General features: G+C 69.2%; 96 protein-coding genes, 3 tRNA genes, 2 rRNA genes and 4 pseudogenes (2 of these 105 only partly in view). 34 read left to right on the top strand and 71 right to left on the bottom strand.

What is annotated here, in order from left to right:
- The 3 genes from ALIDE2_RS07650 to ALIDE2_RS07640 form a co-directional block, all read left to right on the top strand.
- On the top strand, positions 1–183 hold the 3' end of the coding sequence (locus tag ALIDE2_RS07650; protein ID WP_013519733.1) for a branched-chain amino acid ABC transporter permease. The gene continues 711 nt to the left of window position 1, outside the view; only the last 183 of its 894 coding nucleotides appear in the window; the start codon falls outside the window, past its left edge; the stop codon is at positions 181–183.
- Complete coding sequence (locus ALIDE2_RS07645) at positions 180–944, top strand: ABC transporter ATP-binding protein (RefSeq protein WP_013519734.1); 765 nt, start codon at positions 180–182, stop codon at positions 942–944. Before ALIDE2_RS07650 ends, ALIDE2_RS07645 begins: the two co-directional genes overlap by 4 nt.
- A 164-nt stretch (positions 945–1108) precedes the next feature.
- Positions 1109–1855, top strand: coding sequence for an ABC transporter ATP-binding protein (locus ALIDE2_RS07640; protein ID WP_013519735.1), 747 nt, complete (start codon positions 1109–1111; stop codon positions 1853–1855).
- Positions 1856–1965: 110 nt separating this feature from the next.
- Here ALIDE2_RS07640 and ALIDE2_RS07635 read toward each other — a convergent pair.
- From ALIDE2_RS07635 to ALIDE2_RS07605, 7 genes and pseudogenes are all read right to left on the bottom strand, one after another.
- Positions 1966–3685: pseudogene (locus ALIDE2_RS07635) on the bottom strand (electron transfer flavoprotein-ubiquinone oxidoreductase).
- A gap of 60 nt (positions 3686–3745) precedes the next feature.
- Positions 3746–4591: an HpcH/HpaI aldolase/citrate lyase family protein gene (locus ALIDE2_RS07630; RefSeq protein ID WP_013519736.1), complete on the bottom strand. Its 846-nt coding sequence runs from the start codon at positions 4589–4591 to the stop codon at positions 3746–3748.
- 2 nt (positions 4592–4593) lie between these two features.
- Positions 4594–5793, bottom strand: coding sequence for a CaiB/BaiF CoA transferase family protein (locus ALIDE2_RS07625; protein WP_013519737.1), 1200 nt, complete (start codon positions 5791–5793; stop codon positions 4594–4596).
- Between the two features lie 12 nt (positions 5794–5805).
- Positions 5806–6654: an HTD2 family dehydratase gene (locus ALIDE2_RS07620; RefSeq protein WP_013721732.1), complete on the bottom strand. Its 849-nt coding sequence runs from the start codon at positions 6652–6654 to the stop codon at positions 5806–5808.
- An 88-nt stretch (positions 6655–6742) separates the two neighbouring features.
- Positions 6743–7687 carry an electron transfer flavoprotein subunit alpha/FixB family protein gene (locus ALIDE2_RS07615; protein ID WP_013721731.1) on the bottom strand — a complete coding sequence of 315 codons (945 nt, stop codon included), beginning with the start codon at positions 7685–7687 and terminating at the stop codon, positions 6743–6745.
- Entirely contained in the window at positions 7688–8437 is a 750-nt protein-coding gene (locus ALIDE2_RS07610; RefSeq protein ID WP_013721730.1) for an electron transfer flavoprotein subunit beta/FixA family protein, read from the bottom strand.
- A 22-nt stretch (positions 8438–8459) separates the two neighbouring features.
- Entirely contained in the window at positions 8460–9626 is a 1167-nt protein-coding gene (locus tag ALIDE2_RS07605; protein ID WP_013519741.1) for an acyl-CoA dehydrogenase family protein, read from the bottom strand.
- A gap of 109 nt (positions 9627–9735) precedes the next feature.
- Between ALIDE2_RS07605 and ALIDE2_RS07600 the strand changes: the two genes are divergently transcribed.
- Positions 9736–10665: a LysR substrate-binding domain-containing protein gene (locus tag ALIDE2_RS07600; RefSeq protein ID WP_013721729.1), complete on the top strand. Its 930-nt coding sequence runs from the start codon at positions 9736–9738 to the stop codon at positions 10663–10665.
- Here the strand turns inward: ALIDE2_RS07600 and ALIDE2_RS07595 are convergent.
- The 7 genes from ALIDE2_RS07595 to ALIDE2_RS07565 all read right to left on the bottom strand — a co-directional run bounded on the left by ALIDE2_RS07595 (position 10662) and on the right by ALIDE2_RS07565 (position 19072).
- A complete protein-coding gene (locus ALIDE2_RS07595) occupies positions 10662–12092 on the bottom strand; it encodes an MmgE/PrpD family protein (RefSeq protein WP_013721728.1) in 1431 nt (476 codons plus the stop codon). The two genes, ALIDE2_RS07600 and ALIDE2_RS07595, sit on opposite strands and share 4 nt — an antisense overlap.
- 11 nt (positions 12093–12103) lie before the next feature.
- Entirely contained in the window at positions 12104–13285 is a 1182-nt protein-coding gene (locus ALIDE2_RS07590; RefSeq protein WP_013721727.1) for a CaiB/BaiF CoA transferase family protein, read from the bottom strand.
- Between the two features lie 40 nt (positions 13286–13325).
- A complete protein-coding gene (locus tag ALIDE2_RS07585) occupies positions 13326–14174 on the bottom strand; it encodes an IclR family transcriptional regulator (RefSeq protein WP_013721726.1) in 849 nt (282 codons plus the stop codon).
- Between the two features lie 5 nt (positions 14175–14179).
- Entirely contained in the window at positions 14180–16117 is a 1938-nt protein-coding gene (locus ALIDE2_RS07580; RefSeq protein ID WP_013721725.1) for an AMP-binding protein, read from the bottom strand.
- Positions 16118–16130: 13 nt separating this feature from the next.
- On the bottom strand, positions 16131–17336 hold the full coding sequence (locus ALIDE2_RS07575; protein ID WP_013721724.1) for an acetyl-CoA C-acetyltransferase: 1206 nt from the start codon (positions 17334–17336) through the stop codon (positions 16131–16133).
- Between the two features lie 80 nt (positions 17337–17416).
- Positions 17417–18166: an SDR family NAD(P)-dependent oxidoreductase gene (locus ALIDE2_RS07570; protein ID WP_013721723.1), complete on the bottom strand. Its 750-nt coding sequence runs from the start codon at positions 18164–18166 to the stop codon at positions 17417–17419.
- Between the two features lie 30 nt (positions 18167–18196).
- Positions 18197–19072, bottom strand: a complete 876-nt coding sequence (locus ALIDE2_RS07565; protein WP_013519748.1) for a MaoC/PaaZ C-terminal domain-containing protein — start codon at positions 19070–19072, stop codon at positions 18197–18199.
- A gap of 235 nt (positions 19073–19307) precedes the next feature.
- On the opposite strand from ALIDE2_RS07565, the gene ALIDE2_RS07560 reads away from it, so the two are divergent.
- Complete coding sequence (locus tag ALIDE2_RS07560) at positions 19308–20459, top strand: acyl-CoA dehydrogenase family protein (protein ID WP_013721722.1); 1152 nt, start codon at positions 19308–19310, stop codon at positions 20457–20459.
- Between the two features lie 39 nt (positions 20460–20498).
- Here ALIDE2_RS07560 and ALIDE2_RS07555 read toward each other — a convergent pair whose 3' ends face one another.
- Complete coding sequence (locus ALIDE2_RS07555; RefSeq protein ID WP_013721721.1) at positions 20499–21368, bottom strand: alpha/beta fold hydrolase; 870 nt, start codon at positions 21366–21368, stop codon at positions 20499–20501.
- Between the two features lie 112 nt (positions 21369–21480).
- Between ALIDE2_RS07555 and ALIDE2_RS07550 the strand changes: the two genes are divergently transcribed.
- The gene (locus tag ALIDE2_RS07550) at positions 21481–22314 is read left to right on the top strand and encodes an IclR family transcriptional regulator (RefSeq protein ID WP_013721720.1); all 834 of its coding nucleotides are present in this window, start codon (positions 21481–21483) and stop codon (positions 22312–22314) included.
- A complete protein-coding gene (locus ALIDE2_RS07545) occupies positions 22311–23105 on the top strand; it encodes an IclR family transcriptional regulator (protein ID WP_013721719.1) in 795 nt (264 codons plus the stop codon). The genes ALIDE2_RS07550 and ALIDE2_RS07545 overlap by 4 nt, the downstream gene beginning before the upstream one ends.
- A gap of 44 nt (positions 23106–23149) precedes the next feature.
- On the opposite strand, the gene ALIDE2_RS07540 is transcribed toward ALIDE2_RS07545, so the two are convergent.
- The 3 genes from ALIDE2_RS07540 to ALIDE2_RS07530 form a co-directional block, all read right to left on the bottom strand.
- On the bottom strand, positions 23150–24589 hold the full coding sequence (locus ALIDE2_RS07540; protein ID WP_013721718.1) for an MmgE/PrpD family protein: 1440 nt from the start codon (positions 24587–24589) through the stop codon (positions 23150–23152).
- Entirely contained in the window at positions 24586–25206 is a 621-nt protein-coding gene (locus ALIDE2_RS07535; protein WP_013721717.1) for a DUF2889 domain-containing protein, read from the bottom strand. The genes ALIDE2_RS07540 and ALIDE2_RS07535 overlap by 4 nt, the downstream gene beginning before the upstream one ends.
- A 72-nt stretch (positions 25207–25278) precedes the next feature.
- On the bottom strand, positions 25279–26226 hold the full coding sequence (locus ALIDE2_RS07530) for a tripartite tricarboxylate transporter substrate-binding protein (protein ID WP_013721716.1): 948 nt from the start codon (positions 26224–26226) through the stop codon (positions 25279–25281).
- Positions 26227–26465: 239 nt separating this feature from the next.
- Between ALIDE2_RS07530 and ALIDE2_RS07525 the strand changes: the two genes are divergently transcribed.
- From ALIDE2_RS07525 to ALIDE2_RS07515, 3 genes and pseudogenes are all read left to right on the top strand, one after another.
- A complete protein-coding gene (locus ALIDE2_RS07525; protein WP_013721715.1) occupies positions 26466–28085 on the top strand; it encodes a GMC family oxidoreductase in 1620 nt (539 codons plus the stop codon).
- Positions 28086–28110: 25 nt separating this feature from the next.
- Positions 28111–29586, top strand: a pseudogene (locus tag ALIDE2_RS07520) (aldehyde dehydrogenase).
- A 30-nt stretch (positions 29587–29616) separates the two neighbouring features.
- Positions 29617–30546, top strand: a complete 930-nt coding sequence (locus ALIDE2_RS07515) for a LysR family transcriptional regulator (protein ID WP_013519758.1) — start codon at positions 29617–29619, stop codon at positions 30544–30546.
- Here ALIDE2_RS07515 and ALIDE2_RS07510 read toward each other — a convergent pair whose 3' ends face one another.
- From ALIDE2_RS07510 to ALIDE2_RS07495, 4 genes are all read right to left on the bottom strand, one after another.
- Positions 30547–31764, bottom strand: a complete 1218-nt coding sequence (locus ALIDE2_RS07510; protein ID WP_013721714.1) for a CaiB/BaiF CoA transferase family protein — start codon at positions 31762–31764, stop codon at positions 30547–30549. It abuts the gene before it with no gap.
- A gap of 5 nt (positions 31765–31769) precedes the next feature.
- Positions 31770–32783, bottom strand: a complete 1014-nt coding sequence (locus tag ALIDE2_RS07505) for a Bug family tripartite tricarboxylate transporter substrate binding protein (RefSeq protein WP_013721713.1) — start codon at positions 32781–32783, stop codon at positions 31770–31772.
- A gap of 61 nt (positions 32784–32844) precedes the next feature.
- Positions 32845–33660, bottom strand: coding sequence for an enoyl-CoA hydratase/isomerase family protein (locus ALIDE2_RS07500; protein ID WP_013721712.1), 816 nt, complete (start codon positions 33658–33660; stop codon positions 32845–32847).
- A 41-nt stretch (positions 33661–33701) separates the two neighbouring features.
- Positions 33702–34508, bottom strand: a complete 807-nt coding sequence (locus ALIDE2_RS07495) for an SDR family NAD(P)-dependent oxidoreductase (RefSeq protein WP_013519762.1) — start codon at positions 34506–34508, stop codon at positions 33702–33704.
- Positions 34509–35036: 528 nt separating this feature from the next.
- Here ALIDE2_RS07495 and ALIDE2_RS07485 point away from each other — a divergent pair.
- The 11 genes from ALIDE2_RS07485 (at position 35037) to ALIDE2_RS07440 (ending at position 45352) form a co-directional block, all read left to right on the top strand.
- Entirely contained in the window at positions 35037–36179 is a 1143-nt protein-coding gene (locus tag ALIDE2_RS07485) for an acyl-CoA dehydrogenase family protein (RefSeq protein WP_013519764.1), read from the top strand.
- 14 nt (positions 36180–36193) lie between these two features.
- Positions 36194–36694: a MaoC family dehydratase gene (locus ALIDE2_RS07480; RefSeq protein WP_013519765.1), complete on the top strand. Its 501-nt coding sequence runs from the start codon at positions 36194–36196 to the stop codon at positions 36692–36694.
- A gap of 5 nt (positions 36695–36699) precedes the next feature.
- A complete protein-coding gene (locus ALIDE2_RS07475; RefSeq protein ID WP_013721711.1) occupies positions 36700–38058 on the top strand; it encodes an acyclic terpene utilization AtuA family protein in 1359 nt (452 codons plus the stop codon).
- 1 nt (position 38059) lies between these two features.
- Positions 38060–38401 carry an AtuA-related protein gene (locus ALIDE2_RS07470; protein WP_013721710.1) on the top strand — a complete coding sequence of 114 codons (342 nt, stop codon included), beginning with the start codon at positions 38060–38062 and terminating at the stop codon, positions 38399–38401.
- A 12-nt stretch (positions 38402–38413) separates the two neighbouring features.
- Complete coding sequence (locus tag ALIDE2_RS07465) at positions 38414–39595, top strand: lipid-transfer protein (protein ID WP_013721709.1); 1182 nt, start codon at positions 38414–38416, stop codon at positions 39593–39595.
- A 117-nt stretch (positions 39596–39712) separates the two neighbouring features.
- Complete coding sequence (locus ALIDE2_RS07460; protein ID WP_013721708.1) at positions 39713–40720, top strand: Bug family tripartite tricarboxylate transporter substrate binding protein; 1008 nt, start codon at positions 39713–39715, stop codon at positions 40718–40720.
- Positions 40721–40725: 5 nt separating this feature from the next.
- Positions 40726–41958 carry a CaiB/BaiF CoA transferase family protein gene (locus tag ALIDE2_RS07455; RefSeq protein ID WP_013721707.1) on the top strand — a complete coding sequence of 411 codons (1233 nt, stop codon included), beginning with the start codon at positions 40726–40728 and terminating at the stop codon, positions 41956–41958.
- A 47-nt stretch (positions 41959–42005) separates the two neighbouring features.
- Positions 42006–43163, top strand: a complete 1158-nt coding sequence (locus ALIDE2_RS07450; RefSeq protein WP_013721706.1) for a CaiB/BaiF CoA transferase family protein — start codon at positions 42006–42008, stop codon at positions 43161–43163.
- 24 nt (positions 43164–43187) lie between these two features.
- Positions 43188–43346, top strand: a complete 159-nt coding sequence (locus ALIDE2_RS25260) for a hypothetical protein (protein ID WP_013519772.1) — start codon at positions 43188–43190, stop codon at positions 43344–43346.
- Positions 43347–43672: 326 nt separating this feature from the next.
- Positions 43673–44149 carry an acyl-CoA thioesterase gene (locus tag ALIDE2_RS07445; protein WP_013721705.1) on the top strand — a complete coding sequence of 159 codons (477 nt, stop codon included), beginning with the start codon at positions 43673–43675 and terminating at the stop codon, positions 44147–44149.
- 45 nt (positions 44150–44194) lie between these two features.
- A complete protein-coding gene (locus tag ALIDE2_RS07440; protein ID WP_013519774.1) occupies positions 44195–45352 on the top strand; it encodes a CaiB/BaiF CoA transferase family protein in 1158 nt (385 codons plus the stop codon).
- 160 nt (positions 45353–45512) lie between these two features.
- On the opposite strand, the gene ALIDE2_RS07435 is transcribed toward ALIDE2_RS07440, so the two are convergent.
- The gene (locus ALIDE2_RS07435; RefSeq protein ID WP_013721704.1) at positions 45513–46481 is read right to left on the bottom strand and encodes a Bug family tripartite tricarboxylate transporter substrate binding protein; all 969 of its coding nucleotides are present in this window, start codon (positions 46479–46481) and stop codon (positions 45513–45515) included.
- 166 nt (positions 46482–46647) lie between these two features.
- A complete protein-coding gene (locus ALIDE2_RS07430) occupies positions 46648–47604 on the bottom strand; it encodes a LysR family transcriptional regulator (RefSeq protein WP_013519776.1) in 957 nt (318 codons plus the stop codon).
- An 89-nt stretch (positions 47605–47693) separates the two neighbouring features.
- Between ALIDE2_RS07430 and ALIDE2_RS07425 the strand changes: the two genes are divergently transcribed.
- The 3 genes from ALIDE2_RS07425 to ALIDE2_RS07415 all read left to right on the top strand — a co-directional run bounded on the left by ALIDE2_RS07425 (position 47694) and on the right by ALIDE2_RS07415 (position 52029).
- Positions 47694–49115: an MmgE/PrpD family protein gene (locus tag ALIDE2_RS07425; RefSeq protein WP_013721703.1), complete on the top strand. Its 1422-nt coding sequence runs from the start codon at positions 47694–47696 to the stop codon at positions 49113–49115.
- 164 nt (positions 49116–49279) lie between these two features.
- Positions 49280–50062 (top strand): SDR family oxidoreductase, encoded by a 783-nt coding sequence (locus ALIDE2_RS07420; protein WP_013721702.1) that lies wholly within the window; start codon positions 49280–49282, stop codon positions 50060–50062.
- Positions 50059–52029, top strand: a complete 1971-nt coding sequence (locus tag ALIDE2_RS07415) for an oxidoreductase (protein WP_013721701.1) — start codon at positions 50059–50061, stop codon at positions 52027–52029. Before ALIDE2_RS07420 ends, ALIDE2_RS07415 begins: the two co-directional genes overlap by 4 nt.
- Before the next feature lie 14 nt (positions 52030–52043).
- Here ALIDE2_RS07415 and ALIDE2_RS07410 read toward each other — a convergent pair whose 3' ends face one another.
- The 24 genes from ALIDE2_RS07410 to ALIDE2_RS07295 form a co-directional block, all read right to left on the bottom strand.
- Complete coding sequence (locus ALIDE2_RS07410; protein WP_013721700.1) at positions 52044–52763, bottom strand: ABC transporter ATP-binding protein; 720 nt, start codon at positions 52761–52763, stop codon at positions 52044–52046.
- The gene (locus tag ALIDE2_RS07405) at positions 52753–53502 is read right to left on the bottom strand and encodes an ABC transporter ATP-binding protein (protein WP_013519781.1); all 750 of its coding nucleotides are present in this window, start codon (positions 53500–53502) and stop codon (positions 52753–52755) included. The genes ALIDE2_RS07410 and ALIDE2_RS07405 overlap by 11 nt, the downstream gene beginning before the upstream one ends.
- 2 nt (positions 53503–53504) lie before the next feature.
- Complete coding sequence (locus ALIDE2_RS07400; RefSeq protein ID WP_013519782.1) at positions 53505–54422, bottom strand: branched-chain amino acid ABC transporter permease; 918 nt, start codon at positions 54420–54422, stop codon at positions 53505–53507.
- A complete protein-coding gene (locus ALIDE2_RS07395) occupies positions 54415–55290 on the bottom strand; it encodes a branched-chain amino acid ABC transporter permease (protein WP_013721699.1) in 876 nt (291 codons plus the stop codon). Before ALIDE2_RS07395 ends, ALIDE2_RS07400 begins: the two co-directional genes overlap by 8 nt.
- Positions 55291–55299: 9 nt before the next feature.
- Positions 55300–56472 carry an ABC transporter substrate-binding protein gene (locus tag ALIDE2_RS07390; RefSeq protein ID WP_013721698.1) on the bottom strand — a complete coding sequence of 391 codons (1173 nt, stop codon included), beginning with the start codon at positions 56470–56472 and terminating at the stop codon, positions 55300–55302.
- 194 nt (positions 56473–56666) lie between these two features.
- Positions 56667–57437 carry an enoyl-CoA hydratase/isomerase family protein gene (locus ALIDE2_RS07385; RefSeq protein ID WP_013519785.1) on the bottom strand — a complete coding sequence of 257 codons (771 nt, stop codon included), beginning with the start codon at positions 57435–57437 and terminating at the stop codon, positions 56667–56669.
- A gap of 4 nt (positions 57438–57441) precedes the next feature.
- Positions 57442–58125 carry a nitroreductase gene (locus ALIDE2_RS07380; protein ID WP_013721697.1) on the bottom strand — a complete coding sequence of 228 codons (684 nt, stop codon included), beginning with the start codon at positions 58123–58125 and terminating at the stop codon, positions 57442–57444.
- A gap of 3 nt (positions 58126–58128) precedes the next feature.
- Positions 58129–58539 carry a YybH family protein gene (locus tag ALIDE2_RS07375; protein WP_238530119.1) on the bottom strand — a complete coding sequence of 137 codons (411 nt, stop codon included), beginning with the start codon at positions 58537–58539 and terminating at the stop codon, positions 58129–58131.
- Positions 58540–58547: 8 nt separating this feature from the next.
- A complete protein-coding gene (locus ALIDE2_RS07370) occupies positions 58548–59513 on the bottom strand; it encodes a Bug family tripartite tricarboxylate transporter substrate binding protein (protein ID WP_013519788.1) in 966 nt (321 codons plus the stop codon).
- A gap of 12 nt (positions 59514–59525) precedes the next feature.
- Positions 59526–60686 carry a CaiB/BaiF CoA transferase family protein gene (locus tag ALIDE2_RS07365; RefSeq protein ID WP_013721696.1) on the bottom strand — a complete coding sequence of 387 codons (1161 nt, stop codon included), beginning with the start codon at positions 60684–60686 and terminating at the stop codon, positions 59526–59528.
- 1 nt (position 60687) lies between these two features.
- On the bottom strand, positions 60688–61932 hold the full coding sequence (locus tag ALIDE2_RS07360; RefSeq protein ID WP_013721695.1) for a CaiB/BaiF CoA transferase family protein: 1245 nt from the start codon (positions 61930–61932) through the stop codon (positions 60688–60690).
- 76 nt (positions 61933–62008) lie between these two features.
- Positions 62009–63175: an acyl-CoA dehydrogenase family protein gene (locus tag ALIDE2_RS07355; RefSeq protein ID WP_013519791.1), complete on the bottom strand. Its 1167-nt coding sequence runs from the start codon at positions 63173–63175 to the stop codon at positions 62009–62011.
- 11 nt (positions 63176–63186) lie between these two features.
- The gene (locus ALIDE2_RS07350) at positions 63187–63648 is read right to left on the bottom strand and encodes a MaoC family dehydratase (protein ID WP_013519792.1); all 462 of its coding nucleotides are present in this window, start codon (positions 63646–63648) and stop codon (positions 63187–63189) included.
- A gap of 27 nt (positions 63649–63675) precedes the next feature.
- Positions 63676–64560: an HpcH/HpaI aldolase/citrate lyase family protein gene (locus tag ALIDE2_RS07345; protein ID WP_013721694.1), complete on the bottom strand. Its 885-nt coding sequence runs from the start codon at positions 64558–64560 to the stop codon at positions 63676–63678.
- Between the two features lie 204 nt (positions 64561–64764).
- Positions 64765–65382: a TetR/AcrR family transcriptional regulator gene (locus ALIDE2_RS07340; RefSeq protein WP_013721693.1), complete on the bottom strand. Its 618-nt coding sequence runs from the start codon at positions 65380–65382 to the stop codon at positions 64765–64767.
- Positions 65383–65550: 168 nt separating this feature from the next.
- Positions 65551–65624, bottom strand: a tRNA-Cys gene (locus tag ALIDE2_RS07335).
- A gap of 57 nt (positions 65625–65681) precedes the next feature.
- Positions 65682–65757 (bottom strand) — tRNA-Gly (locus ALIDE2_RS07330).
- Positions 65758–65852: 95 nt separating this feature from the next.
- Positions 65853–68273 carry an endopeptidase La gene (lon, locus tag ALIDE2_RS07325; protein WP_013721692.1) on the bottom strand — a complete coding sequence of 807 codons (2421 nt, stop codon included), beginning with the start codon at positions 68271–68273 and terminating at the stop codon, positions 65853–65855.
- A gap of 138 nt (positions 68274–68411) precedes the next feature.
- Positions 68412–69677 carry an ATP-dependent Clp protease ATP-binding subunit ClpX gene (gene clpX / locus ALIDE2_RS07320; RefSeq protein ID WP_013519796.1) on the bottom strand — a complete coding sequence of 422 codons (1266 nt, stop codon included), beginning with the start codon at positions 69675–69677 and terminating at the stop codon, positions 68412–68414.
- A gap of 99 nt (positions 69678–69776) precedes the next feature.
- Complete coding sequence (gene clpP, locus ALIDE2_RS07315; RefSeq protein ID WP_013519797.1) at positions 69777–70385, bottom strand: ATP-dependent Clp endopeptidase proteolytic subunit ClpP; 609 nt, start codon at positions 70383–70385, stop codon at positions 69777–69779.
- Between the two features lie 124 nt (positions 70386–70509).
- Positions 70510–71820 (bottom strand): trigger factor, encoded by a 1311-nt coding sequence (tig, locus tag ALIDE2_RS07310; RefSeq protein WP_013721691.1) that lies wholly within the window; start codon positions 71818–71820, stop codon positions 70510–70512.
- Between the two features lie 52 nt (positions 71821–71872).
- Positions 71873–71959, bottom strand: a tRNA-Leu gene (locus ALIDE2_RS07305).
- An 85-nt stretch (positions 71960–72044) separates the two neighbouring features.
- A complete protein-coding gene (locus tag ALIDE2_RS07300; protein WP_013519799.1) occupies positions 72045–75164 on the bottom strand; it encodes an efflux RND transporter permease subunit in 3120 nt (1039 codons plus the stop codon).
- A 9-nt stretch (positions 75165–75173) separates the two neighbouring features.
- Positions 75174–76445 carry an efflux RND transporter periplasmic adaptor subunit gene (locus ALIDE2_RS07295; RefSeq protein ID WP_013721690.1) on the bottom strand — a complete coding sequence of 424 codons (1272 nt, stop codon included), beginning with the start codon at positions 76443–76445 and terminating at the stop codon, positions 75174–75176.
- 92 nt (positions 76446–76537) lie between these two features.
- Here ALIDE2_RS07295 and hpnC point away from each other — a divergent pair, with 92 nt between their 5' ends.
- Complete coding sequence (gene hpnC / locus ALIDE2_RS07290) at positions 76538–77416, top strand: squalene synthase HpnC (RefSeq protein WP_013519801.1); 879 nt, start codon at positions 76538–76540, stop codon at positions 77414–77416.
- A 113-nt stretch (positions 77417–77529) separates the two neighbouring features.
- On the top strand, positions 77530–78369 hold the full coding sequence (gene hpnD / locus ALIDE2_RS07285; protein ID WP_013519802.1) for a presqualene diphosphate synthase HpnD: 840 nt from the start codon (positions 77530–77532) through the stop codon (positions 78367–78369).
- A gap of 31 nt (positions 78370–78400) precedes the next feature.
- On the opposite strand, the gene ALIDE2_RS07280 is transcribed toward hpnD, so the two are convergent.
- Positions 78401–80035: a methyl-accepting chemotaxis protein gene (locus tag ALIDE2_RS07280; protein ID WP_013519803.1), complete on the bottom strand. Its 1635-nt coding sequence runs from the start codon at positions 80033–80035 to the stop codon at positions 78401–78403.
- Positions 80036–80217: 182 nt separating this feature from the next.
- Here ALIDE2_RS07280 and hpnE point away from each other — a divergent pair, with 182 nt between their 5' ends.
- Both hpnE and ALIDE2_RS07270 read left to right on the top strand, forming a co-directional pair.
- Positions 80218–81510, top strand: coding sequence for a hydroxysqualene dehydroxylase HpnE (gene hpnE / locus ALIDE2_RS07275; protein ID WP_013519804.1), 1293 nt, complete (start codon positions 80218–80220; stop codon positions 81508–81510).
- A 13-nt stretch (positions 81511–81523) separates the two neighbouring features.
- Positions 81524–83548, top strand: a complete 2025-nt coding sequence (locus tag ALIDE2_RS07270; protein WP_013519805.1) for a DUF2868 domain-containing protein — start codon at positions 81524–81526, stop codon at positions 83546–83548.
- A gap of 201 nt (positions 83549–83749) precedes the next feature.
- Here ALIDE2_RS07270 and ALIDE2_RS07265 read toward each other — a convergent pair whose 3' ends face one another.
- Complete coding sequence (locus tag ALIDE2_RS07265; protein WP_013519806.1) at positions 83750–85003, bottom strand: YihY family inner membrane protein; 1254 nt, start codon at positions 85001–85003, stop codon at positions 83750–83752.
- 21 nt (positions 85004–85024) lie between these two features.
- Here ALIDE2_RS07265 and ALIDE2_RS07260 point away from each other — a divergent pair, with 21 nt between their 5' ends.
- Genes ALIDE2_RS07260 through ALIDE2_RS07245 form a run of 4 tightly spaced genes read left to right on the top strand, consistent with a single transcriptional unit; the run spans position 85025 to position 88233 of the window.
- A complete protein-coding gene (locus ALIDE2_RS07260; protein ID WP_013519807.1) occupies positions 85025–85453 on the top strand; it encodes a DUF2069 domain-containing protein in 429 nt (142 codons plus the stop codon).
- Positions 85450–86874: an FAD-binding oxidoreductase gene (locus ALIDE2_RS07255; protein ID WP_013519808.1), complete on the top strand. Its 1425-nt coding sequence runs from the start codon at positions 85450–85452 to the stop codon at positions 86872–86874. The genes ALIDE2_RS07260 and ALIDE2_RS07255 overlap by 4 nt, the downstream gene beginning before the upstream one ends.
- Before the next feature lie 52 nt (positions 86875–86926).
- The gene (locus tag ALIDE2_RS07250) at positions 86927–87742 is read left to right on the top strand and encodes a thymidylate synthase (RefSeq protein WP_013519809.1); all 816 of its coding nucleotides are present in this window, start codon (positions 86927–86929) and stop codon (positions 87740–87742) included.
- Entirely contained in the window at positions 87739–88233 is a 495-nt protein-coding gene (locus tag ALIDE2_RS07245) for a dihydrofolate reductase (protein ID WP_013721689.1), read from the top strand. Before ALIDE2_RS07250 ends, ALIDE2_RS07245 begins: the two co-directional genes overlap by 4 nt.
- Here ALIDE2_RS07245 and ALIDE2_RS24240 read toward each other — a convergent pair.
- The 9 genes and pseudogenes from ALIDE2_RS24240 to kdpA form a co-directional block, all read right to left on the bottom strand.
- Positions 88199–88730, bottom strand: a pseudogene (locus ALIDE2_RS24240) (DUF2894 domain-containing protein). The gene ALIDE2_RS07245 and the pseudogene ALIDE2_RS24240 overlap by 35 nt on opposite strands.
- A 34-nt stretch (positions 88731–88764) precedes the next feature.
- A complete protein-coding gene (locus tag ALIDE2_RS07225) occupies positions 88765–91503 on the bottom strand; it encodes a DUF802 domain-containing protein (RefSeq protein ID WP_013721688.1) in 2739 nt (912 codons plus the stop codon).
- Positions 91500–92171, bottom strand: a complete 672-nt coding sequence (locus ALIDE2_RS07220; protein WP_013519814.1) for a DUF3348 family protein — start codon at positions 92169–92171, stop codon at positions 91500–91502. The genes ALIDE2_RS07225 and ALIDE2_RS07220 overlap by 4 nt, the downstream gene beginning before the upstream one ends.
- Positions 92172–92358: 187 nt before the next feature.
- A pseudogene (locus ALIDE2_RS24235) lies at positions 92359–93119 on the bottom strand (IS5 family transposase).
- A gap of 76 nt (positions 93120–93195) precedes the next feature.
- A complete protein-coding gene (locus ALIDE2_RS07205) occupies positions 93196–93906 on the bottom strand; it encodes a response regulator (protein WP_013519817.1) in 711 nt (236 codons plus the stop codon).
- Positions 93907–93910: 4 nt separating this feature from the next.
- Positions 93911–96640, bottom strand: a complete 2730-nt coding sequence (locus ALIDE2_RS07200; protein ID WP_013519818.1) for a sensor histidine kinase — start codon at positions 96638–96640, stop codon at positions 93911–93913.
- Between the two features lie 15 nt (positions 96641–96655).
- Positions 96656–97288 (bottom strand): potassium-transporting ATPase subunit KdpC, encoded by a 633-nt coding sequence (kdpC, locus tag ALIDE2_RS07195; protein WP_013519819.1) that lies wholly within the window; start codon positions 97286–97288, stop codon positions 96656–96658.
- A gap of 13 nt (positions 97289–97301) precedes the next feature.
- A complete protein-coding gene (kdpB, locus tag ALIDE2_RS07190) occupies positions 97302–99326 on the bottom strand; it encodes a potassium-transporting ATPase subunit KdpB (RefSeq protein ID WP_013721687.1) in 2025 nt (674 codons plus the stop codon).
- 11 nt (positions 99327–99337) lie between these two features.
- Positions 99338–101038: a potassium-transporting ATPase subunit KdpA gene (kdpA, locus tag ALIDE2_RS07185; protein WP_013519821.1), complete on the bottom strand. Its 1701-nt coding sequence runs from the start codon at positions 101036–101038 to the stop codon at positions 99338–99340.
- A 212-nt stretch (positions 101039–101250) separates the two neighbouring features.
- Between kdpA and ALIDE2_RS07180 the strand changes: the two genes are divergently transcribed.
- Positions 101251–101541 carry a hypothetical protein gene (locus ALIDE2_RS07180; protein ID WP_013721686.1) on the top strand — a complete coding sequence of 97 codons (291 nt, stop codon included), beginning with the start codon at positions 101251–101253 and terminating at the stop codon, positions 101539–101541.
- Positions 101542–101547: 6 nt separating this feature from the next.
- Positions 101548–102324: an exodeoxyribonuclease III gene (gene xth / locus ALIDE2_RS07175; protein WP_013721685.1), complete on the top strand. Its 777-nt coding sequence runs from the start codon at positions 101548–101550 to the stop codon at positions 102322–102324.
- Between the two features lie 324 nt (positions 102325–102648).
- On the opposite strand, the gene ntrC is transcribed toward xth, so the two are convergent.
- From ntrC to ALIDE2_RS07115, 12 genes are all read right to left on the bottom strand, one after another.
- Positions 102649–104088, bottom strand: a complete 1440-nt coding sequence (ntrC, locus tag ALIDE2_RS07170) for a nitrogen regulation protein NR(I) (protein ID WP_013519824.1) — start codon at positions 104086–104088, stop codon at positions 102649–102651.
- 41 nt (positions 104089–104129) lie between these two features.
- Positions 104130–105200, bottom strand: a complete 1071-nt coding sequence (glnL, locus tag ALIDE2_RS07165) for a nitrogen regulation protein NR(II) (protein WP_013519825.1) — start codon at positions 105198–105200, stop codon at positions 104130–104132.
- A 24-nt stretch (positions 105201–105224) separates the two neighbouring features.
- Positions 105225–105713, bottom strand: a complete 489-nt coding sequence (locus ALIDE2_RS07160; protein WP_013519826.1) for a hypothetical protein — start codon at positions 105711–105713, stop codon at positions 105225–105227.
- A gap of 173 nt (positions 105714–105886) precedes the next feature.
- Positions 105887–107302 (bottom strand): type I glutamate--ammonia ligase, encoded by a 1416-nt coding sequence (gene glnA, locus ALIDE2_RS07155; protein WP_013519827.1) that lies wholly within the window; start codon positions 107300–107302, stop codon positions 105887–105889.
- A 171-nt stretch (positions 107303–107473) separates the two neighbouring features.
- Entirely contained in the window at positions 107474–108295 is an 822-nt protein-coding gene (locus ALIDE2_RS07150; RefSeq protein WP_013721684.1) for a competence/damage-inducible protein A, read from the bottom strand.
- Positions 108292–109185, bottom strand: coding sequence for an EI24 domain-containing protein (locus ALIDE2_RS07145; RefSeq protein ID WP_013519829.1), 894 nt, complete (start codon positions 109183–109185; stop codon positions 108292–108294). The genes ALIDE2_RS07150 and ALIDE2_RS07145 overlap by 4 nt, the downstream gene beginning before the upstream one ends.
- A gap of 27 nt (positions 109186–109212) precedes the next feature.
- Entirely contained in the window at positions 109213–110199 is a 987-nt protein-coding gene (locus tag ALIDE2_RS07140) for a sterol desaturase family protein (protein ID WP_041701312.1), read from the bottom strand.
- A gap of 53 nt (positions 110200–110252) precedes the next feature.
- Positions 110253–111083, bottom strand: coding sequence for a polysaccharide deacetylase family protein (locus ALIDE2_RS07135; protein ID WP_420796269.1), 831 nt, complete (start codon positions 111081–111083; stop codon positions 110253–110255).
- On the bottom strand, positions 111070–112035 hold the full coding sequence (locus ALIDE2_RS07130; RefSeq protein ID WP_013519832.1) for a YncE family protein: 966 nt from the start codon (positions 112033–112035) through the stop codon (positions 111070–111072). The genes ALIDE2_RS07135 and ALIDE2_RS07130 overlap by 14 nt, the downstream gene beginning before the upstream one ends.
- Before the next feature lie 107 nt (positions 112036–112142).
- Positions 112143–112880: a 16S rRNA pseudouridine(516) synthase gene (locus tag ALIDE2_RS07125; protein WP_013519833.1), complete on the bottom strand. Its 738-nt coding sequence runs from the start codon at positions 112878–112880 to the stop codon at positions 112143–112145.
- Positions 112881–112966: 86 nt separating this feature from the next.
- Positions 112967–113079, bottom strand: a 5S ribosomal RNA gene (rrf, locus tag ALIDE2_RS07120).
- Positions 113080–113195: 116 nt separating this feature from the next.
- A 23S ribosomal RNA gene (locus ALIDE2_RS07115) occupies positions 113196–113743 on the bottom strand; it runs 2331 nt beyond the window's last position.

Here is a 113743-nt window from a genome sequence, read left to right as displayed (position 1 = left end):
CCCGAGTTCGTGCGCTTCTTCGCCGACTACCGGGGCGTGGTGCAGGGCGCGCTGCTCATGCTCATCATCATCTACCTGCCCCATGGCATCGCCGACACGCTGCGCTCGTGGCGGTATGACCGCAAGGTGCAGCGCGAGGTTGCGCTGCGCGAAGGCACGCTGCGCGAAGGAGCCCCGGCATGAGTACCGCACCCACCCTGCAGCTCGACGGCGTGGGCAAGCGCTTCGGCGGCCTGCCCGCCGTCGATGGCCTGAGCCTGTCGGCGCCGCCCGGCACCATCACCGGCCTGATCGGTCCCAACGGCGCGGGCAAGACCACGGTGATCAATCTCATCATGGGCATCCTCAAGCTCACTTCGGGCCGCATCCTGTTCAACGGCAAGGATGTTTCCACGCTCGAGGCCGCCGACCTGGCGCGCGCGGGCATGGCGCGCACCTTCCAGAACATCCGCCTGGTGACCGAGGGCACGGTGCTGGACAACGTGCTCTCGGGTTTTCACCTGCACCAGCGCACGGGCTTCTGGGCCAACCTGCTGGGCCTGCCCTCGGCGCGGGCCGAGCAGGCGGCGCACCGCGCCGAGGCCCAGGCGCTGCTGGAGCGCTTCGGCATGGCGCATCTGGCCGAGCACCGCGCGGGCACGCTGTCCTACGGCCATCAGCGGCGCATCGAGATGATGCGCGCGCTGGCGATGAGGCCGCAGCTGCTGCTGCTCGACGAGCCGGTGGCGGGCATGAATGACACCGAGGCCTCCGAGCTGGGCCACATTTTCAGCCAGGTGGCCGCATCGGGCGTGGCGATCCTGCTGGTGGAGCACAACATGCGCTTCGTCACGCAGGTCTGCTCGCATCTGTATGTCACGGCCTCGGGCCGCCTGATCGCCCAGGGTGCGCCAGACGCGGTGCTGGCAGACCCTGTGGTGATCGAAGCCTATCTGGGGAGCTAGAGAGCGTGTTATGCACTTTCACGTGCCCACGTTGGGCCAAAAGGCCTGTGATAGCAAGGCGCGGTCCGCCGCCAAGGCCGGGGCCTTGGCAAGGGCCGCAACGCCGCGAGCGCTGGCCTTTTGGCCCAACGTGGGCACGTGAAAGTGCATAACACGCTCTCTACATGAACCATCCCATCAACCAATCCGCCGCGCACGCCCTGGCCATCGACAGGCTGGAGGTGCACTACCAGGGCATCACCGCGCTGCGCGGCGTGTCGCTGCAGATCAAACAGGGCGAGATCTTCACGCTCATCGGGCCCAATGGCGCGGGCAAGTCCAGCCTGGTCAACGCGGTGACGGGCATCGTGCCTTCCACGGGCTCCATCGAGTTCGGCGGGCGCGAGTTCAATCGCCTGCCTTCGTACCAGAGGGCGCGCCTGGGCGTGATCCAGGTGCCCGAGGGGCGGCGCGTGATCGCCCCGCTGTCGGTGCTGGAGAACCTCATGCTCGGCCGCGAGGCCCTGGGCGCGCGCAAGGGCGACGTGCAGGCCGACCTGGACCGCGTGTTCGCGCTGTTCCCCATCCTGGCCGAGCGGCGCCAGCAGCTCTCGGGCACGCTCTCGGGCGGGCAGCAGCAGATGCTGGCCATCGGCCGCGCGCTCATGGGCCACCCGCGCGTGCTGCTGCTCGACGAGCCCAGCCTGGGGCTGGCGCCGGTGATCATCGCCGATGTGTTCCGCGCCATCCGCCGGCTCAACGAGGAGGGCATGACGATCTTCCTGGTGGAGCAGAACGCGCGCCTGGCGCTGGAGACCGCGCACCGCGCGGCCGTGCTCGAACAGGGGCGCATCGTCAAGCAGGGCGAGGCCGATGTGCTCGCGCACGATCCCGAGGTGGAGGAGCATTACTTCGGGCAGGCGGCGCATTAGGCGCCCCAAACGGCACAGGGCGCCTGGCAGTCAGGCGCCCTTCGTTTCTTCCGCACTGGTCGTGGCCAGCGGCAAGCCCAACGACTGCCCCCGGCCAAGCTGCGGCTGCGTCACATACCCGAATAGTTGGGCCCGCCGCCCCCCTCGGGCGTGACCCAGACGATGTTCTGCGTCGGGTCCTTGATGTCGCAGGTCTTGCAGTGCACGCAGTTCTGCGCGTTGATCTGCAGCCGCTGCTGGCCCGCATGGGCCTCGTCGGGAACGAACTCGTACACCCCGGCCGGGCAGTAGCGCGCCTCGGGCCCCGCGTATGTGGCCAGGTTCACGTTCACGGGCACCGAGGCGTCCTTGAGCGTGAGGTGCGCGGGCTGGTTCTCTTCGTGGTTGGTGTTGCTGATGAAGACGCTGGAGAGCCGGTCGAAGGTGAGCTTGCCGTCGGGCTTGGGGTAGACGATGGGCTTGCACTCGGCCGCGGGCTTGAGGTACGCGTGGTCGGGCTTTTCGCGGTGCAGCGTCCAGGGGATGTGTCCGCGCAGCACGAATTGTTCGAAGCCGTTCATCAGCGTGGCGGTGGCCAGGCCGTACTTGAACCAGTTCTTGAAGTTGCGGTCTTTGTTGAGTTCGGTGTAGAGCCAGCTTGCCTCGAAGGCCTTGGGGTAGGCCGTGAGTTCGTCGTGCTGGCGGCCCGCTTGGATGGCCTCGTAGGCGGCCTCGGCCGCGAGCATGCCGGTCTTGATGGCCGAGTGGCTGCCCTTGATGCGGCTGACGTTCAGGTAGCCCGCGTCGCAGCCCACGAGCGCGCCGCCGGGGAAGATGGTCTTGGGGCAGGGAGTTGATGCCGCTGGCGTTGATGGCGCGCGCGCCGTATGAGAGGCGCTTGGCGGTGATTTCGCCTTTGTCGTTCTCGAAGTACCAGCGCACGTTGGGGTGGGTCTTCCAGCGCTGGAATTCCTCGAAGGGGGCTCAGGTACGGGTTGGTGTAGCCCAGGCCGGTGACGAAGCCCAGGGCCACCTTGTTGTCTTCCAGGTGGTACAGGAAGGCGCCGCCGTAGGTCTTGCTGTCCATGGGGCAAGCCGGCGGTTGTGCATGACGAAGGCCGGGCTGTTGTTCTTGGGGGTCGATTCCCCACAGTTCCTTGACGCCGATGCCGAAGCTTTGCGGGTCGCGGTTGTCGTCGAGCTGTAGCGGGCGATGAGCTGCTTGCCCAGGTGGCCGCGCGCGCTTTCGGCGAAGATGGTGTACTTGCCCAGCAGTTCCATGCCGAGCTGGAAGTTCTCGGTGGATTCGCCGTCCTTGCCCAGCCCCATGTTGCCGGTGGCCACGCCCCGTACCGCAGGTACGCCCCCATTCTCGGAGCCGTCCGTGTAGAGCACTTCGGCGGCGGGGAAGCCGGGGAAGATTTCCACGCCCAGGCTTTCGGCCTGTTCGGCCAGCCATTTGGTCACGTCGCCCAGGCGCACGATGTAGTTGCCGTGGTTGTGCGCGAACGGCGGCAGGAAGGCGTTGGGCACGCGTAAGGCCGAGGTTTCGGACAGGAAGATGTAGGCGTCGTCGGTGACGGGCTGGTTCAGGGGCGCGCCGCGTTCCTTCCAGTCGGGGATGAGTTCGGTGAGCGCGCGCGGGTCCATGATGGCGCCCGAGAGGATGTGCGCGCCGGGCTCGGAGCCTTTTTCCAGCACGACGACGGAGACGTCCGTGCCGCGCTCGGCCGCCAGTTGTTTCAGGCGGATGGCCGTGGACAGGCCCGCCGGGCCTCCGCCGACGATCACCACGTCGTATTCCATGGCTTCGCGCGGGCCGTATGCGCTGAGGATTTCTTCGTTCGTCATCGTGCGGTCTCTTTGAATGAAATCGGCCTTTAGCGCTTGTCCAGCAAGCGCCGGCAGCTATTATTTTCGAATACTCGCCGCGATCGCCTCGGCCGCGCGGATCACGGGCAGGTCCACCATGCGGCCGTCCAGGCTGAACACCTCGCCGCCGCGCCTGGCGGCTTCTTCGAGCACGCGCAGCGCCCAGGCCTGCTCGGCCTCGGAGTAGCCCAGCGCCTCGTTCACGCCCGCGACCTGCGCTGGGTGGATGCACAGCTTGCCGCCGAAGCCGAAGGCGCGGGCGCGCCTGGCGTCGGCCGCCAAGCGCTCGGCGCTGCCGGTGTCGGTGGTCACGCCGTCGATGGGCGCGGGCATCCTGGCGCGGCGCGACGCCGCCACGAGGGCGTTGCGCGCGAAGGCGAGCTCGGGCTCCTCCACCGAGGCGCGCATGCCCAGGTCGAGCTGGAAGTCCAGGTGGCCGAAGGCCAGACGCACGACCTGGGGCACGCGCGCGATCAGGTCGAGCGCGTCCAGCCCGGCCAGCGATTCGACCAGGGCCACGATGTTCGCCCCCTCGCCCAGCACCTGCGCCACGCCGTGCAGCGCGGCGGGTTCCTCGGATTTGGGCAGCATCACGGCCACGCCCTGCCCTGTCCATTGGCGCAGCAGGGCGAGGTCGGCTTCGTGCCAGGGCGTGCCCGCGGCGTTGATGCGCACCACGGTGCGCGCGCGCTGGTCCGCGGTCAGCTGCGGCAGGTGCTGCGCGAGCTGCTCGCGCGCGCCGTCCTTGCTGCCCTCGGCCACTGCGTCCTCGAGGTCGATGATGATGCAGTCGGCGCCCGAGTCGAGCGCCTTGGCGAAGCGCTCGGGCTTGGTGGCGGGCACGAACAGCAGGCTGCGCGCGTGGTTTACGGAAGATGCGGTCATGTTCAGATCACTCCAGCGGCGCGCAGTTGTTCGATGTCGGCCGCGCTGCGGCCGAGCTCGCGCAGGATGGCCTCGCTGTGCTCGCCGAGCGCGGGCACGGGGTCCATGCGGGCATCGAAGCTGCCCACGGTGGCGGGCGGCAGCAGCGCCTGCAGCTCGCCCGCCGGCGAGCCGATGGGGCGGAAGCGCTGGCGCGCGTGCAGCTGCGGGTGCGCCCACAGGTCGCCCACCTGGTTGACGGCGGCGTTGGCGATCTGCGCTTCGTCCAGGCGCGCGATCACCTCCTGCGCCGTGAGGCTGGCGAAGGTCTGCTCGATGGCGTCCTTCAGGGCGGCGCGGTTCTCCGTGCGGCGCACGTTGGCGTCGAAGCGCGGATCCGCGGCCAGCTCGGGGCGGCGCAGCACCACGTCGCAGAACAGCTTCCACTCGCGCTCGTTCTGCAGGCCCAGCATGACGACCTTGCCGTCGCCGGCCGTGAAGGGGCCGTAGGGGTAGATGGTGGCGTGCGCGGCGCCGTTGCGCCCGGGCGGCTGCTGGCCGTCGTAGGCGTAGTACATGGGAAAGCCCATCCACTCGGCCAACGCTTCGAGCATGGAGACCTCGACGTGCGAGCCTTCGCCCGTGAGGCTGCGCTGCAGCAGCGCGCTCAGGATGCCCGTGTAGGCGTACATGCCCGCCGCGATGTCGGCGATGGAGTTGCCGGCCTTGCAGGGCTCGTCCTTGGTGCCGGTGATGGAGAGGAACGCGGCCTCGCTCTGGATCAGCAGGTCGTAGGCCTTCTTGTCGCGGTAGGGGCCGTCGGCGCCGTAGCCGCTGATGTCGCAGACGATGAGCCTGGGATGCCTGGCGTGCAGCGCCTCGAACGACAGGCCCATGCGCGCCGCCGCGCCGGGCGCGAGATTCTGCACCAGCACGTCGGCCCCGGCGATGAGTTCGCCCAGCACCTGCTGCGCCTGCGGCTGCTTGAGGTCGAGCGTGAGGCTTTCCTTGGAGCGGTTGGTCCAGACGAAGTGCGAGGCCAGGCCGCGCGTGCGGTGGTCGTAGGCGCGCGCGAAGTCGCCCACGCCGGGGCGCTCCACCTTGATGACGCGCGCGCCCAGGTCGGCGAGCTGGCGCGTGCAGAACGGCGCGGCGATGGCGTGCTCCAGCGTGACGACGGTCATCCCGCTCAGCGGGCCTTTGCGTGGGGTGGGTGCCTGCATGGGTCTGCGTTCCTACTCGATATCTGCGCTGGCCTGCATGGCGAGCTGGCCCTGCGGGCCACGTGCCCACAGGCGCGCCGTGTTGCCTTCCAGCTTGCCGTTGACGCTGAACGGCGCTGTGTCGAACAAGGGGCTGACGGCCTTGAACTCGAAGCCGCGGATGGCCCTGCCCGGGTGTGCGCGGCGCAGTTCCTCCATGAGCAGCGTGGCGATCAGCGGCCCGTGCACCACGAGGCCGGGGTAGCCCTCCTCCTGCATGGCGTAGGGCCGGTCGTAGTGGATGCGGTGGCCGTTGAAAGTGAGGGCCGAGTAGCGCATGAGCAGCACCGGGTCGGGCGTGACGGTGCGGCCGAACTGCTCGTCGGTGGGCGCGGCCGTGGGCTGGGGCGCGGGTGCGCCGGGGGCCGGCGCGTCGCGGTAGACGATGTCCTGCTCCTCGTGGATCACCGCGCCCTGCGTGTCGGAGATCTTGTGCTGCACGGTCACGAACACCAGCCGGCCGCTGCGCCCGTCCTTGGTCTGCACGCTCTTGATGAGCGAGACGCGCCGCACCCGCTCGCCCACGGCCGGCGGCCGCAGGAACTGCAGGCGCCCGCCCGCCCACATGCGCCGGGGCAGGCTGATGGGCGGCAGGAAGCCGCCGCGCTTCGGGTGCCCGTCGGGGCCGATGTTCGATTGGCGCTCGCCCGGCAGGAAGTACAGCCAGTGCCACAGCGGCGGCAGGTCCGGCGGCAACGCGCAGGCGCTGGCCGCGTCCAGCGTGGCCTGCATGAGGCGGATGGGCGCCTGGGTGACCTGGTCCGCGCTCTCGTCGGTACGACCGACCCAGGCGTCGAAGGATTCGGGGCTTTCTTGGCTCATGCGGCACGCTCCATGGTTTATGGATGAAAATGACCTACAGCGCTTTATGAGAAAGCGCTGGCAGCTATCTTTTCAATAGCTTGCGGGTCTACAGCGCCTTGACCATATCGGGCACGGCCTGGAACAGGTCCGCCTCCAGCCCGTAGTCGGCCACGCTGAAGATCGGCGCCTCGGGGTCCTTGTTGATGGCCACGATGACCTTGCTGTCCTTCATGCCCGCCAAGTGCTGGATGGCCCCCGAGATGCCGCACGCGATGTACAGCTGCGGCGCCACGATCTTGCCCGTCTGCCCCACCTGCAGGTCGTTGGGCGCGTAGCCCGCGTCCACCGCAGCGCGGCTCGCGCCGATGGCCGCGCCCAGCTTGTCGGCCAGCGGGGTGATGACTTCGTTGAATTTCTCGGCGCTGCCCAGGGCGCGGCCGCCGCTGACGATGATCTTGGCGGCGGTGAGTTCGGGTCGGTCGCTCTTGGCGATTTCGCTGCCCACGAAGCGGCTTTTGCCGCTGTCGGCCACGGCGGCGATGGCCTCGACGCTGGCCGCGCCGCCCGTGGCGGGTGCGGCGTCGAACCCCGTGGTGCGCACGGTGATGACCTGGGTGGCGTCCGTGCCCTGCACGGTGGCGATGGCGTTGCCCGCGTAGATGGGGCGCTCGTAGGTGTCCACGGCCACCACCTTGGTGATGTCGCTGACCTGCGCCACGTCGAGTTTGGCGGCCACGCGCGGCGCGGCGTTCTTGCCGCCGGCGGTGGCCGGGAACAGGATGTGGCTGTAGCGGCCGGCCACGGCCAGCACCTGGGCGGCCACGTTCTCGGCCAGGGCGTGGGCCAGGGCCTCGCCATCGGCATGCAGCACCTTGACCACGCCCTCGATCTGCGCGGCCGCGGCGGCGGCCGCCGCGCTTTGGGAGCCGGCCACGAGCACGTGCACCTGCCCGTCGGCGAACATGCTGATCTGGCGCGCTGCGGCCACGGTGTTGAGGGTTGCGCCCTTGATGGACGCGTTGTCGTGTTCGGCAATGACGAGTACGGACATTCAGATCACCTTCGCTTCGTTCTTGAGTTTCTCGACCAGGGCGGCCACGTCGGCCACCTTCACGCCCGCGCCGCGCTTGGCAGGCTCCGCCACCTTGAGGGTCTTCAGGCGCGGGGCAACTTGAACGCCCAGGTCTTCGGGCTTGACGCTCTCCAGCGGCTTTTTCTTGGCCTTCATGATGTTGGGCAGGGTGACGTAGCGCGGTTCATTGAGGCGCAGGTCGGTGGTCACCACGGCGGGCAGGCCCAGGGAGAGGGTTTCGAGGCCGCCGTCGATTTCGCGCGTGACGTTGGCTTTGTCGCCGGCGATTTCGACTTTGCTGGCGAAGGTGGCCTGGGGCAGGTCGGCCAGGGCGGCGAGCATCTGGCCGGTCTGGTTGGCGTCGTCGTCGATGGCCTGTTTGCCCAGGATGATGAGGCCGGGCTGTTCCTTGTCCACCAGGGCCTTCAGGAGCTTGGCCACGGCCAGGGGCTGCAGTTCGGCGTCGGTTTCCACGAGGATGGCGCGGTCGGCGCCGATGGCCATGGCGGTGCGCAGGGTTTCCTGGCATTGCGCCACGCCGCAGCTGACGGCGATGACTTCGGTGGCCGCGCCTTTTTCCTTCAGGCGTACGGCTTCCTCGACGGCGATTTCGTCGAACGGGTTCATGCTCATCTTCACGTTGGCGATGTCTACGCCCGTGCCGTCCGATTTCACCCGGACTTTCACGTTGTAGTCCACCACGCGTTTGACGGGGACGAGAATCTTCATGGGTGCAATTCCTTCAAAAAAATCAGAATGAGCGGGGCAGGCCCAGCGTGTGCTGGGCGACGTGGTTCAGGATCATGTTGGTGGAGATGGGCGCCACCTGGTACAGGCGTGTTTCGCGGAACTTGCGCTCCACGTCGTATTCGCAGGCGAAGCCGAAGCCGCCGTGCGTCTGCAGGCAGGCATTGGCCGCCTCCCAGCTCGCCTTGGCGGCGAGGTACTTGGCCATGTTGGCCTCGGTGCCGGCGTTCTCGCGCGCGTCGATCTTCTGGCAGGCGCGCCAGCGCATGAGGTTGGCGGCCTCCAGCTCGATGAAGGACTCTGCCAGCGGGAACTGGATGCCCTGGTTCTGGCCGATGGGGCGGCCGAACACCTTGCGCTCGTTCGCGTAGTCGCGCGCCTTCTCCAGGAACCAGTAGCCGTCGCCGATGCACTCGGCGGCGATCAGCGTGCGCTCGGCGTTCAGGCCGTCGAAGATCACCTTCAGGCCCTTGCCCTCGGTGCCCAGCAGCGCATCCTCGGGCAGCTCCAGGTTGTCGAAGAACAGCTCGTTGGTCTCGTGGTTGACCATGTTCAGGATGGGGCGCACGGTGAGGCCGTTGCCGATGGCCTTGTCCAGCTCCACGATGAAGCACGACAGGCCGTCGCTCTTTTTCTGCACCTGCTCCACCGGCGTGGTGCGCGCGAGCAGGATCAGCAGGTCGCTGTGCTGCACGCGGCTGATCCACACCTTCTGGCCGTTGACGACCCAGCGGCCGTCCTTCTTCACGGCCGTGGTCTTGAGCTTGGTGGTGTCGCTGCCCGTGGTGGGCTCGGTCACGCCCATGGACTGCACGCGCAGGTCGCCGGCCGCGATCCTGGGCAGGTACTTCTGCTTCTGCGCATCGGTGCCGCTGAACACGATGGTGTTCATCACGTACATCTGGCCGTGGCAGGCGCCGGAGTTGCCGCCGCTGCGGTTGATCTCCTCCATGATGACCGAGGCCTCGGCCATCGACAGGCCCGGCCCGCCGAACTCCTGCGGGATCAGCGCGGCCAGCCAGCCGGCCTTGGTGAGGGCGGTGACGAATTCCTCGGGGTAGCCGCGCGCCTCGTCGATCTTGCGGTGGTATTCGGCCGGGAACTGCTGGCACAGGCCGCGCACGGCGTCGCGGATTTCCTGGTACTGGTCGGGGGCAGAGAGGGCGCTCATGGGTGGAGTCTCCGAAGTGTGTGAGATTGATCAATAGTAATATTTGATCGATTCAAGAAAAAATAGAATTTCCTGATCAAAACATCATTTTTTGGCATGGAGGCATTTCGTGGACCTGAAACAACTGCGCGCCTTCGTCACCGTGGCCGAGACGGGCAACGTCACCCGCGCCTCGGCGCTGCTCAACCTCGTGCAGCCCGCCGTTTCGCGCCAGCTGCGCCTGCTGGAGGAAGACCTGGGCACCGAGCTGTTCGAGCGCGGCCGCCACGGCATGCAGCTCACGGCCTCGGGCAAGACCATGCTGGAGTATGCGCGCCGCATCCTGGGCGAGGTGGCGCGCGCCAAGGCCGAGATCCAGCCCACCGAGGGCCCGGTGGCGGGCATCGTGAGCATCGGCCTGCTGGCCAGCACCTCGGACCTGCTGGCGACGCTGCTGGCGACCGAGGTGGCGCGGCGCTACCCGCACATCCGCCTGCGGCTGACCATCGGCTACGCGGGGCACCTGCAGGACTGGCTGGAGGCCGGCGACGTGGACGCCGCCCTGCTCTACGGCCAGAAGGAAACGCCCGCGCTGCACGTGAAGGCGCTGCTGGAGGAAAGCCTGTGGGTGGTGGCCGCGCCGGCCGCCAGGCTCTCGCGCAAGCGCCCCGTGCCGCTGGAGCGCGTGGCGCGGGAGCCCTTCATCCTGCCAGCCGCGCCGCAGGGCCTGCGCGCGGCCATCGAGCACGCGGCGACCGAGGCCGGGCTGACCCTGCAGGTCTTCGCCGAGACCAACGCGCTGAGCGTGCAGAAGGAGCTGGTCGCGCAGGGCCACGGCTGGACCATCCTGCCCGCCGTGGGCGTGACGCAGGAGGTGGAGCGCGGCCTGCTCAGCGCGGCGCCGCTCGCCAGCCCAGACCTGACGCGCACCATCGTGCTCGCTGCGCCCAGCAGCCGCCAGGCCACGGCGCCCGTGCGCTGCGTGGTGGGCGTGCTGATGGACTGCGTCAAATCCACGTTCGAACAAGGCCGCTGGCCCGATGCGCGCTGGCTGGGTTAGGCGCTCGTACGCACCATCAGGCGCATGACAGCCCCGAAGTCCTCCACCCGCTCCAGGTTCAGCACGCTGTCGATCACCTGCTCGATGGTGGTGGCCGGCAGCAGGCCGTCGACGAAGGCGCGGAACTTGGCCGCCAGTTCGTCGTTGGTCATGTAGGTGCTGGGGTCGGACGAGCGCATGCCCTTGGGGAAGCCCTTCTCGGCCGCGAAGGTCTGGCCACGCGCCTGGATCTCCAGGCGCGAGGGGCGGCTCAGGATGTCGGCCGAGATGGACTGGAAGTAGGTGGGGTGGGTCTTCAACTGCACCTTGTTCATGAGCGCCATGACCGAGGGGTTGAAGACCACTGCCTCGTCCTGCCACTGCCGGCCCGGCGGGATGCGGTGTGCCGCCACGGCCAGGCCGTGCGCGAAGCAGAACTGCGCGTCGTGCTGCAGCAGGATCTTGCGGTTGGTGAAGCACGGCAGCTCGTAGGCCCAGCCCTCGCCGTAGGAGGTGATGCCCTCGATCTCCTCCACCTTGATGTCGTGCCGGGCGACGAGGTCGATCAGCAGGTCCAGCGGCGCGTGCATGACGCGGCAGTGCGGGTACGGCTTGTACATCTGGAAGGCCGGGAAGCGCCAGTCCTCGCCCAGGCCCGCGGTCAGCAACTCGGGCGACCAGCGCGCGGTGCCGACGTAGCGCGGGTAGCCGTGCTCCTCGTCGTCGAGCAGCAGCAGGTCGCCCCGGTGGCCCAGGTCGCCCATGTCCACGGCCGACAGCGCCGCGTTGGTCAGCGCGCCGGCCATCTGGTACTTGATGGTGGCCGTGGGCGCGTGCATGAACCAGGCGCGCTGCGAGTTGACGGGGGCGGTGGCGGCCGCGATGCCCAGGGCGTTGGCCAGCTTTTCGGCATCCAGCCCGCGCAGCTTGCCGGCCGATGCCGTGGCGCCGAACACCGTGCTGCTGTAGCCGACCACCGAGGACTGAGAGGGCTTGCCGTCCTGGGTGTCGCGGTAGCCGCTCATGGCCGCGCCCAGGCGGTAGGAGATCTCGTGCGACACGGCGACGGCGGCGATCAGTTCCCTGCCCGAGCGCTGCTGCGCCTCGGCCATGGCGAAGGCGCCGGGCAGCACGTAGGGGCTCACGTGGCCGGGCAGCAGCACCGAGTCGGCGTCCAGCGCATTGGCCAGCTCGCCGTTGGCGAAGGCGGCGCCGTGGGGCGTGGATTTCTCGCCGCTGCCGATGATGGTGGCGGTGCCACCCGTGCCGCCCAGGCGCTTGCCGGCCTCGATGCCGATGCGGCCCTTGGGGTGGTCGATGCCCGCGAGCGCGCAGCCCAGGGTGTCGAGCACGTCGCGCTTGCATTCCTCGATGACCTCGGCGGGCAGGCGGGCGACGTCGGTGGCGGCCGAGAAACCGGCCAGGCGTTCGATGATGGTTTGGCTCATGGTGCGTCTCCCTAAACGATGTTGCGTTGGCGCAGGCCGGCGATTTCCTGCGCGCCCAGGCCGATGCCGGCCAGGATTTCGTCGGTGTGCTCGCCGTTGAGCGGCGCGCGCTGGCGGATCTCGGGCGGGGTGCGCGAGAGCGACACGGGCGTGGCGAAGATGGGCACCTGCCTGGGCGCGCCGGGGTAGTCCATCCAGTGGATGAGGTCGGCGGCCTGGACGGTCTCGTCCTGCAGCGCCTGGCGCGGCGAGTTGACGCGGCCCGCGGGGATGCGGGCCTTCTCCAGCAGGGCCAGGCATTCGCCGAGCGTCTTATCGCGGCACCAGTCGCTCATCACGCCGCTCAGGAATTCGCCGTGCTCGCCGCGCAGCCGGTCGTCGGCGAAGCGCGGGTCGTCCAGCAGCTCCGGCCGGCCCACGAGCCGGGTCCAGTTCCTGAACATCGCGGGGCCGATGACCTGGGTGATGAACCAGCCGTCCCGGGCCTTGAAGATGTCGGACGGCGCGTAGCCGGAGGCGCGGTTGCGCGTGGCCGGGCGGTCCAGGCCCAGCAGGGCTTCCTCGATGAGCGCGCCGCTGGCCATGTTCAGGCCGGTGCACAGCAGCGAGGCGTTCACCTCCTGCCCCTTGCCGCTCTGCTTGCGCTCGTAGAGCGCGAGCACGGTGCCCAGGGCGCAGGCGAACGAGGTGGCGAAGTCCACCACGGGCACCATGGCCTTCTGCGGCTGCCCGGGCGTGCCCGCGATGTGCACGGCGCCGCTCAGCGCCTGGCCCACGCCGTCGAAGCCCACGCGGTCGCGCACGGCCTCGCTGGTGCCGAAGGCGTTGGGGGCCACGAGGATGATGTCGGGCCGGACGGCGCACAGGCTCTCGTAGTCCAGCCCCAGGCTCTTGAGCGTGCGCGGCGGCATGTTGGCGACGACCACGTCGGCGCCCGCGACCAGCTTGCGCACGATGTCGCGGCCCTCGGGGCTGGCGAGGTCCAGCGTCAGGGAGCGCTTGTTGCGGTTGAGCTGCAGGAACATCGCCCCCTCGCCGCCCTCGGTGACGGGCACGATGTAGCGGTCCTCGCCGCCTTCCACGCGGTCGATGCGGATGACCTCGGCCCCGTAGTCGGCCAGCAGGGCCGCGCAGTAGGGCCCCGCGATGAAGCGGCCGAAATCGAGAACCTTGATGCCTTCTAGAACTTTCATTTTTTCTCGCGGGAAAAAGAAAAAGGGGGCGGCCTGAACCTCAGTGGCCGATGGCGTTGAAGTCGGATTGGAGCTCGCCCGCCATGGCCAGCAGGCGCGGCCCCAGCTCGCGCTCCACGCGCGCGCGGGTCATGCCCTGGCTGGCGCCTATGCAGGCCAGCACGAAGGGCGCGTTGCCTTCCAGCAGCACGGGCGCGGCGAGGGTGCCCAGGTCCGGCTCCCACTCGCCGATGGCGGCGCAGTAGCCCTTCTCGTACACCTGTGCCGTGCCCTCGCAGACGCGGCGGCGCAGCCGGCTCCATTCGCGGGACATGCGGCGCTCCACGTTCTCCAGCAGATAGCTGCGCTCCAGCTCGGGCAGGGCCGCCAGCAGCGCCCAGCCCATGGGCGACTGGGCCAGCCCCAGGCGCATGCCCACGTGCAGCGGCAGCGCGATGGGCGATTCCACGCTGCGCCGGCATTCGAGCACCACCAGGTCGAGCCGGTCGCGCGCGGCCAGGCACACGTGCACCTTGTGCTGGCGCGCGAAGGCCGCCATGGGCTCGCCCGCCAGGCCCTGGATGGCCGAGTGGGCGATGGCCGCGTAGCCCAGCCCGAGCACTGCCGGCGACAGGCGGTACTTGCGTTCATCGCCGTCGTACAGCAGGTAGCCCAGATGCACCAGCGACTGCGCGATGCGCGTGACCGTGGAAGGCGGCAGCCCCGTGCGCTGCGCCAGTTGGCCGATGCCGAGCCAGCGCTCCTGCGGCGCGAAGGCCGAGATGATGACGAGCGCGCGCACCAGCGGCGTGACCACGGTGAGCCCCGGCTCGGGCCGCAGCCAGGCGGTGATGCCCGCCAGGGCTGGCAGCGGCCCGGCGGCGCCGGCGGCGGCGGCGCGTGCGGTCATGTGTCTCAGGCCGCCGCTGCGCGCACTTCGTCGAGCGCGGCCGGGTTGTCCAGCGACGACAGGTCGCCCGGCGGCAGGCCGCAGTACACGCTGCGGATCACGCGGCGCATGATCTTGGAGCTGCGCGTCTTGGGCAACTGCCCCACCACGTGCACCTTGCCGGGGCGGAAGGGCCGGCCCAGGCGCTTGTCCACGTGGGCGGCCACGGCGGCCTGCAGTTCCCCGGCCCTGGCAGCGGCGGCCGGCTTGGGCACGACGAAGACCACGAGCTTCTGGCCCTTCTCGGCATCGGCCACGCCGATGGCGGCGGCCTCGGCGACGTCGGCGAGCTCCAGCACCACTTCCTCCACTTCCGCGGGCCCCAGGCGCTTGCCTGCGACTTTCAGCGTGTCGTCGGAGCGGCCCATCATGAAGAAGTTGCCCTCGGGCGTGCGCAGCGCCAGGTCGCCATGCACCCAGATGCCGGGGATGGCCTGCCAGTAGGTCTCCAGGTAGCGCTCGTCGTCGTGCCAGAAGGACTGCGTCATGCCCACGAAGGGCGCGCGGATCGCGAGCTCGCCCACCTCGCCGGTCACGCTCTTGCCCGACGGGTCCACCACGTCCACCGCCACGCCGGGCGAGACGGTGTTGAAGCCGCTGGGCGGGATGGGCCGGATCGGCACGCTGGCCAGCAGCGCGCCCGATGCCTCGGTGCCGCCCGTGTAGTTGATGAGCGGCGCCGTGCCGTCGCCGAAGCGCTGCTGGAACCAGTTGAAGTGCTCGGGCGCGATGCCCTCGCCCGCCGTGATCAGCAGGCGCACGGTGGAGCGGTCGCCCGCGAGCGCCAGCGCCTCGTTGCTGGCCATGCCGCGGATCAGCGTGGGCGCGGAGCCGAAGTGCGTGACCCGGTGGCGCTCCACCACGCGCGACATGCGCGACCAGTCGGGATAGTCGGGCGCGCCGTCGTAGCACACCAGCGTGGCGCCGCGCAGCAGCGCGCAGCCCAGCACCAGCGTGCCGGCGATCCAGCCCATGTCGGCGGGCCAGCAGTACACGTCGCCGGGATGCACGTCGAAGTGCACCAGCGAGTCGTGCGCGATCTTGACGGGGAAGCTGCCGTGCGTGTGCACAACGCCCTTGGGCTTGCCCGTGGTGCCCGAGGTGTAGATGACCATGAAGGGCGTGTCGGGCGTGACGACGACGGCGTCCTGCCCCTGCCCTTGCGCCACGGTGGCGACCTGCTGCCAGTCGAGGTCGCGCGCGTCCTGCGCGGCTTCGCCCTCGGCGCGCTTCCAGACCACGTTCTCCAGCAGCGGCAACTGGCGCCATGCGTCGCGCAAGGCGCCCTGCACGTCCACGCGCTTGGTGCGGCGCGAGAAGCCCGTGGAGGCGATGACCATGCGCGCCTCGGCCGCCGACAGGCGCGCCACAATGGCATCGACGCCGAAGCCGCTGAACAGCGGCACGACGAGCGCGCCCAGGTGCACGATGGCCAGCAGCGAGATCGTGGCCTCGACGCCGTTTTCCATCAGCAGGCCGATGCGGTCGCCCTGCTGCACGCCCTGCCGCGCCAGCCCGGCGGCGAAGTCGCGTACACGCGCTTCGAGTTCGGCATAGGTCAGCGCGCTGGCGCTGCCGTCCTCGCGCTCGCCCAACACCGCCGTCTGCCGCGCGGTGGCGGGGTTGCGCGCCCAGCCGTAGATGGTGTTGACCCAGTTCAGCCTGCCGCCGGGGAACCAGCTCGGGAACTGCGGCCCGCGCGACAGATCCACGTAGCCCGTGGGCTGCACGTCCCATTGAACAGCGCACTCGCGCATCACCGTGTTCCAGTAGCGCTCGGGCTCGGCCACGGAGACGCGCATCAGCTCCTCGTACGTGGGCACGCCCAGCGCGCGCATCAGCTGCACGACGCCGGATTTCTGCAGCTCGCGCTCGCCGGGCTGCCAGATCTTGGTGGAATCCATGGGGAGTTCTCCTTCAAGCACGCTCGAACACCATGGCGATGCCCTGGCCGCCGCCGATGCACATCGTCTCCAGGCCGTAGCGCGCCTTGCGGCGTTGCATCTCGTGCAGCAGCGTGCTCATGATGCGCACGCCCGTGGCGCCCACGGGGTGGCCCAGCGAGATGCCCGAGCCGTTGACGTTGAGCCTGTCTTCCAGCGCCTCCATGCTGCTGCCCCAGCCCTTCACGCAGGCCAGCGCCTGGCAGGCGAAGGCTTCGTTGAGCTCGATCAGGTCCATCTGGTCGAACTTGAGGCCCGTGCGCGCCAGCAGCTTCTGCACGGCGGGCACGGGGCCGATGCCCATGCGCGCCGGGTCGCAGCCCGCGGCGGCCCAGCCGGTGATCCAGCCGATGGGCGTGAGGCCCAGCTCGGCCAGCTTGTCCTCGGCCACGACCAGGCAGGCGGCGGCGGCGTCGTTCTGCTGGCAGGCATTGCCCGCGGTGACGATGCCGTCCTTCATGATGGCGCGCATCCCGGCCAGGCTCTCGGCCGTGGTGTCGCCGCGCACGCCTTCGTCCTGCTTCACGAGCAGCGGGTCGCCCTTGCGCTGGGGCACGGTGACGGGAACGATCTCGGCGTCGAAATGGCCCGCCTTCTGCGCGGCGGCCGCGCGCTGGTGGCTGCGCGCGGCGAAGCGGTCGGCCTCCTCGCGGCTGATCTGATACTCGCGCGCCAGCGTCTCGGCCGTCTCGATCATGCCGTTGATGCGGCCGAAGCGGCTCTCGGGCTGCGAGCGCTCGCGGCCGCGGTCCAGGCGGTCGTGCAGCTTCACGGTGCCCGCGCGCTTGCCCCAGCGCATGTCGGTGGTGTAGTACTCCACGTTGCTCATGCTCTCCACGCCGCCGGCCATGACCACGTCGGCCGCGCCGGTCTGCACCATCATGGCGGCCGTGGCCAGGGCCTGCACGCCGCCGCCGCAGCGGCGGTCGAGCTGCATGCCCGCGACTTCGATCGGGAAACCCGCCTGCAGCGCGACCCAGCGGCCGGTGCAGGGCGTCTCGCCGCTCGCGTAGCTCTGGGCGAAGACCACGTCGTCGATGCGCGCGGCGTCGAGCCCGGTAGCCTCCACGATGGCGCGCGCCACGGTGGCGCCCAGTTCCTCGACGGGAATGCCTTTCAATGCCCCGCCGAACGCGCCCACGGGTGTGCGCAGGGGAGAGACGATGGCTGCTCGTTTCATGTTCAGTACCTTTGATTTTTGAATGAAATCGGCCTCCAGCGCCCGTCCACCAAGCGCTGCAAGCTATTGTTTTAAAAGCATCAACCGTAGCGGCCGCCGGTGACGTGCAGCACCTCGCCGCTGATGAAGCCCGCGCGCTCGCTGGCCAGGAAGGCCACGGCGTCGGCGATGTCGTCGGGCTGGCCCACGCGCTTGACGGGCTGGGCCGCGATGGCGTTGTCCTTGATGGTTTCGTAGGTGGGCAGCGCCTTCACCATCTCCGTTTCCATGAAGCCGGGCGCCACGCAATTGCAGGTGACGCCGTAGCGGCCTTCCTCTTTCGACAGCGCCTTGGCCATGCCGATCAGGCCGGCCTTGGCCGCCGAGTAGTTGGCCTGCGTGGGGTTGCCCAGGTGCGCGCGCGAGCTGATGTTGATGATGCGGCCCCAGCCCTGGTCGATGAAGTGCGGCATCACGGCCTTGGCGGCCAGGAAGGCGCCCTTGAGCATGACGGCCATGACGAAGTCCCAGTCGTCCTCGCTCATCTTCACGAGGTACTTGTCGCGCGGCGCGCCGGCGTTGTTCACCAGGATGTACACGCCGCCGAAGTGGGCCACGGTCTCGTCGACGAGGCGCTGCACGTCCGCGCCCTTGGTGATGTCGCCCACGATGCAGTGCGCGGCCAGGCCCTCGTCCTGCAGCGCCTTGGCCGTGGCCTGCGCCAGCTCGCCATTGATGTCGGTGATGACGACCTTCGCGCCCTCTTGCGCCAGGCGGCGCGCCGTGGCGGCGCCCAGGCCGCGCGCCGAGCCGGTGACGATGGCGACCTTGCCGGTCAAACCCAGATCCATGATGTTTCTCCTAGAAAAGTTGGTTCGCGTTCAGCGCAAGTCCACCCGCGCGTTGTTCAGGACGACCGCGCCGCGCTCCAGCGCCGTGGTGCGCAGCGACACCGTGCCGCCCTGCACCCACATCTCGGTGCGCAGCGTGTCGCCGGGCCACGCGGGCGCGGTGAAGCGCACGCGCATGCCTTCGAGGCGCGTGTCGTCGTAGCCCAGCACCGTGCGCAGCACCGCATGCGCGGCCACGCCCATCAGCGCCATGCCGTGCAGGATAGGGCGCGGGAAGCCCGCGGCCGCCGCCACGGCCGGGTCGGCGTGCAGCGGGTTCAGGTCGCCGCTCAGGCGGTAGATCAGCGCGAGCTGCGCGGGCGTGGCCAGGTCGCACACGTGGTCGGGCTCGCCCTCGGGCATGGCGTGCGGCGCGGGCGGCGCGCCTGCGCTGCCGCCCTCGCCGAAGCCGCCGTCGCCGCGCAGCAGGCTCAGTTGCTTGACGGTGGCCAGCGGCTGGCCCGTGGCCGCGTCGCTGATCTCGCGCGTCTGCTGCAGGAAGGCGCCCTTGCCTTCGCCCCTGTCCCACAGGCCCGTGATGCGGGTCTGGCCCCGCACGCGCCCGGCGGCGGGCAGCGGCGCGTGGATGTGGATCTCTTGCTCGGCATGCAGCAGCTTCTGCCAGGTGATGCCGGTGTCGGGTTCGCGCGCCCAGAAGCCGGGGTAGGCCAGGATGTTGGCCATGGTGGGCATGGCGCGCAGCGCGGCGCCGTCCTGCCCCTCGTAGACGTAGCGCAACTGGCCCGCGTCCAGCGGGTCTGCGCCCAGCCCCAGGCCCAGCGCGTAGAGCTGGGTGTCGCGCTGCGTGTAGGCGTGTTCGATGGCGGGGAAGGGGCGCGCGAGCAGGCGGCGCGGATCGATGGGCATGGCGGGCTTGCCTCCTGAAAGAACCAGCCCCGACGATGCCGCCGCGCCCCCTTCCCGGTCAACGGGCAGGTGGCCGGTGTTCCGTACTTTGGCAAAGCCGGAAGCCTCGCCCGCCAGCGCGCGGTCCGTGCGCCCATTTCCAACTTTCGGAACGACATGCCGCCAGCGGTTGCGCCGCGCGCCCGGGCCGCGCAGCATGCGGCGCCATCCCCCATCCCTCCTTCCTGATACCGACATGATTCGCGACCAAGAAACGCTCAACGGCCTGCTCGACACCATCGCCCGCTTCGTGCGCGAGCGCCTGATCCCCAACGAGGAGCTCGTGGCCGAGACCGACGAGATTCCCGCCGACATCGTGGCCGACATGAAGGCCATGGGCCTGTTCGGCCTGACCATCCCCGAGAAGTTCGGCGGCCTGGAGCTCACCATGGAGGAAGAGGTACTGGCCGTGTTCGAGCTGTGCCGCGCCTCGCCCGTGTTCCGCTCGCTGCTCGGCACCACCGTGGGCATCGGCTCGCAGGGCATCCTGTTCGACGGCACGCCCGAGCAGCAGGCCAAGTACCTGCCCAAGCTCGCCACGGGCGAGATGATGGCCTCGTTCGCGCTGACCGAGCCCGAGGCCGGCTCCGACGCCGCCTCTCTGCGCACCACCGCCATCCGCGACGGCGACTTCTACGTCGTCAACGGCACCAAGCGCTTCATCACCAACGCGCCGCAGGCCGGCATGTTCACGCTGATGGCGCGCACCAACCCGGCCAACAAGGGCGCGGGCGGCGTGTCGGCCTTCATCGTCGAGGCGGGCACGCCCGGCATCAGCTTCGGCAAGCGCGACAAGAAGATGGGCCAGAAGGGCGCGCACACCTGCGACGTGATCTTCGAGAACGTGCGCGTGCCCGCCGCCAACCTCATCGGCCTCAAGGAAGGCCAGGGCTTCAAGACCGCCATGAAGGTGCTGGAGAAAGGCCGCATCCACATCGCCGCCGTGGCCGTGGCCGTGGCCGAGCGCATGCTGGACATGGCGCTGCGCTACGCCGCCGAGCGCAGGCAGTTCGGCCAGCCCATCGGCAACTTCCAGCTGGTGCAGGCCATGCTGGCCGACAGCAAGGCCGAGATCTACGCCGCCCGCTGCATGGTGCTGGACGCGGCCCGCCGCCGCGACGACAAGCTGCCCAACTCCACCGAGGCATCCTGCGCCAAGATGTTCGCCACCGAGATGTGCGGCCGCGTGGCCGACCGCGCGGTGCAGATCTTCGGCGGCGCGGGCTACATGAGCGAGTACGCCATCGAGCGCTTCTACCGCGACGTGCGCCTGTTCCGCATCTACGAGGGCACCACGCAGATCCAGCAGACGGTGATCGCCAAGAACATGCTGCGCGAGATTCAATAACAAAATAGCCTCCAGCGCTTGAGGGAAAAACGCTGGCAGCTATGTTTTCTGACGAATGAAGCCGATCGCCACCTGGCCGAAAACGTCGTTGTCGTCGCCCGTGAGCATATGCCCCGCATCCGCCACGTCCACATGGCTGGCATGCGGGCACAGCGCCAGGAACTCGCGCACCGCCTCGGGCGTCACCACGTCGGACTGCGCGCCGCGCACCAGCAGCGTGGGCACCGTCACCTGGCGCACGCACCGGGTCAGGCGCTCGGCGCGCGCCGCCCAGTCTTCGCTGCGCCCCTCCAGGAAGCGCGGGTCCCAGTGCCAATACAGGCGGCCGCCGGCACCCTGGCGCAGGTTCTTGCCCAGCCCGGCCAGGCTGCCCCGTCGCCTGTGGCCGCCCCGGTATTCGGCGACCGCGTCGGCCGCTTCCTCCAGCGAGGCGAAGCCCCGCGCATGCCGCAGCATGAACGCATGCACCCGCCCGGCGCCATCCGTGGAAGAGACGTGCGCCACGTCGGCCAGGATCAGCGCGGCCGCGTCCACCACGCCGCCGCCCACGGCCGCAAGACTGGTGATGCCGCCCATCGAGGCACCGATCAGCACCGGCCGCGCGCCGCCCAGGGCGCGCACCACGCAGGCGAGGTCCTCGGCCATCGCCGCCTCGCCATAGCCGCCGTCCCCCACCCAGTCCGAATCGCCGTGCCCCCGCGCATCGAAGGACACCGCATGAAAGCCCGCCCGCGCCAGGCTGAGCGCCGTGCGCCGCCAGGAATGCCGCGTCTGCCCGCCGCCGTGCAGCAGCAGCACGGGCGGCGCCGACGGATCGCCCCAGCTGTCGCCGCACAGCAGGTTGCCGTGGGCGCCCATCCAGGCGTGCATGGGGCTGGGGGTGCCGGGGAGCGGTTTGCGCGTGGTCATGGTGCGGGCAGGAGCAACAAAGAGAAAACCCTTATCGACTTTCGCCGGAATCGATATTCTAATAAATGTTAGTTTGATAAACGTGATTCATGCAACACCCATGAGCCTCGGCATGCAGCCCCCGCCCTCCCCCCTGCCCGACTGCGCCGCCGCAGCCGGGGGCCGGCCGGTCGTGGCGCCTTTCGCGCGTGCGCTGTCGGTGCTGTCGGCCTTCGCGCCGGGCGAGCGCTGGCTCGGCAACGGCGACCTCGTAGAGCGCACCGGCCTGCCCGCCTCGACGGTCACGCGCATGACGCGCACCCTCGTCACCCTGGGCTACCTGCGCTACGCGGCCGACACGCGGCGCTTCTGCCTCAGCCCCTCGGCGCTCACCCTGGGCTACCGGGCCGCGGCCGACGCCGAGATCCACCGCGCCGCCAACCAGCGCATGCGCCTGTTCGCCGAGCGCCACCAGGTGAACGTGCACCTGAGCTCGCGCGACCGGCTCGACCTCGTGGTGATCGACAGCTGCCGCACCAGCGCCCTGCCCGCCGCGCTGCAGCCGGGCATAGGCACGCGGCTGGGGCTGGCCTCGTCCGCCGCGGGCTGGGCGCTGCTGGCCAGCCTGCCCGAGGCCGAGCGGGACTACCTGCTGCAAAGCGCCGAGCACCACCCGCCGCACGGCGGCCGCGAGCACGAACGGGAGCTCGCCTGGGGCCAGCTGCGCCGCCGCTCCAGAGAGGCCATCGGCCAGGTGCGCGCGGGGGGCTTCTGCGTGGCGCTGGGCGAATCGGGCCAGCCCATGACCATGGTGGCCGCGCCCATCCAGGTCGCGGGCCGGGCGCCGCTGGCCGTGAGCTGCCTGGGACCGGCCTCGCTCATGGGCCGCGCGCGCAGCGTGCGCGAGCTGGGGCCGGCCCTGGTGCGCATGGCGCAGGAGATCCAGCTCTCGCAGGGGCGGCCATGAGCATGCAGAAACAGGCCGGCGACAGCGCCGCGCTGATGACCGTGGAGCGCGGGCTCGAAGTCCTGCGCGCGTTCCGCTCGGACCGCACGCCGCTGACCAATACCGAGCTCGTGCGCCGCACGGGCCTGCCCAAGGCCACCGTCTCGCGGCTCACCTCCACGCTGCTGCAGGTGGGCTTTCTGCGCCTGGTGCCGGGCAAGCGCGAGTTCGAGCTGTCGGCCGGCGCGCTGGGCATCGGCCATGCGTACCTGGCCACCAACGAGATGCTGCAGGCCGCGCAGCCGCTGATGCAGGAGCTGGCCGACCGGCTCGACGTGTCGGTCGCGCTGGGCATCCAGGACGGCATCGACATGCTCTACGTCGGCTACCGCGTGAGCCGCAAGGTGGCCACGCTGCGCCTGGGCGTGGGCTCGGTGCTGCCCATGGGCGCCACGTCGATCGGCCGGGCCTACCTGTGGGGCCTGCCGCCGGCGCAGAGGCGCCAGCTCATCGACGAGCACAAGCGCCGCGCGGGCGCGCAGGGCGAGGCGCTGGAGCGCGCCATCGAAGCCTCGTTCGCCGAGCTGGAGGCCCGGGGCACCTGCGCGGTGCTGGGCGGCTACCAGCGCGGCACCTACGGCGTGGCGCTGCCCATCCGCGCGGGCAGCGAGGGCGTGCCCATGTCCCTGAGCTGCGGCAGGGCCGACGTGGACCTGGACCTGGAGGCCGAGCGCGAAAGGATCGCCCCCGCGCTCAAGGAAACCGCCGTGCGGCTGGAGGCCTTGCTGGGCAGGTTCAACGGGTATTTGTAGTACAGCCTGTAGTACAGCCGCCGCCGGGCGGCTTGCCGATTACCTCAGCGCAGGGACCGCGCCAGCAACTGCGCGAGCGCCCGCCCCCCCTGGCTGCCGTCCCGGATGCCTTGCAGCAGCCGCTCCCCGAGCGCGGTCCCCCCGCCCTCCAGGCCCAGGCCCTTGGCCAGGATCTGCTCCGTGGTGAGCGGCTTGCGCGGCGTGCCCATGCTGTCCGCCACCATGGCGTAGCGCTCGCTGCCATCGGCCAGGCGCAGGCGCACGCCCGTGGCGAAGCGGTGGGGGTAGTAGGTGCGTGTCAGCTCCTCGCTCGGCTCGAAGCGCAGCTTGTCCGCGATGGCGAGGATGGCGGCGTCGTCCATGTGCTCGTCGCCGTAGGCGTCGTAGCGCTGCGGGCCGTAGGCCAGCGTGGCGCCCACGATGAACGGCGCGCTGTACTGCGCGGCCATGCTGCCGCGCGGGCGCGGCAGCATGTGCTGGTCGGCGATGAGCCGGGGGCCGCTCAGGGTGATGCGCTCGATGGCCTCCGGCGGCGTCGTGAAACCGTCGGTCACCTCGCGCAGCGCGTCGATCGTGGAGTGGAACAGCCGGCAGCACGCATAGGGCTTGAAGCTGATGTTGTGGATCTGCAGCCGCTGCGCCGGCGCCACGTGGCGCAGCGGGCCGCCGAACAGCGCCGCCAGTCCGTAGGCGCCCTCGGCCACGCGGCGCGGCGCCGTGACGGCGGGCAGGTGCGCGAACTCGGCCGCCAGCACGCCGTTGCGCGCGCCATAGCCCGCGTGCACGCGCTTGACCTCGCCGCCGCCCGGCTCGGCGGAGAACTGCATGGCGCCGCAGGCCTGGGACAGCGCGTGGCCCCAGGCCGCGATCAGCAGGTCGCGCGTCACGGCCTCGCCGCGCTGGCGGGCGTGCAGGCAGATGCAGGCCGTTGCCGCGTCGAACGAGCCGAACACCGATGTGGGGTGAAAGCCCCGGTGCACCGTCTCCATGCCGCCCGCCGAGGCGCCCAGCAGCGCCATGGCCTCGTAGCCCGCGGCCAGGGCGCGCAGCAGGCCGGCCTGCGGTGCGTCGGTGGCGGCGGCCACGGCCAGCGCGGCGGGGATGATGGCGGCGCCGGGGTGGCTCAGGGTCTCGTCGTGCGTGTCGTCCAGCTCGTAGCTGTGCGCGGCCGTGCCGTGCACCAGCGCGGCGATGGACGGGTCCGCCAGCCAGTCCGTGCCCAGCACGGGGCTCGCGCCAGTGCCGGCGAAGCGGCGCGTCCACTGCGCGATCTCGCGCGTCCAGGGCCGCGTCGCGCCCCAGAGCGAGACGATGAAGTTGTCCAGCAGCAGCTTGCGCGCGGCCTCGGTGTCGGCCTCGGTGAGCGGCGCGTTGGCCACGCGGGCCACGTGGCCGGCAATGGACGCCGTCAGCTCCACGCTGGCGGGGTCGGCCACCAGCTCGCCTGCGAGCCTGGGCGGCGCGCCCGTCGTGTGCTCGGTCATGCGTTTCCTTGGTCGTCTTTCGTGTCCTGTGCCGCGGCCGGGCGATGGAACGCCGGCCACTGCAGCGCCACGAGCTCGCGCGACGCGCCGTAGGCGTAGCAGCTGTCGATCTTGCGCGGCCTGCCTTCGGCGTTCACCTCAATGACGTTGCTGGTGCGCACCGAATAGATGAGCTGAAAGGCCGCGCTGGCCAGCGGAATCATCATTTCCTTCAGGTGCGTGCAGGTGTTGCCCGCGGGCAGGCGCTTGCGCAGCTCGCCGTTCCAGCCGGGGCCGATGCGCACCCCGACCATCGCCTGCAGGGTGTCGCCCCCGCCCAGGCATTCGCGGTAGGGGGAGGCGCGCATGTCGGTGGAGATCTCGCGGATCACCATGTCTGCGCCGAACACCACTCGCAGGCCATGGTCGTGGATGGTGTCGCCGGCCGCCACGTGGCGCCCGCCGCTGAGGGGCGCGAAATCGTGCGTCTTGCGGTCGGTGAGCCGGGCCTCGACCTCGAACAAGCCGTCGCTGCGGCGAAAGCCGCGCAGGTCGATGCTGCGCCTGTGCAGTTCCTCGCGCGTCACCTCACCCGTGGGAGCCGGCTCCGGCGCTCCGGCAGCAGGTCCGTCCATCATCGCATCGCCTTCTTTCAATAAAAATGGATCTATCGCTTACCCATAAAGCGGATATAGCTATATTTTCAGTAGCTATTTCTGGAGCGCCTTCTTCCAGAACCGCTCCATCGCGGCGACCTCGGCGCGGGCCTCGGCCAGCGTGGTCGGGGCGGGCTGCAGGGACATGCTGCCGAGCTTGTCGAGCACCGCCGGTTCGGCCAGCACCTTGCGCAGCGCGGCGTTGAATTCCTGCGCCATCTCCTTCGGCAAATTCTTCGGGCCGAAGAAGCCCAGGAAGGTGTGGAACTCCAGCCCGTCGATGCCCAGCTCCTTGAAGGTGGGCACGTCGGGCAGCAGCGCCGAGCGCTGCGCGCCGGACACGGCCACCACGCGCGCCTTGCCCGAGCGGTGCACCGCCATGGCCTCGGGCATGCCCGTGATGCCGGCGGGCACCTGGCCCGCCATCACGTTCTGGATCACGGGGCCGGAACCGCTGAAGGGAATGGCCTCCATGGCCACGCTCCAGTGGCGGCCCAGGGCCTCGCCGATCAGCGTGGGCGCGCCGCCCGTGAAGGGCACGCCGAAGGAGCGCAGCGGCGCCTCGGCCTTGGCGGCGGCGGCAAAGCCGGCAAAGTCCTTGTAGGGCGCGGTGGCGGGAATGCTCAGCGTCCAGACGGAGCGCGCGGCCTGGCCCAGCGCGGTGAAGTCCGCCTCGGCGTCGTACTTGGCCGAGGGCGTGGTCAGCGGCACGGTGATCAGCGAATGGTCCACGGTGAACAGCAGCGTGGCGCCGTTGGGCGCGGCCGCCTGCACGAACTGGGTGCCGATCTGGCCGCTGGCGCCCGCCTTGTTCTCGATGATGACGGGCTGCCCCAGTTCCTTGGACAGGCCCTGCCCCAGCAGGCGCGCAAGCACGTCGGTACCGCCGCCGGCCGCGTAGGGCACGATGACCTTGATGGGCTGCCTGAACGACTGGGCCGTGGCGGCAAGGGGCAGCAGGCCCGCCAGGGCCAGGGCGGCGGCGAAGGCGCGCTTGTTCATGGGTGCTTGTCTCCTGGACTGGTTTGATGCAGGCCAATATTCGGCGAAGCGCGCAACGCATCCAAGTGCGGAATCCCGAATCGGCGATTTATAAAATCCGAAGCCGCCCCTAACGACCAATCGATAGACTATCTCACCCGGCATGCAGGCGCCGGAAAGCCATCGACAAGAACACGGAGACGCCATGGAATACGCCAATCCACCGGTCCAGCCACGCCTTCGCCAGCAGGAGGCATGTGATGGAGATCTATGACCACATCGTCGTCGGCGCGGGCTCGTCGGGCTGCGTAGTGGCGAGCCGCCTCTCGGAAGACCCGCAGGTGCGCGTGCTGCTGATCGAGGCCGGCGGCGCGATGGATGCCTTCTGGGTCAACACGCCCGCGGGCATGGCCAAGCTGTTCGGCAGCGAGCGCTTCAACTGGCGCTTCAAGACCCAGCCCGTGCCCACGCTGGGCGGGCGCCAGGTGCAGTGGGACCGGGGCAAGGGCCTGGGCGGCAGCAGCTCCATCAACGGCATGATCTACATGCGCGGCCAGCCCGAGGACTACGACCAGTGGGCGCGCCTGGGCAACGCGGGCTGGGGCTGGGACGAGGTGCTGCCCTACTTCAAGCGCTCGGAGAACAATGCGCGCGGCGCCAACGCCTTCCATGGCGGCGACGGGCCTCTGAGCGTGACCGACCCGGTGGAAATCCACCCCGCGGCCGAGGACTTCATCGCATCCTGCGTCAACGCGGGCATCCCGCGCTCGCGGGACCTGAACTCCCCGCCCCACCCCGCCGTGGGCGTGCGCCAGTACACCATCAAGGGCGGCCGGCGCCACACCACGTACAAGGCCTTCATCGAGCCCGTGCGCCATCGCTCCAACCTCACGATCCTGACCGGCGCGCACGTCCTGCGCGTGCTGTTCGATGGCGACGAGGCCACGGGCGTGGAGGTGCTGCAAGGCGGCCAGCGCCGCCAGATCGCGGCCGCGCGCGAGGTGATCCTGAGCGCGGGCGCGCTCGCCTCGCCGCAGCTCTTGATGCTCTCGGGCATCGGCGGCGCGGCGCGGCTGCAGCGCCACGGCATCGCCGTGCGGCGCGAGCTGCCAGGCGTGGGCAGCAACCTGCAGGACCCCTGGTATGCCAGCCTCGCGTGGCGCTGCACGCCGGGCAGCTCCGTCAACCACCGCCTGAGCGGCCTGCGCAAGTACCTCGAGGGCGCGCGCTACGTGTTCACGCACGGCGGCTACCTGGCCCTGGGCGCGGCACCGGTGACGGCCTATGCGCGCAGCGAGCCGGGCGCGCGGGTCGATCTGCAGCTCTCGTTCAACCCCATGAGCTTCTCGGCCACGCCCTCGGGCGAAGTGGCGGCCGACGGCTATCCGGGCATGTCCGCCTCCGTCGTGCTGCTCACGCCCGAATCGCGCGGCCACATGGAACTGGCCAGCGGCGACCCGCTGGCGGCTCCGCTCTTCCACCCCAACTACTTCAGCGACGAGAGCGACGTGCGCCGCCACGTCGCAGGCCTGCGGCAGCTGCGCCAGATCATCCACACGCCGCCGCTGGGCCAGCGCGTGGTCGAGGAGATCAAGCCCGGCCCGGCCTGCGCGAGCGACGAGCAGCTGTTCGAGTACCTGAAGCGCTTCGGCGGCACGGGCTGGCACCCCGTGGGCACCTGCAAGATGGGCAGCGACGGCGAGGCCGTGGTCGATGCGCGGCTGCGCGTGCGCGGCCTCCAGCGCCTGCGCGTGATCGACGCATCCATCATGCCCGTCATCCCCACCGGCAACACCAACGCGCCCTGCATCATGATCGGCGAGAAGGGCGTGGACATGATCCTCGAGGACGCGCTGGCGCCGCGCGCGATCGCCGCATAGATACACAAACCAGGAGACAAGCACCATGACCAGCCAAGCCTTGAACGTACCCCATGCCGACCGCTTCTACATCGGCGGCCAGTGGGTCGAGCCCTCCAGCGACGCGACCTTCACCGTGCTCAACAGCGCCACCGAAGAAATCGTGGCACGCGTGCCCCAGGCCACCGAGGCCGACACCGACGCCGCCGTGCAGGCCGCGCGCCAGGCCTTCGACCACGGCCCCTGGCCGCGCATGACCCCGGCCGAGCGCGCCGTCTACATGGACAGGATCGCCGAGCGCCTGGAAGCGCTGAACGACGATTTCGCGCGCATATGGACCACCGAATCCGGCGTGCTGTACAAGATCGCCCAGCCGCGCGTGGGCCAGTACCTGAGCGGCGCGTTCCGCCAGTACTCCGCCATGGCGCACACCTACCCGTTCATCAAGCCCGTCAAGTCCACCAGCGGCCACCAGGGCTACCAAATCCAGGAGCCCGTGGGCGTGTCCGTCGCCATCGTGCCGTGGAACGGCCCGGCGGGCCTGATCGCCTACAAGGTGGCACCCGCGCTGCTGGCGGGCTGCACGGTCATCATCAAGTCCTCGCCCGAGGCACCCTGCTCCGGCAACCTCTTCGCGCAGATCTGCGACGAGGTGGGCCTGCCGCCCGGCGTGGTCAACGCGATCACCGCCGACCGCGAGGTCTCCGAATCGCTGGTGCGCAATCCCGGCGTGGACAAGATCACCTTCACCGGCTCCACCGCCGCGGGCCGGCGCATCGGCGCCGTGGCCTCCGAGCGCGTGGCCCGCTGCACGCTGGAGCTGGGCGGCAAGTCGCCCGCCCTGCTGGTGCTGGACGACTACGACGTCGAGGCGGCCGCCAAGCTGCTGGGCACGGCCTACTTCAGCTACCTGACGGGACAGGTGTGCGCCAGCCTGACCCGCATCATCGTGCCCCGCGCCAAGCACGACGCGATGGTGGACGCGCTGGTGGACGCCGCGCGCGGCATGGTGATCGGCGACCCGTTCGACCCCGCCACCACCATGGGGCCCCTGGCATCCGAGCGCCAGCGCGGCACCGTGGAGCGCATGGTGGCCCAGGGCGTCGCCGAGGGCGCCAAGCTGGCGGTCGGCGGCGGCAGGCCCAAGCACCTGGAACGCGGCTTCTTCTTCGAGCCCACCGTGTTCGCCAACGTGGACAACAGCTCCTTCATCGCGCGCAACGAGTTCTTCGGCCCCGTGCTCTCGGTGATCGCCGCCGACAGCGAGCAGCACGCCATCGACATGGCCAACGACAGCACCTACGGCCTGAACGCCGCCGTGTTCACCCACGACGCCGAGCACGCCATGCGGGTGGCGCGGCAGCTGCGCTCCGGCAGCGTGGGGCACAACGCCTCGCGCTAAGACTTCGCGATCGGCTTCGGCGGCTTCAAGCAGTCGGGCATAGGCCGCGAGGGCGGCGAGGGCGGGCTCGAAGCCTTCCTCGAATCCAAGACCGTGGTGCTCGACCAGATGGCGCCCTGAGCCGCCTTCTGGCGGTATGCTCTGTACGCCATGACCTTCAACCGGCTGCATTTCATCCGCCAGACCGATCTGTTCACGCTGCGGCTTTTCCTCTCGGCCGTCGAGGAGCAGCAGATCGGCCGTGCCGCTCTGCGCGAGAACATCGCCGCATCCACAGCCACCAAGCGCATCCAGGACTTCGAGGAGATCGCGGGCGTGCCGCTGCTGGAACGCACGCCCAAGGGCGTGGTGGCCACGGCGGCGGGCGAGGTGATCGCGCGCTACATCCGCAAGCTGTTCGCCGACATGGACGACATGCGCGCGGAAATCACCGCCTTCAGCGAAGGGCTGCGCGGCGAGGTGTTCGTGGCCTCGGCGCGCTCGATCTTCGTGCCCTACCTCTCGCGCGAACTTGGCGCCTTCGCGCGCGACTTCCCGCAGGTGGACCTGGTGCTGCGCGAACTGGAGAACACCACCATCGTGCAGGCCGTGCTGCAAGGCGATGCCGACATCGGCGTGTTCGCCATCATGCCGGGTCTGGACCTGAGCGGCGTCCAGACCCACCCCTACCGCACCGACCGGCTGGTGGCCGTGGTGCCCGAGGCGCACGCGCTGGCCGGGCGCGCCAGCGTTTCGTTCGAGGAGTTGATGCCCGAGAACCTGATCGTGATCTCGGCCATGCACGCGGCCTTCGCCAAGGCGGCGCGCAAGCTGGGCGGCGAATACAAGCCCAAGTACAGCGTACGCAGCACGGGCGTGGCCATGAGCCTGGCGCAGGCCCGGCTAGGGGTGACGGTACAGCCCGAGTGCGATGTCCTGCAGGCGCGGATCGACGGCGTGGTAGCCGTTCCCATGTCCGACTCCTGGGCCAAGCGCATCGTGCAGATCGCCACGCCGCGCGACCGTCACCTGAGCCCCGCCGCCCGCGCGCTGCTGGAGCAGTTGCAGAGCCGCCCCGCCGACGCGCAGCCGCACGCCTGATCAGGCGGCTGTTTCGGCAGGCGCCGCGGCCCGCGCGCCATGCGACCACAGCAGCGTGCCGATCTCGTCCTGGCCGAATCCGTACTCGCCCAGCAATTCCTGCGTGTGCTCGCCCAGGCGCGGCGCCGGGTGGCGCAGCGTGGCCGGGCTCTCGCTCCACTGCTGCGGGATGCCGATGGTGCGCAGCAGGCCCTCGCTCGGGTGCTCCTGCTCGCCGAAGAAGCCCACGGCCCGCATGTGCGCGTCGTCCAGCAGGGTCTCGGGCGTGTTCATCGCGATGGCAGGGATGTCTGCCTCCGTGAGCAGCGCCACCCATTCGGCGGACGGCCGCGTGGCGAAGGTGCGGTGCAGGAAGTCGTACAGCTCGCCCATGTGCCGTGCGCGCGCATGCACGTCGGCGTAGCGCGGGTCGGCGGCCATGTCGGCGCGGCCCACGGCGGCGAACAGGCGCTGCCAGTGCCGGTCGGTGTAGACCTCCACGCTGACGTAGCCGTCGGCCGTGCGGTAGGGCTGGCGCTCAGGCGCGGTCATGCGCTCGTAGCCCCAGTCGCCGATGGGCGGCACGAAGGTGTGGCCGTACAGGTGGTCGCCCATGGCGAAGTGCGCGAAGGTCTCGAACATCGGCACCTCCACGGCCTGCCCGTAGCCGGTCTGGCTGCGGCAGTGCAGCGCCGCCAGGATGGCGTTGCTCGTGGCCATGCCCACCATGCGGTCCACGATGGCCGTGCCCACGTAGGTCGGCGGGCCGCCGGTCTTGCGCGCCTGCGTCATGGGCAGGCCCACGGCGGCCTGGATCAGGTTGTCGTAGGCCGGCCGGTCGGCATACGGGCCGTTCTGGCCGAAGCCGAACGCGCCGCAGTACACGATGCGCGGATTGATCTCGCGCACCGCTTCGTACGACAGCCCCAGCCGGGCCATGGCCTGCGGCCGCAGGCTGAACAGCAGCACGTCGGCGCGCGGCAGCATGCGCCGCAGCGCGGCCAGGCCATCGGGGTGCTTGAGGTCCAGCACGATGCTGCGCTTGTTGCGGTTCAGGTGCAGGAAGACCGCGCCCATTCCCTTGTGCCGGCAAGGGCCGACGTTGCGCGTGGTGTCGCCTTCGGGCGGCTCGATCTTGCACACGTCCGCGCCCATGTCGGCCAGCAGCAGCGAGGCGTACGGGCCCATGAAGTTCGACGTGAGGTCGAGGATGCGCAGGCCTTCTAGAGGTCCGTTCATGGTGTTTACTCCGGCTTGAAGTCCATTGCTTTGAAGATGTCGCGCCACACGGCGGTCTCGGCCTGGATCTCCTTGGCAAAGGCCGGAGGCGACGAACTGACGGTGGTGCCGGTGAACGTGGATTCGATCTGTTTTCTAAATTTGTCGTCGAGCACGGCACGCAGGTCCTGGTCGATCTTCTGGACGACGCTGGCAGGCGTGCCCTTGGGAGCGAAGAATCCTGCCCACAGCAGGGGAACGTAGCCGCTGTAGCCGGTGGCTTCCTTCAGCGTGGGCACCTGCGGCAGGTTGGTGTAGCGCTCCGTGCTGACCGCTGCCAGCGGCACCACCGTGCCGTTCTCGATTTGCCCCTTGACCGAGCTGGGCGTATTCACCATCACCTGCGCGTCGTCGCGCAGCAGCGCCAGGTTCATCGCGCTCACGCTGGGAAAGTCCACGGCAGCCATGCGCAGCCCGAGGCCCTGGTTCATGATCGCCATGGAGAGATTGAAGATGGACGTGGGCCCATTGCCCGCGAAGAACAGGCCGTTCTGCGTGGATTTGCTCAGGGCGACCAGTTCAGCCAGCGTGCCAGCCCGCTTGGCCGTGGGCGCGTTGGTCGCGATGACCATCTGGTAGTTGATCACCTTCGCGATCGGCAGCAGGTCGGTCAGCGGGTCGAAGCGCAGGTTCTTCTGCGTGTACTTGGACATCAGCGCCGTCTGGGTACCCAGCAGCAGCGTGTGGCCGTCCTGGGCATTGATCACATACTCGGTACCCACGATGCCGCTGGCGCCGGGCTTGGCTTCGACGATGACCGGCTGCTTCCAGATGCTCTCCAACCGCGGCGCCAACATGCGCGCCAGCAGGTCGCCCGTGGAACCAGCGGAGGATGCGATCACGATCCGCACGGGCCTGGTGGGCCAGGCCTGTGCGCTGGCCCCGGGGGCAAGGGTCAGGCCGCCCCATGCCATGGCGGCCATGATGCCTGCAGTGCGCATCCACGAGCGCCGCGCCGGCGCGAATGCATGGTTCTTCATCCCGATGTCTCCTCTTTGTTGATGAATCGATGCCAACCCGTGCGAAGCGGGTTGTGCCACCTCAGCGGTCCTGGAACAGGGGCGTGCGCCTGGCCTCGAACGCGGCGATGCCCTCGGCCGGGTCGGGGCCGCGCATGGCCTGCACCACCGCCAGCCGCTCGGCGCGCAGGCCCGTGTCCAGCGGAATGTCCACGGCGAATCGGCTCAACCGCTTCATTGCTGCCAACCCGGGGCCGCTGCGCGAGGCCAGCAGCTGGCAATACTTCATGGCCTCCTGCGCCACGGTGCCGGGTTCGACCACGTAGCCGACGATGCCCCATTGCTGGGCGGTGGACGCGTCGATCCAGCGGCCCGAATACATCAGGTCCAGGGCGCGGTGGATGCCGAGCAGCCTGGGCAGGCGCTGCGTGCCGCCCCAGGCTGGCACGAGGCCATACTGCACATGCTGGTCGCCGAAACGTGCGTCGCTGGCGGCAAAGACCACGTCGCAGCTCAGCGCAAGCTCCAATCCTCCCGCAAGGGACAAGCCCTGGCATGCAGCCACCACCGGCAGCAGGCTGCCTTCGAGCCGCTGCAGCGTGCCGTTGACGAACTGCAGGAAGGCATCCAGCACGGCCGGCTCCCGCATCATGGCCTTGGCCTCCTCCAGGTCTCCACCCGTGCTGAAGTGCTTTCCCTGGGCGCACACGAGCACCGCGCGCACCTCGGAATCCGGCTGTTCGAAAGCGTCCATCGCCGCCTGGATCGCCTGGAAGGCGGACCGGCTCAGCGCATTGGATTTGTCGGGCCGCGAGAGCTCGATCACGCCTACGCGGCCCTCGCGCCGAACGGTGACATGGGGGGCAGGAACCTGCTCGTCAACGGGACGATTGGACATGGATGGGGACTCCGTTCAGGAAAGACGCCAAGGCGCCGGCATCAGTGAATCGTCAGCCCGCCGGTGGGGCTGAGGGCCGCGCCGGTGAGGTAGGCCGCGTCGTCGGACGCCAGAAAGGCCACGACCCTGCCGATGTCCGCAGGGCTGGCCACGCCCAGGGGGCAGCGGGCCACGATCTTTTCGTACTGCTTGCGGTGCATGTCGGAGACGGTGCTGCCCTCGCCGAACACGGCCGTCCACGAGGGCGTGTCGCGCACCACGGTCACGCAGACGCAGTTGACGCGGATGCGCTCGCGCGCCAGGTCCTTGGACAACACCTTGCTGGCCGCGATCAGTCCGCCCGAGAAGCCGGCGATCGCCGTCTGCCCCGGCGTGGGGCTGCGCCCTCCCTCCGAGGTGACGAAGACCACGCTGCCGCCGCCGCGCGCGCGCATGCTGGGCACGGCGGCCTGCACCACCATGAGCTTGGCCGCGAGCGCCTCGCCGACGAAGCGCGTGACGCGTTCGAGGTCAATGCCGGGGAACGGCCCGCGCACCTCGGGCGAGCGCGCCTCGTCGTCGTTGCCGCCCGCGTTGGGCACCACGATGTCCACGCCGCCAAAGCGCCGCACGGCCTCGTCTACCACGGCCTGCATGTCGGCGCGGCTGCGCACGTCGCCTGTGGCAAAGCACGCCTCGCCGCCCAGGGCGCGGATCTCGTCGAGAACGGCCTGGGCCTTGGCCGCGCTGCGGCCGTTGACGACGATGCGTGCGCCGCGCGCAGCCAGCTGCAGCGCCACGCCCCGGCCGATGCCGCCCGTGGCGCCGGTGACGAGAGCCACCTTTTCATGCAGTGTGTGGGTTGCCATGCTGCGTTGCTCCTTCGGATTACGAACGCCGCCTTGCTCCGGCGGCCCATGAAGGTTGCATCAACACGGATGCCCATCCAAGTGCGAATTTCCGAAGCAAGGTTTCGACCGGCGGAAAGTGACGCAACGGCCTTTCCATGGCGGAGCCGCAGGCGGTTCTGGACCGGCCCGCGCCTGGGCGAGCACAACGAGGAAGTGCTGGCCCGCATGCTCGGCATGGGCCGCAGCGAGATGCTCGCCGCCCAGGGCCGCCAGGAAAGGGAGCAACCATGAGCGCCGATTTCGTGGAGGCGATCTATCGATTGATAGGCACGCCCTCGATCTTCAAAGAGTTTTCGCCCCGTAACGATCGTGCCTACTGTGGCAGCCGCTCTCATTTTTGAAAAATCCTCCAGGGCGAAGAACCCCGCGGCCGCGCAATGCGTTTCGATGCCATCGAAGCGCCATTTCGAAATTTGCAACTTGGATTGCGGGACCGGCTTCCCTAACCTTCGGGCCGTCAACCCAACACCTTCAGGAGCAACCGAGATGGCCAATTTCCTCGACGAATCACAGCAGATGTGGCTCGACAGCGTGAACCGTTTCATGGACAACGAGATCACCTGCGAATACATCCGCAAGTGCGACCAGAACCGCGACTATCCCTACGAAGCCTATGACAAGATCGCCCAGCAAGGCTGGCTGGGCCTGCTGTTTTCCGAGGAAGAAGGCGGCGCGGGCGGCAACATCTTCGACTACGTGCTGATGGCCGAGGGCCTGGGCAAGTACGGCTTCGACTTCGCGGCCGCCATCCTGGTGCCCACGTTCACCGCGATGAACATCGCCAAGTACGGCACGCAGGCGCAGAAGGACAAGTACATCAAGCCCTTTATCGAGGGCAAGATCCGCTTCTCGGTCTCGATCTCCGAGCCCGACGCGGGCTCCGACGCCTCCAACACCAAGACCCGCGCGCGCCGCGACGCCAACGGCGACTGGATCGTGAGCGGCCAGAAGCTGTGGTGCAGCGGCGCGGCGGCCCAGGACGTGGTGATCGCCATGCTGGTGCGCACCGACCCCGACAACAAGCACGGTGGCCTGTCGGTGCTCTTGATCCCCAACGACACGCCGGGCTTGGTCATCAACAAGCTGCCCACGCTGTCGCGCCACGCCACGGGCACGACCGAGATATTCCTGGACAACGTGCGCGTGCCCGGCGACGCCATCCTGGGCGAGGAAGGCCAGGGCTGGAAAATCATCACCGAACACCTGGAGCTGGAGCGTTGCTCGGTGGCCGCGGCCTATACGGGCAACGCCCAGGAAGCCGTCAGCAACGCCGTGCGCTACGCGCACGACCGTGTGCAGTTCGGCAAGCAGCTGTGGGACTTCCAGGTCTTGAAGCACATGCTGGCCGACCGCCAGACCGAGGTCGATGCCGCGCGCCTGCTGTGCTACCGCGCCGCGCAGATGGCATCCGAGCACAAGCCCTGCAGCCGCGAGGTGTCCATGGCCAAGCTCTATGCATCCGAGACGCTCAAGCAGTGCGCGCTGACCGGCATGCAGGTACTGGGCGGCTACGCCAACCTGCCCGAGGCCGACATGGAGCGCTACCTGCGCGAAAGCATCCAGTGCACGATCGGCGGGGGCACCTCGCAGATCCAGAAGACCATCATCGCCAAGTCCATGCGCATGTAAACAGGGAGAACGACATGAGCCTCATCAACAACCAGATCAACCAGACCTTCGACGAACTGGAAGAAGGCCAGGTCTTCAACTCCGGCGGCCGCACCATCACCGAGACCGACGTGGTGAACTACTGCGCGCTGACCGGCAACTGGATCGCCATCCACTCCAACACCCTGTACGCCTCCAAGACGCGCTTCGGCAAGCGCCTTGTGCAGGGCGCGCTCACCTACTCCATCGCCACCGGCCTGATCCAGTTCGGCCTGGGCATCCAGGCCAACTACGGCATCGACAACATGCGCTTCCTCAAGCCCGTGCTGATCGACGACACCGTGTTCGCCAAGGCCACCGTGATCGGCAAGAAGGTCAAGGACGAGAAGTACGGCGTGATCCAGTTCCTGATGCAGGTGCTGAACCAGGACGGCGACGTGGTGCAGCAGGGCGAATGGAGCCTCTTGATGCTGCGCAAGCGCGAGGACCTGGACGCGCTGGTGGCCTCCACCCTGCCTGCGCCGAAGAAGGCTTGACGGCCATGAAGACCATCCGCATCGGCTCCGGCAGCGGGTTCTGGGGTGACAACCTCGACCCTGCCATCGAGATCGCCAGGCACGGCAACGTGCAGTACCTGGCCTACGACTTCCTGGGCGAACCCACGATTCCGCTGCTGCAGAAGATGCAGAAGAAGAATCCCGCCCAGGGCTTCGTGCCCTCCATCCGCGCCGTGGTGCGCGGCGTGCTGCCGATCTGCCTGGAAAAAGGCATCAAGATCCTGACCAACGCGGGCGCGGCCAATCCCCAGGCCTGCGCCGACACCATCCTGGCCACGGCCAGGGAGCTGGGCATCACCCAACTCAAGGTCGGCATCGTCACGACGAACGACATCCAGCAGAAAGTGGAGGAACTGCTCGACAAGGGCGTGAAGTTCACCAACCTGGACACGGGCGACGACGACCTGGGCAAGGTGCGCGACCGCATCGTGGGCTCCTACGTGTACTCGGGCGCCTACGGCTACGTCGAGGCGCTGCAGCAGGGCTGCGACATCATCATCTCCGACCGCGCGACCGACGACGCCGCCATCCTGGCGCCGCTCGTGCACGAGTTCGGCTGGAAGTGGGACGAGTGGGACAAGCTCGCCACCGGCATCACCGCCGGCCACCTGATCGAGTGCGGCGCGGCCTGCACGGGCGGCATCTCCAGCCTGTGGAAGGAAGTGCCCGACCCGTGGAACATCGGCTACCCCATCGCCGAGGTCAACGAGAAGGGCGAGCTGTTCATCACCAAGGTGGACGGCACGGGCGGCCTGGTCAACCAGGTCACGCTGACCGAGCACCTGCTCTACGAAGTGCACGACCCCGGCAACTACCTGATGCCCGAGGTGGTCACCGACTTCACCAACGTGCAGATGGAGCAGGTGGGCAAGGACCGCGTGAAGGTGTGGGGCGCCAGGGGCAAGCCCGCGCCGGCCACGCTGAAGGCGGGCATCGCCTACACCGACGGCTACATCGGCGAGGTCGAGTCCTCCGTGACCTGGCCCGACGCAGTGGCCAAGGCGCGCCGCTCGTTCGAGATCATCAAGAAGCGCTTCGAGATGGTGAACCTGAAGGCCGACGAGGTGCGCTTCGACATGATCGGCGTCGATTCGTGCCACTGGTCCGCATCGCCCGAGCCCGACCCCGAGATCAACGAGGTGCGCATCCGCGTGGCCGCCAAGTGCGCCGACCGCGGCGAGGCCGGCAAGGTGGCGCGCGAGTGCGTGATGCTGATGGGCACGGGGCCGATCGGCTCCACTGGCCAGTTGAACACGCCCGTGCCGCGCGAGGTGTTCGCGCTGTGGCCCACGCTGCTGGCCCGCGAGGAAGTCAAGCAGAACGTCGAAATCCGGGAGCTGTGAAATGGCCAAGCTGCAACTGAAAGATCTGGTGTACGCCCGCTCGGGCGACAAGGGCGACATCAGCAACATCGCCGTCATCGCCAAGGAGCCGCGCTACTACCCGCTGCTGCAAAAGCACCTGACGGCCGAGCGCGTGAAGGCGTTCTTCGGCGAGATGTCCAAGGGCACCGTGGATCGCTACGAAGTGAAGACGCTGCACGCGATGAACTTCGTGCTGCGCAACTCGCTGGGCGGCGGCGCCACGCGCAGCCTGCGCATCGACTTCACCGGCAAGACCATGTGCCAGGCCATCCTGCGCATCGTGCTGGAGGTCGACGAGAGCGACCTGCACCTCATCCACTAAGGAGAACGCCACATGAGCAACAAGGCCAGAATCATCGGCGTGAACATGGTGAAGTTCGCCAAGCCGGGCTCGCACGAACCCTACGAGGTCATGGGCGCCAAGGCCATCCGGGGCGCGCTGGAGGACGCGGGCATCGGCTACGACGAGGTGCAGCAGGCCTTCGCGGGCTACGTCTACGGCGACAGCGCCTGCGGCCAGCGCACGGTCTACGACGTGGGCATGAGCGGCATTCCCGTCTTCAACCTGACCAACTACTGCGCCTCGGGTTCGTCCGCGCTGTTCCTGGCGCGCCAGGCGGTGGAAGCGGGCGTCGTCGAATGCGCCCTGGCCTTCGGGTTCGAGGAAATGAAGCCCGGCGCGCTCGCCAGCGCCTGGAGCGACCGCACCCTGCCCGTGGGCTGGATCTACGAATGCCAGCAGAAGCTGGCCCCCGAGCTGCCCCAGGATGCGCCGCGCGCCATCAAGGCGTTCGGCTCGGCGGGCTGGGAATACATCAACCGCTACGGCGCCAACCCCGACATCTTCGCCAAGGTGGCCGTGAAGTCGCGCAACCACGCGATGAACAACCCCTATGCGCTGTTCACCAAGCCGCTCACGGTGGAAGAAGTCATGGGCGCCACGCAGATGTACCCCTACCTGACGCGCCTGATGGCCTGCCCGCCCACCTGCGGCGCGGCGGCGGCCATCGTGTGCAGCGAGGCATTCGCCAGGCGCCACGGCATCACCAACGCCATCGAGATCGCCGGGCAGGCCATGACCACCGACACCGAGGCCAGCAAGACCGACCTCATCAACCTCGTGGGCGCCGACATGACGCGCCGCGCGGCCCGCCAGGTCTATGAACAGGCGGGCGTCGGCCCCGAGGACGTGGACGTGGTGGAACTGCACGACTGCTTCACGCCCAACGAGGTCATCAGCTACGAGGGCCTGGGCCTGTGCCCCGAGGGCGGCGCCGAGAAGTTCATCAACGACGGCGACAACACCTATGGCGGCAAGTACGTCGTCAACCCGTCGGGCGGGCTGATGTCCAAGGGCCACCCGCTGGGCGCGACGGGCCTGGCGCAGTGCACCGAGCTGGTGTGGCACCTGCGCGGCACGGCCGGCAAGCGCCAGGTGGAGGGCGCGCGCGTGGCGCTGCAGCACAACATCGGGCTGGGCGGCGCCTGCGTGGTGACCATGTACCAGCGCGCCTGACGGCGACCCACGCGGCCCGCCTGCCGGCGCCGCGCGGCCTTCCAACCAAATATGCCTCCAGCGCCCGTCCCACAAGCGCTGGTAGCTATATTTTTCATAAAAGTCTGGAGACAAACCATGACCGCAATCAAGAACCTATCCTCCCGCCGCGACTGGCTGAAGGCGGGCTGCGCCACGCTGGCGCTGGGGCTCGCGGCTGGCGCCGCCCAAGCCCAGCAGGACTGGCCCACCCGGCCCGTGCGCATCGTGCTGGCGATTGCCGCCGGTTCCTCGGGCGACACGCTGGCGCGCATGGTTGCGCCCAAGCTGGAGGCGCGCTGGAAGCAGCCCGTGATCGTGGAGAACAAGCCCGGCGCCAGCGGCGTGGTGGGCACCGAGCACGTGGTGCGCGCCACCGACGGCCACACGCTGCTGCTGGGCACGCAAAGCTCCATCCTGCCCAAGTACACGCAGAAGGGCCTGCGCTTCGACCCGCTGACCGACCTGGTGCCCGTGCGCAAGGTGCTCAACTACGAGCTCGTGATCGCCACCAACGGCGAGACCGCCAAGCAGGCCAGGACGCTCAAGGACCTGATCGCCCTGAGCAAGAAGGACGGCAAGGGCCTCTTCCTCGCAGGCCTGGGCCCGGTGTCGGTGTTCAACCTGAGCTACGCCATCCTGAACCAGCAGCTGGGCATGCAGTATTCGGCGGTGAACTACAGCAACGTGAACGACGCCAACCTGTCCCTGACGCGCAACGACACGCAGTTCATCGTGAACAATCCGGCCTCCATCCGGCCCCACTTCGCCACCGGCGCCATCGTGCCGCTGGCGGCCATCAGCACGCAGCGCTACGCCGGCCTGCCCGACGTGCCCACGCTGGCCGAGGCCGTGGGCTACACGGGCTACCTGCCCCTGCTGTGGACCGGCTTCTTCGTGCCCAAGGGCACGCCGGCGGCGGTGGTCGACCGCATCAACCGCGACGTGCAGGCCGTCTTCGCCGAGGAGGAATTCCGCAAGCAGGTGGAGGCCAAGCTCACCGCCACGGTGGCCGCATCGTCGCCCGAGACCTTCGCCAAGGAGATCCGCGAGGAGACGGCGATCTGGCAGGATCTGTTCAAGACCCTGAACATCCAACCGGAGTAAGCACCATGGCTGGTCCTCTCACCGGGGTGCGCATCCTCGACCTCACCTCCAACTTCATGGGCCCGTACGCCTCGCTGCTGCTGGCCGACATGGGCGCCGACGTGTGCAAGATCGAGGCGCCCGGCGGGGACCCCACGCGCGGCGTCGGCCCCTGCCGCAACAAGGGCATGAGCGTGATCTTCCTGCACCTGAACCGCAACAAGCGCAGCGCGGTGCTGGACCTGAAGAACGCCCAGGCCGCCGCCGCGCTGCAGCGCATGCTGCAGTCCGCCGACGTGGTGCTACACAGCCTGCGCCCCAAGGCCATGGCCAAGCTCGGGCTGGCCTATGAGGACGTCAGGAAGGTCAACCCGCGCATCATCTACTGCGGCGCGTTCGGCTTCGGCCAGAACGGCCCGTATGCCGAACGGCCCGCGTACGACGACCTGATCCAAGCGGCCGTGGGCATGCCGGTGCTACAAGCGCGCAAGTCCGGCCCGCCCCAGTACGTGGCGACGGCCATCGCCGACCGGCTGGTCGGCATGGCCGCCTGCAACGCCGTGGCCATGGCCCTGTACTACCGCGAGAAGACCGGGCACGGCCAGTCGGTGGAGGTGCCCATGTTCGAGACCTTCGCGCACTTCGTGCTGGGCGACCACCTGTACGGCCACACCTTCGAGCCGCCCATCGGCGACTGGGGCTACGCGCGCATGATGAGCGCCGAGCGCCGCCCCTACCAGACGAAGGACGGCTACCTGGGCGTGAACATCTACACCGACCGCCACTGGCAGCGCTTCTTCCTCGCCGTGGGCCGCCCCGACATGGCCGAGGACCCGCGCTACGGCACGATCTTCGGCCGCACCGAGAACATCGCCTACCTCTACAAGTTCCTGGCCGACACCTTCGAGACCAGGACATCCGCCGAGTGGCTGCGCATCCTGACCGAGGCCGACATCCCGGTCATCCAGATGAACACGCCCGAGACCCTGCTGCGCGACCCGCACATGCAGGCCGTGAACTTCTTCCAGATGCAGCAGCACCCCAGCGAGGGCCTGCTGCGCATGATGGGCATCCCCCAGACCTGGAGCGAAAGCCAGCCCGAGCAGCGCTACCCCGCGCCGCGCCTGGGCGAGCACACGGTGCAGCTGCTGACCGAGTACGGATTGAGCGCGGACGAGGCGCGGCAGATCGTCGCGGCCGGCGGCGCGCTGCAGGCACCCGTGCTCGATGCTCACGAAACGATAGCTTCCAGCGCTTGACAGACAAGCGCTGGTGGCCAATTTGATCTGAAAAACGGGAGACGAACATGCAGCACGACAGCCCATCCGACCTGCCCCTGGCGGGCTTCACCGTGGTGGAGCTCAGCGACAGCGCCTCCGCCCCGTTCGCCGGCCACGTGCTCGCCGGCCTGGGCGCCGAGGTCTGGAAGGTGGAGCGCCCCGGCGGCGATTCCGCGCGCGGCTGGGGCCCCAGCCAGTGGAAGGGCTGCGGCGCGGCCTTCCATGCGATCAACCGCGGCAAGCGCTCGATCTGCCTGGACATCAAGGATCCGGTGCAGCTGGCCACGCTGCACGACCTCATCGAGCGCCATGCCGACGTGTTCCTGCACAACCTGCGCCCGGGCAGCAGCGGGCAGTACCGGCTCGATCCCGAGAGCCTGCGCGCGCGCAAGCCTTCCCTGGTGGTGTGCGAGGTGGGCGCCTATGGCCACGTGGGCCCCTTGAACACGCTGCCGGGCTACGACCCGCTGATGCAGGCGTTCAGCGGCATCATGATGCTGACCGGAGAAGACGGCCAGGCGCCCGTGCGCGCGGGCGTGTCCATCGTGGATTTCGGCACCGGCATGTGGGCCGTGATCGGCATCGTCTCGGCGCTGCTGCGCCGCGAGCGCCGGAAGATCGGCGCCACGGTGAACAGTTCGCTGCTGGAGACGGCGATCGCCTGGATGTCCATCGGCATCGCCAACTATGCGGCCGACGGCGATCCGGGCGGGCGCCATGGCTCGGGCGTGGCCTTCATCGTGCCGCACCGCGCGTATGAGGCGGCCGATGGCTACGCCATCATCAGTGCCGCCAACGACCGCCTGTTCGCGCGCCTGGCCGAGGCCCTGGGCCATCCCGAGTGGGGCACCGATCCGAAGTTCGCCACGAACGCGGGGCGGCTTGCGAACCGCCAGGAGATCGACGGCCTGATCGGCCAGGTCATGAAGCGGCACACGCGCGAATACTGGCAGAAGCATTTCGACGGCTTCGGCCTGCCCTGCGCTTCGGTGCAGACCACGGCGGAGCTGTACGCGCACGAGCAGACCAGGGCGCTGGGCATCCTGGGCAAGACGAGCGAGGACGAGATCGATCTGGTGGGCGTGCCGCTGTCCTTCGACCGCCAGCGCCCGCCGCCGCTGGATTCGGCGCCCGAGGTCGGGCAGGACAACGAGCGCCTGCGGCAGTTGCTGCAGGCCGGGTAAATCCCCAATGAGACGGAGATGATCATGCACGGAAGAATGGCACTCGCCCTGGCCGCACTTGGACTGGCAGAAGACGGCATGCACCTCATCGGCAGCAGCGCGGCGGAGTTTGAGCGGCAGGTGGCCCATGAGATCGCCGTCAACCGCAAGCTGGTGCAGGAACTGCAGATCACGGCGGACTAGGGCCTGTTAACACTATGGAATGGGTCGCGAAGCTCATGACAGCCTGGCCATCAAGGCGCGCGACGCAGTGCGTGCGTGCGCACGCACAAGGAGCGCAACGCCGAGGGGCGGGCTGTCATGAGCTTCCCTTCGGGTTGCCTCGCAAAGGGGCCGTCTGCGGCGTTGCCCACGCTTGCAAGGCATCAGCCTTGGCCAGCGCGCGAGCGCCTTGCATCCAGCCCCTTTGCGAGGCAACGCGATCCCCTTCCATAGTGTTAACAGGCCCTAGCCATGGGCCCCATCAACGCGGGCTGCGTGAGCAACATCACGCGCGTGGAAACCTGGGAGTGCGACCCAACGGGCACTGGAACACGCGCTTTTACACGCGCGCGTTCCCGTACGCATCGGAGACCGTCGCCCTGCTCGGCGGCAACGGCAACCCCGGCGCCGCCACCATCGGCTCGCGGCACATCCGCTTCCAGCACGCGAGCTACGACCACCACGTGAGCCTGGGCTATTCGCCCCAGTTCATCGCCCAGACCGGCGTGGGGCGGATGGTGGTGGAGATGCGCACCACGTGGCTCGGGCAGGCGTCCGCGGGCATGGGGATCCGGTCGAACTCATGGCTGGTGCATGCCCAGGGCAAGTCTTTCTCGACCGCGCACCGCCTGGAAACGCTGAGCGGCACCCCCATCGCCCTGGTCGAGCTGTGCCTGGTGGCCGTGGACATGCAGAGCCGCCGCGCCACGCCTGTGCCGGACTTTCTGCCGGCCCAGGCGCGCGCCGGCGCCAATACTCCTGAAAACATAGCTGGCAGCGCTTGACTGGCAAGCGTTGCTGGCCAATTCCACTTAAAAACCGGAACACCCATGACAAAGCAAGCACAAGGCCCGCTCAAGGGCGTCAGGATCGTCGAAATCGGCGGCATCGGCCCCGCGCCGTTCTGCTGCATGCTGCTGGCCGACCTGGGCGCCGAGGTCGTGCGCATCGACCGCCCGGCCGGGCACGACGGCGGCGCGCCCATCGATGCGCGCTTCGACCTGCTCAACCGCAGCCGCCGCAGCGTGCAGATGGACCTCAAGAAGCCCGAGGCCGTGGCCGCCGTGCTGCGCATGGTGGCGCAGGCCGACGTGCTGATCGAGGGCTTTCGTCCCGGCGTGATGGAGCGCCTGGGCCTGGGCCCCGACGCCTGCCTGAAGGCCAACCCGCGCCTGGTCTACGGCCGCATGACGGGCTGGGGCCAGGACGGCCCGCTGGCCCAGGCGCCGGGGCACGACGTGAACTACATCTCGCTGACCGGTGCGCTGCACGCCATGGGCCGCGCGGGCGAGGCGCCCGCGATCCCGCTGAACCTGGTGGGCGACTTCGGCGGCGGCTCGCTCTACCTCGCGCTGGGCGTGCTCAGCGCGCTGCTGGAGGCCCGCACCTCCGGCCAGGGCCAGGTGGTGGACGCGGCCATGGTGGACGGCGCCACGTCGCTGATGACGCTGATCTACGGCCTGCTCGCCGCCGGCTACTGGAAGGACGAGCGCGGCGCCAACCGCCTGGACTCCGGCGCGCCCTGGTACAACGTCTACGAGACCCGGGACGGCAGGCACGTGAGTATCGCCGCCAACGAAACGCGCTTCTACCGCGAGGCCCTGGGCGTGCTGGGCCTGGCCGAGCGGGAGCTGCCCGGCCAGCACGACCAGGCCGGCTGGCCGCTCATGAAGCAGCGCTTCGCCGAGGTCTTCAAGACCCGCACGCAGGGCGAATGGGTGGCGCTGGCCGCGGGCACGCAGTCGTGCATCGTGCCCGTGCTGTCGCTGGCCGAGGCGCCGGGCCACGACCACATCCGCCAGCGCGGCAGCTTCGTGGAGGTGGACGGCGTGCTCCAGCCCGCGCCCGCGCCGCGCTTCAGCCGCACGCCCGGCGCCATCCAGAACCCGCCGCCCCACCCCGGCCAGGACGGCGACGCCGTGCTGGGCGACTGGGGCTTCTCCGCGCAGGAGCAGCAGGCCATGCGCGCGGCGGGCGCCGTGCTGTAAGCAACGCCCTGGCACAGATCACGGCGAAGTGAATTCGGCCGTCTCCCGCAGCGGGAGCAGCAGCGCGTGAGCATGATCGGCTCGGCCGTGGCCTGGCCCCACCAGAGCGTGTCGCCGGGGCGCAGCAAGCTCTTCAAGGAGGCGGTGAGGTCCTGCATGCTCAGTTCTGCGCTTTCGCGCCGGCCAGGGCCACTAGGTGCTTCCACTTGGCGAACTCCTGGGGCGCCGATACCTTCATCTCGGCCGGGCCCTGGATGGCCACGTCCAGGCCCTGGGCCTTGCACAGCTCCTGGAACTCGGGCTGCGCGGCGGCGGCCGTCGCGGCCGCGCCGATGGCGTCGACGATGGGCGCCGGCGTACCCGCGCGCACCAGCGCGAGGATGGGCACGACGAAGTCGTAGCCCTTGAGGCCCGCTTCATCGAGCGTGGGCACCTGCGGCAGGGTGGCCGAGCGCTTGCGGCTGCTGATGGCCAGGATGCGGATCTTGCCCGCGTGCAGCAACGGCAGCGCCGCGCCCGTGCCGTTGAAGCCCACCGGCACCTGGCCCGAGGCCACGTCCAGCGCCGACTGCGAGGCCGATTTGTAGGGCACGTGCAGCATGCGGATGCCGGCCTGGTTGTTCATCATCACCGCCGCCAGGTGCGACGAGGTGCCGCCGCCGGGAGAGGAGTAGCTCAGGCTGTTGGGCGACTTCTTCGCGGCGTCGATCAGGTCCTGCACCGTCTTGAAAGGCGAATCGGCCGGCACGAACACCACGATGGGCGACTGCGCCAGCGCGGCCACGGGAATGAAGTCGGCCTGGGCGTCGAAGGCCAGCTTTTCATACAGCGCGGGCAGGCCGTAGTGCGCGCCCGTGGTGAACAGGATGTTGTAGCCGTCGGGCGCGGCCTTGGCCACGTAGTCGGTGGCGAGCGCGCCGCCCGCGCCCGCCTTGTTCTCGACGAAGACCGGCACGCCCCACTTCTGGCTCATCTGCTTGGTGATGAAGCGGGCCGTGATGTCGGTTCCGGTGCCCGGCGCGTTGCTGACGATGCCGCGCACGGGCTGCTTGGGATAGTCCTGGGCCCGTGCCGCCAAGGGCAGCGCGGCGGCCGCGAGGGCAATGCTGAAGGATCGGCGATGGATCATGGGGGGTGTCTCCGCTGGTGAAGGTATGCACCGGCGATGATCCTCAAGCTCCCGGCCAGCGGCAATGCGCCGCGTGGAACCGTTCCGTACTTCAAAAACCCCTGCGCGCAAGCTCGGCCCACGGCAGGCAGGGCGTCCGCACCCGAAGTACGGAACGCAGGAGCCGCTACGGCAATGCCTGCGGTTCCTGCACCCAGCGGCGGTATTCGGCCTCGACCAGCTTGCGCAGCCAGACATGGCCCGCATCGCGCTGGAAGCGCTCGTGCCAGATCATGCGCGACGTGAAGGTACCGGCATCGAAGGGCAGCGGCTGCAGCCTCACCGGAAACAGGTCAGCCAGCTGCCGGCCCACGGCGCGGGTGACGGTGCCCAGCGCATCGGTGGCCACCACGGTGCGCGCCGCGACGAAGTCGCTGGAGACGGTGATCACCGCGTTGCGCCGGATGCCGCTCAGGCGCAGGCGCTCGGACACCGGGTCCATCTGGTCCGAAGCGCGCTGCACGGCCACGTGCCGGCCCTCGGCGTAGTCCTGGAAACCGGGCGGCTCGCCGGCCCAGCGGCCATGGGCCGAGACCATGCACACCAGCCGGTGGTCGGCCAGCCGCTGCTGGCGCAGCGAGGGCGCGGCGCCCACCAGGCTGCCCACGGCCAGGTCCGCCTCGCCCCGCTCCAGCATCGAGAGCAGCTGCACATGGTGCGCGCGCACGCCGCGCAGGCGGCAGCGGGGCGCGTGCAGCGCGAATTCGGCGGCAACGCGGGGCAGCACCGTGAACTCGACGAACTCGGACATGCAGACGATGAACTCCAGCTCGGCGCCCTGGGGGTCGAACCCCTCGGACGGGCGGGAGAGCATCTCCATGTCGTGCAGCAGCCGCTCCACCACGGGCCGCAGGGCCAGCATGCGCGGGGTGGGCTGCAGCCCCCGGCCGCTGCGCACGAACAGCTCGTCACCGAAGTGCTCGCGCAGCTTGCGCAGGTTCTGGCTGATGGCCGGCTGGCTCACGCCCAGCGCCACGGCGGCCCTGGAGACGCTGCCGGTCTGCATCACTGCCTGCAGCGTCGCCACCAGGTGCAGGTCGAGGCGGCCCGCGCGGCCGCTGCGCTCATGCGTGGGCGGGGGCATAAGTCACAGTTATTTTTCTCATAAGCGGGGCCGTCTTCCTCGCCGCCGGACCGGCGCATGTAATCGGTGCCAGCGACATGGAGACAGGCATGGAAACGATTATCGAACAGTTGGCAGGTTTCAGCGCCGGCACGCGCTTCGAGGAGCTGCCCGCCCCGGTGGTTCATGAAGTCAAGCGGCTGGTGCTCGACTCCATCGGCTGCGCCTTCGCGGCGGTGGAGCACCCCAAGGGCCGCATCGGCATCGAATATGGCCGCATGGTCGCGGGCCAGGGCAACGCCGCCATCATCGGCACGCCGCACCGCGCCTCGGTGCTGGGCGCGGCCATCGCCAACGGCGAACTCATCAACGCGCTGGACATGGACGCCGTGGTGCCGCCAGGCCACGTGACGCCCTACGTGCTGCCGGGCGCGCTCGCCATCGGCGAGACCTCCGATGCTTCGGGCCGCGACCTCATCCGCGCGGTGGCGGTGGCGCACGAGATGTCGTGGCGCTTCGGCAAGGCCATGGACTACCTGCGCGACATGAAGGACGGGCAGCTCGACACGCCGAAGGTGTTCGGCTTCAGCAGCACCATCTTCGGCGCCACGGCGGCCATCGGCATGCTGCAGCGCCAGAGCGCCGAGACGCTGGCGGACTCGCTGAGCATCGCCGGCTACATCTCGCCCGTGCAGTCGATGATGGCCTTCTTCCACCACGCGCCCAGCACCACCATCAAGTACACCATGGCCGCCGCCTTGGTGCAGGCGGCCATGATGGCCGCGCACATGGGGCTGCTGCGCCACCGGGGCGACGTGCAGCTGCTGGACGATGCCGAGCACGGCTACGCGCGCTTCATCGGCACCAGGCGCTGGGAACCCGCGCGCATCACCGACGACCTGGGCAAGCGCTGGGGCTTCATCGACGAGCAGATCTACAAGCTCTACCCGCACTGCCGCATCCTGCACGGCCCGCTGGACTGCCTGATCGGCATCGTGGAGCAGCACGACATCCGCCCCGAGGAAATCGACGGCATCGACCTGCTGGTGGAAGGCTTCGTGGAAAAGCCCACCTGGCTGACGCAGGACATCCAGCACGTGCACGACGGCCAGTTCAGCATCGCCCACGGCATGGCCATGGGCGCGCACCGCCTCAAGCCGGGCCGCGACTGGCAGGACCCCAGGCATGTGTTCAGCCCCTCCGTGCTCGCGCTGATGAAGAAGGTTCGGCACCGCGCGCATCCGGACTATGTGAAGGAACTCTCGTCCCACGCATCGGCCCGCCCCTCGCGCGTGGAGGTGAAGGCACGCGGCCAGACCTTCGCGGCCGAGACCCTCTACCCCAAGGGCAGCCCGTCGCCCGACCCCGACAACCTGATCTCCACCACCGAACTGATCGCCAAGTTCCACCACAACGCCGAGGGCGTGGTGCCGCGCCGCACAGCGGACGCGATCGTCAACGCGGTGATGGACCTGGACCGCGAATGCGACGTGTCGATGCTGATGACGTTGACGACGCACACCTCCGCATAATCGTACGGCAGCACGCCGCGGCGGCAGGCCCAGGGCGTGAAGTGAGGCCAGCACGCCCTCCATCTGTGTCAATGCACGGAACGAACGCGCCAACGCATTGACCCGGCGCCATGGCGTTCCCTCCAATGCACGGAACGCAACACAAATCGACAAGGAGCATCACGATGGACATGGAACTGACAGGCAGGCGCGTGCTGGTCACCGGCGCGTCGCAAGGCATCGGCGAGGGGCTGGCGAAGGCCTTCGCCGCCGAGGGCTGCCACCTGGCGCTGGTGGCGCGCTCGGCGGACAAGCTCGAAGCCCTGGCCGCCGGCCTGCGCGCCGCGCACGGCGTGCGCGTGGACGTGCTGGCGCTGGACATGACGCAGGCCGGCGCGGTCGAGGAGATCATGGCCTTCGCGGGCGATGCCGATGTGCTGGTGAACAACGCAGGCGCCATTCCAGGCGGCAACCTGTGGGACGTGGACGCGCAAGCCTGGCGCAAGGGCTGGGAGCTGAAGGTGTTCGGCTACATCGACCTCACGCGCGCCCTGTACCCGCGCATGAAGGCGCGCGGCGGCGGCGTGATCCTGAACAACATCGGCAACGGCGGCCAGAACCCCGACTTCAACTACATCGCGGGCTCCACCGGCAATGCCGCGCTCATGGCCTTCACCTGCGCCCTGGGCGGGCGCAGCCTGGAGGACGGCATCCGCGTGGTGGGCGTGAACCCCGGCCCGGTGGCCACGGAGCGCATCGCCAAGGTGCTCAAAAGCCACGCGGCCCGGCTGCTAGGCGACGAGGCGCGCTCGGGCGAACTGATGGCGGGCTACCCGCTGGGCCGCGCCGCCACGGTGGCGGAGGTGGCGGACCTGTTCGTCTACCTGGCCTCGCCGCGCTCCAGCTACACCAGCGGCACCATCGTCACGGTGGATGGCGGCATCACGTCCAGGCGGTCGGTAGCGTGAGCCTCTACAAGCGTGTTTTCTCGCCGATCCGCATTGGCGGCGTCGAGGTGCCCAACCGCATCGTGCGCACCGCGCATGCGACGCGCCTGGCGCACCGCTACGTCAACGACGACCTGATCGCCTACCACCTGGAGCGGGCGAAGGGGGGCGCGGGGCTGTCCATCATCGAGAGCACCTCGGTCCACCCCTCCTCCACCTTCTCGCTGAGCGCGGCCGACGACGGCGCGATCGCGCCGATGCGGCGGCTGGTGGACGCCATCGCGCCCTCCGGCATGAAGCTGTTCACGCAGCTATGGCACGGCGGCTACACCGACCCCGCGGCCGACGGCGGCCTGCCCTGGGCGGTGACGGCGCTGCCGGGGCGCTATTCGGTGGCGCCGCCGATCCCCATGACCACCGGCCAGATCGGCGAACTGGTCGATGCCTACGGCCAGGCCGCGGCCCGCATGCAGGCGGCGGGCCTGGACGGCGTGGAGGTGCTGGCGGGCGCGGGCTACCTGTTCTCGCAGTTCTTCTCGCCGGTGCTCAACCAGCGCCAGGATGAATACGGCGGCAGCTTCGACAACCGCATCCGCGCGCTGCTGGAGACGCTGCGCGCCATCCGCGCGGCCACCTCGCCCGGGTTCGCGCTGGGCGTGCGCCTGGGCGCCAGCACCGACGAGCGCATCCTGTCCACGGCGGACGTGAACGCCATCGCCCTGCGCGCCCAGGCCGAGGGGCTGATCGACTTCGTGAACATCACGCACGGCGACTACTACTTCCACGTGGAGCGCTACGCGGGCATGGACCGCCCCGTGGGCTACCAGTTGCCGGCCAGCGAGCGCGTGGGCCAGGGGCTCACCGTGCCGCGCATCATCGTGGGCCGCTACGCCACGCTGGACGACGCCGAGCAGGCGCTCAAGGAAGGCCAGGCCGACATGGTCAACATCGTGCGCGGCATGATCGCCGACCCGATGCTGGTCGCGAAGGCGCGCGCGGGCCGCGGCACCGAGGTGCGCCCCTGCATCGGCTGCAACCAGGGCTGCATCGGCGGCGTGTTCACGGGCCGCATGCGCTGCGCGGTGAACCCCGTGGTCGGCGACGAGGCCCGGCTGGCCGAGGACCGGATCGTCCCCGCCCCAAGCCCGCGCAAGGTGCTGGTGGTGGGCGGCGGCGTGGCCGGCATGGAGGCCGCGCGCACGGCCCGGCTCATGGGGCACCGCGTCACGCTGATCGAGGCCACGTCCGGCCTGGGCGGGTTGCTGAACCAGGCCAGGCACCTGCCCAAGCTGCACCTGATCGGCGACATCGCCCTGTGGCTGGAGGGCGAGATCTACCGCCTGGGCGTCGACGTGCGGCTGTCCACCTACGTGGAGGCCGGCGAGGTGCTGGCCGAGAACCCCGACGTGGTCATCGTGGCCACCGGCTCGCAGCCCACCGAGGCGAGCGGCTTTCGCCAGACGGCGGACCCGGCCGCCGGGTTGCGCATCGCGCCGGGCGCGCGCGTGCTGACCTCGCTCGACCTGTGCATGGCGGGCGCAGGCGACTACGGCAAGACCGCCATCGTGTTCGACGACATAGGCCACTACGAGGCCATCGGCTGCTGCGAGGCGCTGATCGCCAGCGGCGCCGAAGTGACCTACGTGACCCGCCATCTGATGTTCGCCCCCGCCGTGGAGGGCACGGGGCGCACGCAGGCGGCGCTGCAGCGCTTTCACAGGTCCGGCAGGTTCCGCGTCCTCACGCAGTCCGCGCTGGTGTCCATCGATCAAGGCAGTGCCGAGGTCCGGCCGCTGTATGGCGACACGCCAGAGAACGTGTCCGCCGACACGGTGGTGCTGGTGGGCTACCGCCAGTCGCAAAACGAGATCTGGCAAGCCTTGCAGGGGCGCGTTCCGCAGCTGCACATCGTGGGCGACGCGCTGTCCGCGCGCGACATCCAGCCCGCGATCCGCGAAGGCCACCTCGCGGCGCGATCCATTGCCTGACCGACCCACGCGGGCTAAAGCCCCAGGTACGCCTTCTTGATGTCAGGGTCGTGCAGGAACACGTCGGATGGCCCGTGCTTGACCACCCTGCCCGACTCCAGCACGTAGGCGTGGTGGCTCACGCGCAGCGCCACCTCGGCGTTCTGCTCCACCAGCAGCACGGTCACGCCCTGGCGGTTCACGTCGCGCACCACGGCGCTGATGACGTTGACGAACGCGGGCGCGAGGCCGATGGTCGGCTCGTCCAGCAGCAGCACGCTGGGCGCGCTCATCAGCGCGCGCGCCACGGCCACCATCTGCTGCTGGCCGCCACTCAGGGAACTGGCGTCGCTGGCCAGCTTGGCCTTCAGGTCGGGGAAATAGCGCAAGCAGGTGTCGAGCAGCTCGGCCTGCCGTGCCGCGTCGCGGATGCGGTAGGCGCCCATCTCCAGGTTCTCGCGCACCGTCATACCGCCGAACAGGCGCCGCCCCTCGGGCACCAGGGCGATGCCGTGATCGAGGATGACGTTGGGCGCGCGGTTGGTGAGCGGCTTGCCGCCCAGCGTGACCTCGCCCGAGCGCACCTTCACCAGGCCCGTGATGGCCTTGATCAGCGTGGACTTGCCCGCGCCGTTGGCGCCGATCAGGCTGACGATGCTGCCGCCCTTGACTTCCATGCTCACGCCGGTGACGGCGGGCACCGCGCCGTAGTGGACGGTGAGGTCGCGCACGGCCAGGGTGTGTTCAGAGGTCATGCGCTTCCCCCAGGTAGGCCTTGAGCACCGCGTCGCTCGTCTTCACTTCGTCGGGCGTTCCGGTGAAGATGATCTCGCCGTGGTGCAGCACGTAGATGCGGTCGCAGATGGCCATCACGGCGCGCATGTTGTGCTCCACGAGCAGCATGGACATGCCGTGCTCCGACTTCAGCCGGCGGTAGACCTTGAGCGTCTCGGCCACCTCGGTCTGGTTCAGGCCGGTGAGCGGCTCGTCGTAGCAGATGAGCTGCGGGCGCGCGGCGAAGGCGATGGCCATGCTCAGCAGGCGCTGCAGCCCGTGCGGCAGGTTCTTCGCCACCGCGTTCGCGTGGTCGGACAGGCCGAACAGCGCGATGGCCTGCGCGATCACCCGCTCCTGCTCGCCGCGCGCCACGCGGCCGTTGCGCGTGCCGCCCAGGGCGCCGATGAGCACGTTGTCGCGCACCGTCATCGTGGGCAGGTAGCTGCCGTGCTGGAAGGTGCGCACCAGGCCCTGCTGGCTGATGCGCTCGGGGCTCGCGCCGGTCATGTCGGCCCCGGCGATCGTCAACGTGCCGGTGGTGGGCGCGAGAAATCCGCTCAAGAGGTTGAACGTGGTGCTCTTGCCCGCGCCGTTGGGGCCGATCAGGCCCACGATCTCGCCGCGCCGGATGTCGATGTCCACGCCCGAGACGGCCAGCAGCCCCTTGAACTGCTTGGACAGGTTGCGGCCCGACAGAAGGGTCTTGCCATCCGCCATGATCAGCGCCCTCCCCGCCCGGCGCGCAGCCGCTCTAGCAGGCCCATCAGCCCCTTGGGCATGAACAGCACCGACAGCACGATGGCCAGGCCATACAGGATGTGCTCGCTGCCGCCCATGCTCTGCGCCCAGCTGGCGATGCCGACCAGCAGCACCGCGCCGATCACGGGGCCGAGCGGGCTGTCCTCCCCGCCCACCTTGAGGTAAGCGAGCGCGAAGGTCGAGAGCATGAAGCCGAAGTCGAGCGGGCTGATGACGTTGTTGGCATACGCGTGCAGCGAGCCTACGAGCCCCGCCACCGCCGAGGCGATGGCGAAGCACGCCACCTTGGCGAGGAACACGCGGTTGCCCACGCTGCGCACCACGTTCTCGTTGTCGCGGATGGCGACGAAGATCTTGCCCAGGTGCGATCGCTCGATGGCCAGCATGCCCAGGATGAGCGCGAAGCACAGCGCGGTGGCGAAGTACTGGTAGTACGGATCGAGCCACGCGGGCGGGAAGATGCCCACCAGGCCCGAGTTGCCGCCCAGCGCCTCGGTGCGCGTGTAGAGGATGCGCATCGCCTCGGTGAACGCGAAGCCGATGAGCAGGAAGTACGGCCCCTTCACCTTGAGCGTGATGCCGCCGAACACGATGCTCACCGCCAGCGCCAGCAGGCTGCTGAGCGCGAGCGTGGCCGCGAACGGCCAGTCCGCCGTGTTGGCGATGGTGCCGGTGCAATAGGCGCCCAGCCCGTAGAACGCGGCGGAGGCGAAGTTCAGCTCGCCGATCAGCAGCACGAAGCGCAGGCTGGCGGCCAGCGCCGCCGCCAGGGCCATCCACACCATCAGGCTGCCCACGTAGCCGCTGCCCAGGGCCACGCAGGCCAGCAGCACGCAGCCGATGGCCGCGATGCCGATCGAATCCTTGTGTTCAGTCATTTCCGAAGAACCCTTTCGGCCGGACCAGCAGCACGACCATGACGATCACGAAGATCGCCAGGTTGGCGAGCGACGGGTCGAAGTAGAACCCCACGAACGACTCCAGCAGCGCGATCAGCACGCTGCCCACGATGGCGCCGACGATGCTGCCCATGCCCCCCACCACCACGGCGATGAAGCCCTTGACGAGGTACGAGTCGCCCAGCGTGGGCGTGACGGCGGCCAGCGGCGCGATCAGCATGCCCGCGATGGCGGCCACCGCCGTCGCCATCAAAAAGCCGTACAGCGCGATCTGCCGGTAGGCCACGCCCTGCAGCATGGCGGCCTCGTGGTCGATGGAGACGGCGCGCAGCGCCTTGCCGAAGCGCGTGCGCTGCAGTAGCACGATGATGGCCGCCGTGAGCAGCACGGCGAACGCCAGCAGCACCAGCCGCTGGCTGGACACGGTGAGGCCCAGCAGCCGCACGTTGCCCTCCAGCAGCGCGGGCACGGGCCGCACCGCGCCGCCGAAGACCTCCAGCATGATCCCCTCGAACAGCAGCACGAGGCCCGCCGAGAGGATGAAGGAGCCGATCATGTCGCGCTCCAGCCGCTTGAAGCCGAACTGGTAGACCACCAGTCCCGCGAAGAGGCAGGCCGCCAGCCCCGCCAGCCCCGCCAGCAGGTAGGCCGCCCAGCCATGCCCCAGGCTGGGCGCCAGCGCGCGGAGGACCAGCGACAGCACCAGCGCGCCGAAGGTGAAGAACTGCCCGTGCGCGAAGTTCACCACCTTCAGCACGCCGAAGATGATGGTCAGGCCAAGCGAGAAAAGGATGTAGACGGCGCTGATCTGCAGCGCCGTGAACAGCAGTTGGACGACGTCCTGCATGGTGTCTGCTTACTTCTGCACCCGGCCCACTTCCTGCAGGCTGGTACCGACCAGCTTGGTGATGATGACCGGCAGGCGCATCTGCTGGTCGCTGCCGTAGACATCCTTGCCGCCGAACCCCGTCTCGCCGTAGAAGGACTTGAACCTCACCGTGGGCATGGCCTTGGCGACCTCGGCCGGATCGATGCTCTGTGCCTTCTCCATCGCGGCCTTGATGGCCCATACGGCGTCGTAGAAACCGATCTGGATGGCGTTGACGCTCTCGCCCGTGGCCTTGCGCACGCCTTCATCCAGGGCCTTCTGCTGCGGCGTCATGCTGTCCACGCTCACGGCGGCGCCCAGGTAGGCGCCTTCCACCGCGTCCTTGCCGGTGGCCAGCAGCCCGTCGGCGCCCGTGCCCACCTCGACCACTTTCACACCATTCCAGCCCAGTGCCTTGAGCTCCTTGAAGATCAGGCCCGCATCGGCCGGCGGGGTGGAGGCCAGGTCCACCACGTCCGGCTTGGCCGCGTGGAGCTTCGCGGCGATGGGCTGGAACTCGCTGGTGCCGCGCTCGTACCAGTCGCTCACCAGCACTTTCACGCCGTTCTTCTCCCACGCGGCCTTGGCGACCTTCTCGGTCTCCTGGCCGGTGGCGTCGTTGGGGTTGAGCAGCACCACGGTCTTCACGCCAGGGTGCAGCTTCTTCACGTGGGTGATGAGCGGCTCGGAGATCTCGTTGGGCGAGTTCATTTGCGAGAAGGTCAGCGGGAACTTGGGCCCCTTCATGCTGTTGCCCCAGGCGGCCGTGAACAGCAGCACATTGCGCCGCTCGGTCAGCGACTGCAGTGCGCGCGCCGGCGCCACGCCGATGCTGCCGGCCACGAACTTCACCTCGTCGCGCGCCACCAGTGCCTGCGCCACCTTGGCGCCCTCGGCGGCGTTGTACTTGTTGTCATAGCCCACGCACTCGAACTGGTGCGCCTGGCCTTTGACCTTGACGCCGCCCTGCGCATTGACCTCCTGCGCGGCCTTGGCGCACATCCACTCCGAGCCCTTGCCCCAGTTGGCGCCCGAGCCGGACAGCGGGATGGACAGGCCGAGCTTGATCGTCTCGGCCGCGCACAGGGGGGCCATGGCCAGCAGCGCGGCGGCGCCGGCGGCCTGGATGAGCGTTGCCGGCAGGCGGAACGTGTTTCGCATGGTGTCTCCTTCGAAGGACGGGGTTGGCACGGATCCCTGCATTGAACGGGGCGTAGCGGCAGCCGGTCAACGCATGCGGGCCTTGTGTTCCGTACACTGGCAGGAAGGCGTCCGCACGATGTGGTTCTCAAAGCAAAAAAGCCTCCAGCGCCTTCCAATCAAGCGCTGGAAACTCTTGAATTAATAGCAATCGCTCAGTTCTTCGCGGCGAAATCCTGCACGCCCGCCTCCAGCGCGCCCGACTGCGTGCGGTAGCGGTGCTGCATCCAGCGCTCGTACTGCAGGCCGTCCCGCAGCGGCAGTTCCAGCGCGCGGCGTGCCATCTGCTTCATGGAGGCCAGCGCCAGCGCGTCGGCCTGGGCGATCTCCTGCGCGAGCTGCAGCGTGGCCGATTCGAGCAGGCCCGAGGGCACGGCCTGCGCGGCCAGGCCCTGGGCCGCCGCCTCGCGCCCCGTCATGCGCCGGCCGGTGACGAGGTGCAGCAGCGCGCGCTGCAGGCCCAGGCGGCGCGGCAGCCGCTGCGAGCCGCCGCCGCTGGGCAGCAGGTCGCGGCGGATGTGCTCGTCGCCGAGCTCGGCCGCGTCGTCGGCGATGATCAGGTCGCAGGCCAGCGCGAGCTCGAAGCCGCCCGCCAGGGCATAGCCGTTGACGCTGGCCAGCACGATCTGCGGCGCGGACTCCAGGCACTCGAAGGTGGCCTGCATCAGGTCCTGGTGGCGCATGTGCGCGGCGCGGTCGGCCAGCACGCCGCCGGCCAGCCATTTCAGGTCGTTGCCCGCGCAGAAGGCGCGCCCGCTGCCCCGGATGACGAGCACCTTTACGGCGTCGCCCGCCGCCGCGCAGTCGCGCGCCGCGTCGTGCAGCGCCTGCAGCGTGGGGCCGTCGAGCGCGTTCATGCGCTCGGGGCGGTTGAGCGTGAGGCGGCGCACCTGCGGCGCGGGCTCGTCGATCAGCAGCGTGTCCATGGCGTCACACCAGCCGCAGGAAGTCGTCCACCCCGGCGCGCTCGGTGCGGTAGCCGTTCACCGGGTGCGCCGTGTCGGCGTAGCCGAAGGAGATGCCGCACACCACCTTGCGCCCCTCGGGCATGCCGAAGTACCGGCGTATGAAGCCCGACTGCATGGCCAGCGCCGCCTGCGGCGTGGTGGCCACGCCGTGGGCCTGGGCCGATAGCAGGAAGGTGCCGACGAAGCCGCCCGCGTCCACGGCGCCGTAGGTGCCCAGCTCCTGCGGCACGGTGACGATGGCCACGTGCGGCGCGCCGAACAGGCGGAAGTTCTCGAACGACTGGGCGTTGCGCCGCTCCTTGTCGCCCCGGGCGATGCCCAGCGCCTCGTAGAGCTGCAGGCCCGAGCGGCGGCGGCGGTCGAGGTACACGCCCCGGTATTCCTCGGGGAACGGGAAGTCGGAATCCAGCGCGGGGTGCTGGCGCGCCTGCTCCATCAGCGCGTCGCGGAACCAGCCGGTGCTCTCGCCCGAGGTGACCACCAGGTCCCAGGGCTGGGTGTTGCACCACGAGGCGGTGCCGCGCGCCACATCCGCGATGCTGCGGATCACGTCCTCGGGCACGGGGTCGCTCAGGTAGGCGCGGCAGGTGGCGCGCCCGAAGATCAGGCGCCGCAGCGTATCGACATCGGCGTTCTGCGCGGTCATGTGTCAGTCCTTTCCCAGCGGCGGCGCGGAGGGAACAGTGGAGAAATGGTGGTCCAGGATACGCCAGCGGTCCGGCTCCAGGCTGAGCACCAGCGTGGCGCGCAGCGTGGAGCGCGTCTGCTCGCCGCCCGCGAGCGTGAAGGCGAAGTGCACCATGCCCTGCGCGAGCACGCAGCCGGGGCCGAGCGTGCGCAGCTCGGTCTCGGCCATCCGCATGCTGCCCGCGAGGATCACGCCGTCGTATGACGCGAAGTAGCCCTGGATGGCCGCGCGTCCCACAGAGTGGCCGGGGCGGCCGCCGAACAGCAGGGCGTCCTCGGCATAGACCGCCGCCAGGGCCTGTGCGTCCCAGGCCGCGCCGGCGCGGTTCCAGTCGGCGACGGCCTGCTCCAGCGCGGCCTGGGCGTCGGGCATGGCGGCCATCATTCGGCCTTGGCTCCGGCCACGCTCATGAGCTTGCGCCACTTCTCCAGCTCGGCCGGGCCGGCTGCCTTGGCGGTGGCGGCGTTCTGGATGTCCACCTCCAGCCCCTGGTTCAGGCACAGGTCCCTGAAGCCCTGCGACTGCGCCTGGCGCACGACGGCCTCGGACAGCTTGTTCACGATGGCCTGCGGCGTGCCGCGCGGCGCGAAGATCCAGATGGGCGAGGCGGCCTCGTAGCCGGGGTGGCCCAGTTCCGCCACGGTGGGTACGTCGGGCAGGCTTTGCGAGCGCTGCGGCGTCGTGACGGCCAGGGGCCGCAGGCGCCCGCCCTTGATGAGCGGCAGTACCGAGGACATGCCGTTGAAGCTCAGGTCGATCTGCCCCGCCGCCGCGTCCAGCGCCACCTGGCCCGGTGCCTTGTAGGGCACGTGGTTGAGCTTGACGCCGGCCATGTGCTCGAACAGCGCCGCCGCCATGTGCGAGGTGGTGCCGTTGCCCGAGGAGCCGTAGGTGATGAAGCCGGGCTTCTGTTTGGCGGCCTCGATCACGTCCTTGAGCGTCTTGTAGGGCGAGTTCGCCGCGACCGAGATCACCAGCGCCGAATTGGCGATGCGCGCGATGGGCTCGAAGTCCTTGATCGCGTCGTAGGGCGTCTTCTGCACGAGCTGGTTGGTGTAGTGCTGCGCGTAGGTGCCCAGCAGCGTGTACCCGTCCGGCGCGGCCTTGGCGACGAAGTCGGTGCCGATCACGCCGCCCGCGCCGGTCTTGTTCTCGATGATCACCGGCGTGTTCAGCTCCTTGCCCAGCCCGGTGGCGATCTGGCGCGCCGTGAGGTCCGAGCCCGAGCCCACGCCCGTGGCCACGACGATGCGGATGGTCTTGCCGTCGGGCCAGTCCGCAGCGAAGGCTGCCGGAGCCAGGGCGGCCAGCGCCAGGGCGCCTGCGAAGGTGCGTCGATGCATCATGGCTGTGTCTCCTTAGATGAAAGTGTTGTGCGATTGGTAGGCCTGGATGCGCTCCTGGGGCAGCCAGCCTTGCAGCGCCGCGAGGGCGTTCTCGGTGGACGGGGGCGCGGGCGGCTCGGGCCGCGCCGCGGGCGTGCGCGAGAAGCGCGGGCCGGGCGCGGGCTGCACCACGCCGGCGACCTCGGTGAGCGTGCCGCGCGCCTTCACGTGCGGGTGCCGGGGCGCCTCGTCGAAGTCCAGCACGGGCGCGACGCAGGCGTCCAGGTGGCCGAGCAGCGCGGTCCACTCATCGCGCGTGCGTTCCTTGAATCTGGCGGCCAGCACCTGCTTGGCCTCGGGCCAGCACGCCTTGTCCATCTGCTGCTGCAGCAACGGGTGGTCCTGCAGCCCCAGCTTCTCCAGCAGCAGGCGGTAGAACTTGCCCTCGATGGGCGCGACGCTCAGGTGCCTGCCATCGGCGCACTCGTACACCTCGTAGAAATGCGCGCCGGTATCGAGCAGGTTGGTGCCGCGCTCCTTGCCCATCATGCCCGCCGCGTGCAGGCCCATGGTCACCGTCATGATGGAGGCCACGCCATCCACCATGGCCGCATCCACCACCTGCCCCTGGCCGGACGTGCGCGCCTCCAGGATGCCCGCGAGCAGCCCGAACGCGAGGTAGAGCGAGCCGCCCGCGTAATCGCCCAGCACGTTGAGCGGCGGCGTGGGCGCCTGCCCCGCGCGGCCCATGGCATGCAGGGCGCCGGTGATCGAGATGTAGTTCAGGTCATGCCCTGCGACCTGCGACAGCGGCCCGTCCTGCCCCCAGCCCGTCACGCGGCCGTAGACCAGGCGTGGATTGGCTTTCAGGCAGGCGTCGGGGCCCAGGCTCAGGCGCTCCATCACGCCGGGGCGAAAGCCTTCGATCAGCGCGTCGGCCTGGCCGACCAGCTCCATCACCAGTTCGACGGCGGCGGGGTCCTTCAGGTCCACGCGGATGGAGCGGCGGTTGCGCAGCCCCAGGTCGAACTGCACCGGGCGCGGCGCGCCCAGGCCCGAGGGCTCCTTGCGGTCGACGCGGATGACGGTGGCGCCCAGGTCGGCCAGGAACATGGCGGCGAGCGGCCCCGGTCCGATGCCCGCGATCTCCACCACCTTGATGCCCGCGAGCGGGCCAGAGCGGGGGGCGGCCATGTCAGATGACCCCTTGCTCACGCAGTTGGCGCAACTGCTCTTCCGAGAGCTTGAGCAGGCCGCGATAGATGTCGTCGTTGGCCGCGCCCAGCGCCTGCGCGGGCTGGTCGAAGCGCACGGGCGATTCGGAGAACTGGATCGGCAGCCCCATGCCCATGGCCTGGGTGCCGCTGGCGGCCAGGCCCGGGTGCTCCAGCGGCACCACGGCGCCGCGCTCCTGCAGGTGGCAGTCGGCCAGCACCTGCTCGGGCGTGCGCACTTCGGCACAGGGCACGCCGCGCTTTTCCTGCAGCTCGCGGATGGCCTCGGCGCTGGTGTGCCGGCCCAGCGAGTCCTGGATGATGGCGTTGATCTCCGCCGAGTTCCTGGTGCGCGGCCCCAGCACGGCGAAGCGCGGGTCCTGCGCGAGTTCGGGCCGCCCGATGGCCTCGGTGAGGTTCTGGAACCAGTCGGGCTGGAAGGCCACCAGGGCCACGTAGCCGTCCCGCGTCTTGTAGACGCCAAACGGTGTGAGCCGCTCCATGAAGTTGCCCGAGCGCCGTGGGTAGCCGGCTTTCAGGTAAATGTCGAAATGCTCCTCGGCCACCAGCGAGGCCAGGCAGTCGAGCATGGAGACCTGCACGCGCTGGCCCTCGCCCGTGCGGCCGCGGTGGATCAGCGCCGAGAGGATGCCGTTGACGGCATACAGCGGCGCGATCATGTCCGCCAGCGGCAGGCCCAGGCGCGTGGGCGGCCCGTCGGCGAAGCCGGTCACGTCCATGATGCCCGAGAGCGCCTGCACGATGATGTCCATGCCCTTGAGGTTGGGGTAGGGGCTGGGCTCGCCGAAGGCCTTGATCGAGGCGTAGATGATCTTCGGGTTGGCCGCTCGCACGCTCTCGTAGTCCACGCCCAGGCGCGCCGTGGCGCCCTCGCTGGCGTTCTCGATGAGCACGTCGCATTCCTGGGCCAGCTGCATGAACAGCGCCTTGCCCTGGGGCGACTTCAGGTCCAGCGTGATGCTCTTCTTGTTGCGCGCGCGGTTGAGGATGGACAGCGACACGTCGTCTGCATGCCGCACGCCGAAGTGGATGCCCTCCTGGTTGACGTAGGGCGGGTTGTTGCGCGCGATGTCGCCGCCGCTGGGCGACTCCACGCGGATCACCTCCGCACCCAGGCCGCCGAGCAGCAGCGAGCCATATGGCCCCGCGAGCGCGACGGTCAGATCGAGGACGCGGATGCCTTCCAGGGGCTTGGTCGCGGACATGCTTGTCTCCTGAGATTCACTACCAATTCAATAGCTGCCAGCGCTTTATGGACGGGCGCCGGAGGCCATTTTTTCATCAATACGACTTGGGCAGGCCGAGCTTGCGCTCGGCGATGTTCGACAGGATGAGCTGGGGCGTGACGGGCGCGATGTAGCCGATCCAGGCCTCGCGCATGAAGCGCTCCACGTGGTATTCCTTCGCGTAGCCGAAGCCGCCGTGCGTGAGGATCGAGGTCTGGCAGGCGTTCATGCACGCCTCCGACGCCAGCAGCTTGGCCGCGTTGGCTTCCGACCCACAGGGCTGGCCCTTGTCGTACAGGCTGGCCGCCGCGAAGATCATGTGGTTGGCCGCCTCCAGCTCCGCCCAACTGCGCGCCAGCGGGTGCTGCACGCCCTGGTTCTTGCCGATGGGGCGGCCGAACACGATGCGCTCCTTGGCGTACTGCGTGGCCAGCTTGAGCACCGCGCGGCCGATGCCCACCTGCTCCACCGCCACCAGCACGCGCTCGGCGTTCATGCCGTGGAAGATGTAGGATAGGCCCTTGCCCTCCTCGCCGATGAGCGAATCCTTGGACACCGGCAGGTTGTCGATGAACATCTCGTTGGTATCGACAGCGGCGCGGCCCAGCTTGTCGATCTCGCGGATGTCCACGTACTTGCGGTCGAGCTTGGTGTAGAACAGGCTCAGGCCCTCGCTGTGCTTCTTCACCTCTTCGATGGGCGTGGTGCGCGCCAGGATCAGCATGTGGTCGGCCACCTGCGCGGTGGAGATGAAGACCTTCTTGCCCGAGATGAGGTAGTCGCCATTGGGCTGCTTTTGGGCCGTCACCTTGAGCTTGGTGGTGTCCAGGCCCGTATCGGGCTCGGTCACCGCGAAGCAGGCCTTGTTCTCGCCCCGGGCGAAGGGCGGCAGCCAGCGCTTCTTCTGCTCCTCGGTGCCGAAGTGCACCACCGGCTGCAGGCCGAAGATGTTCATGTGGATGGTCGATGCCGCTGCCTGGCCGCCGCACTCGGCCACGGTGCGCATGAACAGGGCCGCCTCGGTCACGCCCAGGTTGGCGCCGCCCACGTCCTCGGGCATGCAGATGCCCAGCCAGCCGCCGCTGGCCACGGCTTCGAAGAACTCGTGCGGGAACTCGTGGTTCTTGTCCTTGTTGCGCCAGTATTCGAGCGGAAAGTCGGCGCAGATCTTCTCTGCGGCATCGACGATGGCCTGCTGGTCTTCGCTGAGCTGGTAGTCCATCGCGGCTCTCCTTATGCCTTGTCGGCGGGCTTGAGCATCATCAGGCCCGTGCGCACGGCCGTGCAGACGATCTCGTCGCGCTGGTTCTTGGCCACGTGCTTGAAGGTGACGATGCCGGTGTCGGGGCGGCTCTTGGACTGGCGGGTTTCCAGGATCTCGGTCTCCACGCGGATGGTGTCGCCGTGGAAGGTGGGCTTGGGGAAAGCGATCTCGCCAAAACCCAGGTTGCCCAGCGTGGTGCCCAGCGTGGTCTCGTACACGGTGATGCCAGCCACCAGCGCCAGCAGGAACATGCTGTTGACCAGGCGCTGGCCGTACATCGTCTTGGCGCTGTACTCGGCGTCGATGTGCAGCGGCGCACAGTTGTAGGTCATGGCCGAAAACAGGATGTTGTCGGTCTCGGTCACGGTGCGGCGGATGGCGTGCTCGATCACCATGCCGGGCTTGAATTCTTCGAAGTAAAGGCCTGCCATTTCAGTATCTCCTTGAGGGGTGTGCGGTCAGTTGAAGGATTGGGCGAGCGCGATCACGTCGCGCGCGGTCTTGACGTGGGCGATGTCGATGTGCTCGCCGTCGTACATGACGGAGGCGCGGCCCTGTTTCTGGGCTTCTTCGAGCGCGTCGATCATTCCCTGGTAGAACGCGACCTCCTCGGCCGTCGGCGTGTAGGTGCGGTTGATGGTTTCCACCTGCATCGGGTGCAGGGCCAGCTCGCCCGACATGCCCAGCTGCCGGTCGAACGCCGAGGCCTTGGCCAGCCCCTCCAGGTCCTTGATCTGCTGCCAGATGCCGCCGATGGGCTGCTTGCCCGCGGCGCGCGCGGCCATGACCACGCGGGACTTCATGTACTCCGATTCGCGGCCCTCGGCCGTCCACACGTACTTGAGCGCGCGGCCCACGTCGGCGTTCTTGGCCGTGGCGCCCACGATGCCGACCACGCGCGGGATCTGCGCGATCTCGAAGCACAGCTGCATGGAGCGCGCCGTCTCCAGCAGCGGGATCAGGCCGACCGAGCCCAGCGGCAGGTTGGCGCGCGTCTCGGCCTCGGCAATCATGCAGGAGGCCATGTGCACGTCCTCCGGGCCCCAGGGCTTGGAGATGTAGATGCCCTCCACGCCCGGCTGCACGACGGCGAGGATGTCGTCCAGGTCATAGATGTGCGCCGTGCGGTTCACGCGCACCCAGATGCGCTGGCCCTGGGCGATGAGCTCGGGGATCTTGCGGGCGACCAGCGCGCGCGCGGCCAGCTTCTCGGCGGGCGGCACGCTGTCCTCCAGGTCGAGGATCAGCGCGTCGGCCTTCGCGCCTGCCGCCTTGTCGAGCATCGACTCCTTGTTGCCCGGAACAAAGAGAAAAGAGCGTATGGGTTTCATCTGTGTCGTCATGTCCACCTCGTCCTGTTGGGTTTCGTCTTTCAATCGCCAAACATTTATCTAACAACTGATAGTTAGTTTGAAGGGGAGACCACATTCTTGTCATTAGGGTTAACACCCATCCTTATCCAGACGAACAAAAACAATGGCGCGCCCGCTTCGCCGTGGAAGCGGGCGCGCGATCGACAAGGTACGCGCGGTGCCGAGGAAAACGAATCAGGAAGCCGGCGGGCTCACCCCCGCGAAGAACATGTCGCAGAGCTGGTCGGCGATCTTCTCCAACGCCCCCTTGCGGGGGTTGAACCACGACTGGATGGAATTGATGCTGCCCAGGATGAAGATCCGCGCCAGGTGGATATCGACGTCGCCGCGCAGCCGACCCTCGGTGCGCAGACCCTCCAGCAACCCATTCCAGAGCTTCTGGTGGCGCTCGCGCCGCTTGACCTGCCGCTCGCGCACCGCCTCCGGCAACTGCCCCAGCAGCCTGCCGTGCGCCAGGGCGAAATCGCCGTGCTTGACCAGACCGGTCATTTGCCCCAGCACGGCGGCCCGGAAGCGTTGCTCAGCCGTCGCATCGGGCCCCAGGGCCTCGATGTGCCCGTTCAGTTCCTGAACGATCCGGCCGGCGCCCTGCTCCATCACCTCATCGACCAGTTCCTCCTTCGAGGAGAAGTGGTAGTAGATGCTGGCCGCCTCGATCCCCGCCTGCTCGGCGATGGCGCGCATGGTGGTGGCCGAATAGCCCTGGGTGCCGAACGTGCGGGCGGCAAGCTTGAGAAGATTCTCGCGGGTCTCGTTCGCGTTGGTGGAGCCTGTCTTCTGCTTTCTTGCCATTTTCTTCTGCGCTCAATTACATGGAGTCCGGCAATCCTAACAGGCCATAGGCATCCACTGTGCCGCCCATGCGACCGCTTGGGCTGGATTGGGCAACTGATCGGGCAGCAAGAAAAAAGGCCGCTGGTCAGCGGCCTTTGTAAATCGTTGGTTTGATATTGAGTTCTTTGGAGGCGCGGGCCGGAGTCGAACCGGCCTCAACGGATTTGCAATCCGGTGCATAACCGCTTTGCTACCGCGCCGAATCCTGCTTCTTGACAAAAAGGGGAAGCAGAAGCTTCCCCTTTTTGCTCCGAATCTGGAGCGGGAAATCGGTCTCGAACCGACGACCTCAACCTTGGCAAGGTTGCGCTCTACCAACTGAGCTATTCCCGCGTTTACCGAAGCCTTGCATTGTACAACGTTTGGCATCGATGGAGCAGATTGTAGCGGATTTTTTGGGCCTCACAAAAAATCCGCGCATCTTTTCCTCAATGCTTCACGGAGCCCGTAGCCGCCTCGCGCGCTGCCGCCACGGGGACGGCCGGGGCCACATCCTCCTCGGCCAGCGGCGTCGGTTTACGTTCGAGCGCCTGCTCCAGCACCTTGTCGATCCACTTCACGGGCACGATTTCCAGGCCGCTCTTCACGTTGTCCGGGATCTCCTGCAGGTCCTTGACGTTGGCCTCGGGTATCAGCACCGTCTTGATGCCGCCGCGCAGGGCCGCCAGCAGTTTTTCCTTCAGGCCGCCGATCTCGGTCACCTCGCCGCGCAGCGTGATTTCGCCCGTCATGGCCACGTCGGCGCGCACGGGTATGCCGGTCAGCGCGGAGACGATGGCCGTGGTCATGGCGATGCCCGCGCTCGGGCCGTCCTTGGGCGTGGCGCCATCAGGCACGTGGATGTGCAGGTCGCGCTTCTCGAAGGCGTCGTCACGGATGCCCAGCAGGCGCGCACGGCTGCGCACCACGGTGCGTGCCGCCTCGACGGACTCCTTCATCACGTCCCCGAGCGAACCCGTGCGCGTGATGTTGCCCTTGCCCGGCATGGTGGCCACCTCGATCGTGAGCAGGTCGCCGCCCACCTCGGTCCACGCCAGCCCGACCACCTGGCCCACCTGGTTCTGCTTCTCGGCATGTCCGTAGCTGAACTTGCGCACGCCCAGGTATTCGGACAGGTTGTCCGCCGATACCTCGACCGGCGCCTGCAGCTTCTTGAGCTGCAGGCCCTTGACCACCTTGCGGCAGATCTTGGAGAGCTCGCGCTCCAGCGAGCGCACTCCCGCCTCGCGCGTGTAGTAGCGCACGATGTCGCGCACGGCCGATTCGGTCACGCGCAACTCCTCGTCCTTGACGCCATTGTTGGTCATCTGCTTGGGCAGCAGGTACTTGATGGCGATGTTGGTCTTCTCGTCCTCCGTGTAGCCCGAGAGGCGGATCACCTCCATGCGGTCGAGCAGGGCCGGCGGGATGTTCATCGAGTTCGACGTGGCGACGAACATCACGTCGGACAGGTCGAAGTCCACCTCGACGTAGTGGTCGCCGAACTTGTGGTTCTGCTCGGGGTCGAGCACCTCCAGCAATGCGCTGGACGGATCGCCTCGGAAGTCCGTGCCCAGCTTGTCGATCTCGTCGAGCAGGAACAGCGGGTTGCGCGTGCCGGCCTTGCCCAGGCTTTGCAGCACCTTGCCCGGCATGGCGCCGATGTAGGTGCGGCGGTGGCCGCGGATTTCCGCCTCGTCGCGCATGCCACCCAGCGCCATGCGCACGTACTTGCGCCCCGTGGCCTTGGCGATGGACTGGCCCAGCGAGGTCTTGCCCACGCCCGGAGGGCCCACGAGGCACAGGATGGGCGCCTTTACCTTGTCCACGCGCTGCTGCACCGCGAGGTATTCGAGGATACGGTCCTTGACCTTGTCCAGGCCGTAGTGGTCCTCATTGAGCACGTTCTCCGCAAGCGCCAGATCGTGCTTGATCTTGGTCTTCTTGCTCCAGGGCAGGCTGGTGAGTACGTCGATGTAGTTGCGCACCACCGTGGCCTCCGCCGACATGGGCGACATGAGCTTGAGCTTCTTGAGCTCGCCCTCGGCCTTCTTGCGCGCCTCGACAGGCATCTTGGCGAGCTTGATCTTTTTCTCGATCTCTTCGATGTCCGCGCCGTCCTCGCCCTCGCCGAGCTCCTTCTGGATGGCCTTGACCTGTTCGTTGAGGTAGAAGTCGCGCTGGCTCTTCTCCATCTGGCGCTTCACGCGGCCGCGGATACGCTTGTCTACGTTGAGGATGTCCACCTCGCGGTCGAGCTGCTCGAAGAGGTCTTCCAGCCGCAGCTTGATGTCCGCCAGATCGAGCACGCGCTGCTTGTTCTCCAGCTTGAGCGGCAGGTGGGCGGCGATGGTGTCTGCCAGGCGGCCCGGGTCGTCGATGCTCGCGATCGAGGTCAGGATCTCCGGCGGGATCTTCTTGTTGAGCTTCACGTACTGGTCGAACTGCTGCATCACGGCGCGGCGCAGCGCCTCGATCTCGCTCGACTTGCCGTCCTCGGCCTCTTCCTGCACCGGCGTCACCGTGGCCGTGAAGTGCGTTTCCGCATCGTGCACCATGGTCACCTGGGCGCGCTGCTGGCCCTCGACCAGCACCTTCACCGTGCCGTCGGGGAGCTTGAGCATCTGCAGGATGTTGGAGATGCAGCCCACCTCGAACATGTCCGACACCTGGGGCTCGTCCTTGGCGGCCGCCTTCTGGGCCACCAGCATGATGCTGCGGTCGGCGTCCATGGCCATTTCCAGGGCCTTGATGCTCTTGGGGCGTCCCACGAAAAGGGGGATCACCATGTGGGGGAACACCACCACGTCGCGCAGCGGCAACAGTGGCAGATCAAGGGGGGTAGCGGGCAGGGGCGTATGTCCGGACATGGGGAATCCTCAGTTGTGTCCATGGAAGTGGGGCCATGGACAACGTTTTCAATCCAGCGGCTCTGCCGCTCAGGCGCGGGGTGCCGACAGGCGCGAGGCTGCCTGGCCGCCGCGGTGGAAGCGACGGCCCGGCCGGCCTCAGGCCTTCTTGGCTGCCTCGCGATAGAGCAGCAGCGGCGCCTTGCTTTCCTCGATGGTGGCCTCGTCCACCACGACCTTCTCCACGTTGGACACATTGGGCAGATCGAACATGGTGCCGATCAGGGCCTGCTCCAGGATGGAGCGCAGCCCGCGGGCACCGGTCTTGCGGGCAATGGCCTTGCGCGCGATGGCCTTGAGCGCCGCAGGGCGTATCTCTAGATCCACGCCCTCCATGGCGAGCAGCTTGCTGTACTGCTTGACCAGCGCATTCTTGGGTTCGGTGAGGATCTGCACCAGGGCGTCCTCGCCGAGTTCGGCCAGCGCCGTCACCACGGGCATCCGGCCCACCAGCTCGGGGATCAGGCCGAACTTGATGAGGTCCTCGGGCTCGATGTCCTGGAACACCTCGGTGAGCGAGCGCTGTTTCTTGCTCTTGACCGCCGCGCCGAAGCCTATGCCCGACGCCTCGGTACGGTTTTCGATCACCTTCTCCAGGCCCGCGAACGCGCCGCCGCAGATGAACAGGATGTTAGTCGTATCGATCTGCAGGAAGTCCTGGTTCGGGTGCTTGCGCCCGCCCTGGGGCGGCACGCTGGCCATGGTGCCCTCGATGAGCTTGAGCAGCGCCTGCTGCACGCCCTCGCCCGACACGTCGCGCGTGATGCTGGGGTTGTCGGACTTGCGGCTGATCTTGTCGATCTCGTCGATGTAGACGATGCCGCGCTGGGCGCGCTCCACGTCGTAGTTGCAGCTTTGCAGCAGCTTCTGGACGATGTTCTCCACGTCCTCGCCCACGTAGCCGGCCTCGGTCAGCGTGGTGGCGTCGGCCATCACGAAGGGCACGTCCAGCTGGCGCGCCAGCGTCTGCGCCAGCAGCGTCTTGCCCGAACCCGTGGGGCCGATGAGCAGTATGTTGCTCTTGGACAGCTCCACGTCGTCCTTGCCGGCCTTGTCCTTGTGGCGCAGGCGCTTGTAGTGGTTGTACACGGCCACGGCCAGCGTACGCTTGGCCTTTTCCTGGCCGATCACGTAGCTGTCGAGGTTGGCCTTGATCTCGGCCGGCGTGGGCAGATCGCCGCGACCCTCGCGAGCGGCTTCACCCGTAGGCTGTTCGTCGCGGATGATCTCGTTGCACAGGTCAATGCACTCGTCGCAAATAAAGACTGACGGGCCGGCGATCAGCTTCTTTACCTCGTGCTGGCTTTTGCCGCAGAAAGAGCAGTAAAGGGTTTTTTCGCTGGAGGAGCCTTTTTTATCGGCCATGGAAGCAGTGCCTTATGACAGGGGATGTTGTCAAGATGATAACGAAATAAAAACGGCGTTTCCCCTGCGGGAAACGCCGGGCCCGGGCAAGCCTGACGGTCAGGGACGCTTGGAGATCACCTGGTCCACCAGCCCATAGTCCCTGGCCTCGTCGGCGGTCATGAAATAGTCGCGCTCGGTATCGGCCTTCACCTTTTCGATCGACTGGCCGGTGCGCTCGGCCAGGATGCGGTTCATCTGGTCCTTGGTGCGCAGGATGTCGCGGGCATGGATCTCGATGTCGGTCGCCTGGCCACGCGCGCCGCCGAGCACCTGGTGGATCATGATCTTGGAGTTGGGCAGCGAGAAGCGCTTGCCCTTGGCGCCGGCGGCCAGCAGGAAGGCGCCCATGCTGGCGGCAAAGCCACAGCACAGCGTGGACACGTCGGGCTTGATGAACTGCATGGTGTCGTAGATGGCCATGCCGGCCGTCACGCTGCCGCCAGGGGAGTTGATGTAGAACGAAATGTCCTTGTCCGGGTTCTCGCTCTCCAGGAACAGCAGTTGCGCCACCACCAGGTTGGCGGTCTGGTCATTGACCTCCCCCACCAGGAAGATCACGCGCTCCTTGAGCAGACGCGAATAGATGTCGTAGGACCGCTCCCCGCGGCCCGATTGCTCGATGACCATGGGGATCATGCCCAGGGCCTGCGTTTCCAGTGCGCTCATGTGTATTTCTCCAGTCAGGGGCGGTACTGTACCCAGAAAATGAATTGGGGCTTGTGCAGCAAAGCACAAGCCCCCGCAAGGCTCGCCCGGGGCGCGCCGCTGCGGGGCGCGCCGCCAGGGTGTATCAGGCCTGGCCCATCAGCTCGTCGAAGGACACGGCCTTCTCGTTGACCTTGGCCTTGCCCAGGACGAAGTCGGTCACGTTGTTCTCGATGACCACGGCCTCGACCTCTGCCAGGCGCTGGCGGTCGCTGAAGTACCAGCGCACCACGTCCTCGGGCTTCTCGTAGCTGGCAGCCAGCTCGTCGATGTGGGCCTTGAGCTGCTCGGGCTTGGCCTGCAGGTCGTTGGCGCGCACCAGCTCGGCGATCACCAGGCCCAGGCGCACGCGGCGCTCTGCCTGGGGACGGAACACGTCCTCGGGGATCTCGGCCTTGTCGGCATCCTTGACGCCGCGCTGCTTGAGTTCGGCGCGCGCGCCTTCGAGCAAGCGGGCGATCTCGGCCTGCACGCTGGCGTTGGGCAGGTCCAGCTCGGCCTTGGCCACCAGGGCGTCCATCACAGCCTGCTTGTTGCGGGCCTGCAGGCGGAACTTGACCTCGCGCTCCAGGTTCTTCTTGATGTCGGCGCGCAGGCCCTCGACCGTGCCGTCGGCGATGCCCAGCGACTTGGCGAGCTGCTCATTCACCTCGGGCAGGTGGGAGGCCTCGATCTTCTTGACGGTGACCAGGAAGTCGGCCGTCTTGCCGGCCACGTCCTTGCCGTGGTAGTCCTCGGGGAAAGCCAGCGGGAAGGTCTTGCTCTCGCCCGTCTTCATGCCGCGCACGGCGTCCTCGAATTCCTTGAGCATCTGGCCTTCGCCGACCAGGAACTGGAAGTCCTCGGCCTTGCCGCCCTGGAAGGGCTCGCCGTCGATCTTGCCTTCGAAGTCCACGGTCACGCGGTCGCCGTCCTCGGCGGCAGCGCCCTGGGCGCGCTGGGCGAAGGTGCGGCGCTGCTTGCGCAGGATGTCCAGGGTCTTGTCGATGGCGGCCTCGGTCACCTCGGCCGAGAGCTTGTCCACCTCGGCGGTGGCCAGGTCGCCGATCTTCACCTCGGGGAACACCTCGAACACGGCGTCGAAGGTCACCTGGCCCTCGGGAGCGCCGTCTTTCTCGGTGATGCGCGGCTGGCCCGCCACGCGCAGCTGCGCCTCGTTGGCGGCCTGGGCAAAGGCCTCGCCGACCTTGTCGTTGAGCACCTCGTACTGCACCGAGTAGCCGTAGCGCTGGGCCACCACGCTCATGGGAACCTTGCCGGGACGGAAGCCGTCCATCTTGACGGTGCGCGCCAGGCGCTTCAAGCGTGCGTCCACTTCGCTCTGGATGGTGGTCACAGGCAGGCTCAGCGTGATCTTGCGCTCGAGCTTTTCAAGGGTTTCAACAGTTACGGCCATGGTTGTTCCTAGTGTCGGTATGTGTGCCGGGCTGCGCCTCGGTCTTCGCTCGTGGTGCGCGGGGGGGGACTCGAACCCCCACACCATTGCTGGCGTCAGGACCTAAACCTGGTGCGTCTACCAATTTCGCCACCCGCGCTGCTCTTGCCATCCGGCCGACGGGCCTCGTAGCCAGCCGACCGGGTGAATCAGGTAAACCATAGATTTTACCTTGTTGCGCGCGACTACTGCCTGCGCACGCGGAACCAGGCCGCGTACATGGCGGGCAGCGCCAGCAGCGTGAGCACGGTGGCCACGACCAGCCCGCCCATGATGGCCACGGCCATCGGCCCCCAGAACACGCTGCGCGAGAGCGGGATCATGGCCAGCACCGCGGCCGCGGCCGTGAGCACGATGGGGCGCAGGCGCCGCACCGCCGCCTCCACGATGGCGTTCCAGGTGGGCACGCCTGCCGCGCGGTCGAGCTCGATCTGGTCGATCAGGATCACCGAGTTGCGCTGGATCATGCCCATGAGCGCAATCACGCCCAGCAGCGCCACGAAGCCGAACGGCCGGTTCAGTAGCAGCAGCGCCGCCGCCACGCCCGCGATGCCCAGCGGCCCGGTGAGGAACACCAGCACCGAGCGGCTGAAGCTGTGCAGCTGCAGCATGAGCAGCGTGAAGACGATGAACAGCATCACCGGCACCCCGGCCACGATGGAGGCCGAGCCCTTGCTGCTCTCCTCCACCGCGCCCGCCACCTCGATGCGCACGCCGTTGTCGCCCGCCGCGCGCCAGCGCGCCTCCAGCGCGCGCAGCTCGGGCAGCAGCTGGGCGGTGACGGTGGCGCCCTGCAGCCCCTCCACCAAGTCGCCCTGCACGGTGATGGCGTAGTCGCGGCTCCAGCGCCACATCACGCCCGGCTCCCAGGTGAACACGGGCCTGGCGATCTGCGTGAGCGGTATCGAGCGTCCCGAGGCCGTGGGCAGGTAGGCGTTGGCGATGTCGGAAATGGCCTCGCGCTCGTCGGGCGACTGGCGCAGCACGATGTCTAGAGCCAAGTCGTTCTCGCGATACTGGCCCACGGTGGTGCCCGTGAACATGATGCGCGAGGCCTGGGCGATGGACTGGCTGGTCACGCCCAGCGCGCGCGCCTTGTCCTGGTCCACCTCCAGGCGCACCACCTTCACCGACTCGTTCCAGTTGTCGTTCACGCCGACCAGATTGGCGTTGGCGCGCATCGCGGCCTTGACCTCGTCGGCGCGCAGGCGCAGCGTGGCCGGGTCGCCGCCCAGCACGCGGAACTGCACGGGGTACGGCACGGGCGGCCCGTTGGGCAGCAGCTTCACGCGGCCGCGCGCCTCGGGCACCTCCTCGGCCAGCAGCTTGGGCAGGCTCAGGCGCAGGGCCTCGCGCTCGGGCAGGCTCTTGGCCAGCACGATGAACTGCGACACGTTGCTCTGCGGGAACACCTGGTCGAGCGGCAGGTAGAAGCGCGGCGTGCCCGAGCCCACCCAGGCGGCCACGCTTTCCACGCCGTCCTGCTCCATCAGGCGCCGCTCCAGGCGTTTGGTGACGGCCTCGTTGGCGGCGAAGGCGGTGCCCTCGGGGAACCAGAGGTCCACCATGATCTCGGGCCGGCTCGAATCCGGGAAGAACTGCTGCTGCACGCGCCCCATGCCCGCGATGCCCAGCGCGAAAATGGCGACGGTGGCGCCTATGGTGATCCAGCGGTGCTGCACGCACCAGTTCACGGTGGCGCGGAAACGGTTGTAGAACGGCGTGTCGAACAGCTCGTGCGGCGGCGCGTCGGGATCGTGGGGCTTGACCTTGAGCAGCAGCGTGCCCAGGTAGGGCACGAAGTAGACCGAGACGATCCAGGACAGCACCAGCGCGATCACCGTCACGGCGAAGATGGCGAAGGTGTACTCGCCCGTGACCGACTTGGCGATGCCGATGGGCAGGAAGCCCGCCGCCGTGATCAGCGTGCCCGTCAGCATGGGCTTGGCCGTCACGTCGTAGGCGAAGGTGGCGGCGCGCACCTTGTCGTAGCCCTCCTCCATCTTGCGCACCATCATCTCCACGGCAATGATGGCGTCGTCCACCAGCAGCCCCAGGGCGATGATGAGCGAGCCCAGCGACACCTTGTGCAGCCCTATGCCCAGGTAATGCATGGCCAGGAAGGTGACGGCCAGCACCAGCGGGATAGTGATGGCCACCACCAGGCCGGGCCGGTAGTCGATGTGCCAGCCAAAGCGCCCGCCCTTGTGCAGCCCAAGCGAGACGAAGCTCACGCCCAGCACGATGACCACGGCCTCGATGAGCACCTTGACGAACTCGTTCACCGAGGCGGCCACGGACGCCGGCTGGTCCTGCACCTGGTGCAGCTGCACGCCCGCGGGCAGGCGCGCCTGAATGCCGGCCGCCGCCGCGCGCAGCGCCTTGCCCAGGGCGATGATGTCCCCGCCCTTGGCCATGGAGATGCCAAGGCCAATGGCCTCGCGGCCCTGGAAGCGCACCTTGACCGACGGCGGCTCCACGTAGCCGCGGCGCACCTCGGCGATGTCGGACAGGCGCAGCTGCGCCCCCGAGGCGCCGCGTATCGGCATGGCGCGCAGCTGCTCCACGCTGGTGAACTGCCCGCCCACGCGCACCTGCACCATGTCCTGCGGCGACTGGATCACGCCCGCGCTCTCCACCGCGTTCTGCGCGCCCAGCTGCTGCAGCACCGCGTTGAAGTCCAGGCCCAGCTGGGCCAGGCGCTTGTGCGAGACCTCGATCCAGACCTTCTCGTCCTGCACGCCGAACTGCTCGACCTTGGCCACGTCCTTCACGCGCAGCAGTTGCTGGCGCACGTCGTCGGCGAAGTCCTTGAGCTCGGCATAGCTGAAGCCCTCGCCCTGCAGCGCGTAGATCACGCCGAACACGTCGCCGAACTCGTCGTTGAAGAAGGGCCCCTGGATGTTGCCCGGCAGCTGGTAGCGCATGTCGCCGATCTTCTTGCGCACCTGGTACCAGACGTTGGCCACCTCGGCGGGCCGCGACGAGTCCTTGATCTCGAAGATGATCTGCGACTCGCCCGGCTTGCTGTAGCTGCGGATCTTGTCGGCGTAGGGCACCTCCTGCAGTGTGCGTTCGAGCTTGTCGGTCACCTGCTCGGCCACCTGCTGCGCCGTAGCGCCGGGCCAGTAAGTGCGCACCACCATCGCGCGGAAGGTGAAGGGCGGATCCTCGTCCTGCCCCAGCTGGAAGTAGGCTGCCACGCCCAGCACCATCAGCACCACCATCAGGTAGCGCGTCAGGGCCGCGTGGTTCAGCGCCCACAGGGACAGGTTGAAGCCCTTGCGGGGTTCCATCTGCGACATGGCGTCCCCTCAGCGCACCGCGGCCGATGCCGCAGACGCTCCCGCATTCATAGCTGCTGGCGCTTTCCCCTTGGGCGTTTGAGGCGATTTTGGCTTGTAGACCGTCACCTTCTGCCCTGGCGCCAGCGCATGCACGCCGGTGGCCACCACCTGCATGCCGGGCGCCAGGCCCGCGGCGATCACGGCCTCGTTGCCGTCGGCCGTGGCGATCTGCACCACCTGCGAGCGCACCGTGCCGCCGCCACCCTCGCCGGGCTCGTACACCCAGACCGCGGTCTGCCCGCCCTCCTGGCGCAGGCTGCTCGTGGGCAGGCGCATGGCCTGCACGCCGCCATGCGCGAAAGCCTGCGGCGCCACGTAGACGGTGGCGCCCAGCGGCGGCACGTCGCCGCCGTCCACCGCCACCTTGACTAGGAAGGTGCGCGTCACCGGGTCGGCGCTGGCCGCCACCTCGCGCACCTTGCCCGGCATCGGCGCGTCCGCCGACCAGGCGCGCACCTGCACGGCCTGGCCCACGCGCAGCTGGCCCACCTTGTCCTCGGGCACGTAGAACACCGCGTCGAGCGGGCCGTCGCGCGCGACACGCACCACGGGCGTGCCGGCGGCCACCACCTGGCCGGGCTCGGCGTCGATGCCCGTCACCACGCCGTCCGCGTCGGCCAGCAGGCGCGTGTAGTCGGCCTGGTTGCCCTGGGACGCGAGCTGCGCGCGCGCCTGGTCCAGCACCGCCTGGGCCGACTTGAGCTGCGCCTGGCGCCGGTCCAGTTCGGCGCCGCTGATGAAGTTCTGCGCCTTGAGCTGCGAGAAGCGCTCGAAGTCCGCCGCCGCCAGGTCGCGCTGCGTGGTGGCGGCCGCCACCTGGGCGCGCGCGGCCTGCGCGGCCAGCTCGTAGTCGCGCGCGTCGAGCCGGGCCAGCAATTGCCCGGCCTGCACGCGCTGGCCCAGCTCGGCCTGGCGCTGCACGATCTTGCCCGCCACGCGGAAGGACAGGCGCGACTCCACGCGCGCGCGCACTTCGCCCGCGTACTCCAGCTGCATCTGCAGGGGCGACGCGGCCACGGTCAGCAGTTTGACCGCCCGCACGGGCTCGGGCGCGGGCTGCTGGCGCGAACAGCCCGCCAGCAGCCCCAGGCTGACGCCGAGGACCCACAACAGAATGCCCCCACGCTCCCCGCAATGCGTGGTTCGCTGCCCCCCAAGGGGGCCGCTTTTTGCCTTGGGGCGGCCCGGCGACAAAAAAAGCCCCGACCGGGGCCGCACGAAGGCTGGAAGTAAAAGCATGGCAGGCAACGGGCCGCGATGGCCCAGTTAATGACCGATTGGTTAGTAATCTAGGTGAAACCCTTTTTCACTGTCAAGCGACAATCCCCGCGGTGAACGCCCGACCATCCCCGCAGCCCGCCGCCGCGCCCACCCGGGCGGCGCCGGTCACGCATTACGAGAACTTCCCCGTCGCCTCGCTGCTGTGCCCGCCACGCCTGCGCGAGCCGATCACCGCCATCTACGCCTTCGCCCGCGCGGCCGACGACATCGCCGACGAAGGCCAGGCCAGCCCCGGCGAGCGCCTGGCCGACCTGCACGCCTACCGCGCCGAGCTGCATTCCATTACCGCCGGCTGCCTCCCCGGACCGCGCTGGGCCTTTGTCTTCGGCCCGCTGCAAGCCACGCTGCGCAGCCACCGGCTGCCCGTGGCGCTGCTCGACGACCTGCTCGACGCCTTCATGCAGGACGTGGCCATGACCCGGGACGGCGCCACCCATGCCGACCGCGCCGCTCTGCTCGACTACTGCCGCCGCTCAGCCAACCCCGTGGGCCGGCTGCTGCTGCACCTGTACGGCGTGCACGGCGACGCGGCCCTGCGCGAGAGCGACGCCATCTGCAGCGCCCTGCAGCTCATCAACTTCTGGCAGGACCTGAGCGTGGACCTGCCGCGCGGCCGCCACTACCTGGCGGACGCCGACTGCGCGGCCTACGGCGTGGCGCGCGCCGATCTCGCCGCGCTGCGGCGCACGTCCGCGAGCGACCGCCTCGTCCTCGACTGCGCCGCCTGGGCGCGCGGCCTCATGCTGCAGGGCGCGCCGCTGGTGCACCGCCTGCCCGGCCGCGCGGGCTGGGAGCTGCGCCTGGTGGTGCAGGGCGGCCTGCGCATCCTCGACAAGGTGCAGGCCCTGGGCGGCGCCAGCCTGACCGCGCGGCCCCGGCTGGGCGCGCCGGACTGGCTGCGCATGCTGGCGCGCGCCGTGCGCATGTAGGCGCTCTGTCGTTGATAGCTGCCGGCGCTTGCTGCATGGGCGCCAGAGGCACTTTTGGCCACAAACCACTGCCCCGCGGACGGCCACGCGCGCCGTGGGACAATCACGCCCCCATGAACCCCGACCAGTACGTGCAGCAAAAGGCGGCCGCCTCCGGCAGCAGCTTCTACTACGCCTTTCTGTTCCTGCCACGCCAGCGCCGCGCGGCCATCACGGCCTTCTACGCCTTCTGCCGTGAAGTGGACGACGTGGTGGACGACGTCTCCGACGCGAGCGTTGCCCAGGCCAAGCTCGCCTGGTGGCAAGGCGAGGTGGCGCAGGCCTTCGCCGGCCGGCCCAGCCACCCGGTGATGCAGGCGCTGATGCCGCACGTGCCCGCCTATGGCATTGAGCAGGGCCAGTTGCAGGCCGTGATCGAGGGCTGCCAGATGGACCTGGAGCAGACGCGCTACCTCGACTTCGCGGGCCTGGCGCGCTACTGCCACCTGGTGGCCGGCGTGGTGGGCGAGGTGGCGGCGCACATCTTCGGGCAGACCGACGCGCGCACCACCGCATACGCCCACAAACTGGGGCTGGCGTTCCAGCTCACCAACATCATCCGCGACGTGGGCGAGGATGCCATGCGCGGGCGTATCTACCTGCCCATCTCCGAGCTGCAGCAATTCGACGTCAAGGCGCACGAGATCACCCGGCGCGAGTATTCGGACCGCTTCACCGCGCTCATGCGCTTCCAGGCCGAGCGCGCCCATAGGCTCTACGACGAGGCCCTGGCCCTGCTGCCCGACGCCGACCGCCGCGCGCAGAAGCCCGGCCTGATGATGGCGAGCATCTATCGCACGCTGCTGCGCGAGATCGAGGCCGACGGCTTCCAGGTACTGCACCAGCGCACCAGCCTCACGCCGCTGCGCAAGTTCTGGCTGGCGTGGAAGATGCAGGCGCTCGGGCGCATGTAGTACGCGGGCGCCGCGGAAGAAGTTGACTCCGTCAGGCCGCCGCCAGTGCCTGCTGGCCGGCCGGCGCGCCGGCGGCGATGGCCACGGGCCGCGCGGCCCTCTGCTCCAGCCTGAACGTGGCCGCCAGGCTGGCGAGCTGGCGCGCCTGCTCCTGCAGCGCGCCGGAGGCGGCCGAGGTCTGCTCGACGAGCGCCGCATTCTGCTGCGTCACGCCATCGAGGTGCGCCACGGCATGGTTGATCTGGGACAGGCCCGCGGATTGCTCGCGGCTGGCGTGGGCGATCTCGTCCACGATGTCGGCCACGCGCTGGATGCCGGTCACGATTTCCTGCATGGTCGCGCCCGCCTGCGCCACCTGCCCGCTGCCGACATCGACCTTGGCGACCGAGTCGGTGATGAGCCGCTTGACTTCCCTGGCCGCCTCCGCGCTGCGCTGCGCGAGGCTGCGCACCTCGCCGGCCACGACGGCGAAGCCCCGGCCTTGCTCGCCCGCGCGGGCGGCCTCCACGGCGGCGTTGAGCGCCAGGATGTTGGTCTGGAAGGCGATGCCGTCGATCACGCCGATGATGTCCACGATCTTGCGCGAGGACATGTTGATGGCCTCCATGGTTTCGACCACCTGCGACACCACGGCGCCGCCACGCTGTGCGACGCCGGTGGCCGAGGCCGCGAGCTGGCTGGCCTGGGCCGCGCTGTCGGCGTTCTGCTGCACGGTGCCCGACAGCTGCTCGGTGGCCGACGCCGTCTCCTGCAGGGCGCTGGCCTGCTGCTCGGTGCGCGAGGACAGATCCTGCGTGCCCACCGCCACCTGGGAAGACGCGCCGGCGATCATCTCCGCGCCATCGCTGACCTGGCCGATCATCCGGCCCAGGTTGCCGCGCATGGTTTCCATCTGGGCCAGCATGGCCGCGATCTCGTCCGTACCCTGGTGCTCGACGCGGTGCGTGAGGTCGCCAGCGGCGATGGCCGCGGCGGCGGCATTGGCGCCGTGAAAGCCCCGGCTCAAACGCGCCAGCAGCAGCAGGCCCAGCGCGGAGGCCGGCACCCCCAGCAGCAGGATGGCCAACACGAAAACCAACAGCCCGATTTCGTAGCGCTGCTGCGCGGCCCGGTAGGCGCCATGGGCGCGCTCGACCTGATGGTCGCGGAAAGCCTGCAGCGCCTTGACCATCGCCTCGCCCTCCGCGCGGCCCGCGGCCAGGAAGGCGGCCATGCTCGCGGGGCTGAAATCGCCCTTGCCGATGAGCTCCGCCGCCTGCCGCAGCTTCGCCGCCCACGCCGCCCTGGCGGCCTGCGCCGCTTCGAACAACGCGCGCTCCTTGGGCTCCATCGCGCCCTCCATGTCCCTTTGCAGGGCATCGACCTTGGCCATGTTGGCCAAGACGGCGTCCAGGTGGAACGCGACGGGATGGTCGTGAATGCTGGCCAGCTCGCTGCCCGGCGCATGCTGGAAGGCCAGCAGCACCTGCATGCGGCTTTGCACCGCCAGATCGGCTACCTGGTCGGCCAGCAATGCCCGGTGCATGGCCTCGTCATGCAGGGTCTTCAGGTTGTCGCGCGCCGACGACAGACCCCAGAGGCCCACCCCGATCACCGAGGCCCCCAGCAGCCAGAACATGCACAGCACGACCGTGAACCGCTGCGTGATCCGCAAGTTGTTCCACATAAGAATACCGATATCTTTTTGTTACGATTGTTTAATTATATCCACACCAAAAACAGGGATATTGCCCGGGACGGGCAGTGCGCCCCAAGATCCCTCGCCGGTGCCATGCGGCACCACATGCACTCCCCCTCATGCGCCTGCCATCACCTCCCGCATCCAAGACCGCCGCCGCAGGGCAGGCCATGAAGGTCGCCGTCATCGGCGCGGGCTGGGGCGGCATGGCCGCCGCCGTGCGCGCCGCGCAGGCCGGCCACGGCGTGACGGTGTTTGAGGCCAGCCGCACGCCGGGCGGGCGGGCACGCGCCGTGGCGGCGACGCTGTCGGACGGCCGGCCCGTGGTGCTGGACAACGGCCAGCACATCCTCGTCGGCGCCTATGCCCAGTGCCTGGGCCTGATGCGCACCGTGGGCGTGCGGCCCGAGGAGGCGCTGCTGCGCCTGCCGCTGACGCTGGTCTTTCCCGACGGCACGGGCCTGCGCCTGCCGGATGCGCCGCCGCCCTGGGATGCGCTCATGGGCATCGCCCGCGCGCGCGGCTGGAGCGCCTGCGAACGGCTGGCGCTGCTCGCGCGCGCGGCGCGCTGGCGCCTGGCGGGCTTTCGCTGCGCGCCGGGCGCCAGCGTGGCCGAGCTGTGCGCAGGCCTGCCCCCCCGGCTGCTGGATGGGTTCATCGAGCCGCTGTGCGTTTCCGCGCTGAACACGCCCGCGCGCCAGGCTTGCGGCCAGACCTTCCTGCGCGTGCTACACGACAGTCTGTTCAGCGGGCGCGGCGGCTCCCACCTGCTGCTGCCGCGCACCGACCTGGGCGCCCTGTTTCCCGAACCCGCGGCCCAGTGGCTGCGCGCACGCGGCCACGCGGTGCACCTGGGCCGGCGCGTGCAATCCCTGGCGCGGGACGGCGCCGGCTGGCGCGTGGACGACGAGCCGTTCCACGCCGTGCTGCTCTCCACCGGCAGCGCCGAGGCCGCGCGCCTGGTGGCCGGCGCCGCCACGCCCGCCGCCGAACACACCGGCCTGCAGGCCTGGGCCGCCACGGCCCAGGCCTTGCGCTTCGGAGCCATCGCCACCGTGTATACCGAGCAGTCGGGCGCGCACGGCGCGCTGCTGCCCCTGCCCATGCTGGCCTTGCACCACCGGGGTGGGCGGCCCGCGCAGTTCGTATTCGACCGTGCGCGGCTCGATGGAACGGCCGGCCTGCTGGCCTTCGTGGTCAGCGCCTTCGAGGGCGAGCGCGCCCGGCTGGAGCGCGAGGTGCTGGCCCAGGCCACCGAGGATCTGCGCCTGCCCGACCTGCGCGTGGTGCAAACTGTGGTGGAGAAGCGCGCCACCTTCGCCTGCACCCCCGCCCTCGCGCGCCCGCCCCGCGCCATCGCGCCGGGCCTGCAGGCCTGTGGCGACTACGTGGCCGGGCCCTACCCGGCCACGCTGGAGGGCGCCGTGCTGCATGGCATGGCGGCAGCGCAAAACGTGATCTGAAGAAAGGACAGGCATGCACGTGAGCTGGCAGCAGCTGCGCAGCGTGACGCTGGCGCAGGCCATCGAGCACGCGGACGGCGAACGCACCCTGGTCAGCCAGACCGAGTGGGACGAGGCCACGCGCCAGGCCGTGGAGGCCGCGCGCGGCCGCGGCGTGCAGCGCGTGGGCGTGGCCGACGTAGTGCTCGACCGCGCCGCCGCAATCGTCGCTCGCGCCGCCGGCCGCGACGCCACCGTGGCCGCGCTGCAGCAGCCCGGCGCATTCACGCGCTGGCTGGCCCGCGGCCTGCCGCTGGCGGCGCTGCTGCTGGGACTGGCGCTGGACCGCATCGCCAATGCGCACCGCGTGGACCTGCTCTCGCCCCCGCTGCTGGCCGTGCTGGGCTGGAACATCGCCATCTACGTCCTGCTGCTGTGGCGCGCATGGCGCAGGCCGGGCAAGGAGCGCGGCCTGCTCGCCCCCCTGCAGCACTGGGTGCTGCGGCGCCAGCTGCCCGGTGGGCGCGCCGCGCGCCGGGGCCTGGCGGCCCGGATCGCGGCCGGCTTCTACGCGCGCTGGTCGGCCCTCACGCTGGAGCGCTTCGCGCAGCAGGCCGCCTGCGTGCTGCACCTGTGCGCCGCCGCCTGGGCCGCAGGCATCGCGCTGTCGCTGCTGCTGCGCGGGCTGGTGGTGAGCTACCGATTCGGCTGGGAGAGCACTTTCCTGGACGCGGGCCAGGTGCACGCCATCGTCAGCCTGCTGTTCGCGCCGCTCACCCTGCTGTTCGGGCTGGCGCCGTTCTCGCTGGCCGACATCGCCGCCACGCAGAACTTCGCCGGCGAAGGCGCCGCCGGCAGCCGCTGGGTGTGGATGTACGTGGGGCTGCTGGCGCTCGTAGTGGTGGTGCCGCGCCTGCTGTTGGCCGCCTGGGCCGGCTGGCGCCAGGCGCGGCTGGCGCGGCAATGCACGCTCGACGTGCAGGGCAGCGGCTTCGACACGCTGCGCCAGGCCCTGCCGGGCGACCTGGTGCTGGGACTGCTGTGCGCCGCGCCCGCGCAGGAGCAGGCACTGCGCACCCTGCTGGCCCTGCACGCCGACCATGGCGCCGTGGCCAGCGCGCAGGGCGACCGGCTGCGCCTCGTCCAGCCCGAGGGCGCGGCCGCCGCAACACCCGCCGATGCCGTCGTCGCCTGGGGCGACGGGCCAGTCCCCCAAGCCCCGCCCGCCTGGCGCCAGGCCCCCGTGCTGGCGCTGGGCAGCACCGAATTCGGCCCCAGCTGGGTCCAGGACGGCGTGCTGTTCGAGCGCCTGGCCGCGCTGCTTCCCGCGCAGCGGCACGCGCTGGCGCGGCTGGGCCAAGCCTGGCAGGCGCGCAACGAAGCGCTTTTCACCCAATCGCTGCAGGCGCTGGCCGGACACCTGCATGCCTGCGCCGCCCTGGTGGGCGCCGGGCAGGGCGCCGCCCGCTACGCCACCCTGCTGCAAGAGCTGGACGCCACGCTGAGCGACCTGCACGGCCACGGCGCGGCCGCCCTGCCCTCCCCCATGCAGCTGCCGCCGCCCGCATCGCCCACGCCGCCGCCGCAGACACGCACCGGCGACGGCACGGCCCTGGCCATGGGCACGTCCGCCGGCGCAGCCGCGGGGGCCGCGGCCGGCGCCAAGGTGGGCGCCCTGATCGACGTGGGCACGGGCGGCATGACGCTGGGCGTGGGCACCGCCCTGGGCGCGCTGCTGGGCGGCACCACGGCCTGGGCGCTGCGCACCCTGCAGAAAAAAGGGGAAAAGAAGGGCGACACCGACGAACTGCTGCGCCACATGACCGAGGCCGCATGCACGCGCTACCTGGTGCTGTCCCACCTGGGGCGGGTGCCCGCACAACAGGCCGACGACCTGGGCGCGCGCTGGCACGCCGAGGTCACGGGCACCGTGGCCGCCCATTGGCCGCAGCTGACGGCCGCCCTGCAGGCCCCCGCCCCGCCTGTCGACCCGCTGCAGCCGCTGCTGCAGGCCATGCTGCGGGGCATCCTGCAGCGCAGCGTGGCGCGGGCTGCGTGATCGCTTTTGGGGCCGGGCTTGTCGGAGGTCACCGGTTTATTGGTTATTGGGGTCATGGTTATTGGGGTCAGATTCCAATTCTCTGCAATTTCCTGAGGGAAATTGGAATCCGACCCCCAATAACGCGACCCCCAATAACGACCCCCAATAACCCAATAAACCATGCCCCAAATTAACCAACCTAAGCCTCACCCTGGAAACCTAGCGCGGACGCTCCAGCACGTCGGCCAGCTTGAGCACCTCCAGCCCCGTGTTGGCCCAGAAGCGTTCCAGCGGCCCGGTGCGCTCCAGCAGCAAGCGCTGCACCAGCGGCTCCATGGCGGTGGTGGCGGGGTCGGCCAGCAGCAGGTGGCGCGCGTCCGCCGAGCCCGGCGCGCCGGCGGCGGTTTCGTTGACCTGCACCACCCAGCCCAGGCCCATGAGCGCGTCCAGCACGGGTTCAAGCTGCAGCACGTCAACGCGCAGCATCTGCGCCAGCTGCGCGGCCGTGAGGCCGTGGGCCGACTGGCCGCGCGCACCGTGCAGCTGCTGCAGCACCTCCACGGCCAGCAGGAAAGTCCAGCCCTGCCCGCCTGCTGGCCGCGCCACGCCGGCCAGCAGGCTGGGCAGATAGGCCGCGACCACGGCGCCCAGCAGAACGATGACCCAGGCCACGTAGATCCACAGCAGCAGGATGGGCAGCGTGGCGAAGGTGCCGTAGAGCACCGAATAGGTGGGCACCGAGGCCAGGTACAGCGCCAGCCCCTTCTTGGCCAGTTCCATGCCCACCGACACGAACAGGCCGCCCGCCCAGGCGTAGCGCCAGTGCACCTGGGTGTTGGGCACGTAGCGGTACATGGCCGCAACGCCCGCGGCCAGCACCAGGAACTCGATGGAGTCCAGCAGAAGGCGCGTGCCGCCGGGCAGCGTGGCGCCCAGGCCGCGCGAGGCGGCGCTGGCCATCGAGGTGGTCAGCGCCAGGCTGGCCGCAAGCACCAGGGGGCCAAGCGTGATGGCGGCCCAGTAGATCAGCACGCGCTGGCCCAGCGGCCGCAGGCGGCGCACGCGCCAGATGGTGTTGAGCGTGCGGTCTATGGTCAGGATCAGCGCCAGCGCCGTGACCATGAGCACGGAAAAGCCCGCCATGCCCAGGCCGCTGGCCTTTGCCGAGAACTGCGTGAGGTAGCCCAGCACCGGGCGCGAGATGCTGTCGGGCACCAGGCTGTCCACCAGCCAGCGCTGCAGCACCTGCTGCATCTGGCCGAAGATGGGGAACGCCGAGAAGACGGCCAGTGCCACCGTGAAGAACGGCACCAGCGCCAGCAGCGTGGTGAACGTGAGGCTGCTGGCGGTGAGCCCCAGCCGGTCTTCGCGGAAGCGCTCGCGCAGCATGTGCGCCGTGGTGCGCCAGGGGAAGTGCGACAGCTGCGCGATCCAGGCCTCGATACGCTGCGCAAGGGGTGGGGACAAGGACATGGCCGATATGATGCCAGCCCCATGCATTCCGAAATCGTCCCCCTGCCCCCTCCTGTGACCACCGACGTGGCTGCGACGCGCTGGCTGGCCGTGGGCAGCCTGCTGGGCCTGATCGTGCTCAGCCTGGCATGGGAGCTGTGGCTCGCCCCCCTGCGCCCCGGCGGCTCGTGGCTGGCGCTCAAGGCGCTGCCGCTGGCCGTGCCGCTGGCGGGCCTGCTCAAGCGGCGCATGTACACCTACCGCTGGGTCAGCCTGCTGGTGTGGCTGTACTTCACCGAAGGCGTGGTGCGCGCCTGGAGCGACCCGGCCCCCGGCAACTGGCTGGCCGGCGCCGAGATCGCGCTGTGCCTGCTGCTGTTCACCGCCTGCGCCCTGCACGTGCGCCTGCGCCAGCGCGCCGTCAGGACGCATACGTCTACTCCACCCACTCCTGCTGCCGATCCGACATGACCACTGCCCTGCTCGACTCCCTGCGCCAGATCGTCGGCGCCGCCCATGTGCTCACCGATGGCGACCTCACGGCCTATGAACAGGACTGGCGCAAGCGCGTCAAGGGCAAGGCCCTGGCCGTGGTGCGCCCCGCCTCCACCGCCGAGGTGGCGGCCGTGGTCAAGGCCTGCGCCGCCGCCGGCAGCCCGATGGTGCCGCAGGGCGGCAACACCGGCCTGTCGGTGGGCAGCACGCCCGACGGCAGCGGCACCCAGGTGGTGCTGAGCCTCACGCGCATGAACCAGGTGCGCGCCATCGACCGCGACAACCTGACCATGACCGTGGAGGCCGGCTGCATCCTGCAAAGCCTGCAGGAGACCGCCGACAAGGAAGGCCTGCTGTTCCCCCTGAGCCTGGCGGCCGAGGGCAGTTGCACCATAGGCGGCAACCTGGGCACCAACGCCGGCGGCACGCAGGTGGTGCGCTACGGCAACACGCGCGAGCTGTGCCTGGGCCTGGAGGTGGTCACGCCCCAGGGCGAGGTGTGGGACGGCCTGTCCGGCCTGCGCAAGGACAACACCGGCTACGACCTGCGCGATCTGTTCATCGGCAGCGAGGGCACGCTGGGCGTGATCACCGCGGCCACCATGAAGCTCTTCCCCCAGCCCGCCGCGCGGCTCACGGCCTGGGCCGCCGTGCCGTCCATGCAGGCCGCCGTGCGCCTGCTGGGCCTGGCGCACCAGCACCTGGGCGCGGGGCTCACGGGCTTCGAGGTCATGGGCCGGTTCGCGCTGTCGCTGGTCATCAAGCACATGCCGCAGCTGCGCGTGCCCTTCGCGGGGCTCGACGGCGCCCCGCCCTACTACGTGTTGCTGGAAAACAGCGACAGCGAGTCCGAGGAGCACGCGCGCGAGCGCTTCGAGGCGCTGCTGGAGTTCGCCTTCGAGGACGGCTGCGTGCTCGACGCCGTGGTGGCCGAGAGCCTGTCGCAGGCGCACGAGCTGTGGCACATCCGCGAGAGCATCCCGCTGGCCCAGGCCGAGGAGGGCCTGAACATCAAGCACGACATCTCCATCGCCGCATCGCGCATCCCGGCGTTCGTCGAGCACACCGATGCACTCCTGCAGCGCGAGATCCCCGGCGTGCGCCTGGTCAACTTCGGCCACCTGGGCGACGGCAACCTGCACTACAACGTGCAGGCGCCCGAGGGCGGCGACGCGCGCGAGTTCCTGCGCACGCAGGAAGACCGCGTGAACCAGCTGGTCTACGACGCCGTAGCACTGTTCCACGGATCGTTCTCCGCCGAGCACGGCGTGGGCGTGCTCAAGGCCGACAAGCTCGCGCACTACAAGTCGCCCGTGGCCCTGTCCATGATGCGCGCCATCAAGCAGGCGCTGGACCCGCAGGGCCTCATGAACCCGGGCTGCATTCTTCAAAAATAGGAGCTTCCAGCGCTTTTCAGTCAAGCGCTGGAGCCACTTTCCATTCAAAAAAATGACGCACCGCCCCATCCGCCACCAATACGAAGACCTCATGCGCCATGTGTTCGAGCATGGCGTCGCCAAGGGCGACCGCACGGGCACGGGCACGAGGAGCGTGTTCGGCCATCAGATGCGCTTCGACCTGCGCGAGGGCTTCCCGCTCGTCACCACCAAGAAGGTGCATCTCAAGTCCATCATCCTGGAGCTGCTGTGGTTCCTGCAGGGCAGCGGCAACGCGCGCTGGCTGCAGGAGCGCGGCGTGACCATCTGGGACGAATGGGCCGACCCTACGAGCGGCGACCTGGGCCCCGTGTACGGCGTGCAGTGGCGCAGCTGGCCCACGCCCGGCGGCGGTCACATCGACCAGATCAGCCAGGTGGTGGAGCAGCTCAGGACCAACCCCGACAGCCGCCGCATCATCGTGAGCGCCTGGAACGTGGCCGAGCTCGACAAGATGGCCCTGATGCCCTGCCACGCCTTCTTCCAGTTCTACGTGGCCGAGGGCAGGCTCAGTTGCCAACTCTACCAGCGCAGCGCCGACATCTTCCTCGGCGTGCCCTTCAACATCGCCAGCTACGCCCTGCTCACCCACATGCTGGCGCAGCAGTGCGACCTGGAGGTGGGCGACTTCATCTGGACCGGCGGCGACTGCCACATCTACAGCAACCACTTCGAGCAGGTGCGCACGCAGCTCGCGCGCGAGCCCCGGCCCTACCCCACGCTGCGCATCAAGCGCCGCCCGCCGTCGATCTTCGACTACGGGTACGAAGACTTCGAGGTCGAGGGCTACGACCCGCACCCACCCATCAAGGCGCCGGTGGCCGTATGAACGTGCACCTGATCTACGCGCGCGCCGCCAACGGCGTCATCGGCAAGGACGGCGCCATGCCCTGGCACCTGCCCGAGGACCTCGCGCACTTCAAGCGGCTGACCCAGGGCCACCCGGTCATCATGGGCCGCAAGACCTGGGACTCGCTGCCCGCGCGCTTCCGCCCACTGCCGGGGCGCGCGAACATCGTCGTCACGCGCCAGGCGGATTGGAACGAAATCGGCGCCCAGCGCGCATCCAGCCTGCGCGAGGCGCTATCGGTGGCAGAGCAGACGGGTTCCGAGGCATGGATCATCGGCGGCGCACAGATCTACGCCCAGGCCCTGCCCCTGGCCACCCGCATCGAGGTGACCGAGATCGGACGCGACTTCGACGGCGACGCCCATGCCCCCCAGCTCGGCCCCGAGTGGCAGGAAGTGGCGCGCAGCCGCCACGTGGGCAGCGGCGGCCTGCCGTTCAGCTTCGTGACCTACGAACGGCGGCCCGGCTAGCCGCCGCGCGGCGGCTGCGCACCGGCGCTGGCGCGGGCGGCGGCGGGGCCTGCATCCGGTCGAGCGCGAGCAGCGCATCCACGTAGGGCACGAAGCGCTGCAGGTATTCGGGCGAGGTCTCGCGCATCAACACCAGCGCGCGGTGCACGAGGTGGTGCGAGTTGAGCGGCCCGGCCTGCGGCGGCACCTGCGCCAGCGCCTGGCGCAGCCGCTCCTCGGCGGACAGGCGCGTCCAGGTGGCGCGAAAGCGCCGCAGCGTGTGCAGCTCACGCTGCGCGAGGGCCGCGCCTTCGGGTGCGGCCTCCCCGTGGCCGCGCGCCAGCTCCCGGGCCAGGGTGCCCAGCGCGCCCTGCGGGCGGGCGGCAGGCAGCTGCGGCCACGGGCCCGTCGGCGGCGCCGGGCTGCCCGCATTCGGCCATCAAGACGGCCAGCCGCGCATCGAGCAGACGGCGCGCCTGCCCGGCCTGCGCGGCGGCCCGGCGCGCCAGCGCCTCCATGAAGAGCGATCGCACGGGGTCCACGCCCAGCCCCTTATTGCACGCGGCGCGCGGGGCGCGGCATGGGGGCCATCTCCACGCGGCGGTTGCGCGCCCGGCCCTCGGCGTCGGCATTCGACGCCACGGCCTGCTCGGCGCCGAACGCGGCGGCGAACACCTGGGCCGAGGGAATGCCCTCGTCGATGAGCGCGCGCGTGACGGTCAGGGCGCGCTGGGCCGACAATTCCCAGTTGTCGGCGAAGCGCGCATTGCCACCGCCGCCGCGCATGGGACGGTCGTCGGTGAAGCCGCTCACCATGAGGATCTCGCCGCGCTCGCGCAGGTAGGCGGCCAGCGGCGCGGACAGGCTGCGCAGCAGCTGCCGCCCCTCGGGCTGGAGCTCGTCGGAGTTGAAGGCGAACAGCACGCTGCCGCTGATGCCGATGCGCCCGTCCTGCAGCGTGACGCGCCCCGCCGCGAGCGGCCCGGCCAGGGCCTGCTCCAGTGTCGTGAGGCGGCGGGCCTGCTCGGCGCGCTGGCGCTGCTCGGTCTTGAGGCGCTCGGCCAGCTCCATCTGCATGCCCAAAGCGCACACGAGGATGAGCGCGAACGCGCCCAGCGCGCCGCCCATCAGGTCGCCGAACACGGCCCACACGGGGGCCGCGGGCTCCAGGCCGTCGTCGAGTTCACCGCCCGCGTGCACCGTCATGCCGCGCTCTCCTCGGCACGCTGCGCGGCCACCTGCTGCAGGCCGTCGATGATCTGCTTTTGCGCACCCACGCTCAGCTCGATCACCTCGCGCGCCTGGGCCACGTAGTAGTCGAGCTGCTCGTCGCTGCGCGCGAGCGACTTGTCCATGGCGGCCTCGATGCGCTGCAGCTGCGCGAGCATCTGCTCGCTGGCCTGGCCGAAGAGCTGCACCGCGCCGCCGAAGGCCTCGCCCAGGCTCGCGACCTCGATGGCGCCGGCGGCGACCTGCGCGGCCGCGCCTTCCAGGCGGCCCGCCTGCGTGTCGAGCGTCTCGGCGAACGCGGCCGCCCGCGCGCTCCATGGCGCCGGCGGCCTGGGCCACGAGCGCGTCGATGGCGCTGCGCTGCTCGTCGGCGGCGCGGCCGGCGGCACCGAGCAGCGTGGACAGGGTTTCGAGCAGGCGCGCGCGTTCGTCCAGCATGGCGTTGTCGCGCGCGATGCTGTCGGTGATCTGCTGGCGCAGCTCGCCCATGGCCTGGGCGGCTGCGCGGGGCGCCTCTGCCGCGGCGTGCACCAGCCGCTGCACCTCGTCCAGCGTGCCCTGCGCCTGGGCCTGCATGTGGCGCGCGATGTCGTCCGCGGCCCGGGCCAGCGCGTCGCCCGTCTGCTGGTGCTGCGCGGCGGCCTGGGCGCCGGCCTGGCGCCATTCGTCGACGAGCGTGGCGGCCACGGACTGCAGCGCCTGCGTCCATCGGGCCAGGCGCTGCTCTTCCTGCGCGGCCAGGCGGGTTTGCAAGCCCTCGTGGGCCTGATCCACCGATACCTGCAGTGCGGCGGCATGGCGGGCCAGGCCGTCCGTGGCGGCCTGCAGGGCCTGCTGCTGTCGCTCGGCCAGTTGCGCGCCCTCGCTGGCCTGGCGGGCCAGCGCCTCGTCCCAGCGCGCGGCCTGGGCTTCGGATTGGTGCAAGAGCTGCTGCGCCAGGCCGGTGGCCAGTTCGGTCGTGCGCTGCTCGAAGCCCTGCGTGAAACGCGCCAGCGCATCGCCCAGCGCCTGCGCGGTGGCCTCGCCCGTGCTGCGGTGCTCGGCCAGCGCGCTCGTCCATTGCGTGCTGACGGCGATGGTGGCCTCGCCGAAGCGCTCGGCCATGGCGTCGAGCTGGCGGCCCACCTGCTGCGCCATCGACTCCTGCAGGCGGGTGCTCTCGCGCGCCAGGGCGGCCAGCGTGGCCTCGGTCGCGGGCTGGATGGCCGCACCGGCCTGGGCCGCGCTCTGCGCCGCGGTGTCCGCCAGCGTGCGCTGCACCGTGGCGGCCAGGGCGGTGTAGGCAGCTTCGGTCTCGCTGTAGAAGCGCCGCTGCTCGGCGGCAAGGCGCTCGCCCAGCGCCTGCTGCTGGCGCTCCAGCGCGGCCATGCAGTCCTGCAGGCGGTCCACCACCTGGGGCATGGCGCCCGCCTGCTGCTCCAGCAGGCGCAGCGATGCCTCGCGCTGGTGCTGGCTGGAGAAGGGCCGCAGCGGGCCGGCCGCGGCGGCGTCGAGCTGCCGCGCGGCGCGGATGCGCTCGCGCCGGCACAGCGCCGTCATCAGCCCCAGCATGGCCGAGGCGGCCACGCCCGCCACCGAGGTGCCGAACGCCAGCCCCAGGCCGCGCACGGGCGCCGACAGCGCGTCGCGCATGGCATCGAGCCCGTCGGCGCCCGCCAGCGCGGCGCCCGTGCCGTTCAGGGCGACCACCATGCCCCCGAAGGTGCCCAGCATGCCCAGCAGCACGAGCAGGCCGCTCAGGTACGAGGCGAGCACCGGCCCCGGCAGGCCGGCGCGCGCGCCTTCGACGCGCTGGCGCACGGCGTCGCGCAGCGCGGCGGGCAGCGTGGCCAGCCAGTCATCCAGCCGCGCGGGGGGTTGCGAGAGCGCGCCCAGCGCACCCGCCAGCGCCTCGGTCGCGCGCGAGAAGCGCAGCAGCTCCCAGCTGCCGAGCAGGTAGAACGCCGCGATCAGCACGATGATGGCCAGCGCCAGCGGCTGGGCCTGCAGGTAGCCCGCGCCCACCCAGCCCACGGTGGCAAGGCCCGCCGCGAACGCGGCCAGGGAAAACAGTTTCGTCATGTACAGCCCGAAGGGGTATGGCGGCGAAGCGCTTCGAGAAGCCCTTCGACCGGTTGCAATCTCAATTCCAGCTCGGCCAGCAGCACGGCCTGCAGGTCGGCGCGGAACGCGTCTGGCCCGGCCTCGGCCGCGCACAGCCGCTGGAAGTGTTTTTCGAGCCGCGCGGGCACGGCAGCGAACACGCGCTGCTCCTGCACCGCAAGCGCCTGTGCCAGCACCGCGTCCACCGCGGCAAGCCGCGCCGCATCGGGGCCGCAGGCCGCCAGGGCGGCGCGCACGCGCTCGCGCAGCGCGGCCAGCGCCACGCCCATCGCCTGCTGGCGCGCCACGTAGCACTGGCGGTACGGGGCGAAGCCCATGCCGGCCTCCAGCGGCGAACGGCCCGCGGCCTGCGACTCGCGGCCGATGGCCTGCGCGAGCGTGGCGCGCACGCGCTCGTATTCGGCGTGCTCGCCGGCGTAGCGGTTCTGCGGATTGACGGTCGATGCGGCGGGACGTTCCAGGGCGGCGGACAGCGCGATGGCGTCCGTCCAGCCCACCCACTGGACCAGGCCATCGGCGAACGCGGCGCAGGGCTCGCCCGCGCGCTGCGGCGCGTCGCCCATGCCGGCCAGCAGGCGCACCAGCGCCGTGCCCGTCAAACCCGCCCGCCCCGTGTGCTGGGCCATAGTGGGGCTCATGCGGCTCAAAAAACCCGGCAGTCTACACTGGTGGGCTTTCGAGCCAGAACGGGCTTGTGTAACGACTTGCGCGAAGAGGAAGCCTCATAGCCGCCGGTGCGGCAGGGCCCCGAATCGAGGCGGAAACGGGTCGCGCGAAGGCCCCCGCGAAAAAGGAACTAGGGCGAATCGACATTCAGTCTGGTACCCAAGTCAGAGAAGCTGCCAGGCAGAGGAAGGCCATGAAGTGGGCGTCCTTGCGGTCATAGCGCGTGGCGATGCGCCGGTACTGCTTGAGCCGTCCAAAGCATCGCTCGATGGCGTTGCGCGCACGGTAGAGCTTGGCATCGAAGGGGCGTGCTTGCTGGCAACTGCGTGGCGGGATGACGGCTTGCGCGCCACAGGCTTCGATCTGCGCCACCAAGGCACGGCTGTCGTAGCCCTTGTCTGCGAGGACATGCGTGGGCGCAAAGCCTCGCAGCAGCTCGGGGGCCTGGGTGATGTCGTTGACCTGTCCTGGCGTGAGGATCAGCCTCAAGGGCCGGCCCTGCCCGTCATTGGCCAGGTGGATCTTCGTGCTCAAACCACCTCGGGAACGCCCCAAAGCCGCAGTCTTGGCCCCCCTTTGCCCGTGGCGGCTTGTTGATGCGCTCGAACGATGGTGCTGTCGATCAGCAGGTATGCGTTGCCCCGGTCCTTGACCAGCATGGCAAACACTTGCTCCCAGACTCCGGCTGCGGCCCAACGGGTGAAGCGCTTGTGCACCGTCTTGTACTTGCCATAGCGCTCGGGCAGGTCGCTCCAGCGGGCTCCCGAGCGCAGCACCCACAGCACGCCGTTGACGAAGTTGCGGTTATCCACGCCACTTCTGCCCGGATCACCCGCTTTGCCTGGCAGTAGTTCCTCCAGGCGTTGCCATTGGGCGTCGGTCAATTCGTAGCGGCTCGGGCGTGTCATGCGGGCTTGATTCCTCCTGCCCGTATCGTCTCATCCTTGATCTCTTGAATGTCGATTCACCCTAGCCGTCGTCCCCCTACCGCTCCTGCGCAACGAACCGCAGCCCCACCCCAGGCTCGGTCACGATGTAGCGCGGCGCCGATGCGTCGTCCCCCAGCTTGTGGCGTAGCTTGCCCACGAGGACGCGCAGGTAGTGGGCATCCTCCTGGTGGGTCGGCCCCCACATCTCCCGCAGCAGTTGCGTCTGGGTCACGAGCCGCCCGGGCTGGCGTGCCAGCAGGGCCAGCAGCGCGAACTCCTTGCGCGTGAGCGCCACCGCCTGCCCCCGCAGGTGCACCTTGCGCCGGGCGAGGTCGATGCACAGCGTGCCGTCGTCGTAGACCGGGCCTTCCTCACCGGACAGCGCCGTCGTACGCAGGAAGGCGCGGATGCGCGCCATGAGCTCGCCGATGCCGAACGGCTTGGTCACGTAGTCGTTGGCCCCCGCGTCCAGCAGTGCCACCTTTTCCTCCTCGCCGGAGCGCACGGTGAGCACGATGACCGGCACGCGCGACCACTGGCGCAGCTCCTCGAGCACCTCCTTGCCGTCGCGGTCGGGCAAGCCCAGGTCCAGCACCACGATGTCCGCGCCCTGGCTCGCGAGCAGCGCCAGGCCCTGCAGGCCGGTCTCCGCCAGCAGCGTGGCATAGCCCTGCGAACGCAGGCTGATGTCGATGAACTTGCGGATCTGTGGCTCGTCGTCGATGACGAGCACGCGCGCGGCCGGGCCGCCGGGCGGGTGGGTCACGGGTTCATCCCTCCTGCGCGGGCAGCGGCTCGCCCAGCGGCAGGGTCAGGCGGATGGTCGTGCCCCGGCCGTCCGGCCCGGGCAGGGCCTCCACCCGGCCCATGTGCGCGCCCACGATGCCCTGCACGATGGTCAGGCCCAGGCCGGTGCCCTGCTTGCCGCGGTCGCCGCGCTCCACGCTGTAGAACATGTCGAAGATCCTGCGCCGCTCGTCCTCCGGGATGCCCGGCCCCCGGTCGGAGATGTCGATGCGCAGCAGGCCGCCCTCCTCCCGCAGCGCCTGCACCCGGATGGGCTCGCCCGGCGGGGAGAACTTGGCCGCATTCTCCAGGACGTTGAAGATCGCCTGCTCGATCAGCGCCGGGTGGACGTGGACCGGGCCGATCCCGGCATCGATGCTGCTCTCCACCTTCACCGCCGGTTCGTAGCGCTGCAGCCGGCGCACGGCGGAGCCTACCAGCTCGTCCACGCCGATCCAGTCGCGCGACAGAGCCAGACCTTGCTGGCCCAGGCGGGTCATGTCCAGCAGGTTCTGGATGTAGCGGTCCAGCCGCTCGCCCTCGACGCGGATGGTCTCTAGCAGGCTGCCGCGGTCCTGCGCTCCCATGTCCTGGCCGTAGCGGGCCAGGCTGTCGGCCGCGCCGATCATGGACGACAGCGGCGAGCGCAGGTCGTGCGACACGGAGGACAGCAGCGCAGAGCGCAGCCGCTCCGTCTCCCCGGTCACCCGCGCCGCCTCCAGCTCGGACACCAGGCGCGCGCGCAGTGCGGCTTGGCCGATGTCCTCCGTCATGCTCTCGGCCAGGCGCCGCTGCTCGAAGGGCAGGCGCCCCATCCCCGCGGGGAAGCGCAGGCCCACCACGCCAAGCGTCTCCCGGTCCGAGTGCACGGGTAGGAACCACCACGCGCAATGGGCGAGCGTATCGGTATAGCGGCCGCTGGGCTGCCCGTGCTGCTGGCTCCATTCAGCCGCGGCCTTGTCCTTCTCGTCCAGGTGCTGCGCCGCCGCGGCAGGGCCGGATTCACCGTTGATGCGGATCCACGCCTGCGCGTTCAGCGTCGATTGCAGCACCGAGGCGCTGGCCGTGATCACCTGCCCCAGGTCGGCCGCCTTGGACAGCTGCCGGGCCAGGTTCTGCATGGCCGTGGCGTGCGTGTTCGCGGCGCGCAGCGCGATCACCTGCATGCGCAGGCGCGAGGCCAGGCGGCCCGCGATCAGCGCAGCGGCCAGGAACAGCAGCACCGTCGCCACGCCGCGCTGGGCGCTGATGAGGAAGGTGAAGCGCGGCTCGATGAACAGAAAGTCGTAGGCCAGGAAGCACAGCACCGCGGTGATGGCGGCGGCCACCATGCGCGTTCGCGAGGCCACCAGCAGCACGGCGATCAGGAACACCGTGGAGAGGTCCTCCAGCCCCACGAAGCGCTCGGCGAGCGCGGCGGCCGCGGTGGCGCCCAGCGTCGCCAGCGCGATCAGGGCGGGCTCGCCCCGGGCCAGGCGCTCGCCGGCCAGGCCCTGCAGGCGAAGCGCGCGCTGGCGCGCCTGCGGCGTGCTGACGATAGTGAGCTCGTAGCGAGCGCCGCGCTGCAGCAGCTGCTGCGTCAGCGTGCGGTTGAAGATGCGGGCGACGGGCCGCTCGCGCGTGCGCCCGATCACGATGGAGCGCGCACCGCGCGCCGCCGCCGCGTCCAGCAGGGCCTGCGTGACGTCGGTGTTGTGCAGCGCCTCGGTCTCTCCGCCCAGGCTGCGCGCCAGCGCAAAGGCCTGGTCCAGCTCCCGCTGGCGCTGCTGCTCGGCATGGGCGGCCGAGTGGCGCGCCTGCCCGGGCGCCGCGCGCTCCAGGTCCTCCGCGTGCAGCGCCGCGCCCGCCGAGCGGCCGGTATCCACGCTCACCACCGACCAGGGCGCGCCGCGCCGCTCGGCGATGCGCGCGCCCGCGCGCACCAGGTATTCCGACTGGCCCCGGCCGTCGATGGCGACGAGCACGTGCCGCTGGATCGCGATGTCGGCCAGCCCGCGCGCAGTGCGCGTCTCGCGCAGGTCGGCGTCCACGTGCTCGGCCACGGTCTGCATCGCCAGCTCGCGCAGCGCCGTGAGGTTGGAGGGCGAGAAGAAGGCCTGCAGCGCCTGCGCCGCCTGCTCGGGCAGGTAGACCTTGCCCTGGTTCAGGCGCTCGATCAGCTCGCGCGCCGGCAGATCGACCAGCCGGATGTCGCGCAGCCGCTCGAACACGGCGTCCGGCACCGTTTCGCTCACCCGGATGCCGGTGATCTGGTGCACCACGTCGTTCAGGCTCTCCAGGTGCTGGACATTGACGGTGGTGTAGACGTCGATGCCTGCGTCCAGCAGCTCCTGCACGTCCTGCCAGCGGCGCTCGTGGCGGCTGCCAGGCGCATTGCGGTGGGCCAGCTCATCGACCAGGGCGATGGCCGGCCTGCGCGCCAGCAAGCCGTCGAGGTCCATTTCATCGAGCATGCGCCCCTGGTACCCGACCTGCCTGCGCGGCACCTGCGGCAACCCCTCGACCAGGGCCATGGTCTCGGCGCGGCCATGGGTCTCGACGATGCCGATCACCACGTCGATGCCCTGGCGGTGCAGCTCCCGCGCGCGGGCGAGCATGGCGTAGGTCTTTCCCACGCCCGGCGCCGCGCCCAGGAACACCGTGAGCCTGCCGGCCGCCTGCCGCCGCAGCTCGCCGACCAGGGCATCCGCCTGCTGCGTATTCTCCGCCCCCATCGCCCGCGCCTTCCGCTACTTGCTGGCCGCCAGTGCGTCCAGCGCCAGGTTCAGGGCCAGCACGTTGACGCGCGGCGCACCGAAGATGCCGAACTGCCGGCCCTCGGTATGGCCGGCCACCAGCCTTTCGACGGCATCGCGGGCAAGGCCCCGCGCACGCGCGACGCGCGCCACCTGGATCGCCGCGCCCTGCGGGCTGACGTGCGGGTCGATGCCGCTGCCTGACTGCGTGTACAGGTCACCGGGCACGGCCGAGGGCGCCACGCCCTCGCGCATGGCGACGGCCGCGCGCGCTTCTTCCAGGCGCTTGCGCAGATCCGGGTTGGTTCGCGCCTGGTTGCTGCCCGTCAGCGCCATCGTGTCGTAGCCGGCGGCGGAAGGGCGCGGCTGGAAATAGCGCTCGCCCGCGAAGGGCTGGGCCACCAGCGCCGAGCCGACGATCCGGCTGCCGCGCTCGACCAGGCTGCCATCGGCCGCCTGCGGGAACAGCGCCTGCCCGATGCCGACGCCCGCCAGCGAATACAGGAAGCCGAAGCCGGCCAGGGTCACGACGGCCAGCACGACGGCGCCGCGCAAGGCGCCCCGGTCGGCAAGGGGTGCGGTACCGGAAGAAGCTCGGGCCGGCGAAACCGGGAGGATGTTTGCCATGGTGTCTGTTTCCTCAGAGATTGAACATCGCGGACAGCACGATGTCGATGAGTTTGATCCCGATGAAAGGCAGCAGCACGCCCCCCACGCCGTAGACCAGCATGTTGTTGCGCAGCAGCTCGGTCGCGCTCGCGGGTCTGAAGCGCACGCCGCGCAGCGCCAGCGGTATCAGCGCCGGGATGATGAGGGCGTTGAAGACCAGCGCCGACAGCACCGCGCTGGCCGGGCTGGACAGCCGCATTACGTCAAGCGCGGCCATCTGCGGGACGCTTGCCGCGAACAGCGCCGGCAGGATGGCGAAGTACTTGGACACGTCGTTGGCCAGCGAGAAGGTGGTCAGCGCGCCGCGCGTGATGAGCTGCTGCTTGCCGATCTCCACCACCGCCAGCAGCTTGGCCGGGTCGGAGTCCAGGTCTACCATGTTGCCGGCCTCCTTGGCCGCCTGCGTGCCCGAGTTCATCGCCAGGCCCACGTCGGCCTGCGCCAGCGCGGGCGCGTCGTTGGTGCCGTCGCCCACCATGGCCACGAGCCGCCCGCCGGCCTGCTCGGCGCGGATGCGCGCCAGCTTGTCCTCGGGCCGGGCCTCGGCGATGTAGTCGTCCACCCCGGCGTCGGCGGCGATGCTCGCTGCCGTGAGCGGGTTGTCGCCGGTGATCATCACCGTCTTGACGCCCATCTCGCGCAGGCGGGCGAAGCGCTCCTTGATGCCGCGCTTGATGACGTCGGACAGCTCGACCACGCCCAGCACATGCCGGCCATCGCTCACCACCAGCGGCGTGGCGCCCTTGCGCGCCACCTCGTGCACGCGCGCCTCCAGCTCGGCTGGCGCATGGCCTTCGAGCGCCGCGACGTGCCGGACGATCGCATCCATCGCGCCCTTGCGGATCACGCGGCCGGCGGGCAGGTCCACACCCGACATGCGCGTCTGCGCCGTGAAGGGCACGAAGTGGGCCTGCTCCGGGTCCACAAGCTTCTCGCCCTTCTCCCGCGCGAGCCTGACTATGGATTTTCCCTCGGGCGTGGAGTCGGCCAGGGAGGCCAGCAACGCGGCCTGACGCAGTTGCGCCGCATTCACCCCGGCCAGCGGGTGGAAGGCCGTGGCCTGCCGGTCGCCGTAGGTGATGGTGCCGGTCTTGTCCAGCAGCAGCACGTCCACGTCGCCGGCCACCTCCACCGCCTTGCCGGACTTGGCCAGCACGTTGGCCCTCAGCGCGCGGTTCATACCCGCGATGCCGATGGCCGGCAGCAGGCCGCCGATGGTGGTCGGGATCAGGCACACCAGCAGGGCCACCAGCAGCACGACGTCGACCCGCACGCCCACGAAGCCGCCGATGAAGGGCAGCGTGGCGACCACGATCAGGAAGCTCAGCGTCATCACCGCCAGCAGGATGCCCAGCGCGATCTCGTTGGGCGTCTTCTGCCGCACGGAGCCCTCGACCAGCGCGATCATGCGGTCCAGGAAGCTGTGGCCGGACTCGGCCGTGACGCGCACGACGATGCGGTCGGACAGCACCTTGGTGCCGCCGATCACGCCGGAACGGTCGGTGCCCGCCTCGCGCAGCACGGGCGCGGACTCGCCGGTGACGGCGGCCTCGTTGATGGTCGCCAGGCCCTCGACGATCTCCCCGTCGGCCGGGACCAGCTGGCCTTCCGCGACCACCACCAGGTCGCCCGGGCGCAATTCCGCAGCGGGGACGGTGTTCTCCCGGCCCGCCTTGTCCAGCCGGCGCGCCACCAGGTCCTTGCGGGCCCGGCGCAGCGAGGCGGCCTGGCCGCGTCCGCGCGCCTCGGCCACCGCCTCGGCGAAGTTGGCGAACAGCACGGTGACGAACAGGATGGCCGTGACGGCCCAGCCGAAGCCGGTGCTCGTCCAGCCCGCGATGGTGGCAACGGCGGTCAGCACGGTGCCCAGCCACACCACCGCCATCACCGGGTTCTGGATGGCATGCCGGGGCGCCAGCTTGGCGAAGGAACCGATCAGCGCGGGCTTCAGAGAACTGCCCACGCGGGTGGAGGAGGCTGCATGTGTCGTACTCATGTGGGAATCCTTCAGCGGGCAAGCAGCGAGGCCAGAGCCAGGTGGTCGGCCACGGGGCCCAGCACCAGCACCGGCATGAACTGCAGCAGCGTGAGAATGATGACGATGCCGATGAGCACCAGCGCGAAGGTGGGCGTTTCCACCTGCAGCGTGCCGGCACCCTCGGGGGCGCGGCGCTTGGCGGCGAGCATGGCGGCGATGGCCAGCGGGATCACCAGCGCGGGGAAGCGGCCGGCGGCCAGCACGATGGCGCAGCTGAGGTTCCACCACACCGTGGCGTCGCCCAGCCCCTCGAAGCCCGAGCCGTTGTTGGCGAAGGCCGAGACGTACTCGTAGAACACCTGGCTGATGCCATGAAAGCCCGGGTTGGAGTTGCCCGCCAGGCCGGGCACGGCGAGCGCCACGGCCGTGAAGCCCAGCACGACCAGCGGCTGCAGCAGCACCAGCACCGCCAGCAGCCGCACCTCGGGGCCCTCGATCTTGCGGCCGAACAGTTCGGGCGTGCGCCCCGTCATCAGCCCGGCCAGGAACACGCTCAGCAGCAGGTACACGATGAACTGCTGCAAGCCGCAGCCCACGCCGCCCCAGACGGCGTTGATCAGCATATCGGCCATGGCCACCATGCCGGTCAGCGGCGCCGCCGAGTCGAGCATGGAGTTGACCGAGCCGTTGTTGACCTGCGTCGTCACCGCCGCCCACAGCGCCGAGGCATCGGAGCCCAGGCGCACCTCCTTGCCCTCCATCAGGGCGATGTCGGCCGCGATGGCGGAGTGCCCCTCGGACCAGACCGCCAGGCCCGTGGAGAGCACCGACATGGCCAGCATGGTGCCGAAGACCATGGCGCCGAACCTGCGCCGCCCGGTGAAGGGCCCGACCATGAAGACGATGCTCACGGGAATCAGGCAGATCGCCAGGGTCTGCAGGAAATTGGACAGCGGCGTCGGGTTCTCCAGCGGCACCGCGCTGTTGGGGCCGTACCAGCCGCCGCCGTTACTGCCCAGTTGCTTGATCGCCACCATCGGCGCCACCGGCCCGAGCGGAATCTTCTGCACATTGAACTGCGCGCCGGCCTCGACCGGCGCCGCCACGGGGCCGCCGGCCAGCGTGGCCGGCACGCCCTGCCAGGTCAGCAGCGCCGACAGGATCAGGCACAGCGGCAGCACGAAGCGCAGCGTGGCGCGCACCACGTCGGCCCAGTAGTTACCGACATCCACGGGCTGGCCCTGGGCCTGGGGCTGCCGCCCGCCGAACAGGCCGCGCAGCGTGGCCGCGGCCACGGCCAGCCCCATCACCGGCGTGACCACCTGCAGGCCCACGATGCCCGTCATCTGCGACAGGTAGGACAGCTGCGCCTGGCCCGCGTAGTGCTGCTGGTTGGTGTTCGTGAGGAAGGACACCACGGTGTGCAGCGCCAGGTCCCAGCCCATGTTGGGCACGCCATCCGGGTTGAGCGGCAACCAGGCCTGGGTCATGAAGATCGCCCAGACCACGAGCGCGAGCACCAGGTTGCTCAGCAGGAAGGCTTTGGCGTACCCGCACCAGCCCATGCCGACCTCGGGCCGCGTGCCCAGCAGCGCGTACAGCGGCCGCTCGATCCAGCGGAACAGGACATCGCTGCGCATCGGATCGCCGCGCATCACTGCAGCCAGGTAATGTCCGAGCGGCCAGCCCAGGACGACGAGCAGCGCGAGGAGAAGAAGGGGCTCAACCATGGTGCCGAATTCCCCGCAGGACGGCCAGAGGAACAATCGGGGCCATGGCGGCGGACATCGGGGTCGCCTGGGAACGCTTGGGTGTCATGCTTCTTGTCGCGGATGCAATGGCGAAATAGCCATGACCGAGTTTTCTGCCGATGCCCGTAAATTCTCCATTCCGCAAAGGCGCCTGCGCATAAATTCGGCGTAAATTCCGAGTGGAGAAGCACGTGAGCACCCTGGCGCGCGACCTCGAAAGCCCGACCATCCACAAGCTGACCGAGTTGTGCGAGATGATGGAAGTGCATCCGCTCACGCTGCTGGCGCTGGCCTACACCGAAAACGACCCGGCCAAGACCGATCAACTGCTGGCACGGGTGAGCAAGGAACCGGGAGCAATAGCGGACATGGCCGGACAGACGCGGCCAGACTTGGAGGAGACATCCCTTAGCCAGCCTGGCAGCCACGGGTGTTTTCCAGATCCCAAAATCACACAAAACCATTTAAAATCAATAACTTAAAAAAATATGCATTTAGCCACCTGGAACATCAACTCCCTCTCCGTGCGCCTGCCGCAGGTGCTGGCATGGCTGGTCGCCAATCCGGTGGATGCCATCGGCCTGCAGGAGCTCAAGCTGGTGGACGAGAAGTTCCCGCACGACGCCTTCGAGGCCGCGGGCTACCACGCGGTGTGCTTCGGCCAGAAGACCTACAACGGCGTGGCCATCGTGAGCCGCACGCCGCCGCGCGACGTGGTGCGCAACATTCCCGGCCACGACGACGAGCAGGCGCGCGTGATCGCCGCCACGCTGGACGTGGAAGGCGGCCCGCTGCGCCTGGTGAACTGCTACTTCGTGAACGGCCAGGCGCCGGGCACCGACAAGTTCGCCTACAAGCTGCAGTGGCTGGCCGCCCTGCACGACTGGCTGCGCGCCGAACTGGCCGCGCACCCGCGCCTGGTGCTAGTGGGCGACTTCAACGTGGCGCCCGAAGACCGCGATTCCTATGACCCCGTGGGCCTGAAGGACACCATCCACCACACGGTGGAGGAGCGCCAGCATTTCCGCCAACTGCTGGAGCTGGGCCTGACCGACGCATTCCGCATGTTCGAGCAGCCCGAGAAGAGCTATTCGTGGTGGGACTACCGGCAGCTGGGCTTTCAGAAGAACCGCGGCCTGCGCATAGACCACATCCTGGTGAGCGAGGCGCTGCGCGCGGGCGTGACGGCCTGCCGTATCGACCGCGCGCCGCGCAAGAACCCGCAGCCCAGCGACCACGCGCCGGTGGTCGCCACGCTGGGCTAAAGCTACTCTTTCAGTAGCTGCCAGCGCTTTCCCATCAAGCGCTAGGGCCTGTTCATCTCCAAAACGGGAGATGCGTTGCCTCGCCGTGGGGGCAGATGCGCGAAGCGTGGCGCGGCCAATAGCCGTAGCTATTGGCAAGCCGCGCGACAAAGCAGATGCCCCCCACGGCGGGGCAACCCGAAGGGAAGGACGAATGCCGGGCGCATTGCGGCGTTGCGGCGCTTGCCAATAGCTGCGGCTATTGGCGCGCACCGCGCCTTGCACTGCATCCCGGCATTCGTCCTTCGCACTCCCGTTTTGGAGGTGAACAGGCCCTGGCCTTTTTCATACCTCATCCGGCGCATCGAGCCCCAGTTCCTGGATCTTGCGCGTGATGGTGTTGCGGCCTATGCCCAGGCGCTGCGCGGCCTCCATGCGCCGACCGTGCGTGGCCTGCAGGGCGGTGCGGATCAGGCGCGACTCGAAGCGGCGCGCCAGCGCTTCCCACACCTCGGGCCGGCCGTCCTGCAGCAGCCTTTGCGCCTCGCGCTCCAGCGCCAGCTCCCAGCCCTCGTCGGCCGCCGCCGCGGGCGCATGGACGGGCGCGCCCGCCTGCAGCACCTCGGGCGGCAGGTCCCGCGCCGAGATCACCTGGGCCGGCGCCATGACGGTGAGCCAGTGGCAGATGTTCTCGAGCTGGCGCACGTTGCCGGGGAAGGCGAAGCGCATGAGCGTCTCCAGCGCCGCGTCGGAGATGCGCTTGGGCTCCACGCCCAGCTGGCGCGCGCTGCGCTGCAGAAAGTGGCGCGTGAGCATGGGCACGTCCTCGCGGCGCTCGCGCAGCGCAGGAAGGCGCAGGCGGATGACGTTGAGGCGGTGGAACAGGTCCTCGCGGAACGCGCCGTCCCGTACGCGCTGCTCCAGGTCCTGGTGCGTGGCGGCAATCACGCGCACATGGGACTTGACGGCGGCGTGGCCGCCCACGCGGTAGAACTGGCCGTCGGACAGCACGCGCAGCAGGCGCGTCTGCAGGTCGAAGGGCATGTCGCCGATCTCGTCAAGGAACAGCGTGCCGCCCTCGGCCTGCTCGAACCGCCCGCGCCGCTGCGTCTGCGCGCCGGTGAAGGCGCCGCGCTCGTGGCCGAACAGCTCGCTCTCCAGCAGGTCCTTCGGGATGGCGGCGGTGTTGATGGCCACGAACGGCCCGCCGGCCACGGGCGAGTGCTTGTGCAGCGCGCGCGCCACCAGTTCCTTGCCCGAGCCCGATTCGCCTGTGACCAGCACCGTGACCACGCTCTGGGACAGGCGCCCGATGGCGCGGAACACGTCCTGCATGGCCGGCGCCTGGCCCAACATCTCGGGCGCGTCGGCCTGCTGCTGCTCGGCCACCTGCTCGCGCTCGCTTTCCTCCACGGCGCGGCGAATCAGCTCCACGGCCTTGGGCACGTCGAAGGGCTTGGGCAGGTATTCGAACGCGCCGCCCTGGAAGGCGGACACGGCGCTGTCCAGGTCGGAATAGGCTGTCATGACGATGACCGGCAGGCCCGGCAGCTGCGCGCGCACCTGTTCCAGCAGCTGCAGGCCCGAGTCGCCGGGCATGCGTATGTCGCTCACCAGCACCTGCGGCCCCTGCTGCGCCGCGCCGCCCGCGGCCACGCCGGCCAGCGCGTCCAGCACCTCGCGCGCCTGCGTGAAGCTGCGCGTGGGCAGGCCCTCGCGCGCCAGCGCCCTCTCCAGGACGAAGCGAATCGAGGGGTCGTCGTCCACTATCCAGATCGGCTTCATGTATTGGTGCTCCCTTTCCCGTAGGTCTTGCATGGCCGGGATCAGGGCAGCGGGATGAGGATGCGAAAGTCCGTGCGGCCCGGTTCGCTGTCGCAGTCGATCAGGCCCTGGTGCCGCTGCACGAAGGTTTGCGCCAGCGTCAGGCCTAGCCCCGATCCACCGTCCCGGCCCGTCACCAGCGGATAAAAGATCCGCTCCCTGATGGCCTCGGGCACGCCCGGCCCGTTGTCGATGACATGCAATTCCAATGCCAGGCGGTAGCGCTGGCGCCCGAACGTGACCTGCCGGGCCACGCGCGTGCGCAGGGTGATCTGTGCGTCGCCGGCGGCGATGCGCTCGGCGAGCGCCTGAGCGGCGTTCTGCACGATGTTGAGCAGCGCCTGCAGGAGCTGCGCGCGGTCGCCGCGGAACTCGGGGATGGAGGTGTCATAGTCGCGCAGCACGGCCAGACCCTGGGGGTATTCGGCCAGCACCAGGGAGCGCACGCGCTCGCAGACTTCGTGGATGTTCACGTCGCCCACCTGGTGCGGGTGGCGGTGCGGCGCCAGCAGACGGTCCACCAGGCCCTGCAGGCGGTCGGCCTCGTGGATGATGACCTGGGTGTATTCGGCAAGCTCGGGGCCAGGCAGCTCCATCTGCAACAGCTGCGCCGCGCCGCGTATGCCGCCCAGCGGGTTCTTGATCTCGTGCGCCAGGTTGCGGATCAGCTCCTTGTGCGCCTGGGCCTGCTCGCGCAGGCGCTCCTCGCGGTCCTGGCGCGCCTGGGCCTCCAGCGGCCACAGCTCCACGATCACCTCGCTGCCGGGCTCGGCCCGCGCCACGTTGGCGTGCACGGGCAGCGGCTCCTGCGGCGGACGGCGCAGCGCGGCCTCGAAGCGCAGCGCCGCGAAGTCGCGCCCGCGCGCGCCCGCCAGCGCCTTGCGCAGGATGGCCGGGTCGGTCAGCAGCGCGCCGAAGTCCGTGCCCTCCAGCATGCGGCGCGACAGGCCCAGGGCGTCCTCCAGCGCGGCGTTGACGAACACCACTGCACCATCGGGGTGCAGCACGGCCACCAGCGTGGAGATGAGGTCCAGCGCCTGGTAGCGCTCCGCGGGCCGGGGTGCCGAAATGATGGTGTCCCCTTGCCTTGCCCGCGCTTACTTGTTCAAGCGCGCGAGTTCGCGCTTGATGCCGGCCACGTCGGCCTCGGCGCGGCTCACGGCGGACTTGAGCTCGGCCGTGCGCTCGATGTAGCCCTGCGGGTTGCGCATCTCCAGGGCCGATCGCTGGGGATAGCCGTCGTTGTATTCCTTGCGCAGCTCGGCCAGGCGCGCCTCGGCCTTACGCAACTCGGCCTCGAGGATGGCGCGCGCATCGGCGTCGCGTGCGCGCTGGTCGGCCGCATCCACGCGCGGCGCATTCGCCGGCGGGCTGCCGGCGCCGGCCCCGCCGCTTGGCGCCGCCGCGGCCGGCCGCGGGGCCTGCAGCACCGTCACGTTGCCGCCTTCGACGAGCTTGCAGCCGCGCTCCTTGGCCTGGGCGGCGTTGTTGGTGTACTCGTTGCCGCAGCGGTAGATGCGGTCCTGCGCCCAGGCGGGCTGCAGCATGGCGGCAATGACGGTCAGGGCGAACAGGCTGTGTTTCATCGAACTCCTCACATGACATGCGCGGCGCATGCACGGCGGCGCTGAGTATCCCCCAATCCCCCCGGACCGCCAATTGCGGCGCCCGATTCGCCCACGCGGGCCACCATGCAAAAGGGGCGGCCGCGGCCGCCCCTGGCACACCGCCGGGAGGCCGAAGCGCCCCCCTGCGCCGCTCACAGCGAGTAGTACATGTCGTACTCGACGGGATGCGGCGCCATGCGGAAACGCTGCACTTCGCCCATCTTGAGCTCGATGTAGGCGTCCAGCATGTTGTCGGAGAACACGCCGCCCTTGGTCAGGAAGCCGCGGTCCTTGTCCAGCGCCTCCAGCGCCTGGTCCAGGCTGTGGCACACGGTGGGCACCAGCTTGTCCTCCTCGGGCGGCAGGTGGTACAGGTCCTTGGTGGCGGCCTCGCCCGGGTGGATCTTGTTCTCCACGCCGTCCAGGCCCGCCATCATCAGCGCCGAGAAGCACAGGTAGGGGTTGGAGGAAGGATCGGGGAAGCGCGCCTCGATGCGGCGGCCCTTGGGGTTGGCCACGTAGGGGATGCGGATCGACGCCGAACGGTTGCGCGAGCTGTAGGCGAGCTTGACCGGCGCCTCGAAGCCGGGCACCAGGCGCTTGTAGCTGTTGGTGCCGGGGTTGGTGATGGCGTTGAGCGCGCGGGCGTGCTTGATGATGCCGCCGATGTAGTACAGCGCGAAGTCCGACAGGCCCGCGTAGCCGTCGCCCGCGAACAGGTTCTTGCCATCCTTCCAGATGGACTGGTGCACGTGCATGCCCGAGCCGTTGTCGCCCGCGTAGGGCTTGGGCATGAAGGTCGCGGTCTTGCCGTAGGCGTTGGCCACGTTCCAGATCACGTACTTCATGACCTGCGTCCAGTCGGCGCGCTCGACCAGCGTGCTGAACTTGGTGCCGATCTCGTTCTGGCCGGCGCCCGCCACCTCGTGGTGGAACACCTCGACCGGGATGCCCAGCTGCTCCAGGATCAGCACCATCTCGGCGCGCATGTCCTGCGTGCTGTCCACCGGCGGCACGGGGAAATAGCCGCCCTTGGTCGTGGGGCGGTGGCCGCGGTTGCCGCCGTCGAACTTGGTGCCGCTGTTCCAGGGGGCTTCATATTCCTCGATCTCGAAGAACACCTTGCCCGGCTCGTTGCTCCAGCGCACGCCATCGAAGATGAAGAACTCGGGCTCGGGGCCGAAGTAGGCCGTATCGCCCAGGCCCGATGCCTTCAGGTAGGCCTCGGCGCGCTTGGCGATGGAGCGCGGGTCGCGGTCATAGGCCTTGCCGTCACCGGGTTCGACCACGTCGCACTGCAGGAACAGCGTGGTCTCCTCGAAGAACGGGTCGATGTTGGCCGTGCTCGGGTCGGGCATGAGCTGCATGTCCGAGGCCTCGATGCCCTTCCAGCCGGCCACGGAGGAGCCGTCGAACGCATGACCGGAGGTGAACTTGTCCTCGTCGAAGTGCGAGACCGGCACGGTCACGTGCTGCTCCTTGCCACGGGTGTCCGTGAAGCGCAGGTCCACGAACTTGACTTCGTTTTCCTCCACCATCTTCATCACATCTGCAACGGTCTTGGCCATCAGGGTTCTCCAGGGATAGATACGCATCAAAAAATGATGCGCAAAGAAAAGCAGGTTGCGTGCCAGCCCGCGCGGCGCCCGTGGGGCTGCGGTGCTCCACCGTGGCCGCCCTCGATTCCAGGCGGCGCACGGTGCACCGATTGCGTGCGGGATTCTAAGTGGGGCGCTTTCTCAGATATTGCGCACCATTTCGGGGCCCATGTTCGCACCATATTGGTGCAAAATCTGGTAAAGCTCGCGCCATGCCGCCGGTATCAGTGCCGTCGGGCCCTTGACCCCCAGCTCCACATGCCTGCCGTGCACGGGGTGGTCGACACTGGGCAGGCTGAACACCTTGATGCCGGGATGCGCGGTCTCTATGCACTCCATGAGCGGGGTGAGCGCGGCCTCCATGGCGCCATACAGCACGATCGAATGCTCGGTCTGGGGCTGGCGGTTGAACCACTGGGCGCAGTAGTGGTCCAGCGCCCACTCCACCATGGGCCAGGCCATCACCGGAAAGCCCGGCATGAAATGCACCGTGCCGCCGCCCGGCCCGTCGCAGGAGAAGCCCGGGATCTTGTTGTAGGGGTTGGGAATGATGCGCGCGCCCTCGGGGAACACGCCCATGTTGAGCCGATGCACGTTGTCGGACCGGTCGGGGTCGAACGCCTCGCCCTGCTCGCGCGCAACGTCCTGCATGCGCTCGCGTATCAGCGCCGCCGCCTCGGGGTGCAGCGCCAGGGGCCGCTGCAGCGCGGCTGCCGCGCATTGGCGCGTGTGGTCGTCGGGCGTTGCGCCTATGCCGCCGCAGCTGAAGACGACGTCGCCCGAGGCGAACGCGCGCTGCAGGGCTGCCGTGATGCGCGGGCGGTCGTCGCCCACATAGTCCGCGTAGGCCAGCGCAAGGCCGCGGGCGGCCAGCAGTTCGATGACCTTGGGCAGGTGCTTGTCCGCGCGTTTGCCAGAAAGGATTTCGTCGCCGACGATGATGAGGCCGAAGGATGGAATCATGCAGGATGCGAGTCCGGGGAAGGCGGGGGTGCGAGCGCCGGCGGCGGGCTGGCAGGGATGGCGGGCGCGGCCAGGGGGGCGGACGGGTCGCCGCCGCCCTGCTCCCGCAGCCGCTGCAGCGCCGCCAGGCAGAAGTGGGTGAACCACAGGGAAGAAAAGGCGAACACCAGCGTGTAGATCCAGATGGCGATGGGCACGAGCACGAAGAACGCCGCCGCGAACACTACGCCCGAGGCCCAGACGATGCCGGGCGCCGCGCCCAGGAAACCGCACAGCACGCCGATGGTCAGCAGGCTGAGCCTGTAGCGCTTGAAGATCTCCTGCCGCTCCGGCCTGCTCGCATGCTCGGCCAGCGCGTCGAAGGCCATGACGCGGTAGGTCAGCCAGCCCCAGATCAGCGGCGGCAGCACCAGCACCAGCGGCGGGACGAGCCACAGCGGCATGGAGACCACCAGCGCCAGCAGCGCGGCGATGGTGGAGCCCAGCGACCACAGCACGCTGACCAGGAAAGAGCCGCCCCGCTTGCGCTGCAGCTCCGCGAAGCGCCGCTCCGCCACCAGCGAGACGATGGCCGGCGCCATGAGCACGGCCACCGCCAGCACGCAGACGATGACGACCACGGGCGTGGCCAGCATCAGCACCAGCAGCGGCGCCAGCACCACGGGCAGGTTGTCCACGCCGAAGTGGCCCAGCCAGCCCCACAGCAGGCCCAGCCAGGAGGAGCCCTCCAGCGCCGCCTGCATCCAGGCCACGGCCGGCTGCCAGTAGAAATGCCCGCCGCCCCAGGCCGCCAGGGTGATCAAGAGCAGCGGCAGCAGCGACAGCGCCACGACGCGCGGCATCAGGCAATAGGCCGCGGCGCGCCAGAAGGAATCGAGAAAAGGCCCCATGCACGCAAGCATAGCGCCATTGCCCGGTCAGCCGCGCCCCGCCAGGCGCAGCAGGCCGCGCCATTGCTGGGCCCAGAAGCCGCGGCCGTAGTCACGCACCCGGCCATCGGGGCCGGGCTCGACCTGGTCGCGCACGCCCGTGGGGTCGTAGCGGCACTCGAAGTTGGCCGTGCCGAACAGCATGTCCCACCAGGGCAGCAGCACGCCGAAGTTGTGCCCGCCGAGCACCGGGGCGCCGGTGCGCTGCGCCGGCGCCGACTCATGCCCTGTGCCGATGGCGTGATGCAGGCGGTGAAAGCGCGGACTGACCCACAGGCGCTCGCCCAGGTGGCCGAACCACAGGCGCAGGTTCGCATGGTGCAGGTTCTCGCTGAGCTGCGTGAGCGCCACGATGGCCACGAACTGGCCCGGCGCCACGCCTATGCATTGCGCCACGACGACGATGATGGCGTCGCGCAGCAAATCGTCCAGCAGGTGGTTGCGGCTGTCGCTCCACATGGTCATCTGCCTCTGGGAATGGTGCAAGGCGTGCAGGCGCCACCACCAGCCGAAGCGGTGCTGGCCGCGATGGATCCAGTAGTCCACGAAGTCGAACACCAGCAGGTACAGCAGCAGGCTCGCGAGAGGCTGGTCCGTCACGCCCGGCCACAGCGCGTCGAGCTGGAAGGTGCGCCAGCCATGCGTGCGCAGCATGCCGAACAGGCCGTCCCACAACGGCTCCGCCATGAAGAACAGGGCCAGGCGAAACAGGCCCAGACGGTGGATCAGGGTGTAGATCACATCGACCCGCACGGCAGCACGGTCCTGCAGCGGCTCCACCGGCCGCCAGCGCTCCAGCGGGCCGATCAGGGCCAGCATCACCAGCAGCTGCAGCAGACCGACGAGCAGCCAGCCCGTGGCGACGTAGGCATCCTCGAGCACATTGGCCAGCCCGAGCGCGAACAACGCCGGCTGCACCACGGCCTCGAACAGCCACTGCTGGGCGGCATCGAACAGTTGGGACGGCAAGGACATGGAGTTCACCATTGCATCGCGCTCATCAACGCCCAGCATAGTCGCAGGCCGTGTCACTTCCTGTTCAGGGCCTTCGTCCCGTAGACGGGGTGTTCGCGCAGGGTGCGAAAGCACAGCCCACGCTCCTTCAGGCCCTTGATCAAGGGCTCCAGCACGGCCGGCGCCCAGGGATCCTTGCGCGACCAGATGCCCAGATGGGCCAGCAGGATGTCGCCGTCGCGGATGGTGCGCAGCGCCTGCTCCAGCAGCATCCGGTTGGCGTAGCGCTCGCTGGGCAGCTCATCGCCCAGGAATCCCGCCGGCGTCCAGCCCACATGCATGTAGCCGCAGGATTGGGCGGCCTCCAGCAGGCGCGGCGAGGTCTTGCCGCCCGGTGCGCGAAACAGCGGCAGCGGCTCCTTTCCGGTCATGGCGCGCAGCCGGTTCGCCGCGCCGTCGATCTCCGCGCAATACTGCTCCGCCGTCATCGAGAGATCCTTGCCTGCCTGGGGGCCGGTCGATGGCCTGACCTTGAGCCCAGCGCCCTCGTCAGCGCGCCAGTACACATGGTGCAGCGTGTGCGAGGCGAATTCATGCCCCTCCGCAGCCCGTGCGCGCCACCATGGCGCCCACTGCTCATCGAGGCTGCTGCCGCCGCTTTGCGTGCGCTCGTCGGCAGCAAAGAAGGTGACCTGCACGCGCTGGCGCTGCAGCACCTCGGCCACCAGAGGGGCGACGCCCATGTGTCCCGTGTCGAAGGTCAGGTACACCGTTCCATTGCAGCTGCCTTGTGCATTGTTTTGGGCGCTAGCGCCCAGTGGACTAGTGCTTGCAGCTATCAAAAATATTGCACGAAGCACCCCGCGCAACGATTGCACGCCCGCATGCCGCCTAACGCTTGGCATGCCTGAGCGTCCAGACGCCGTGGGGCGACTTGCCGACATTGATGGCGCGAGCCACCTTGCGCTCGACCGTATCGATCACGAGCATCTTGCGCGCCCAGCGTGCGCTGACATAGATCCAGCGGCCATCCGCCGACACGTCCATACAGTCGGGGCCGCCCGGCGCCGGATAGGAGTCCACCACGCGCAGCGCCTGCATGTCGATCTTGCTGATGGTGTTGGCCACCCGGTTGCTCACGAACAGATGGCGCCCGTCGCCCGCGGCGCGGAAGGCGTGGGCGCCGCTGCCGGTCTTGATGCGCTGCACGCTGCGCGGCTGCTCGCCCGAGATGTCGAACACCTCCACGCTGTCGCTGCCCGTGAGTCCGACGAAGAGATTTCTGCCGTCGGGGCTGCCATACACGTCCGCCGGCATGGCGCCCGTGCCGGTGCGCCACTTGATCTTCTGCGTGGCGATATCGATCGCGACCAGTTCATCGCTGTCCTGCATGGTGGAATACACCGTGCGGCTGGCGCTGTCGATCCACAGGTGGCTGGGCGTCTTGCCCGTGGCAACGCGCTGCACCAGGGTCGGCTCCTTGCCGTCCCAGCGGTAGAAGTCCACGTGGTTGAGCCGGTTCGCAGCCGTCACCAGCCACTGCATGTCGGGCGAGAACCGCAGGTGGTAGGGATCGACGATGCCGCGCACCGTGCGTTGCACCTGCGCCGTGCCCGGGTCCACGAAGGTCAGGCTGTCCCCCAGGGCATTGGCCACGATCAGCGACTTCTCATCGGGCGTGAGATAGAGGTGATGCGGTTCCTTGCCCGTGGCAATGCGCGCCGTCTCCGTCCACGTCACCGGGTCGATGACACTGATATCCGCCTGCAGGGAATTGAGCACGAACACCGGCGGTTCCGCAGCCTGGGCACCCAGCGCCAGGCACGCGGCTACAAGGACGCCAGCCATGCGCCCCATCGTCCATTTTTCCACCCCAGAACTCCCTTCGGCATAGCCCGCACCACGAGGGCCCATGGACAACGCCCGCACGATGCATGGCGTTGACGCGGTGCCCATTGTGCAGGTCATTTCAACAGCGCAAGCTCATCCAGGCCCAGCCAGCGCCATTGGCCCGGCGCCATGTCCGCCGGGAGCTCCAGCCCTCCGATGCGGGCGCGATGCAGGGCCTCCACGCGATTGCCCACCGCCGCGATCATGCGCTTGACCTGGTGATACTTGCCCTCGGTCAAGGTCAAGTCGATCCGGTGCGCGTCACGTTGCACACAGGCCACCGCACGCACAGGTTTGGGGTCGTCATCGAGCACCACGCCGGCCAACAGGCACTCGACCTGCGCCGCATCGACGGGATGCCTGACCGTCACCTGGTACACCTTCGGCACATGCTTTTTCGGGGAACTCATGCGATGGATGAATTGCCCATCGTCACTGAGCAGCAACAGGCCCGTCGTGTCCTGGTCCAGCCGCCCCACGGCCTGCACCCCGCTCACGGCACTCTTGCCGGGCCGCTGCCGCAGCGGAGCGGGCAGCAGCGTATACACGCTGGGATAGGCAGAGGGCTTCTGGGAACATTCCGTGCCGGCAGGCTTGTTCAGCATCACATAGGCCTTGGCGTGATACGGCCAGTCCTGGCCTTGCACACGCAACACCAGCCCCTGCTCCTTGAGATTCTGTGCCGGCTCAAGGCAAACGACCGGCTCCAGCGAGCCGGCACTGTGCACGGCCACCCAGCCCTGTTGAATCAAGCCCGCGCAAATGCGGCGGGTTCCGAAACCTTGCGAATAGAGGATGTCTTGGAGCTGCATGGGCGTGGAATTTCGCACATTTTTCTTTGCCCAAAGCAAAGCGCCCCCCTGTGCATATGCACAGGGGGGCGTTTTGGGCTGTAAGAGCCTGACGATGACCTACTTTCACACGGGAACCCGCACTATCATCGGCGCGAAGTCGTTTCACTGTCCTGTTCGGGATGGGAAGGAGTGGGACCGACTTGCTATGGTCATCAGGCATAACTGGTTGCTGTGCAGGTTTTGGGTCTGCACGGCGGATTCACAGAGTCGACTCGGTATTTGATTGCGTGCTTGGCATAACAGTCCTGAACTGCGGTTGGCAGTCAAAGTTATAGGGTCAAGCCGCACGGGCAATTAGTACTGGTTAGCTTAATGCATTGCTGCACTTCCACACCCAGCCTATCAACGTCGTGGTCTACAACGACCCTTCAGGGGGCTCGAGGCCCCGGCAGATCTCATCTTGAAACGAGTTTCCCGCTTAGATGCTTTCAGCGGTTATCTCTTCCACACTTAGCTACTCGGCAATGCCACTGGCGTGACAACCGATACACCAGAGGTGTGTCCACTCCGGTCCTCTCGTACTAGGAGCAGGCTTCCTCAAATCTGCAGCGCCCACGGAAGATAGGGACCAAACTGTCTCACGACGTTTTAAACCCAGCTCACGTACCTCTTTAAATGGCGAACAGCCATACCCTTGGGACCGACTACAGCCCCAGGATGAGATGAGCCGACATCGAGGTGCCAAACACCGCCGTCGATATGAACTCTTGGGCGGTATCAGCCTGTTATCCCCAGAGTACCTTTTATCCGTTGAGCGATGGCCCTTCCATACAGAACCACCGGATCACTATGTCCTGCTTTCGCATCTGCTCGACTTGTCA

It is taken from the genome of Alicycliphilus denitrificans K601, assembly GCF_000204645.1.
GTDB lineage: Bacteria > Pseudomonadota > Gammaproteobacteria > Burkholderiales > Burkholderiaceae_C > Alicycliphilus > Alicycliphilus denitrificans.
Note: the sequence above shows the minus strand (reverse complement) of the source record. Positions and strands in the feature narration are given on the sequence as shown.

Coding starts and splice junctions, on each gene's coding strand:
- ALIDE2_RS07645 (WP_013519734.1), top strand. CDS start 180: ATGAGTACCGCACCCACCCTGCAGCTCGACGGCGTGGGCAAGCGCTTC.
- ALIDE2_RS07640 (WP_013519735.1), top strand. CDS start 1,109: ATGAACCATCCCATCAACCAATCCGCCGCGCACGCCCTGGCCATCGAC.
- ALIDE2_RS07630 (WP_013519736.1), bottom strand. CDS start 4,591: ATGACCGCATCTTCCGTAAACCACGCGCGCAGCCTGCTGTTCGTGCCC.
- ALIDE2_RS07625 (WP_013519737.1), bottom strand. CDS start 5,793: ATGCAGGCACCCACCCCACGCAAAGGCCCGCTGAGCGGGATGACCGTC.
- ALIDE2_RS07620 (WP_013721732.1), bottom strand. CDS start 6,654: ATGAGCCAAGAAAGCCCCGAATCCTTCGACGCCTGGGTCGGTCGTACC.
- ALIDE2_RS07615 (WP_013721731.1), bottom strand. CDS start 7,687: ATGTCCGTACTCGTCATTGCCGAACACGACAACGCGTCCATCAAGGGC.
- ALIDE2_RS07610 (WP_013721730.1), bottom strand. CDS start 8,437: ATGAAGATTCTCGTCCCCGTCAAACGCGTGGTGGACTACAACGTGAAA.
- ALIDE2_RS07605 (WP_013519741.1), bottom strand. CDS start 9,626: ATGAGCGCCCTCTCTGCCCCCGACCAGTACCAGGAAATCCGCGACGCC.
- ALIDE2_RS07595 (WP_013721728.1), bottom strand. CDS start 12,092: ATGAGCCAAACCATCATCGAACGCCTGGCCGGTTTCTCGGCCGCCACC.
- ALIDE2_RS07590 (WP_013721727.1), bottom strand. CDS start 13,285: ATGAAAGTTCTAGAAGGCATCAAGGTTCTCGATTTCGGCCGCTTCATC.
- ALIDE2_RS07585 (WP_013721726.1), bottom strand. CDS start 14,174: ATGACCGCACGCGCCGCCGCCGCCGGCGCCGCCGGGCCGCTGCCAGCC.
- ALIDE2_RS07580 (WP_013721725.1), bottom strand. CDS start 16,117: ATGGATTCCACCAAGATCTGGCAGCCCGGCGAGCGCGAGCTGCAGAAA.
- ALIDE2_RS07575 (WP_013721724.1), bottom strand. CDS start 17,336: ATGAAACGAGCAGCCATCGTCTCTCCCCTGCGCACACCCGTGGGCGCG.
- ALIDE2_RS07570 (WP_013721723.1), bottom strand. CDS start 18,166: ATGGATCTGGGTTTGACCGGCAAGGTCGCCATCGTCACCGGCTCGGCG.
- ALIDE2_RS07565 (WP_013519748.1), bottom strand. CDS start 19,072: ATGCCCATCGATCCGCGCCGCCTGCTCGCGCGCCCCTTCCCCGCCATC.
- ALIDE2_RS07560 (WP_013721722.1), top strand. CDS start 19,308: ATGATTCGCGACCAAGAAACGCTCAACGGCCTGCTCGACACCATCGCC.
- ALIDE2_RS07555 (WP_013721721.1), bottom strand. CDS start 21,368: ATGACCACGCGCAAACCGCTCCCCGGCACCCCCAGCCCCATGCACGCC.
- ALIDE2_RS07550 (WP_013721720.1), top strand. CDS start 21,481: ATGCAGCCCCCGCCCTCCCCCCTGCCCGACTGCGCCGCCGCAGCCGGG.
- ALIDE2_RS07545 (WP_013721719.1), top strand. CDS start 22,311: ATGAGCATGCAGAAACAGGCCGGCGACAGCGCCGCGCTGATGACCGTG.
- ALIDE2_RS07540 (WP_013721718.1), bottom strand. CDS start 24,589: ATGACCGAGCACACGACGGGCGCGCCGCCCAGGCTCGCAGGCGAGCTG.
- ALIDE2_RS07535 (WP_013721717.1), bottom strand. CDS start 25,206: ATGATGGACGGACCTGCTGCCGGAGCGCCGGAGCCGGCTCCCACGGGT.
- ALIDE2_RS07530 (WP_013721716.1), bottom strand. CDS start 26,226: ATGAACAAGCGCGCCTTCGCCGCCGCCCTGGCCCTGGCGGGCCTGCTG.
- ALIDE2_RS07525 (WP_013721715.1), top strand. CDS start 26,466: ATGGAGATCTATGACCACATCGTCGTCGGCGCGGGCTCGTCGGGCTGC.
- ALIDE2_RS07515 (WP_013519758.1), top strand. CDS start 29,617: ATGACCTTCAACCGGCTGCATTTCATCCGCCAGACCGATCTGTTCACG.
- ALIDE2_RS07510 (WP_013721714.1), bottom strand. CDS start 31,764: ATGAACGGACCTCTAGAAGGCCTGCGCATCCTCGACCTCACGTCGAAC.
- ALIDE2_RS07505 (WP_013721713.1), bottom strand. CDS start 32,783: ATGAAGAACCATGCATTCGCGCCGGCGCGGCGCTCGTGGATGCGCACT.
- ALIDE2_RS07500 (WP_013721712.1), bottom strand. CDS start 33,660: ATGTCCAATCGTCCCGTTGACGAGCAGGTTCCTGCCCCCCATGTCACC.
- ALIDE2_RS07495 (WP_013519762.1), bottom strand. CDS start 34,508: ATGGCAACCCACACACTGCATGAAAAGGTGGCTCTCGTCACCGGCGCC.
- ALIDE2_RS07485 (WP_013519764.1), top strand. CDS start 35,037: ATGGCCAATTTCCTCGACGAATCACAGCAGATGTGGCTCGACAGCGTG.
- ALIDE2_RS07480 (WP_013519765.1), top strand. CDS start 36,194: ATGAGCCTCATCAACAACCAGATCAACCAGACCTTCGACGAACTGGAA.
- ALIDE2_RS07475 (WP_013721711.1), top strand. CDS start 36,700: ATGAAGACCATCCGCATCGGCTCCGGCAGCGGGTTCTGGGGTGACAAC.
- ALIDE2_RS07470 (WP_013721710.1), top strand. CDS start 38,060: ATGGCCAAGCTGCAACTGAAAGATCTGGTGTACGCCCGCTCGGGCGAC.
- ALIDE2_RS07465 (WP_013721709.1), top strand. CDS start 38,414: ATGAGCAACAAGGCCAGAATCATCGGCGTGAACATGGTGAAGTTCGCC.
- ALIDE2_RS07460 (WP_013721708.1), top strand. CDS start 39,713: ATGACCGCAATCAAGAACCTATCCTCCCGCCGCGACTGGCTGAAGGCG.
- ALIDE2_RS07455 (WP_013721707.1), top strand. CDS start 40,726: ATGGCTGGTCCTCTCACCGGGGTGCGCATCCTCGACCTCACCTCCAAC.
- ALIDE2_RS07450 (WP_013721706.1), top strand. CDS start 42,006: ATGCAGCACGACAGCCCATCCGACCTGCCCCTGGCGGGCTTCACCGTG.
- ALIDE2_RS25260 (WP_013519772.1), top strand. CDS start 43,188: ATGCACGGAAGAATGGCACTCGCCCTGGCCGCACTTGGACTGGCAGAA.
- ALIDE2_RS07440 (WP_013519774.1), top strand. CDS start 44,195: ATGACAAAGCAAGCACAAGGCCCGCTCAAGGGCGTCAGGATCGTCGAA.
- ALIDE2_RS07435 (WP_013721704.1), bottom strand. CDS start 46,481: ATGATCCATCGCCGATCCTTCAGCATTGCCCTCGCGGCCGCCGCGCTG.
- ALIDE2_RS07430 (WP_013519776.1), bottom strand. CDS start 47,604: ATGCCCCCGCCCACGCATGAGCGCAGCGGCCGCGCGGGCCGCCTCGAC.
- ALIDE2_RS07425 (WP_013721703.1), top strand. CDS start 47,694: ATGGAAACGATTATCGAACAGTTGGCAGGTTTCAGCGCCGGCACGCGC.
- ALIDE2_RS07420 (WP_013721702.1), top strand. CDS start 49,280: ATGGACATGGAACTGACAGGCAGGCGCGTGCTGGTCACCGGCGCGTCG.
- ALIDE2_RS07410 (WP_013721700.1), bottom strand. CDS start 52,763: ATGACCTCTGAACACACCCTGGCCGTGCGCGACCTCACCGTCCACTAC.
- ALIDE2_RS07405 (WP_013519781.1), bottom strand. CDS start 53,502: ATGGCGGATGGCAAGACCCTTCTGTCGGGCCGCAACCTGTCCAAGCAG.
- ALIDE2_RS07400 (WP_013519782.1), bottom strand. CDS start 54,422: ATGACTGAACACAAGGATTCGATCGGCATCGCGGCCATCGGCTGCGTG.
- ALIDE2_RS07395 (WP_013721699.1), bottom strand. CDS start 55,290: ATGCAGGACGTCGTCCAACTGCTGTTCACGGCGCTGCAGATCAGCGCC.
- ALIDE2_RS07390 (WP_013721698.1), bottom strand. CDS start 56,472: ATGCGAAACACGTTCCGCCTGCCGGCAACGCTCATCCAGGCCGCCGGC.
- ALIDE2_RS07385 (WP_013519785.1), bottom strand. CDS start 57,437: ATGGACACGCTGCTGATCGACGAGCCCGCGCCGCAGGTGCGCCGCCTC.
- ALIDE2_RS07380 (WP_013721697.1), bottom strand. CDS start 58,125: ATGACCGCGCAGAACGCCGATGTCGATACGCTGCGGCGCCTGATCTTC.
- ALIDE2_RS07375 (WP_238530119.1), bottom strand. CDS start 58,539: ATGCCCGACGCCCAGGCCGCGCTGGAGCAGGCCGTCGCCGACTGGAAC.
- ALIDE2_RS07370 (WP_013519788.1), bottom strand. CDS start 59,513: ATGATGCATCGACGCACCTTCGCAGGCGCCCTGGCGCTGGCCGCCCTG.
- ALIDE2_RS07365 (WP_013721696.1), bottom strand. CDS start 60,686: ATGGCCGCCCCCCGCTCTGGCCCGCTCGCGGGCATCAAGGTGGTGGAG.
- ALIDE2_RS07360 (WP_013721695.1), bottom strand. CDS start 61,932: ATGTCCGCGACCAAGCCCCTGGAAGGCATCCGCGTCCTCGATCTGACC.
- ALIDE2_RS07355 (WP_013519791.1), bottom strand. CDS start 63,175: ATGGACTACCAGCTCAGCGAAGACCAGCAGGCCATCGTCGATGCCGCA.
- ALIDE2_RS07350 (WP_013519792.1), bottom strand. CDS start 63,648: ATGGCAGGCCTTTACTTCGAAGAATTCAAGCCCGGCATGGTGATCGAG.
- ALIDE2_RS07345 (WP_013721694.1), bottom strand. CDS start 64,560: ATGACGACACAGATGAAACCCATACGCTCTTTTCTCTTTGTTCCGGGC.
- ALIDE2_RS07340 (WP_013721693.1), bottom strand. CDS start 65,382: ATGGCAAGAAAGCAGAAGACAGGCTCCACCAACGCGAACGAGACCCGC.
- lon (WP_013721692.1), bottom strand. CDS start 68,273: ATGTCCGGACATACGCCCCTGCCCGCTACCCCCCTTGATCTGCCACTG.
- clpX (WP_013519796.1), bottom strand. CDS start 69,677: ATGGCCGATAAAAAAGGCTCCTCCAGCGAAAAAACCCTTTACTGCTCT.
- clpP (WP_013519797.1), bottom strand. CDS start 70,385: ATGAGCGCACTGGAAACGCAGGCCCTGGGCATGATCCCCATGGTCATC.
- tig (WP_013721691.1), bottom strand. CDS start 71,820: ATGGCCGTAACTGTTGAAACCCTTGAAAAGCTCGAGCGCAAGATCACG.
- ALIDE2_RS07300 (WP_013519799.1), bottom strand. CDS start 75,164: ATGTCGCAGATGGAACCCCGCAAGGGCTTCAACCTGTCCCTGTGGGCG.
- ALIDE2_RS07295 (WP_013721690.1), bottom strand. CDS start 76,445: ATGCTTTTACTTCCAGCCTTCGTGCGGCCCCGGTCGGGGCTTTTTTTG.
- hpnD (WP_013519802.1), top strand. CDS start 77,530: ATGAACCCCGACCAGTACGTGCAGCAAAAGGCGGCCGCCTCCGGCAGC.
- ALIDE2_RS07280 (WP_013519803.1), bottom strand. CDS start 80,035: ATGTGGAACAACTTGCGGATCACGCAGCGGTTCACGGTCGTGCTGTGC.
- hpnE (WP_013519804.1), top strand. CDS start 80,218: ATGAAGGTCGCCGTCATCGGCGCGGGCTGGGGCGGCATGGCCGCCGCC.
- ALIDE2_RS07270 (WP_013519805.1), top strand. CDS start 81,524: ATGCACGTGAGCTGGCAGCAGCTGCGCAGCGTGACGCTGGCGCAGGCC.
- ALIDE2_RS07265 (WP_013519806.1), bottom strand. CDS start 85,003: ATGTCCTTGTCCCCACCCCTTGCGCAGCGTATCGAGGCCTGGATCGCG.
- ALIDE2_RS07260 (WP_013519807.1), top strand. CDS start 85,025: ATGCATTCCGAAATCGTCCCCCTGCCCCCTCCTGTGACCACCGACGTG.
- ALIDE2_RS07255 (WP_013519808.1), top strand. CDS start 85,450: ATGACCACTGCCCTGCTCGACTCCCTGCGCCAGATCGTCGGCGCCGCC.
- ALIDE2_RS07250 (WP_013519809.1), top strand. CDS start 86,927: ATGACGCACCGCCCCATCCGCCACCAATACGAAGACCTCATGCGCCAT.
- ALIDE2_RS07245 (WP_013721689.1), top strand. CDS start 87,739: ATGAACGTGCACCTGATCTACGCGCGCGCCGCCAACGGCGTCATCGGC.
- ALIDE2_RS07225 (WP_013721688.1), bottom strand. CDS start 91,503: ATGACGAAACTGTTTTCCCTGGCCGCGTTCGCGGCGGGCCTTGCCACC.
- ALIDE2_RS07220 (WP_013519814.1), bottom strand. CDS start 92,171: ATGGCCCAGCACACGGGGCGGGCGGGTTTGACGGGCACGGCGCTGGTG.
- ALIDE2_RS07200 (WP_013519818.1), bottom strand. CDS start 96,640: ATGGGGGCGGAGAATACGCAGCAGGCGGATGCCCTGGTCGGCGAGCTG.
- kdpC (WP_013519819.1), bottom strand. CDS start 97,288: ATGGCAAACATCCTCCCGGTTTCGCCGGCCCGAGCTTCTTCCGGTACC.
- kdpB (WP_013721687.1), bottom strand. CDS start 99,326: ATGAGTACGACACATGCAGCCTCCTCCACCCGCGTGGGCAGTTCTCTG.
- kdpA (WP_013519821.1), bottom strand. CDS start 101,038: ATGGTTGAGCCCCTTCTTCTCCTCGCGCTGCTCGTCGTCCTGGGCTGG.
- xth (WP_013721685.1), top strand. CDS start 101,548: ATGCATTTAGCCACCTGGAACATCAACTCCCTCTCCGTGCGCCTGCCG.
- ntrC (WP_013519824.1), bottom strand. CDS start 104,088: ATGAAGCCGATCTGGATAGTGGACGACGACCCCTCGATTCGCTTCGTC.
- ALIDE2_RS07160 (WP_013519826.1), bottom strand. CDS start 105,713: ATGAAACACAGCCTGTTCGCCCTGACCGTCATTGCCGCCATGCTGCAG.
- glnA (WP_013519827.1), bottom strand. CDS start 107,302: ATGGCCAAGACCGTTGCAGATGTGATGAAGATGGTGGAGGAAAACGAA.
- ALIDE2_RS07150 (WP_013721684.1), bottom strand. CDS start 108,295: ATGATTCCATCCTTCGGCCTCATCATCGTCGGCGACGAAATCCTTTCT.
- ALIDE2_RS07145 (WP_013519829.1), bottom strand. CDS start 109,185: ATGGGGCCTTTTCTCGATTCCTTCTGGCGCGCCGCGGCCTATTGCCTG.
- ALIDE2_RS07140 (WP_041701312.1), bottom strand. CDS start 110,199: ATGTCCTTGCCGTCCCAACTGTTCGATGCCGCCCAGCAGTGGCTGTTC.
- ALIDE2_RS07135 (WP_420796269.1), bottom strand. CDS start 111,083: ATGCCAAGCGTTAGGCGGCATGCGGGCGTGCAATCGTTGCGCGGGGTG.
- ALIDE2_RS07130 (WP_013519832.1), bottom strand. CDS start 112,035: ATGGGGCGCATGGCTGGCGTCCTTGTAGCCGCGTGCCTGGCGCTGGGT.
- ALIDE2_RS07125 (WP_013519833.1), bottom strand. CDS start 112,880: ATGCAGCTCCAAGACATCCTCTATTCGCAAGGTTTCGGAACCCGCCGC.